The 115,343-nt window shown below is 51.7% G+C and carries 103 protein-coding genes, 1 tRNA gene and 1 pseudogene (2 of these 105 cut by a window edge); 33 read left to right on the forward strand and 72 right to left on the reverse strand.

Going from position 1 to position 115,343, the window contains the following annotated elements; genetic code table 11:
- Positions 1–1,278 carry the 5' portion of a dynamin family protein gene (locus C7W93_RS23380; RefSeq protein WP_201747350.1) on the reverse strand. The gene continues 663 nt to the left of window position 1, outside the view, so only the first 1,278 of its 1,941 coding nucleotides appear in the window; it begins with the start codon at positions 1,276–1,278; the stop codon falls past the left edge of the window.
- A gap of 104 nt (positions 1,279–1,382) precedes the next feature.
- Positions 1,383–2,204, reverse strand: a complete 822-nt coding sequence (gene mutM, locus C7W93_RS23385; protein ID WP_108442747.1) for a bifunctional DNA-formamidopyrimidine glycosylase/DNA-(apurinic or apyrimidinic site) lyase — start codon at positions 2,202–2,204, stop codon at positions 1,383–1,385.
- 367 nt (positions 2,205–2,571) lie between these two features.
- Here mutM and C7W93_RS23390 point away from each other — a divergent pair, with 367 nt between their 5' ends.
- From C7W93_RS23390 to ychF, 8 genes are all read left to right on the forward strand, one after another.
- Entirely contained in the window at positions 2,572–4,365 is a 1,794-nt protein-coding gene (locus C7W93_RS23390; RefSeq protein WP_108442748.1) for a tetratricopeptide repeat protein, read from the forward strand.
- A complete protein-coding gene (locus C7W93_RS23395) occupies positions 4,362–5,009 on the forward strand; it encodes an outer membrane lipoprotein LolB (RefSeq protein WP_225870018.1) in 648 nt (215 codons plus the stop codon). The genes C7W93_RS23390 and C7W93_RS23395 overlap by 4 nt, the downstream gene beginning before the upstream one ends.
- Before the next feature lie 85 nt (positions 5,010–5,094).
- Positions 5,095–5,958 (forward strand): 4-(cytidine 5'-diphospho)-2-C-methyl-D-erythritol kinase, encoded by an 864-nt coding sequence (gene ispE / locus C7W93_RS23400; RefSeq protein WP_108442749.1) that lies wholly within the window; start codon positions 5,095–5,097, stop codon positions 5,956–5,958.
- 78 nt (positions 5,959–6,036) lie between these two features.
- Positions 6,037–6,113, forward strand: a tRNA-Gln gene (locus C7W93_RS23405).
- Positions 6,114–6,314: 201 nt separating this feature from the next.
- Entirely contained in the window at positions 6,315–7,268 is a 954-nt protein-coding gene (locus C7W93_RS23410) for a ribose-phosphate pyrophosphokinase (protein WP_108442750.1), read from the forward strand.
- A gap of 112 nt (positions 7,269–7,380) precedes the next feature.
- Positions 7,381–7,992 (forward strand): 50S ribosomal protein L25/general stress protein Ctc, encoded by a 612-nt coding sequence (locus C7W93_RS23415; protein WP_108442751.1) that lies wholly within the window; start codon positions 7,381–7,383, stop codon positions 7,990–7,992.
- A gap of 302 nt (positions 7,993–8,294) precedes the next feature.
- Positions 8,295–8,882, forward strand: a complete 588-nt coding sequence (gene pth / locus C7W93_RS23420) for an aminoacyl-tRNA hydrolase (protein ID WP_108442752.1) — start codon at positions 8,295–8,297, stop codon at positions 8,880–8,882.
- A gap of 213 nt (positions 8,883–9,095) precedes the next feature.
- Positions 9,096–10,187 (forward strand): redox-regulated ATPase YchF, encoded by a 1,092-nt coding sequence (ychF, locus tag C7W93_RS23425; protein WP_108442753.1) that lies wholly within the window; start codon positions 9,096–9,098, stop codon positions 10,185–10,187.
- Positions 10,188–10,251: 64 nt separating this feature from the next.
- Here ychF and C7W93_RS23430 read toward each other — a convergent pair whose 3' ends face one another.
- The 7 genes from C7W93_RS23430 to recA all read right to left on the reverse strand — a co-directional run bounded on the left by C7W93_RS23430 (position 10,252) and on the right by recA (position 17,302).
- Positions 10,252–10,863, reverse strand: a complete 612-nt coding sequence (locus C7W93_RS23430) for an FHA domain-containing protein (RefSeq protein WP_108442754.1) — start codon at positions 10,861–10,863, stop codon at positions 10,252–10,254.
- A gap of 184 nt (positions 10,864–11,047) precedes the next feature.
- Positions 11,048–11,821 carry a Stp1/IreP family PP2C-type Ser/Thr phosphatase gene (locus C7W93_RS23435; protein WP_108442755.1) on the reverse strand — a complete coding sequence of 258 codons (774 nt, stop codon included), beginning with the start codon at positions 11,819–11,821 and terminating at the stop codon, positions 11,048–11,050.
- A 295-nt stretch (positions 11,822–12,116) separates the two neighbouring features.
- Complete coding sequence (gene sucD, locus C7W93_RS23440) at positions 12,117–12,998, reverse strand: succinate--CoA ligase subunit alpha (protein ID WP_108442756.1); 882 nt, start codon at positions 12,996–12,998, stop codon at positions 12,117–12,119.
- A 100-nt stretch (positions 12,999–13,098) separates the two neighbouring features.
- Positions 13,099–14,289, reverse strand: coding sequence for an ADP-forming succinate--CoA ligase subunit beta (sucC, locus tag C7W93_RS23445; protein WP_225870028.1), 1,191 nt, complete (start codon positions 14,287–14,289; stop codon positions 13,099–13,101).
- 73 nt (positions 14,290–14,362) lie between these two features.
- Positions 14,363–14,986, reverse strand: a complete 624-nt coding sequence (locus tag C7W93_RS23450; protein WP_108442758.1) for a DUF2889 domain-containing protein — start codon at positions 14,984–14,986, stop codon at positions 14,363–14,365.
- 232 nt (positions 14,987–15,218) lie between these two features.
- Positions 15,219–15,710 carry a recombination regulator RecX gene (gene recX / locus C7W93_RS23455; RefSeq protein ID WP_108442759.1) on the reverse strand — a complete coding sequence of 164 codons (492 nt, stop codon included), beginning with the start codon at positions 15,708–15,710 and terminating at the stop codon, positions 15,219–15,221.
- 473 nt (positions 15,711–16,183) lie between these two features.
- Entirely contained in the window at positions 16,184–17,302 is a 1,119-nt protein-coding gene (recA, locus tag C7W93_RS23460) for a recombinase RecA (RefSeq protein WP_108442760.1), read from the reverse strand.
- Positions 17,303–17,562: 260 nt separating this feature from the next.
- Here recA and kbl point away from each other — a divergent pair, with 260 nt between their 5' ends.
- Both kbl and C7W93_RS23470 read left to right on the forward strand, forming a co-directional pair.
- Entirely contained in the window at positions 17,563–18,771 is a 1,209-nt protein-coding gene (kbl, locus tag C7W93_RS23465; RefSeq protein WP_108442761.1) for a glycine C-acetyltransferase, read from the forward strand.
- Positions 18,772–18,784: 13 nt separating this feature from the next.
- Positions 18,785–19,732, forward strand: coding sequence for an NAD-dependent epimerase/dehydratase family protein (locus C7W93_RS23470; protein ID WP_201747351.1), 948 nt, complete (start codon positions 18,785–18,787; stop codon positions 19,730–19,732).
- Positions 19,733–19,852: 120 nt separating this feature from the next.
- On the opposite strand, the gene C7W93_RS23475 is transcribed toward C7W93_RS23470, so the two are convergent.
- The 10 genes from C7W93_RS23475 to C7W93_RS23520 form a co-directional block, all read right to left on the reverse strand.
- Positions 19,853–20,749, reverse strand: coding sequence for a DMT family transporter (locus tag C7W93_RS23475; RefSeq protein ID WP_108442762.1), 897 nt, complete (start codon positions 20,747–20,749; stop codon positions 19,853–19,855).
- Positions 20,750–20,805: 56 nt separating this feature from the next.
- Positions 20,806–22,305 carry a M81 family metallopeptidase gene (locus C7W93_RS23480; protein ID WP_108442763.1) on the reverse strand — a complete coding sequence of 500 codons (1,500 nt, stop codon included), beginning with the start codon at positions 22,303–22,305 and terminating at the stop codon, positions 20,806–20,808.
- A gap of 48 nt (positions 22,306–22,353) precedes the next feature.
- Positions 22,354–23,616: a Zn-dependent hydrolase gene (locus C7W93_RS23485; protein ID WP_108442764.1), complete on the reverse strand. Its 1,263-nt coding sequence runs from the start codon at positions 23,614–23,616 to the stop codon at positions 22,354–22,356.
- 69 nt (positions 23,617–23,685) lie between these two features.
- Complete coding sequence (locus C7W93_RS23490) at positions 23,686–24,390, reverse strand: ABC transporter ATP-binding protein (protein ID WP_108442765.1); 705 nt, start codon at positions 24,388–24,390, stop codon at positions 23,686–23,688.
- Positions 24,387–25,154: an ABC transporter ATP-binding protein gene (locus tag C7W93_RS23495; RefSeq protein WP_108442766.1), complete on the reverse strand. Its 768-nt coding sequence runs from the start codon at positions 25,152–25,154 to the stop codon at positions 24,387–24,389. The genes C7W93_RS23490 and C7W93_RS23495 overlap by 4 nt, the downstream gene beginning before the upstream one ends.
- On the reverse strand, positions 25,154–26,155 hold the full coding sequence (locus C7W93_RS23500) for a branched-chain amino acid ABC transporter permease (RefSeq protein ID WP_108442767.1): 1,002 nt from the start codon (positions 26,153–26,155) through the stop codon (positions 25,154–25,156). The genes C7W93_RS23495 and C7W93_RS23500 overlap by 1 nt, the downstream gene beginning before the upstream one ends.
- Positions 26,156–26,166: 11 nt before the next feature.
- Complete coding sequence (locus C7W93_RS23505; protein WP_108442768.1) at positions 26,167–27,027, reverse strand: branched-chain amino acid ABC transporter permease; 861 nt, start codon at positions 27,025–27,027, stop codon at positions 26,167–26,169.
- A 111-nt stretch (positions 27,028–27,138) separates the two neighbouring features.
- On the reverse strand, positions 27,139–28,335 hold the full coding sequence (locus C7W93_RS23510) for an ABC transporter substrate-binding protein (RefSeq protein WP_108442769.1): 1,197 nt from the start codon (positions 28,333–28,335) through the stop codon (positions 27,139–27,141).
- A gap of 633 nt (positions 28,336–28,968) precedes the next feature.
- Positions 28,969–30,471, reverse strand: coding sequence for a CoA-acylating methylmalonate-semialdehyde dehydrogenase (locus C7W93_RS23515; RefSeq protein WP_108442770.1), 1,503 nt, complete (start codon positions 30,469–30,471; stop codon positions 28,969–28,971).
- Positions 30,472–30,538: 67 nt separating this feature from the next.
- On the reverse strand, positions 30,539–31,858 hold the full coding sequence (locus C7W93_RS23520) for an aspartate aminotransferase family protein (RefSeq protein ID WP_108442771.1): 1,320 nt from the start codon (positions 31,856–31,858) through the stop codon (positions 30,539–30,541).
- Between the two features lie 250 nt (positions 31,859–32,108).
- Here C7W93_RS23520 and C7W93_RS23525 point away from each other — a divergent pair, with 250 nt between their 5' ends.
- Positions 32,109–33,551 carry a PLP-dependent aminotransferase family protein gene (locus tag C7W93_RS23525; RefSeq protein WP_108442772.1) on the forward strand — a complete coding sequence of 481 codons (1,443 nt, stop codon included), beginning with the start codon at positions 32,109–32,111 and terminating at the stop codon, positions 33,549–33,551.
- 18 nt (positions 33,552–33,569) lie between these two features.
- Here C7W93_RS23525 and C7W93_RS23530 read toward each other — a convergent pair whose 3' ends face one another.
- Both C7W93_RS23530 and C7W93_RS23535 read right to left on the reverse strand, forming a co-directional pair.
- Positions 33,570–33,956, reverse strand: coding sequence for an RNA-binding S4 domain-containing protein (locus tag C7W93_RS23530; protein WP_108442773.1), 387 nt, complete (start codon positions 33,954–33,956; stop codon positions 33,570–33,572).
- Between the two features lie 25 nt (positions 33,957–33,981).
- Entirely contained in the window at positions 33,982–34,794 is an 813-nt protein-coding gene (locus C7W93_RS23535; protein ID WP_108442774.1) for a Nif3-like dinuclear metal center hexameric protein, read from the reverse strand.
- 14 nt (positions 34,795–34,808) lie between these two features.
- Here C7W93_RS23535 and C7W93_RS23540 point away from each other — a divergent pair, with 14 nt between their 5' ends.
- The gene (locus C7W93_RS23540) at positions 34,809–35,981 is read left to right on the forward strand and encodes a S1C family serine protease (protein WP_108442775.1); all 1,173 of its coding nucleotides are present in this window, start codon (positions 34,809–34,811) and stop codon (positions 35,979–35,981) included.
- 167 nt (positions 35,982–36,148) lie between these two features.
- Positions 36,149–36,841 (forward strand): DUF2461 domain-containing protein, encoded by a 693-nt coding sequence (locus C7W93_RS23545; RefSeq protein WP_108442776.1) that lies wholly within the window; start codon positions 36,149–36,151, stop codon positions 36,839–36,841.
- A gap of 105 nt (positions 36,842–36,946) precedes the next feature.
- On the opposite strand, the gene tatC is transcribed toward C7W93_RS23545, so the two are convergent.
- From tatC to C7W93_RS23685, 28 genes are all read right to left on the reverse strand, one after another.
- Positions 36,947–37,714 carry a twin-arginine translocase subunit TatC gene (gene tatC / locus C7W93_RS23550; protein WP_108442777.1) on the reverse strand — a complete coding sequence of 256 codons (768 nt, stop codon included), beginning with the start codon at positions 37,712–37,714 and terminating at the stop codon, positions 36,947–36,949.
- 96 nt (positions 37,715–37,810) lie between these two features.
- The gene (tatB, locus tag C7W93_RS23555; RefSeq protein ID WP_108442778.1) at positions 37,811–38,308 is read right to left on the reverse strand and encodes a Sec-independent protein translocase protein TatB; all 498 of its coding nucleotides are present in this window, start codon (positions 38,306–38,308) and stop codon (positions 37,811–37,813) included.
- A gap of 64 nt (positions 38,309–38,372) precedes the next feature.
- Positions 38,373–38,594 carry a Sec-independent protein translocase subunit TatA gene (gene tatA / locus C7W93_RS23560; protein WP_108442779.1) on the reverse strand — a complete coding sequence of 74 codons (222 nt, stop codon included), beginning with the start codon at positions 38,592–38,594 and terminating at the stop codon, positions 38,373–38,375.
- A gap of 146 nt (positions 38,595–38,740) precedes the next feature.
- The gene (locus C7W93_RS23565; protein WP_108442780.1) at positions 38,741–39,112 is read right to left on the reverse strand and encodes a histidine triad nucleotide-binding protein; all 372 of its coding nucleotides are present in this window, start codon (positions 39,110–39,112) and stop codon (positions 38,741–38,743) included.
- 163 nt (positions 39,113–39,275) lie between these two features.
- Positions 39,276–39,671 (reverse strand): phosphoribosyl-ATP diphosphatase, encoded by a 396-nt coding sequence (locus tag C7W93_RS23570; RefSeq protein WP_108442781.1) that lies wholly within the window; start codon positions 39,669–39,671, stop codon positions 39,276–39,278.
- Between the two features lie 16 nt (positions 39,672–39,687).
- Positions 39,688–40,086: a phosphoribosyl-AMP cyclohydrolase gene (gene hisI, locus C7W93_RS23575; protein ID WP_108442782.1), complete on the reverse strand. Its 399-nt coding sequence runs from the start codon at positions 40,084–40,086 to the stop codon at positions 39,688–39,690.
- Positions 40,083–40,847: an imidazole glycerol phosphate synthase subunit HisF gene (gene hisF / locus C7W93_RS23580; RefSeq protein WP_108442783.1), complete on the reverse strand. Its 765-nt coding sequence runs from the start codon at positions 40,845–40,847 to the stop codon at positions 40,083–40,085. The genes hisI and hisF overlap by 4 nt, the downstream gene beginning before the upstream one ends.
- Complete coding sequence (hisA, locus tag C7W93_RS23585) at positions 40,844–41,659, reverse strand: 1-(5-phosphoribosyl)-5-[(5-phosphoribosylamino)methylideneamino]imidazole-4-carboxamide isomerase (protein WP_108442784.1); 816 nt, start codon at positions 41,657–41,659, stop codon at positions 40,844–40,846. The genes hisF and hisA overlap by 4 nt, the downstream gene beginning before the upstream one ends.
- A 74-nt stretch (positions 41,660–41,733) precedes the next feature.
- Complete coding sequence (hisH, locus tag C7W93_RS23590) at positions 41,734–42,372, reverse strand: imidazole glycerol phosphate synthase subunit HisH (protein WP_108442785.1); 639 nt, start codon at positions 42,370–42,372, stop codon at positions 41,734–41,736.
- Positions 42,373–42,408: 36 nt separating this feature from the next.
- A complete protein-coding gene (hisB, locus tag C7W93_RS23595; protein WP_108442919.1) occupies positions 42,409–43,005 on the reverse strand; it encodes an imidazoleglycerol-phosphate dehydratase HisB in 597 nt (198 codons plus the stop codon).
- 239 nt (positions 43,006–43,244) lie between these two features.
- Positions 43,245–44,030: a site-specific DNA-methyltransferase gene (locus C7W93_RS23600; protein ID WP_108442786.1), complete on the reverse strand. Its 786-nt coding sequence runs from the start codon at positions 44,028–44,030 to the stop codon at positions 43,245–43,247.
- 18 nt (positions 44,031–44,048) lie between these two features.
- Positions 44,049–45,374, reverse strand: a complete 1,326-nt coding sequence (gene hisD, locus C7W93_RS23605; RefSeq protein ID WP_108442787.1) for a histidinol dehydrogenase — start codon at positions 45,372–45,374, stop codon at positions 44,049–44,051.
- Between the two features lie 39 nt (positions 45,375–45,413).
- The gene (hisG, locus tag C7W93_RS23610; protein WP_108442788.1) at positions 45,414–46,067 is read right to left on the reverse strand and encodes an ATP phosphoribosyltransferase; all 654 of its coding nucleotides are present in this window, start codon (positions 46,065–46,067) and stop codon (positions 45,414–45,416) included.
- A 74-nt stretch (positions 46,068–46,141) separates the two neighbouring features.
- Complete coding sequence (gene murA, locus C7W93_RS23615) at positions 46,142–47,392, reverse strand: UDP-N-acetylglucosamine 1-carboxyvinyltransferase (protein WP_108442789.1); 1,251 nt, start codon at positions 47,390–47,392, stop codon at positions 46,142–46,144.
- A 28-nt stretch (positions 47,393–47,420) separates the two neighbouring features.
- A complete protein-coding gene (locus C7W93_RS23620) occupies positions 47,421–47,666 on the reverse strand; it encodes a BolA family protein (RefSeq protein ID WP_108442790.1) in 246 nt (81 codons plus the stop codon).
- 96 nt (positions 47,667–47,762) lie between these two features.
- Positions 47,763–48,518, reverse strand: coding sequence for an ABC transporter permease (locus C7W93_RS23625; protein ID WP_108442791.1), 756 nt, complete (start codon positions 48,516–48,518; stop codon positions 47,763–47,765).
- Positions 48,515–49,489, reverse strand: coding sequence for an ABC transporter ATP-binding protein (locus tag C7W93_RS23630; RefSeq protein ID WP_108442792.1), 975 nt, complete (start codon positions 49,487–49,489; stop codon positions 48,515–48,517). Before C7W93_RS23630 ends, C7W93_RS23625 begins: the two co-directional genes overlap by 4 nt.
- 223 nt (positions 49,490–49,712) lie before the next feature.
- A complete protein-coding gene (locus C7W93_RS23635; protein WP_108442793.1) occupies positions 49,713–50,030 on the reverse strand; it encodes an STAS domain-containing protein in 318 nt (105 codons plus the stop codon).
- 62 nt (positions 50,031–50,092) lie between these two features.
- Positions 50,093–50,722 carry a phospholipid-binding protein MlaC gene (locus C7W93_RS23640; RefSeq protein ID WP_108442794.1) on the reverse strand — a complete coding sequence of 210 codons (630 nt, stop codon included), beginning with the start codon at positions 50,720–50,722 and terminating at the stop codon, positions 50,093–50,095.
- A 148-nt stretch (positions 50,723–50,870) separates the two neighbouring features.
- On the reverse strand, positions 50,871–51,593 hold the full coding sequence (locus C7W93_RS23645) for a VacJ family lipoprotein (RefSeq protein ID WP_108442795.1): 723 nt from the start codon (positions 51,591–51,593) through the stop codon (positions 50,871–50,873).
- Positions 51,590–52,063 (reverse strand): outer membrane lipid asymmetry maintenance protein MlaD, encoded by a 474-nt coding sequence (gene mlaD / locus C7W93_RS23650; protein WP_108442920.1) that lies wholly within the window; start codon positions 52,061–52,063, stop codon positions 51,590–51,592. Before mlaD ends, C7W93_RS23645 begins: the two co-directional genes overlap by 4 nt.
- Positions 52,064–52,209: 146 nt before the next feature.
- On the reverse strand, positions 52,210–52,989 hold the full coding sequence (mlaE, locus tag C7W93_RS23655; protein ID WP_108442796.1) for a lipid asymmetry maintenance ABC transporter permease subunit MlaE: 780 nt from the start codon (positions 52,987–52,989) through the stop codon (positions 52,210–52,212).
- Positions 52,986–53,831 carry an ABC transporter ATP-binding protein gene (locus C7W93_RS23660; protein ID WP_225870020.1) on the reverse strand — a complete coding sequence of 282 codons (846 nt, stop codon included), beginning with the start codon at positions 53,829–53,831 and terminating at the stop codon, positions 52,986–52,988. Before C7W93_RS23660 ends, mlaE begins: the two co-directional genes overlap by 4 nt.
- Before the next feature lie 351 nt (positions 53,832–54,182).
- On the reverse strand, positions 54,183–55,646 hold the full coding sequence (locus C7W93_RS23665; RefSeq protein WP_108442797.1) for a glutamate synthase subunit beta: 1,464 nt from the start codon (positions 55,644–55,646) through the stop codon (positions 54,183–54,185).
- Between the two features lie 154 nt (positions 55,647–55,800).
- On the reverse strand, positions 55,801–60,489 hold the full coding sequence (locus C7W93_RS23670) for a glutamate synthase-related protein (RefSeq protein WP_108442798.1): 4,689 nt from the start codon (positions 60,487–60,489) through the stop codon (positions 55,801–55,803).
- A gap of 226 nt (positions 60,490–60,715) precedes the next feature.
- A complete protein-coding gene (locus C7W93_RS23675) occupies positions 60,716–61,438 on the reverse strand; it encodes a transposase (protein WP_108442799.1) in 723 nt (240 codons plus the stop codon).
- Positions 61,439–61,531: 93 nt separating this feature from the next.
- Complete coding sequence (locus C7W93_RS23680) at positions 61,532–62,704, reverse strand: hypothetical protein (protein WP_108442800.1); 1,173 nt, start codon at positions 62,702–62,704, stop codon at positions 61,532–61,534.
- Between the two features lie 148 nt (positions 62,705–62,852).
- On the reverse strand, positions 62,853–63,071 hold the full coding sequence (locus C7W93_RS23685; protein WP_108442922.1) for a VF530 family DNA-binding protein: 219 nt from the start codon (positions 63,069–63,071) through the stop codon (positions 62,853–62,855).
- 310 nt (positions 63,072–63,381) lie between these two features.
- Here C7W93_RS23685 and C7W93_RS23690 point away from each other — a divergent pair, with 310 nt between their 5' ends.
- Positions 63,382–63,585: a 2-hydroxymuconate tautomerase family protein gene (locus C7W93_RS23690; RefSeq protein WP_108442801.1), complete on the forward strand. Its 204-nt coding sequence runs from the start codon at positions 63,382–63,384 to the stop codon at positions 63,583–63,585.
- On the forward strand, positions 63,585–64,799 hold the full coding sequence (locus C7W93_RS23695; protein ID WP_108442802.1) for a YbfB/YjiJ family MFS transporter: 1,215 nt from the start codon (positions 63,585–63,587) through the stop codon (positions 64,797–64,799). The genes C7W93_RS23690 and C7W93_RS23695 overlap by 1 nt, the downstream gene beginning before the upstream one ends.
- A gap of 59 nt (positions 64,800–64,858) precedes the next feature.
- Here the strand turns inward: C7W93_RS23695 and C7W93_RS23700 are convergent, their stop codons facing one another.
- The 3 genes and pseudogenes from C7W93_RS23700 to C7W93_RS23710 form a co-directional block, all read right to left on the reverse strand.
- Positions 64,859–65,083, reverse strand: coding sequence for a DUF1653 domain-containing protein (locus C7W93_RS23700; protein WP_108442803.1), 225 nt, complete (start codon positions 65,081–65,083; stop codon positions 64,859–64,861).
- A 30-nt stretch (positions 65,084–65,113) separates the two neighbouring features.
- A complete protein-coding gene (locus C7W93_RS23705) occupies positions 65,114–66,607 on the reverse strand; it encodes an AMP nucleosidase (protein ID WP_108442804.1) in 1,494 nt (497 codons plus the stop codon).
- A 320-nt stretch (positions 66,608–66,927) separates the two neighbouring features.
- Positions 66,928–67,597 (reverse strand): annotated as a pseudogene (locus C7W93_RS23710) (glutathione S-transferase).
- Between the two features lie 153 nt (positions 67,598–67,750).
- Between C7W93_RS23710 and C7W93_RS23715 the strand changes: the two are divergent.
- Positions 67,751–68,281 (forward strand): isochorismatase family protein, encoded by a 531-nt coding sequence (locus tag C7W93_RS23715; RefSeq protein ID WP_108442805.1) that lies wholly within the window; start codon positions 67,751–67,753, stop codon positions 68,279–68,281.
- 123 nt (positions 68,282–68,404) lie between these two features.
- Here C7W93_RS23715 and C7W93_RS23720 read toward each other — a convergent pair whose 3' ends face one another.
- From C7W93_RS23720 to acpA, 12 genes are all read right to left on the reverse strand, one after another.
- Positions 68,405–69,262 carry a hypothetical protein gene (locus C7W93_RS23720; RefSeq protein ID WP_108442923.1) on the reverse strand — a complete coding sequence of 286 codons (858 nt, stop codon included), beginning with the start codon at positions 69,260–69,262 and terminating at the stop codon, positions 68,405–68,407.
- Between the two features lie 415 nt (positions 69,263–69,677).
- A complete protein-coding gene (locus C7W93_RS23725) occupies positions 69,678–70,466 on the reverse strand; it encodes an enoyl-CoA hydratase/isomerase family protein (RefSeq protein ID WP_108442806.1) in 789 nt (262 codons plus the stop codon).
- A 123-nt stretch (positions 70,467–70,589) separates the two neighbouring features.
- The gene (locus C7W93_RS23730; protein WP_225870021.1) at positions 70,590–71,651 is read right to left on the reverse strand and encodes a porin; all 1,062 of its coding nucleotides are present in this window, start codon (positions 71,649–71,651) and stop codon (positions 70,590–70,592) included.
- Between the two features lie 333 nt (positions 71,652–71,984).
- On the reverse strand, positions 71,985–72,929 hold the full coding sequence (locus C7W93_RS23735) for an amidohydrolase (RefSeq protein ID WP_108442807.1): 945 nt from the start codon (positions 72,927–72,929) through the stop codon (positions 71,985–71,987).
- Positions 72,926–73,576: a carboxymuconolactone decarboxylase family protein gene (locus C7W93_RS23740; RefSeq protein WP_225870022.1), complete on the reverse strand. Its 651-nt coding sequence runs from the start codon at positions 73,574–73,576 to the stop codon at positions 72,926–72,928. The genes C7W93_RS23735 and C7W93_RS23740 overlap by 4 nt, the downstream gene beginning before the upstream one ends.
- A gap of 18 nt (positions 73,577–73,594) precedes the next feature.
- Positions 73,595–74,815, reverse strand: a complete 1,221-nt coding sequence (locus tag C7W93_RS23745; protein WP_108442808.1) for a CaiB/BaiF CoA-transferase family protein — start codon at positions 74,813–74,815, stop codon at positions 73,595–73,597.
- Positions 74,816–74,900: 85 nt separating this feature from the next.
- Positions 74,901–75,521: a glutathione S-transferase family protein gene (locus C7W93_RS23750; protein ID WP_108442809.1), complete on the reverse strand. Its 621-nt coding sequence runs from the start codon at positions 75,519–75,521 to the stop codon at positions 74,901–74,903.
- Positions 75,522–75,563: 42 nt separating this feature from the next.
- Positions 75,564–76,310: a GntR family transcriptional regulator gene (locus tag C7W93_RS23755; RefSeq protein ID WP_108442925.1), complete on the reverse strand. Its 747-nt coding sequence runs from the start codon at positions 76,308–76,310 to the stop codon at positions 75,564–75,566.
- A 192-nt stretch (positions 76,311–76,502) separates the two neighbouring features.
- Positions 76,503–77,288 carry an enoyl-CoA hydratase-related protein gene (locus C7W93_RS23760; protein ID WP_108442810.1) on the reverse strand — a complete coding sequence of 262 codons (786 nt, stop codon included), beginning with the start codon at positions 77,286–77,288 and terminating at the stop codon, positions 76,503–76,505.
- Positions 77,285–78,811, reverse strand: a complete 1,527-nt coding sequence (locus C7W93_RS23765; RefSeq protein ID WP_108442811.1) for a 3-hydroxyacyl-CoA dehydrogenase — start codon at positions 78,809–78,811, stop codon at positions 77,285–77,287. The genes C7W93_RS23760 and C7W93_RS23765 overlap by 4 nt, the downstream gene beginning before the upstream one ends.
- 15 nt (positions 78,812–78,826) lie before the next feature.
- Positions 78,827–80,185 carry an MFS transporter gene (locus tag C7W93_RS23770; RefSeq protein WP_108442812.1) on the reverse strand — a complete coding sequence of 453 codons (1,359 nt, stop codon included), beginning with the start codon at positions 80,183–80,185 and terminating at the stop codon, positions 78,827–78,829.
- Positions 80,186–80,524: 339 nt separating this feature from the next.
- Complete coding sequence (gene acpA / locus C7W93_RS23775) at positions 80,525–82,204, reverse strand: acid phosphatase (RefSeq protein ID WP_108442813.1); 1,680 nt, start codon at positions 82,202–82,204, stop codon at positions 80,525–80,527.
- 180 nt (positions 82,205–82,384) lie between these two features.
- On the opposite strand from acpA, the gene C7W93_RS23780 reads away from it, so the two are divergent.
- The gene (locus C7W93_RS23780; RefSeq protein WP_108442814.1) at positions 82,385–83,665 is read left to right on the forward strand and encodes a cytochrome-c peroxidase; all 1,281 of its coding nucleotides are present in this window, start codon (positions 82,385–82,387) and stop codon (positions 83,663–83,665) included.
- A 792-nt stretch (positions 83,666–84,457) separates the two neighbouring features.
- On the opposite strand, the gene C7W93_RS23790 is transcribed toward C7W93_RS23780, so the two are convergent.
- Together C7W93_RS23790 and C7W93_RS23795 are read right to left on the reverse strand one after the other, a co-directional pair.
- Complete coding sequence (locus C7W93_RS23790) at positions 84,458–85,423, reverse strand: alpha/beta fold hydrolase (RefSeq protein ID WP_108442816.1); 966 nt, start codon at positions 85,421–85,423, stop codon at positions 84,458–84,460.
- A 35-nt stretch (positions 85,424–85,458) separates the two neighbouring features.
- Positions 85,459–86,124 carry a glutathione S-transferase family protein gene (locus C7W93_RS23795; RefSeq protein ID WP_108442817.1) on the reverse strand — a complete coding sequence of 222 codons (666 nt, stop codon included), beginning with the start codon at positions 86,122–86,124 and terminating at the stop codon, positions 85,459–85,461.
- Between the two features lie 204 nt (positions 86,125–86,328).
- On the opposite strand from C7W93_RS23795, the gene C7W93_RS23800 reads away from it, so the two are divergent.
- Positions 86,329–87,612, forward strand: coding sequence for a polyhydroxyalkanoate depolymerase (locus C7W93_RS23800; RefSeq protein WP_108442818.1), 1,284 nt, complete (start codon positions 86,329–86,331; stop codon positions 87,610–87,612).
- A gap of 246 nt (positions 87,613–87,858) precedes the next feature.
- On the opposite strand, the gene C7W93_RS23805 is transcribed toward C7W93_RS23800, so the two are convergent.
- From C7W93_RS23805 to C7W93_RS23830, 6 genes are all read right to left on the reverse strand, one after another.
- Positions 87,859–90,594 (reverse strand): nitrate reductase, encoded by a 2,736-nt coding sequence (locus C7W93_RS23805; RefSeq protein WP_108442819.1) that lies wholly within the window; start codon positions 90,592–90,594, stop codon positions 87,859–87,861.
- A 27-nt stretch (positions 90,595–90,621) separates the two neighbouring features.
- Positions 90,622–91,881, reverse strand: a complete 1,260-nt coding sequence (locus C7W93_RS23810) for an NAD(P)/FAD-dependent oxidoreductase (protein ID WP_108442820.1) — start codon at positions 91,879–91,881, stop codon at positions 90,622–90,624.
- Positions 91,878–92,225, reverse strand: a complete 348-nt coding sequence (gene nirD, locus C7W93_RS23815) for a nitrite reductase small subunit NirD (RefSeq protein WP_108442821.1) — start codon at positions 92,223–92,225, stop codon at positions 91,878–91,880. Before nirD ends, C7W93_RS23810 begins: the two co-directional genes overlap by 4 nt.
- 29 nt (positions 92,226–92,254) lie before the next feature.
- Complete coding sequence (gene nirB, locus C7W93_RS23820) at positions 92,255–94,822, reverse strand: nitrite reductase large subunit NirB (RefSeq protein ID WP_108442822.1); 2,568 nt, start codon at positions 94,820–94,822, stop codon at positions 92,255–92,257.
- Positions 94,823–94,858: 36 nt separating this feature from the next.
- Positions 94,859–96,196, reverse strand: a complete 1,338-nt coding sequence (locus tag C7W93_RS23825; RefSeq protein WP_108442823.1) for an MFS transporter — start codon at positions 96,194–96,196, stop codon at positions 94,859–94,861.
- A gap of 562 nt (positions 96,197–96,758) precedes the next feature.
- Complete coding sequence (locus C7W93_RS23830; protein ID WP_108442824.1) at positions 96,759–97,700, reverse strand: LysR family transcriptional regulator; 942 nt, start codon at positions 97,698–97,700, stop codon at positions 96,759–96,761.
- A 321-nt stretch (positions 97,701–98,021) separates the two neighbouring features.
- Between C7W93_RS23830 and C7W93_RS23835 the strand changes: the two genes are divergently transcribed.
- The 15 genes from C7W93_RS23835 to prmC all read left to right on the forward strand — a co-directional run.
- A complete protein-coding gene (locus tag C7W93_RS23835) occupies positions 98,022–99,074 on the forward strand; it encodes an ABC transporter substrate-binding protein (RefSeq protein WP_108442825.1) in 1,053 nt (350 codons plus the stop codon).
- 12 nt (positions 99,075–99,086) lie between these two features.
- Entirely contained in the window at positions 99,087–99,713 is a 627-nt protein-coding gene (locus C7W93_RS23840; protein WP_108442826.1) for a cysteine dioxygenase, read from the forward strand.
- 20 nt (positions 99,714–99,733) lie between these two features.
- Positions 99,734–101,398, forward strand: a complete 1,665-nt coding sequence (locus C7W93_RS23845; RefSeq protein ID WP_108442827.1) for a rhodanese-related sulfurtransferase — start codon at positions 99,734–99,736, stop codon at positions 101,396–101,398.
- Positions 101,399–101,572: 174 nt separating this feature from the next.
- Positions 101,573–102,640 carry a hypothetical protein gene (locus C7W93_RS23850; protein ID WP_108442828.1) on the forward strand — a complete coding sequence of 356 codons (1,068 nt, stop codon included), beginning with the start codon at positions 101,573–101,575 and terminating at the stop codon, positions 102,638–102,640.
- 322 nt (positions 102,641–102,962) lie between these two features.
- Positions 102,963–103,742 (forward strand): flagellar brake protein, encoded by a 780-nt coding sequence (locus tag C7W93_RS23855; RefSeq protein ID WP_108442829.1) that lies wholly within the window; start codon positions 102,963–102,965, stop codon positions 103,740–103,742.
- A 248-nt stretch (positions 103,743–103,990) separates the two neighbouring features.
- Positions 103,991–104,800 (forward strand): septum site-determining protein MinC, encoded by an 810-nt coding sequence (gene minC / locus C7W93_RS23860; protein WP_108442830.1) that lies wholly within the window; start codon positions 103,991–103,993, stop codon positions 104,798–104,800.
- A gap of 28 nt (positions 104,801–104,828) precedes the next feature.
- A complete protein-coding gene (minD, locus tag C7W93_RS23865) occupies positions 104,829–105,644 on the forward strand; it encodes a septum site-determining protein MinD (protein WP_108442831.1) in 816 nt (271 codons plus the stop codon).
- 1 nt (position 105,645) lies between these two features.
- Positions 105,646–105,897, forward strand: a complete 252-nt coding sequence (gene minE, locus C7W93_RS23870) for a cell division topological specificity factor MinE (protein ID WP_108442832.1) — start codon at positions 105,646–105,648, stop codon at positions 105,895–105,897.
- A gap of 497 nt (positions 105,898–106,394) precedes the next feature.
- A complete protein-coding gene (locus C7W93_RS23875; protein WP_108442833.1) occupies positions 106,395–107,084 on the forward strand; it encodes a response regulator transcription factor in 690 nt (229 codons plus the stop codon).
- Between the two features lie 26 nt (positions 107,085–107,110).
- Positions 107,111–108,847 carry a FecR domain-containing protein gene (locus C7W93_RS23880; RefSeq protein WP_108442834.1) on the forward strand — a complete coding sequence of 579 codons (1,737 nt, stop codon included), beginning with the start codon at positions 107,111–107,113 and terminating at the stop codon, positions 108,845–108,847.
- Positions 108,848–108,892: 45 nt separating this feature from the next.
- A complete protein-coding gene (locus tag C7W93_RS23885) occupies positions 108,893–111,358 on the forward strand; it encodes a CHASE2 domain-containing protein (RefSeq protein ID WP_108442835.1) in 2,466 nt (821 codons plus the stop codon).
- A 458-nt stretch (positions 111,359–111,816) separates the two neighbouring features.
- Positions 111,817–113,115 (forward strand): glutamyl-tRNA reductase, encoded by a 1,299-nt coding sequence (gene hemA / locus C7W93_RS23890; protein WP_108442836.1) that lies wholly within the window; start codon positions 111,817–111,819, stop codon positions 113,113–113,115.
- A gap of 126 nt (positions 113,116–113,241) precedes the next feature.
- Entirely contained in the window at positions 113,242–114,324 is a 1,083-nt protein-coding gene (prfA, locus tag C7W93_RS23895; protein WP_108442837.1) for a peptide chain release factor 1, read from the forward strand.
- 179 nt (positions 114,325–114,503) lie between these two features.
- Positions 114,504–115,001, forward strand: a complete 498-nt coding sequence (locus tag C7W93_RS23900; RefSeq protein ID WP_108442838.1) for a disulfide bond formation protein B — start codon at positions 114,504–114,506, stop codon at positions 114,999–115,001.
- Positions 114,998–115,343, forward strand: partial view of a peptide chain release factor N(5)-glutamine methyltransferase gene (gene prmC, locus C7W93_RS23905; protein ID WP_108442839.1) — the beginning only. It continues 554 nt past the right edge of the window; only the first 346 of its 900 coding nucleotides appear in the window; the start codon lies at positions 114,998–115,000; its stop codon lies off the right edge, out of view. Before C7W93_RS23900 ends, prmC begins: the two co-directional genes overlap by 4 nt.

Genomic DNA, 115,343 nt, shown 5'->3' on the forward strand with positions numbered 1-115,343 from the left:
AGATAAACGCGCAAAGACTGTCCGCGTTCCCTGCAATTTCAGCAAACTTTGATTAAATTCTTTTTTCTCGATATCGACACGTTTAATCATGTAGCTGATGATTTTTTTATTTTTCCCGCGCAGACTTTTTAGCTCTTGTAATTGATCTAATGTATTGCGCATGCGGGCAGCCAGATTGGCTTGCTTTGTCAGCATCAATGGATTGATATCGGCAATTAATTGCGCGCAGACGATATCGCGTTTCGCGGGAATCAAACCCTGCACCAGCGCATTCTCAAGCGCAGGCAAACGGCTTTTTTCCAGCAATGCTGGCTCCACGTTAATCTTTCCCACCAACCCTTTTTGCGCTGACACCGGATACACCTGCGCGGGCAATACGCCAAGCGTACGCGCCACTGTCGCCACCTGCTCCGCAATTTGACGCTCGATTTCCTCCTCCGAACGCAAGGCATCCCACATGCTGTCAATTTTATTCAGCACCACCATGCGCCCTGCGCCGTTACCGATATGATGGCGCCAGATATCGATGTCGCTTTTGGTCACGCCAGTATCGGCGGCCAGCACAAACAAAACTGCATGCGCATTCGGAATCAAATTCAGTGTCAGTTCAGGCTCGGTGCCGATCGCATTCAATCCCGGCGTATCGATGATCACCAAACCCTGCTTTAGCAAAGGATGCGGGAAGTTAACGATGGCATGACGCCATTGTGAGATTTGCACACGCCCTTGCGCATCGCGTGCCAGCACCGTATCAGGATCGCATTCGTCATACAGACCGTACAGCGTGGCCTCTTCTACCGATACCCATTTTGTCAGACTGACTTGCTTGAACGCTTCCAGCATGCCATCCACGGATGAAATATCCAGCGGCAACACGGTCCAGACATGCGGCGGAGCTGCTTTATAGTCGCTGGTCGCCTGCATATCGGCACGCGTTTCTATCGGCAGCAAGCGGATGCAGGAAGGAAAGGAAGCATCGTATAGCAACTCTGTCGGGCACATCGTCGTGCGACCAGCCGATGATGGCAGAATCCGCTGCCCATAGGCGGCAAAAAATATCGCATTAATCAACTCTGATTTACCACGCGAAAACTCGGCAATAAACGCTATCGATAATTTATCGTCTGCCAGTCGCTGCAATGCTCGGGCAATGCGCTGATCGCTTACGCTATCCTCTAAATTTGCACCGACAATCCAGGTCTGATAGCGTGTTAGGGCATTGGCTACAGCCGTTCGCCAATCGCTATATTCCTGAAATTCCTGAATAAGATTACTCACCTGCCCAACTCCCATTGGTTGAATCCGTTACTGCTGCAATTGCCATCCCACTTTACTGATTACCCATTACGCATTACGCATTACGCATTACGTCTGCAGCGTTATTATTTTTGACAGGTTTTACAGTAAAAAGTGGAGCGCTGCCCCTGCTTGATCTGCTCTACCAGTGCGCCGCACACACGGCATGGCTGATCGGCACGATCATAAACGAAATAACTCTGCTGGAAGTAGCCGGTGCGCCCGTCGGCACCGACAAAATCACGCAGGGTGCTGCCGCCCTTTTCGATTGCGCGTGTCAGAATATCGCGAATCGCGCTCGCCAATTTGACATACCGCGCCTTGCCGATCCGATGCGCTGCCGTCTTTGGATTAATCCCCGCCTGAAACAGACTTTCACACGCATAAATATTACCGACACCAACCACGATATCGCCAGCCAGCAATACCTGCTTGATGGGCGCGCTGCGATTGCGCGTTTGTTGATACAAAATCTCGCCCGAGAAAATGTCTTCCAGCGGCTCTAGCCCAAGTTTAGCCAGCAATACGTGCTGCGCTATCGGTCCGTCTTCGAGAGCGTGCCAGAGTACAGCACCAAAACGTCGGGGATCGGTCATCCGCATTAACTGCTGGCCGACGACCAAATCGAAATGATCATGCTTTTTCGGGAGCGTTGCCAACGGCATAATCCGCAAATTTCCAGACATGCCCAAATGGACGATCAATGTGCCATGATCAAAATGGATCAATAAATACTTGCCGCGCCGACCGGTGGCGCGAATAGTCCGGCCGCTTAATTGCGACGATAAATCGGCTGGAAAAGGCCAACGTAGTCCGCTACGACGAAAAACCACTTCGGAGACTATTCGGCCTTCGAGATGCGGCGCAACGCCACGTCTTGTTACTTCAACTTCCGGGAGTTCAGGCATAACGCAAAGGCAGTCAAAAAAGTTGAACAACTAGGTGATAACACGTCAAACGCAGTGGTGCGTTTAGAACTTGGGCAAATTATTCCAGTAAACCGGTGTTTCTGCGATGGGAACTTGACATACGTCTATACCCATCACGTGGCCGTTAGCATTAATTTGGGGATAAATTCCGTCTTTCACAGTCTTTTAAGGTCGCTCACAAACAGTTACATCGTATTCCACGATACCGGCAAGCACAGTCGCACATTCCAAGCGCGTTGGGCGTAAAATCAGGATTACGTTAAAAATCCCGGACTCAGCCAAGCTGAGTTCCGTCAGCAATCTTAGAACAGCCCTATAAATCCGCTTTGCCCATCAGGATAATGCCTTGAAAAAAGCTCTTGCCATTGTAACGCTCTCGACCTTGTTGTCTGCATGTGCAGGCCTGGCGCCAACCAATAGCACCAGTGGGACCAAAGATACGCCCGCCGATCAAAGCGCAACCGCCGCCGCCAAATCAGATGACGTTAAAACCAATATCGCTGGCAAGACCGCCGAAGAGCACTTGCCGTCAGTCAATCTAAGCGGTGAAATTCTATTCAAAGTAGTCAGCTCGGAAATCGCCTTTCAGCGCGGTAACTGGCAGTCCGGCTATGTCACTTTGATGGGCGTTGCACAAGAGACACGCGATCCCCGCCTTGCACGCCGCGCTGCCGAAATGGCACTCAGCGGCAAACAGGCAGGCGATGCATTAGTAGCGATTCGTCTATGGCATACATTGGCCCCGGATTCAGAAGAAGCGACCCAGTATTACCTAGGCTTTCTGATGCTGGCCAACAATCTGACTGAAGCGCAGCCGCTGTTTGAGCAGCGGGTCCGAGAAGCGACACCGCAAACGCGTGGATTAATGATGTTTCAGGTGCAGCGATTACTCAGCCGGGCGCAAGACAAGCCCGCCGCCATGGCAGTACTGGAAGCGGTCGTAGCCCCGTATATGACGATGTCTGAAGCGCATCTGGCACTAGCGCAAGCCGCTTTTGCCAATGGCAACAGCGCACGTGCAGTTGAAGAGGCGAATCTGGCGTTGAAAATAAAACCGGATTCCGAACTCGCTATTTTGACAGTTGCGCAAGTCGCGCCAGACAAAATAGTCGCTCAGAGGGCGCTAACCGATTTTCTGAAAGGTCATCCGAAAGCGCGTGAAGTGCGGATCGCGTATGCCCGTATTCTGGTCGAACAAAAAGATTACGATCTGGCGCGCAGCCAGTTTGAAATTTTACTCAAGACCGACAAACAGGATTTGACCACGCTATTGGCGTTAGGCCTGCTCAACACACAAATCGGCGACACTAAAATGGCCGAAAAATATTTGACTGCCTACGTCGATGAACTGGCCGCGCATCCCGATGAAAATCGTGACAATACCCAAGCGCTGCAAATTCTTGCCCAGATAGCCGCTGAACGCAATGATATCGATGGCGCACTGAAGTGGCTGGCCAAAGTCGGCCCCGGCGAAGCCTATTTCGAAACACAACTCCGTCGGGCGCAATTAATCGCCAAACGCGGCGATGTTGACGGCGCCAGACAAGTTCTTGCGCAAATCGAAGCTAATGGCGAAGCCGAAGAAGTTCAGGTGGCGCAAGTTGACGCACAATTTTTACGCGACGCGAATCGCAACATCGAAGCGCTGCGAGTATTGGAAGTGGAACTCAAACACTACCCCAAAAATCCCGATTTATTGTACGACTACGCGATGGTGGCAGAAAAACTCGACAACATCCCTGTGATGGAATCGTCTCTGCGCAAACTGATCGCGCTAGCGCCAAACAGTCAGCAAGCTTATAACGCACTGGGTTATTCACTGGCCGATCGTAACGTCAGACTGCCGGAAGCTTTGACGCTCATCACAAAAGCGCTATCGCTGGCACCGCAAGACCCATTTATTATGGATAGCATGGGCTGGGTCCAATTCCGACTAGGCAATCTGACCGAGGCAGAAGCCAACTTGCGCGCAGCCTATACCAAGTTGCCGGATGTCGAAATCGGCGTGCATCTGGGTGAAGTCTTGTGGGCAAAGGGCCAAAAAGACGAAGCCCAAAAACTATGGCGCGAAGTGAAGGCGAAAGACCCTAAAAATGCGTCATTGAACAACACGCTGGCGCGTTTGCGTGTCAACCTATGATGCGCAAGATAGTCGGCATCAGCGCGGTGATCGCCTTTACTCTGGCGATCAGCGGTTGCGCCAGCCTCAACCAGCCATCCACGCCGAATGCAGCCGTTACCAGCACCAGCCAGCGCGAATATCATCAGGTGATTGACTTGAGTGGACGCTTATCGGTGCGCTATCAACAGGATGGCAAAGAACAAGCCGTGCATGGTAGTTTCACCTGGTCGCAAACCAGCGATCATACAATCGTCACCGTGCTGTCCCCTTTAGGGCAAACTCTGGCAACCATTGATATCACCCCGCAACAATCCACGCTGCATCAAGCGGGGCAACCGTTACGCACTGCGGCCGATGTCGACATGCTGACGGCTCAAACGCTAGGCTGGCCATTGCCCATCGCTGGCCTGCGTGACTGGCTGCAAGGCTTTGGTGCAGACGCCAATGGCAAACGCTTCAATCTCAGTCCGGCGAGCGACAGCAGCGCAAGCAATATTACGACAGCCGATCATTGGCTATTGCAATATGTCGGCTGGCAAACCGTAGACGGTTCCAGCGGCATCGCCGGCAGCTATCCGAAACGTATCGACCTGTCGCGCAATACCGAGCAAGCAGGTCAGGTTGCCATCCGTATCGTGATCGATAGCGCACAAGCGCACTGACCACTTTCGCTGCAGTCAACTTGATTGCAACGGAAGTAATCGTTGTTATTGCCCGCACTCGTCAAAACTTACCATCGAATTTTCTATGTCACGTTCGCTCAATAACTGCCTCGCCCCCGCTAAATTAAATCTTTTTTTACACATTAACGGGCGGCGACCGGACGGTTATCACTTGCTGCAAACAGTATTTCAGTTGCTCGACCACGGCGATATGCTGGATTTCGAAACACGCGATGACGGCGTGATCCAGCGAATGTCCGATATCCCCGGCGTTCCGGCAGAAACCGACCTGATTGTGCGGGCAGCAAAGCTGCTCCAGGCTGCGGCACAGCAAAAGACAGGCCGCAAAATCCCCGGTGCCAGCATCACTATTAACAAAATATTGCCGATGGGCGGCGGTCTGGGCGGTGGCTCCTCCGATGCGGCGACCACCTTGATCGCGCTAAACCAGCTATGGGATGCTGGCTTCAGCCGCATTGAATTGATGGCAATTGGCTTGCAATTAGGGGCTGATGTGCCCTTTTTCATCTTTGGCCAGAACGCTTTCGCCGAGGGTATCGGCGAATCCTTACAACCCGTAGCAACCCCGGATTGCTGGTACATCGTCATAGAGCCGGGTGTTCAAATTCCGACATCGTTAATTTTTTCGTCAGAAGAATTGACACGGGACACAAAATTAGTCAAAATAGCGGACTTTTCAGGGCATCAGAATTGCTTCGGAAAGAATGATTTACAAATCGTTGCCGCCAGACTTTTTCCCGCTGTTGCCGAAGCTATTAATTGGCTAGAGACATACGGAGATGCAAGAATGACCGGTTCCGGTGCATGCGTTTTTTGTGCCTTCGCGCAAGAAAAACAAGCAGACGAAGTACTGAAGTTAGTACCTCAGCACTGGAAAAGTTGGAAAGCGAAAGGAATTAGCTTCCATCCTTTAAAAGATTTGCTATAATCTGCACCCGATTCGCTGGTCATGAATGCAAGACAATTGCTAACATAGCGATTGATCATGACAGGCTATAAGTTGCGTAGGGGAGTCGCCAAGTTGGTTAAGGCACTGGATTTTGATTCCAGCATTCGAAGGTTCGAGTCCTTCCTCCCCTGCCATTAAGTTTTCAGTACTATCCCGTGATAGTACAAAACAAGTAACACCAAGTATTAAAAGAAACCAGCAAGCTATCTGGCAGCAATTAGCCGATAGTGACGCGCAAAACACGACGATACAAAAAATAAGCCGCCAACGCAAGACTGTCACAGTCGGGCATTGTCGGCTTTTCAACTTTTTAACGACTGTACTCAGGGATCTCCATGGCACTCGAAAACCTTATGGTTTTTACCGGCAACGCAAACCCGGAACTAGCTATTGGAGTCGCCAAACAGCTCGGCATTCCGCTGGGCAAAGCTAACGTCACCAAGTTTTCTGATGGCGAAATAGCAGTTGAGATCAACGAGAACGTGCGCGGAAAAGACGTCTTCGTTCTGCAATCGACCTGCGCACCGACCAACGATAGCCTGATGGAAATCATGCTAATGGTCGATGCACTAAAGCGCGCTTCTGCTGGTCGCATCACTGCGGCGATTCCTTATTTTGGCTACGCACGGCAAGATCGTCGTCCACGCTCAGCGCGTGTGGCGATTTCAGCCAAAGTAGTTGCCAATATGCTGCAAGAAGCCGGCGTTGAACGGGTCCTGATTATGGATCTGCACGCTGATCAAATTCAAGGCTTCTTCGATATTCCGGTTGATAACATCTATGCGTCGCCAATTTTGTTGGGCGATCTGGTCAGCAAGAACTATGACGATTTGCTGGTTGTTTCTCCAGATGTAGGCGGTGTCGTACGTGCCCGCGCACTGGCAAAACGCCTGAACTGCGATCTGGCTATCATCGACAAACGTCGTCCAAAAGCCAATGTGTCGGAAGTCATGAACATCATTGGTGAAGTCGAAGGCCGTAACTGCGTGATTATGGATGACATGGTGGATACCGCCGGCACCCTGACCAAAGCAGCTGAAGTATTGAAAGAACGTGGCGCGAAGAAAGTCGTGGCTTATTGTACGCACCCGGTATTATCCGGCCCTGCCCTTGAGCGCATTGCCAACTCGCCGTTAGACGAACTCGTGGTGATCGACACAATTCCGCTCACCGCCGAAGCAAAAGCCTGCAGCAAAATTCGCCAGTTGTCATGCGCGGAATTGCTGGCTGAAACCTTTAAACGTATTAGCAAGGGCGATTCAGTCATGTCGCTATTCGCTGAATCGTAAGAATGTAGAACCTTTGATGTGGGATTTCCCTGCACAAAGACATACTTAAATCCTCTGGTCGCGGGGGATTTTTACCGCAAGACGCAAGTTTTGCAATATTGGAGCTTTAAAAATGAAAGTTATCGCATTTGTACGCAAAGACCTGGGGACCGGAGCGAGCCGCCGCCAGCGTATTGCCGGCCAAACACCTGCTATCGTCTACGGCGGTACAGAAGCGCCAGTTAATCTGTCGCTAGACCACAACGCGCTTTACCACGCGTTGAAAAAAGAAGCATTCCACTCGTCGATCCTGGATCTGGAAATTGACGGCGTAGTCCAAAAAGTGTTGTTGCGCGACTTCCAAGTCCACGCGTACAAACAATTGGTGCTGCACGCTGACTTCCAACGCGTAGACGCGACTCAAGCAATCCACGTTAAAGTGCCACTGCACTTTGTCAACGCAGACGTGTCCCCAGCAGTGAAATTGTCGGCCGGTATCATCAGCCACGTTTTGACTGACCTGGACATTTCATGCTTGCCAAAAGATTTGCCAGAGTTCGTTGAAGTTGATCTGGCCGCTCTTGAAGTCGGTCACTCGATCCACCTGGCCGACCTGAAACTGCCTAACGGCGTAACAGTTGTCAGCCAAGAAAATCTGACCGTCGCTACTGCAGCGATCCCAGCTGGTAAAGTAGAAGCTGAAGCGCCAGTCGCCGCAGCTGCACCAGCCGCTGAAAAGAAGTAATTAGCCAGTAACGTACTATTCGCCAGCACATTTTGTGGCACGAAAAACCCGCCTTCGTGGCGGGTTTTTTATTGTTGCGTCAATTTTAGACATGCATAGTCATTACCCTCATCCTTTTTACCATCAAAAGTGGACGAGAAAACGCAACATCCGCATAATCTAGCCAGTTTGCCGCGCATTGGCACCGCATCGTCAGCGCTAAATAAGGCGCATCAAACGCTAACGTGCAGCATTTACGCGACGCAATAACGCATTTTAGGTTTTATCGCCTCAAAACATCATTACGCTTTATTCGGAAACTCATGTCTATTCGCCTCATCGTCGGCCTCGGCAATCCCGGCCCGGAATACGAACAAACCCGTCATAACGCCGGTTTCTGGCTAGTCGACAATCTGGCGCAAGACTTGGGTTGTAGCCTTCAACGTAAGGCTGACTTCAAGGCGTTGCTGGCTAAAACACGCATTAACGCGCAAGAAGTCTGGCTGCTGGAGCCCCAAACCTTCATGAATCGCTCCGGCCAGTCGGTCGGCGCATTTGCACACTTTTATAAAATTACTGCGGACGAAGTACTGGTGGTGCATGATGAACTTGATCTGCTGCCAGGAATCGCCAAACTTAAAAAAGGCGGTTCATCCGGCGGTCATAACGGCTTAAAAGACATCACCGCAGCGCTCGGCACGCAAGATTATTGGCGCTTGCGCATCGGCATCGGCCATCCGCGCACGCTCAATTTGCAACAGGGCGTCGCCGATTTTGTATTGCACCGACCACGCAAAGAAGAGCAGCCGCTACTGGACGAAGCCATCGCGGATAGCCTCAAAGTAATTCCATTGCTGTGCGAAGGACAATTTTCAGAAGCGACGATGCGTTTGCATACTAAGGCGGCGTAAGCAGACGCTTTCCGAATGCAAAATGCCAGCAAACTGATGCAATGACATCCGCATAAATTGCGTCGCTTTAACTTTTAACATCCATCACCCAAGCCTGACATCAAGATCGCCAACCCAGACAACAACGGGCGAGTTTGATTTAGAAACAGAACAATTGGCCGCTTCCGGTAAAATACCAGGTTAATTCTATCTATCTCTTGCAAAGTAAATATCATGAGTCTCAAGTGCGGTATCGTCGGCCTCCCTAACGTTGGCAAATCCACCCTCTTCAATGCGCTGACAAAAGCAGGCATTCCAGCAGAAAATTACCCCTTCTGCACCATCGAGCCGAACGTCGGCATGGTTGAGGTGCCAGACCCACGGTTGGCGGCGTTGGCCGTCATCGTCAAGCCTGAGCGGATTCTGCCAGCTACGGTTGAGTTTGTTGATATTGCCGGTTTGGTTGCCGGTGCATCCAAAGGTGAAGGACTCGGCAACCAATTTCTGGCTCACATCCGCGAAACCGATGCAATCGTCAACGTGGTGCGCTGCTTTGAAGATGACAACGTCATCCACGTCGCCGGAAAAGTCAGCCCATTGGATGACATTGAAGTCATTCAGACCGAGTTGGCATTAGCCGACATGGGCACAGTTGAGAAAGCCATCCATCGCGAAAATAAAAAAGCGCGTTCGGGCGACAAAGATGCCGCTAAGTTGGTCGCGATTCTAGAACGTTTGATGCCGGAATTGGACCAAGCCAAGCCAGTGCGCGCTTGCGGTCTGGACGCTGAAGAAATGGCCCTGATCAAGCCGCTCTGCCTGATTACCGCTAAACCAGCGATGTACGTTGCCAACGTTTCGGATACCGGCTTCACCAACAACCCGTTGCTAGATCAATTAACTGCTTACGCAGCCTCACAAAACGCGCCGATGGTACCTATCTGTGCATCGATTGAATCTGAAATCTCCGATTTGGACGAGGCAGACAAACATGAATTTTTAGCCGATATGGGCATGGAAGAACCCGGTCTGGATCGCTTGATCCGCGCTGCGTTTAAACTACTCGGCCTGCAAACGTATTTCACCGCTGGTGTAAAAGAAGTGCGCGCGTGGACTATCCACGTCGGCGATACCGGTCCGCAAGCAGCGGGCGTTATTCATACCGACTTCGAACGTGGCTTCATCCGCGCGCAGACTATCGCTTACGAAGATTTCATCGCATTCAAAGGTGAAGCTGGTGCCAAGGAAGCCGGAAAAATGCGCGCTGAAGGCAAGGAATATGTGGTGAAAGATGGCGACGTTCTAAACTTCTTGTTTAACGTTTGATTTACGTCTGATTTACGTCTGATATTTCTGCTGTTGTTCTGTTTTATCACACCGATGGCGGGGCTTAAAAACTCGCCACCGGATTCCAGGAAAACTTCATCGTCGTTCCTGCGATATCAATAATGTCTCCATCCTGCAACGGACGTGCCCCAACACTCAGGGGTACGCCGTTGACGCGGGTATAAATATTTCCCTCAACATGCGTCAATTCGTAACCATGCGGTCTGCGCGTCACGATGGCAACCTGGATACCTGGACGCCCTATGGTTGTCAGCACCTTGGTTAATAGCATCGTTTTGCCGCAACTGGCACCGTCTAGCACGGTAATGACCGCATCCGGACGGGGTATCGGAAACATCTTTGGGCGGCTGTCCTTGATGTCCTGATCTGAATCGACCAGATAGACCAATTTGTAATCGGCCATCTGGATAACATCGTTATGCTGCAGAAAATGCTTAGTAATCGGATGCCCGTTAACCTGCGTACCGTTGGTACTGTTAAGGTCTTCGAGAAACGAGTCGTTGTAGACGGTAATAATGGCGGCATGTTCGCCGCTGATAGCGGGATTATCGATCACCAAATCATTGTGAGGTCGACGGCCTATGGTAGTGCGCTCCTTGTGAAGCGCCATCTCTTGTACTACATTGCCACCTTTAGTTAAGATGATCTTCGCCATTCCTATCTTCCTTGGTATGTGAGGGACGACAGACAAAATGCTATTTTAGACGCCTTTATCAACCGACTGCTACAAAGTATTTTGCATTTTCTCCGTCTGAAAAAAATGCCGCAACACTCCCATTCCATTTAGCATTATTTCCTGCGTGCAAAACCTCTTCGTCCCTGACTTGCCTCACTTAAAATTAACTGACGTTCACAGTTTTTATTAATATTACAGAAATATTATCCTGACCGCCGCCCGCATTTGCGGCTTGAATCAGGTCGTTACAAGCGCTTTCTAAATCGCCATTTGCGGCCTGAATAATGCCGATCATCTCTCTAGTCGATAAGCGATCCGACAATCCATCCGAACATAGTAGAAAAATATCCTCCGCCTGCAAGGGATGCTCATGCACTTCGACCGTGAGTTGATGATTTACGCCAACAGCGCGGGTAATCACATTGCGATGCATCGCCAACGACGCGTGTTCGGGCCGTAACTCGCCAGCTGCGATTTGCTCTTGCACCAGCGAATGATCGCGCGTCAATTGCTCCATTTCACCGCCGCGCAACACATACGCCCGCGAATCACCAACATGCGCCACGCTCACACAATCTTGCTGAAACCAAGCCACCACCACGGTAGTCCCCATGCCACGATATTCCGGTTGCTGTCGGGCCGCTTCGATGATGGCTGTATTAGCTTTTCGGACTGATTGCGTCAAGCATAGACGGCGGACTGCGGGCTGATCATCCGGATGCGTATACGGATTGTCACGCATGTAATGCTCCATCGCGCTTTGAATCGTGGTGGCAGCGATACTGCTAGCGACCTCCCCAGCGTTGTAGCCGCCCATGCCATCTGCCAGAATCGCCAGTTGCAATGCTGTGCTGACCGCAATGGCGTCTTCATTCTCGGCGCGCATCTTGCCAACATCAGTCTGGAAAGAAAATTCAAATCGTAAATGGCTGGACATTATCAGTGGCGATCAAAAGGATGTTTACGTGCGGTGAGTACTGACTGTCAGTATTTTCGTTGGTTACTACGAGGACGGCAAGATAAACACGCTGTGATTGGTCGGCGACATACCCCCGAGACCTTCAAATAGATTGCTCAGAAAAAATAATCTTGGTGCGCGCCCGTTTTGCAATCCTATTCCCAGCTTTATTTACACTCTCAACATACGCGACCCGAACTTTATTGCAGACGAAAAAAAGAGGCCGAAGCCTCTTTTTATTACATCTAAGTTACTCTATGGAAAGTCTGCTGAATTACAGCATAGCCTTCAACAAACGTGCCATCTCAGATGGATTCTTAGTGGTTTTGATACCGCAAGCTTCCATGATGTCGAGTTTAGCTTGTGCTGTATCGGCGCCGCCGGAAATCAACGCACCAGCGTGACCCATACGTTTACCGGCAGGTGCAGTCACACCAGCGATAAAGTTGACGACAGGCTTTTTCATGTTGTCTTTGATCCAGTAAGCAGCATTCGCTTCATCCGGACCGCCGATTTCACCGATCATGATGACCGCATCGGTATCAGGATCGTCGTTAAACATCTTCATGATGTCGATATGTTTCAGACCATTGATAGGATCGCCGCCGATACCGACTGCTGACGATTGTCCCAGACCCAATGCTGTCAATTGACCGACTGCTTCGTAAGTCAAAGTACCCGAACGCGACACCACGCCAATACGGCCTTTTTTATGGATGTGGCCTGGCATGATACCGATTTTGATTTCGTCTGGTGTAATCAGACCTGGGCAGTTTGGGCCCAACAGCAATGTCTTGCTGCCAGATTTTGCCATGCGGTCTTTCAGTGCCAGCATATCGCGTACAGGAATACCTTCTGTGATGCAGATCGCCAGATCCAGATCCGCTTCAACTGCTTCCCAGATCGCTGCGGCAGCGCCTGCTGGCGGTACGTAGATCACAGAAACGTTGGCGCCGGTAGCCGCTTTGGCTTCAGCAACACTCGCGAAAATAGGAATGCCTTCGAAATCTTCACCCGCTTTTTTCGGGTTGACACCAGCGACAAAAGCTTCTTTGCCATTGGCATAATCACGACAACCACGCGTGTGGAATTGACCGGTTTTGCCGGTGATACCTTGGGTGATAACTTTTGTATCTTTGTTGATCAGGATCGACATGTTTGTTCCTTGCCTTAATTTTTGAGCGCTATGGAATGGATGCAAACGGATGCAAAATTTGCACCGCAGTCACGCCATTCGCACGCTAAATTCACAACGATTATTGACCGTTAGCAGCAGCAACAACCTTCTGCGCGGCTTCTTCCATACTGTCGGCAGCAATGATAGGCAAGCCCGATTCTGCCAGCAATTTCTTGCCGATTTCTTCGTTTGTACCCTTCATGCGCACAACCAGTGGCACGTTCAATGAAACTGCTTTCGATGCGGCGATAACGCCTTCAGCGATAACGTCGCAACGCATGATGCCGCCGAAAATGTTGACCAGAATCGCCTTCAGGCCCGGATTCTTCAACATGATCTTGAACGCTTCTGTTACTTTTTCAGTAGTAGCGCCGCCGCCCACGTCCAGGAAATTGGCTGGCTCACCGCCAAACAATTTGATGGTATCCATCGTTGCCATCGCTAGACCGGCACCGTTCACCAGGCAACCGATATTACCGTCGAGCGAGATGTACGCCAGATCAAATTTCGATGCTTCGATTTCCGCTGGGTCTTCTTCGTCCAGATCGCGATAAGCAACGATTTCCGGTTGACGATACAACGCGTTTGGATCGAAATTGAACTTGGCATCCAGAGCGATGATTTTGCCCGAACCGGTGACGATCAATGGATTGATTTCGGCCAATGAGCAATCAGTTTCCCAATAGGCTTTGTAAAGACCTTGCAATTGCACCCGAGCGTCCGCGATAGAACCCGCTGGTACGCCGATTTTTGCTGAAATGCTGTCTGCATCAGCGTCTGTCAATCCGGTCGATGGATCGATAACGACTTGATGAATTTTTTCTGGATGGCTTTCGGCAACTTCTTCGATGTCCATACCACCTTCGCTTGATGCCATCAGCACCACGCGTTGGCTAACCCGATCAGTCACCATACTGACGTATAGCTCTTGCTTGATGTCAGCGCCTTCTTCGATCAGCAAACGACGCACTTTTTGACCTTCTGGGCCAGTTTGATGCGTGATCAGTTGCATACCGAGAATCTCGTTCGCGTATTCACGGACTTGTTCCAACGATTTAGCAACTTTCACGCCGCCGCCTTTACCGCGACCACCTGCGTGGATTTGTGCCTTTACGACCCAAACCGAACCGCCGAGCGTTTCAGCAGCTTTAACTGCCTCATCGACGCTCAGACACGGAATACCGCGTGGTGTTGTTACTCCGAATTTGCGGAGAATTTCCTTGCCCTGATACTCATGGATTTTCATGCGAGCTTCCCTTCTGACGCTGATTTAAATTAACTTGCTGGTTGGACTAGATAAAACGCACTTAGAAATACAAATACATTACAAAAACTACATGACCCTAACTGGATTCTTTTTCTGGTGGAGCTGATGTTTCTGGTGGCACCGGCGTGGCGATTGGTGCAATCGGGTTATGCACTGCCCACCTTGGATAATACTGTGCGACAACTGCGCCATCACTGCGTAATGCGTGGCAACTATCAATCTGAAATGGCTTTTGGCCCTCTGTATCAACCGCCCTGATGCCGTTACTTTCTGGCTCGTGCGAAAATGCCTGAATTGCTGCAGTGGGTAATATCTGCGCCAATTCGGTTAAATGCGTGCACCCCAAAGCGCCCCCAATGCGCGCTTTCACCATCCCACGAAAACCTTTTAAAAGACTTAAACCGACCAATTGCTTATAGGCGGGCGCGATTGTATTGCAACTCCCGGGATAAGGCACCGCCTCGGAATTCGCTTCAACGGCAACAATGATGTATTGGTGATCTAAAGTGATACGCAGCCACAGGCTATGCACAGGCTCGCCAGCAGGCAATATGCCGCGGGCAAGCTTAAGGTCATTGGCTTTGATATCGGTAATGTGCGCGTCTAACTCCCATAAGCCGTCTTCACGTATGAACGCGTCGATTTGTATGGTGCGCGTATGCTGTAGCGCCCGGCGGGAAGTAGAGGGTAATAGAGACATTTTGATGGTCTGATTTGCGTCGCGTTATCACAGTTTCTATGATAACTACCGCTCCTGCGGTCTGCAAAAACCACAAAAGTGTAGCACAGCTGGCCGGAATAGGTGAGTTTGTGTGCATTGCAATAATGACATCACGGTGCGCGCTTTTGGTTTTATTTCCATGAAGAAATGCTGTAAATTTGGCAGCTTAGTGGAGATATGGCCTTAGATATGACCTTATTAGCCACGACATTCAACTAAAACTTTCCCCAGTGTCATCCTGATCCACATCACACTCCTCTTCACGAGCCCCTTTAATTGCCGCTTGCACTGCTCGATGAGAAAATCCGCGTTGTAGCAAAAAACGCATCTGCTTGACGCGCTCGTTGGCATCAATTGGCTGATGATCAAACTTCTTACGCCAGACTTCACGGGCACGGCCGACCTCGCCATCGGCAAGCTGCGTCTTGATCGTGCTGATGGCATCGCCGCCAATACCGTGACTTTGCAACTCCATCAGAATCCGGCTATTGCCGAAGCGACTGGCGCGACGATGGACTAACGACTCAGAAAAACGCTCTTGCGATAAAAACTTTGATGCCTCAAGCCAATCGAGCACCGCCACGATATCGTCACCCTCTTGCACATAGCGCGACAACTTCCGCATTAACTCCATGCGACTATGTTCTCGCATCGATAAATAGCGGAGCGCTCTGGCTTTAAGACTGATAGTTGGTTTTGCCATGGCTGAGTATGATGAAAATGAAGATGATGAACATTGAAAAGATGGCGAATTTGCGTAAATCGCAGGCACCTGATCCATCTATTGATAGGAGTATCGCAAAGTTTATGCGTTCGCCGTCTAGCGATACCGGCGCTGTACTGAAGAAGATGCACTGATGGGCTGCGTAATGCCACCAAAGACAACCATGAATCAGCAACTAACTAACTAACTAACTAACTAACTAACTAACTAACTAACTAACAAGCAGAAGCCAACAACTAAAAACCAGATTTTTAACGATGCACTAAACCGCTACGTTTTTTGTATGATCCCGGCTTAACAATGTTACTGCGCTTCGTCAAATAACGTAATAAATGACTCAGTAAATAAATTAATAAACTAGTTAATGGACTTACTTACTGCGCCTATTTGCGTCACCAAATAAAAATCGGGCGGAAGGTATGATCCTTTCCGCCCGACTTGGTACAACTTAATTATTCTACTTTTGCAGCTGCTGCTTCCTTGGCGGCTGCTTTTTCAGCTGCTTTGGCGGCTTTCTCGGCCGCCTTATCGGTTTCTCCGGTAACAGCGCCTTCCAGCAATGGCACGCCTAATGATGCACGCACTTTGTTTTCTATCTCACGCGCCAGTTCCGGGCGTTCTTTCAGATAGTTACGGGCATTGTCTTTACCTTGGCCAATACGCTCACCGTTGTAGCTATACCACGCACCCGATTTTTCGACGATTTTTGCGTCCGAACCAAGGTCCAGAATTTCGCCTTCACGGGAAGTACCCGAGCCGTAAAGAATATCGAAATGCGCTTCTTTGAACGGCGGAGCAATTTTATTCTTAACGACCTTCACACGTGTTTCGTTGCCAATCACTTCGTCGCCGGACTTAATAGAGCCGGTACGGCGAATATCCAGACGTACCGAAGCGTAGAATTTCAACGCATTACCACCGGTAGTTGTTTCAGGATTGCCGAACATAACGCCAATCTTCATACGAATCTGGTTAATAAAAATCACCAGCGTATTAGTACGATTGATACTGCCGGTCAATTTACGCAATGCTTGCGACATCAACCGTGCTTGCAGACCCGGCAGTGAATCGCCCATGTCACCTTCAATTTCGGCCCGTGGCGTTAAAGCAGCTACGGAGTCGATGACGATCAGGTCAACACCGCCTGAACGCACCAGCGCGTCAGTAATTTCCAGTGCCTGCTCACCTGTATCAGGTTGTGAAATCAGCAGATCGGCCAGATTAATACCCAATTTTTGTGCATAGCCAACGTCCAGCGCGTGTTCCGCATCGATAAATGCGCAAGTACCACCCAATTTTTGCATTTCGGCAATGGTTTGCAGCGTCAGCGTCGTTTTTCCAGATGATTCAGGACCGTAGATTTCTACGACACGACCGCGTGGCAAACCGCCCACACCCAGCGCAATGTCCAGACCCAACGAACCAGTCGACACGACTTGTACTTCTTCAACCACGGCGCCGTCTTCCATGCGCATGATTGAACCTTTGCCGAATTGCTTTTCGATTTGTGCCAGTGCTGCGGCAAGAGCCTTGCTTTTATCGGGATTCGCGGCGGATTTTTTATCGTCCATGGATGTTCTTTCGGCAAAAGGAGGAAGTGAATAGACAGTACTGTATAAAAAAACAGTGCTTTATGCAAGCGTTGTGAGATTAAAGTTAGTGTGTGTTGCAAATTCGGGTTGAAATGCAGCCTGCAAAATTGTTCTGCAAGACCGCATTCTAAACCTGTGGGCGAAGTTGGTGAAATTCCAGCCTCTGACATAATACGCAAGCACTTACCATCGCGCTCATCTTAAAATAGGATAAGCATCGACCATCACAAGGAACTGGAATGACATCGACAAATACGAAAGCAAGCTTCTACACCGGTCTGGAGAGCAATCTGAATGCTTTGCGTGAGCAAGGTCTGTATAAACCAGAACGCGTGATTAGTTCGCGCCAGGGAGCGGAAGTCGTTTGCGACGATGGCAGAACCCTGATCAATCTGTGCGCGAACAATTATTTAGGCTTGTCCGGCGATGAAAAATTAGTTCAGGCATCGATTGAGGCGACCGAGCAATACGGCTATGGCTTATCGTCTGTGCGCTTTATTTGCGGCACCCAGACCGTCCATAAAGAGCTGGAGCAAGCGCTGTCCGCCTTTCTCGGCATGGAAGACACGATTCTATACGCCGCCGCATTCGATGCCAACGGCGGTCTGTTCGAGCCGCTATTTGACGAACAAGACGCGATTATTTCCGATACCCTGAATCACGCCTCCATCATTGATGGCATCCGCCTGTGTAAAGCAGCGCGTTTCCGTTATACGCATAACGATATGGCCGATCTGGAAGTGCAATTGCAGGCCGCCGCCGACAAACGGCATAAAGTCATCGTCACCGATGGCGTGTTTTCAATGGATGGCACGATCGCGCAACTCGACAAAATCTGCGATCTGGCAGACAAATACGGCGCATTAGTCATGATCGACGAATGCCACGCCTCAGGCTTCATGGGCCAGACCGGGCGCGGCACGCACGAGCATCATCACGTCATGGGCCGCGTCGATATCATCACCGGCACACTCGGCAAAGCACTCGGCGGCGCGATGGGCGGTTTTACTGCTGCACGGCGAGAAGTCATAGAAACGCTACGACAAAAATCACGTCCTTATTTGTTCTCCAATTCACTCGCCCCCGCGATAGCAGGTACGTCGCTGGCGGTTTTGAAGCTGCTTTCATCCTCCACGGAATTACGCGACCGTTTGCACGCTAACACCACCCATTTCCGTCGTGAAATCACGCAATTAGGTTTCACCATCAAACCCGGCACCCATCCTATCGTGCCGGTCATGCTGTTCGATGCCCCGATAGCGCAACAATTCGCGCAACGCCTGTATGCATTAGGCGTTCTGGTGACCGGTTTTTTTTATCCTGTCGTACCGATGGGACAAGCACGCGTAAGGGTGCAAATGTCGGCTGCACACAGCATCGCGCAACTAGATCAGGCACTCGCCGCATTTGGGCAAGTCGGGCAAGAACTTGGCCTGTTGAAGAATTAAGATGGTGATGAAAATGGAAAAAATTCTGGTGATCGGCGCCAACGGTCAAATTGGTAGCGAACTGGTGGACGCGCTCACAGTAAAACATGGCGTCGAGAACGTTATCGCCGCCGATATCGCCCCCGCCAGTTTGTATGGCGCGGCGAATTACGTGCATGTGGATGTACTCGACAGCGCTCGGCTGGCAAAGGTAGTCGATAGTTATGACGTGACGCAGGTCTATCAATTAGCGGCATTGTTGTCCGTCACAGGCGAGCAAGCGCCACTAAAAGCCTGGACCCTGAATATCAACGGCTTGTTAAATATTTTGGAGTTAGCCCGAGAGCGTGGTCTGGCTGGCAAACCTTTGCGGCTGTTCTGGCCATCGTCCATCGCGGCATTCGGGCCACACACACCCGCCGTTGATACGCCGCAGCTGGCGGTAATGGATCCCACTACCATCTACGGCATCAGCAAACAGGCCGGCGAACGGCTGTGCGACTACTATTTCAGCAAGTACGGGATTGATGTTCGCAGCATCCGTTATCCCGGCATCATCAGCTATAAATCCCCGCCGGGCGGCGGTACGACCGACTATGCGATTGCTATTTTTCATGCAGCAAAGCAGGCCGAGCCTTACACCTGTTTTCTCGGACCGGAAACGACGTTGCCGATGATTTATATGCCCGATGCGATCCGCGCCACGATCGAATTGATGGCGGCACCTGCGGCACAAATACGCACAAGGTCAGCGTACAACGTAAGCGGACTCAGCTTTAGCCCAGCCCAGTTGGCGCAAGCCATCAAACAGCTATTGCCTGACTTTGAGATGCGTTATCAGCCAGACGACCGGCAGGAAATCGCCGACAGCTGGCCGCAAAGCCTTGACGATACTCACGCCCGCGCCGATTGGGGCTGGCGTGCAGACGTCGGTCTGGCGCAATTGGTAAAAGACATGCTGGAGAATGTTCGGGCGGCGTAAAAAGAAGGCCTGATCCGACTTGAATTTATGGCAGTCCGGCTCTCTGAAAGGTCGTTACAAAAGGGCGGCGCGAACTTTATGCGCCGCCCTTTTTACGTCCGCTGCTAAAGATGAGTGCAACTATTCAGCGGGACGGCTACAAATAAGTGTCCGCCATTTTGTGACGGAATAAGCGCCCGCAGGAAGCAACACACAAATCGCCGCGCAAAAGACTATCGTAAATCCCATTACGTCGGCAACGCTGGGATGTTCACCGAGCAGCAACACCGCGCTAGACACGCCCACTACCGGCACCAGCAAAGTACCCAACGCCGCCGCCCCTGCTGGCAGACGTGCAATAATTTCAAACCAGAGTACGTAACCCAGCGTCATCCCAAAGAAAATGTGATACGTCAAAGCAAACAGTACTTTTGAGGATAAATGCGCCAGATGCGGCATCCCTTCAAACGCTAATAATCCGGTCAATGCAACCAGCGCGCCGACCAGTAATTGCCAGGCTGCAATCGCCAAAGGCTCAGCCGCTATCCTGGCCCATTTCATATGCACAGTACCCACCGCCCACGTCAGTGCAGCCGCTAGTGCCAGCAAAATGCCATGCGGCAAACCATTTCCGATTAATGGATAGATCAGAATAATTAGTCCGGCCGCACCCAAAGCCAGCCCAATCCAGCGCATAACGTTCAGGCGCTCGCCCAGAACAATGCGCGCCAGCAGCGTTGCCCATAACGGCATCGAATAAGTGATGATAGCCACGCGAGAAGTGGCAGCGCCCAGCTGTGCAAAAGTCAGCAAAATATTGAACAACGCGATATTCAACAGTCCCGCAAAGAAGACGTGCCAACGGTCACGCACCAGCGAAATTCGGAGCGTGCGCCGTTGCACAATTGCCAGTAAAAATAGCGTGCATGCTGCTGCGCCTAACCCGATTGCGCGCAAGGTCCATGGCGAAATACCGCTCAGCGAGACCTTCACCGCTGGCCAGTTCAAGCCCCATACTATTCCCAGCAACACCAGCATTAGTTTCGCTTTAATGTATTCTCCGAATCTGTTGCGCTGGGGCTCACTGACCTCCACTACCATTGCGTATCAGCATCCAATGGATAAATAGGACGGCGTACATTTTTGATCGGAAACAAGCCGAAATTTGAACTAGTCGGACCGCCCGTATCCGAATCGCACTCTTCCAATCCCTTGCTGATTGGTCCGAATACCGGGCGACAGTACATACGCGATTTCAGAATCAGAAAAGTTTTTTGCGCCGGGTCCAGACCCATGCTGGTAAAGACGCCAAGATCGTAAGGCTCCACCCGCTCCTCTGTCACCACGATCTGTGCTACGCCGATATCAAACAACACGCTTTTACCCATCTGCACCGTAGAGCCGGTATAGATCGGCCCCGTCACGCTAAACCGGCCATCGGTTATAGCCACAACCTTGCCGGTCAACGTCAGCGGCGTTTTGGTGATGCCCTGACGAACCAACGCAACCTTATTGCCGAGTGTAATAGTGGCAACGCCGCCGATACCTGCTGCGATCAGTTCAGCAACTGCCTGTGGATCGCTGATCGGGCCAACGCCGATATCTTCCAGTCCCTGCTCGATGGCCGCCTCCAGCACATCCATCGTATTGCAAGTACCGCCCGACATCACATTGTCGCTATGGTCTAGCAATAGCACCGGTCCGGCCCCTGTGGCAGCGTCTGCGGCCATCGCTTTGGCGCGGCTTAACGATTCACGCAAAGGCTTGCTGTCATAGACAAACCCCGCGCGCTCAGTCCACATCGTGCGGGCGATATTTTCTGCAACCTTATTTGCAAGGGCCGGATCATTGTCAGCGACCACCACCACCGACATACCGGCATCATGAAAGTCCGATAACGGGAAACCCGCAAGGATCGACACCGCCAATACACCGGGTTCAGACTCCGCAGCAATCGCGGCCTGCACTGCCCGCTGCATCGCGCTAATCGAGGTATTACTAGTCAACGTCGCCGACAGCAGCGGCAACTGACGCCAGCCGACGACCGGACGACTTTTTTGCTCAAGCATCGCTACCAACAAACGGCCAGCATGCTCGCCAGTCTCGTACATATCGATATGCGGATAAGTCTTGAAACTGACCATGATGTCAGCGTTATCGATCATCTTTTGCGTCACGTTTGCATGCAGATCAAGGGCTACGCACAGCGGCGTATTCGGCGCAATCTGGCGTATTTTTTCCAACAGTGTGCCTTCCCCGTCTTCCGCATTTTCGGCCACCATTGCACCGTGCAAATCCAGCATGATCGCATCGCAACCGGCGCTCACCGCCCGCAGGATGGCGTCGTTCATCAATGTATAAGCATCTGCGTCAACGGCAGCGCTGGGGCTGGCCATTGCTGCCAACGGCGTCACGATGGTTGCGCCCAACGCTTCTGCAACATCAAGAAATGCGCCCATAGCAGTACGCGCCCCTTTTTGATCCAGATAGGCTGCCGCATCAAATTGCGGCGCAAACGCTTCTAGTGGCGTCGCAATCGGCGAAAACGTATTTGTTTCATGATTCAGACGAGCGATAACGATTTTCAATGCCATTTTCTTGTTCCTCTACTATTTACTGCATCAAACTACATCATCAGAAAATCAAGAAACCACGACCGCACTAGCCAGCATCGCATGCAACAAAACGTTGGCTCCGGCTTCCAGATGTTCCGGTTTAGCGTCTTCGATTTCATTGTGACTAACGCCGTCCTTGCACGGCACGAAGATCATGCCTGACGGTGCCACGCGCGCCGTGTAAATCGCATCGTGACCTGCGCCCGAGACCACATCCATCGTCGCGTAGCCCAGCATGTTGGCAGCGTTGCGTACTTGCGAGACGCAATCCGGATGGAAAGCACAAGGCGGGAAATAGGAAACGCGCTGCAAGGTTATGCCCAATCCGGTATCGGCGCGCAGCTTGTCTATATAGGCGTCCAGCTCAGCGTTCATGCTGTCAAGCGTCGCGTCGCTGACATTGCGCAAATCGATCGAAAATGTCACTTGTCCGGGAATCACGTTACGGCTGTTCGGCATCACCTGTACCGAGCCAACTGTGCCACGGCCATACGGTGGATAACGCAGCGCAATGGCCACTACTTCCTGCATGATGTAAGTTGCCACCTGCAACGCATCGCGTCGGATCGCCATCGGCGTCGGTCCGGCATGGGATTCGAAACCGGTGACGACGCAGTCATACCAGGCCAGCCCCAGCACCGCTGGCACCACGCCGATCACAGTGTCGGCGTTTTCCAACACAGGCCCTTGTTCGATATGCGCTTCGTAATACGCGCCGATAGGATGGTCGCCGCTGATCTGATCGCCGATATAGCCGATGCGTGCAAGCTCATCCTTGACGGTCTTGCCTTCAGTATCCTTCGCGGCGTAGGCATGTTCCAGCGTGAACGCGCCGCAGAAAACGCCAGATCCCATCATCACTGGCACAAAGCGCGAACCCTCTTCGTTGGTCCAGACCGCGACTTCGATAGGCGCTTCGGTTTGAATGTTGTGCTGGTTCAGCGTACGGATAACTTCCAGGCCGGACAGCACGCCGTAATTGCCATCGAACTTGCCGCCGGTCGGTTGCGTGTCGATATGCGAACCGGTCATTACCGGCGGCAAATCGTTGTTGCGTCCGGCACGTCGCATGAAAATATTACCGATCTGATCGACGGTAACGGTCATGCCTTGTTGTATTGCCCAAGCGCTGACCAGATCGCGGCCTTGCTTGTCGAGATCGGTCAGCGCCAATCGGCATACGCCACCTTTTTGCGTCGCGCCAATCGCGCCCAGATCCATCAGGGACCGCCACAGTCGGTCACCGTCTACTCGCAAAGCATCTATCGTTGAAACTGTTTTCATATCCATGTTGATTCCGTAATTTGTCCACGCGGATCGGCGACGACAGCCGATCTTTCACACTATTTTTACGATGCGTTATGCAATCAGATTTACGCCGAGATAACGATCTTTCGCACCATCGTCGGCCAGAAAATCGGCGTTACTCGCTGTGTACACCACGCGCCCTTGTTCAATGATGTAATGGCGGTCTGCCAGTTGCGTACAGACTTCCAGATTCTGCTCCACCAGAATAATCGACATCCCGGTCGCCTTGATCAGCTTCAATTGCGCGACGATTTCGTCGACAATCACCGGCGCAAGACCTTCCACCGGCTCATCCAGCATCATGACTTTCGGATGCGTCATCAATGCGCGTCCAATCGCCAGCATTTGTTGTTCGCCGCCAGACAACTGACCGCCGCCATTCTTGCGCCGCTCTTGTAAGCGCGGGAAGATTTTATAGACATCCATCAGCCCCCACGCAGAATCGCGGCGCGCCGCCATCGTCAGATTTTCTTCCACCGTCAGTAATTTAAAAATACCCCGATGCTCCGGCACCAGACAAACGCCTCGGGCAGCAATTTGATAAGCTGGCAAGCCAGCCACATTGTTACCCTGAAACATCACCGTGCCTTGTTGCGGCCTCACCACCCCGACAATGCTTTTGAGCGTAGTCGTTTTACCAGCGCCATTGCGGCCCAACAATGTCACCACTTCGCCTTCAGCAACATTGATCGAGATCCCTTGCAGGATGTGGCTCTTGCCGTAATAACTGTGGATTTCATCGACTTTCAGTATCATGCACGGCCTCCTGTAATCATGCTGCCAAGATAGGCGCGACGCACTCGTTCATCGCTGCGAATGGCGTCCGGCTTGCCTTGCGCCAATATCTGTCCTTGCTGCATCACAGTAATTTGATCCGAAATATCCATCACGATATCCATGTTGTGTTCAATCAGCAGCACCGTATAGTTATCCCGCAAACCATGAATCAGACGTTTCATTTCTGCGATGTCGTCAATCCCCATGCCCGATGTCGGCTCATCCAAAAAGATAATCTTCGGTTGTCCAGCCATCGCCATGCCAACTTCCAGCCGGCGTTGCTGTCCGTGCGACAGTTCTGCAGACAGCCGTTCTGCGACCATCTGCAAATTCAGTTGCGTCAGCAATGCATCCGCCATCTCGCACGCCGCCGTCAACGTTTCTGCGCGCCGCCAAGGATTAAAAGCCTGCGCAGGCCGGCGACCTTGCGCGGCCAGCCGCAGATTTTCTCGCACAGTCAGATTGGGAAACAAACTAGTCACCTGAAACGAACGCGCCAACCCTTTACGTACCCGCTTATAACCGGGCAAATGCGCAATCTCTTCACCTTCAATCAAAATGCTACCGCTGGTAATCGGCGTTGTGCCAGTCAGCGTATGAAATAACGTTGTCTTGCCCGCGCCATTTGGTCCAATCACCGAATGCACGATGCCGGGCATAATATCCAGCGTAATGCTATTCACCGCTGTGAACTTGCCATAGCGTTTAGTCACATTGACCGCTTGTAAGATCGGGGTCGTCATCAGTGCGTCTCCTTGCTAGCAACGCTATTTACAGCTTCGACAGCATCGGCACGCGGTCGCTTCAGGCGTTGCAATATCGACTGCGCAAGACCGTATAAACCTTTGTGCATATACAGACTGACCGCGATTAACAGGAAACCCAGCAACATCAACCAGCGCGGCCATAAGCTGGATAACCAGTTACCGATCAGCACATAAAATGCTGCTCCCAGCACCGATGCAAACAGATTGCCGGTGCCGCCGATGACGGTCATGATTAGTATCGATTCGCTGGCGTGATATTCGATATTCGATAACGGCGCAATGCCCGTCATCATCGCGTGCAGACCACCGGCCAGACCGGTCACAGCGCCGGACAGCACAAAGGCCGCAAGTTTGAATAACGTGATGTTGTAACCGACCGCGGCGGCCCGGGTTTCATTCTCGCGTATTGCCAGCAAGGTTTGCCCCAATACCGAATCAACCACGCGCTGTAACAGCCAGAACATCAGCACAAACACCACAGCCACAAAACTGTAATACTGCCATGGCGTTGTAGTCGGCAATAAGGTCATACCGAGCAGCGACAAGTTGGGGCGCGGGATATTTAACAGGCCATTATCGCCGCCGGTAATATCCTTTAACGTATAAGCCAGGAAGTAAAACATTTGCGCAAATGCCAACGTCAGCATCACAAAATAAGTCCCGCGCTGACGAATCGAAAACCAGCCGACCGCCAATGCCACGATTGCCCCGACCAGCATCGCGATCAGCAGCGATGGCAGCAACGACACATGCAAATGCAGCAGCGACAGACCGGTTGCATAACTGCCCAAACCCAGAAAAATACCCTGCCCAAATGACATCAGGCCGGTATAACCCAGCAGCAAATTACAACCCAACGCCGCCAGCGCAAAAATCAATACTTCCGTCGCCAGCGTGCCAGAACTGACGATCAGCGGCAAGATCAGAACGGTCGCAATGACCAGCAGCGTGAAGCGATAATGAACGAAGTTTTTCATTCCTAATCTCCTCAGCTGGAACGGCCGAACAGGCCGTTAGGACGCAGCAGCATCACAGCAGCCATCGCGACGTAAATCATCAGATGGGCGCCCTCGGACCAGATCGTGCTCATCAGACTTTGCACAATTCCCACCAAGATTCCGCCAGCAAGCGCGCCAAAAAAACTGCCCAGTCCGCCGATGACCACCACCACAAAGGCGATACCCAATGCTTCGACGCCCATGAAGGGATCGACCCCGCGTATCGGTGCGGCCAATGCACCTGCCAGCCCCGCTGTGATTGCGCCGAGCGCAAAAACCAGACTAAAAATGCGGTCTATATTGAGTCCCAGCAACGAGACCATTTCCGTCGATTCACTACCAGCGCGCACGATGGCGCCCAGCCGTGTTCCTTCAAGCACCCACCACAACAACAACGCCATGACGGCGGTAACGGCGATGACGAAGAGACGATATTTTGGGAAAATGAAATCACCGAACATCACCACGCCCTGCAATATATCGGGCGGCGAAATATTGTTGCCCAGCGGCCCCCAATAGGAAATCACCGCCTCTTGCACAACGAGTGCCAGACCGACCGTAAACAAAATATGAAAGTGATGCGGCAGCGCATAGATATGGCGCAATACAAATTTTTCTACGATCCAGGCAAACAGGCCGATGACCAACGGCGCGACCAGCAACGACCACCAGAAACTCAGTCCCATTTGGCCCAGTTGAAAACTGAAATAAGCGCCAAGAAGATAAAATGCGCCGTGCGAAAAATTGACGAAACGCAGTAAGCCAAACACGATGCTCAATCCTACTGCAAGCAGGAAATACAACATGCCGATACCGATGCCGTTTGCGACCTGCAACAGATATATATTCATGACACCTCAATACTTGTGATTTGACAGACAGCAGCGACGCGCCATGTCATTGCCATCGCCGCTGTCTTCTTGAAGCTTACTTAAAATTTATTTAAAGCTTATTTAAATTTTTTAAGCAATCTTGCACATGGTTTTATCCAACGGCAGGAAGGACTTGCCGAACGAAACGATATCCGCGTAATCATTTTTGCTACGCATTTTCGATTTCGCTTTGCCCTTAAGAAGATAGTAATTTTTGATCACTTGATGATCGCCCTTGCGCAGTTCTTCCGTACCAGTCAGACCTTCGTATTTCATGCCCTCCATCGCCGCGATTACCGCTTTCGGGTCTGTGCTGTTCGCCTTAATGATCGCGTCCAACACAATCTTGGTGCAAATATAAGAACCGGCAAGACTATAGTTAGGGTCAATCTTCAACGTCGAATTGACGTAACCAACAAATTCTTTATTGAACGGTGCATCAATCGCGTGCCAGTATTGCGCGCCGAAATACACGCCATCGCAAATGTCCGCACCCAACGCTTCGAATTGCTCCAGACCAGAGGCCCAAGCCATCAAAATCGTCATATTATTTTTCATACCGAAACTGACCGCCTGACGCAAAGCATCGGAGGCTTGTGAACCGAAATTCAATAACAGCAATACATCCGGTTTAGCTGCCATCGCGTTGGTCAGATAACCACTGAATTCCTTCTCGGCAAGCGAGTGATAACTGTTGCCGACGTGCTCAATACCTTTTTCCTTGAAGACTTCTTTCGCAGCATTCAACAGGCCGTCGCCAAACACATATTGCGGTGTAATCGTGTACCAGCGTTTCGCCTTCGGCAACTTCTCTAATAGTGGGCGCACGGTTTGTCCGATCGCACCGAAAGTCGGCACCGACCAACGAAACGTCGAGCGATTACATTCACTGCCCGTGATCTCATCCGCGCCTGCGGTGGTAATAAAAATACTGTTAGATTTTTCGGCTTCTTTGCCCATCGCCAATGATTCCGATGACAAGATTCCGCCTGCAAAAAAACGCGTACCTTTGTCCACCGCTTCTTGTACTTTACGTACAGCAGTTGCTGGCTTTCCTTCGGTATCGATCGTGGTGTAACTGAGGCTTTTTCCTAATACTTTGCCATATTTTTGCAGTACCAGCTTCATCCCCATATCTGCATATTTTCCATTTGCGGCGAAGGGACCGGACATCGGCACGGGACAACCAAATTGAATCGCATCCGATTGTGCAAATACATCACTAAACGATAACGCGCCTGGTGCGGCGAGTGCAGAAAGTCTGAGAAAGTCGCGACGATTAATCATATTCACATCTCCAAAAATGACAGTTCATAAAAAGCTTACATCTACAAATATTTATAGCAATTTCTATGCCCACGATAAATAAAAAATTGGCATAAAACACTATTTACATTTCATACGCAGACAGGCGAAATTACACAACACGTACGAGAATAAAAGCAGTGTCAAGAGGAGGAAAAACAGAAGGGGAAATCAGAAAATCGTCGGGACGTAGTACAACATGGCGCTGATAAAACATGGTGTCTCCTGCTGGTTTAAGGTCTGGGTCCTGCTTTATATTTTTTATGGTCTTTTGATGCGCTGAAATTCTGAACTTTATACGTTATTTAGTATTTATTTTTCATATCGCAGTATGCCGTGCTTTATATTTTTTATGTCATCAATTGATGTCTATTTTTTTAATACCTCTTTCGTTTAGTCATTAACACTGCTCTAAAAAAATCCACATAAAGGTGCGTACTTTAAGGTTACTGCACCATGTTGCACGCCACTTCACCAACAAATTGCAGTAATAAATATTCGCTAAAAAAAATCAAAAACGATCAAAAAATATGCTGCTGAAAAATAAAAAAAGTACGACATAAAAATAACTTCATGCCGTACTTTTTTATCCTGCTGCACCTAACGCATTGCCCGTTATTTCATTTGCGGAAACGCGAATTCCGCGCCTGCGCTAGCTGTATTTGGCCAGCGCTGCATCACTGCTTTATGACGTGTATAAAAGCGCACACCTTCAGGTCCATAAATGTGATGATCGCCAAACATACTGCGCTTCCAACCACCGAAACTATTAAACGCCATCGGTACTGGCAATGGCACATTCACCCCTACCATTCCACACTGAATTTGTCGCACAAATTCGCGAGCAACACCGCCATCGCGCGTAAATACAGCAACGCCGTTTCCATACTCATGGGCGTTAATTAATTTAACTGCGCTAGCGACATCGGCCACCCGCAATACGCTTAGTACCGGACCAAAAATCTCTTCCTTATAAATCGACATTTCCGGTGTCACGTGATCGAACAAAGTACCGCCGACGAAGAAGCCTTCATCAAGTCCATCAACTTTATGTCCGCGACCATCGACGACCAACGTTGCTCCCTCTTCCACGCCTTGACCGATCAGACGCTCGATGCGTTGTTTGGCAGCGGCGGAAACGACTGGCCCCATTTCGGCATCTTTATCCATACCGTCTTTTACTTTTAAAGCGCGCGTGCGTTCGGTCAATGCGGCAACCAATTTGTCGCCAGCATCGCCAACCGCGACGGCCACAGAAATCGCCATGCAACGTTCACCGGCGGAGCCGTAAGCCGCGCCGATCAATGCATCAATCGCCATTTGCATATCGGCATCCGGCATCACTACCATATGATTTTTTGCACCGCCCAATGCTTGTACGCGCTTGCCTTGAGCGCAGCCTCTGGCATAGATCGATTCAGCAATTGGCGTAGAGCCGACAAAGCTAATTGCTTGCACATCGGGATGATCAATCAACGCATCAACAGTCGTTTTATCGCCCTGAATAACGTTGAAAACACCGTCTGGCAAACCGGCTTGTTTTAGCATATCGGCCTGCATCAACGAGGTCGATGGATCGCGCTCGGATGGTTTCAAGATAAACGTATTGCCGCAAGCCAGCGCAATCGGAAACATCCACATCGGCACCATTACCGGAAAATTAAATGGCGTAATACCTGCGACCACGCCCAGCGGCTGACGCATGGACCAGGCATCGATACCGCGTGCGATCTGATCAGTAAACTCACCTTTCAGCAATTGCGGAATACCGACAGCGAACTCGATGATTTCAATACCGCGTGCAACCTCACCTTGCGCATCGGCAAAAGTCTTGCCATGTTCACGCGTCAGCACGGCGGCAAATTCATCGGCATGAAGTTGCATCAGTTGCAGATAACGAAATAACACGCGGGCACGCGCCAGCGGCGGCGTATTCGACCACGATGGAAAAGCAGCGCTGGCGGCAGCGACAGCCGCATCCACTTCTTGCACCGTACCCAGCGCTACTTGCGCCACTGGCTTACCGAGCGCTGGATTAAAGACATCGGCATATTTCCCGCTTTGCGTATCGACCACCTGGCCGTTGATAAAGTGAGAAACGATAGGGAGTTGCGACATTATTATTCCGTTCATTCAATGATATTTTTTAGAGATTTCAACATCCTGCAGTGCGTATTTACAACGCTCAGGCAAGTGTTTTAAGGATGCTGGCAAGCTTGCCGATCAACTCGTCGATATGTTTCTTTTCCAGTACCAACGGTGGTGACAGCGCGATGATATCGCCCGTCGTGCGGACTAAAATACCTTCATCGAACGCCTGTTTGAATGCGGAGAAAGCACGTGCGCCGGGCTTACCTGGAATCGTCGCCAATTCAATTCCGGCGATTAAACCGATGCTGCGAATATCGACTACGTGCGGTAAACCTCGCAACGAATGGACCGCATCTTCCCAATATCCGGCAACGCTTTTTGCATTTTCCAGCACGCCATCGTTTTCAAAAATCTCCAGCGATGCCAGAGCCGCAGCGCACGCCAGCGGATGACCGGAGTAGGTGTAGCCGTGGAACAACTCTATGCCCGCAGGACCGTCCATGAAGGCGTCATAGATGTGCTGCTTAACAAAGACTGCGCCCATCGGTACTACCCCGTTGGTCAAACCCTTTGCGGTGGTCACCATATCCGGTTCCACATCGAAATAGTCGAAAGCAAACGGCGTTGTGAGGCGACCAAAGCCGGTAATAACTTCATCAAAAATCAGCAAAATGCCGTGCTTGGTACAGATTTCGCGCAACTTTTGCAGATAGCCTTTTGGCGGGACTAAAACGCCGGTTGAGCCAGCGACCGGCTCAACAATCACGGCCGCGATGTTGGATGCATCATGCAAGGCGACGATGCGCTCTAAATCCTCAGCCAGATGGCCGCCCCATTCAGGCTCGCCTTTGGTGTAGGCGTTTTGTTCAAGATTATGCGTATGCGGCAGATGATCGACACCGGTCAGCAATGAACCGAAACTTTTGCGGTTACCTGAAATACCGCCAACCGAAATGCCGCCAAAACCCACGCCGTGATAGCCGCGTTCGCGCCCGATCAAACGCGTACGCGTGCCATCGCCACGGGCACGGTGATAAGCAATCGCCATCTTCAGCGCAGTATCGACCGATTCAGAGCCGGAATTGGTGTAAAACACTTTGCTGAAGCGGTTATTAGTGTATTGCTTGAGACGCTCGGCCAGCTCAAAAGCAGTCGGATGACCCATCTGAAATGTCGGCGCAAAATCCAGCTTGGCAATCATTTCCTGCACGGCTTTGACGATTTTTGGTTGCGCATGACCCAGCGGCACGCACCACAAACCGGCCGTACCATCCAGAATCTGACGTCCATTTACATCCTGATAATACATACCGGCAGCTGAGGCCAATAGGCGCGGCGCCTCTTTAAAGTCCCGATTTGCCGTGAATGGCATCCAGAAAGCAGACAGATCGGCAGGGCTGGTTGTAGTAGTCATTGCGCGCACCTTTGGTGAGGATTAGTTGGTTGTTTCAAGTGAATTCATTATTGCGAGACACGTCGGATATTGTTAGATACACTTTCGCTATAGTTCAAAAACTGTATTGCTCACTTCAGCCATTTTGTGTATTGCGTATTGCAGTAATAACGTTGCAATATCGTTCCAATAGCATCGCAATATCGTCGCAATAACGTTGTGACAACTTTTTTGCCTCGCGCTATCCGCCCGCCCCCTCATTGGAGCAACTATGAAGCAAGCCCGCGCCAAACCGATTCAATTAACTTTGGACCGACTTTCTCCGAACGGTTTGGTCGATCAAATTTCGGCCGGTCTGACGCAATTGATTTCGCAAGGGATGCTGCGGTCCGGTGAACGATTGCCCTCGGTACGCCAATTCGGCATCGATCAGGGCGTCGGCACCTCGACCGTTGTTGAAGCTTATGAACGTCTAGTCGCCAAAGGCCTGTTGGCTGCGCGGCGCGGCGCGGGCTTCTTTATTGCCTATCAATCTTCACCAACGCTGCCAGTTCCGGTATTTAATCCACCGGAGCCGGTCATCGATTCGGCTTGGTTGCTATCAGAGATGTTCGCGGATGAACGCGTCCCGATTAAAGCAGGATGTGGCTGGCTGCCCGGAAAATGGCTGAATGATGAAGGCTTGCATCAGGCTGAGCGCCGCATCATTCGCGCTCCCGGCGCGCAACAGGTCGGCTATGGCCACCCTTACGGCTACGTGCCGCTACGACAGACTATTAGCCAGTTTCTGACCCATTGGTCGCTCGACGTGCCGGTCGATCACATCCTGACCACGCATGGGGCCACGCAGGCGCTAGATTTGATTATCCGAACCATGGTCAAGCGCGGCGATACCGTGTTCGTCGACGATCCGGGTTACTGCAATCTGATTGCGATGCTGCGGATGGCTGATGTCAACGTTATCGGCATCCCGCGCACCCCCAGCGGGATTGATGCAGAAACGTTAGAAAACCTTGCACGCATCCATAAACCGATTTTGTATTTCACCACTAGCGTATTGCACAATCCCACCGGTACTTCCTATACGCCAGCATGCGCAATGCGGGTGTTACAGGCGGCGGAAAGACATGGCTTTTGGGTAGTTGAAGACGATATTTTCCGAGAACTGGGACAGCCTAACGATCCCATGCTGGCCGCGTTAGATGGTTTGCAACGGGTGATCTATGTCGGCAGTTTTTCGAAAACGGTCGCGCCATCGCTACGCCTTGGTTACATCGCTTGTCAGCGCGAATTGGCGCGGCAATTGGTCCATACCAAAATGGTGTTGACGCTGACCAACTCTGAAATTACCGAGCGTCTGGTGCATAGCGTGCTCACAGAAGGCCATCATCGTCGTCACGTCGATAACCTGTCGGCGTCGCTATTAAATGCCCAGGCGCGTGTCAATGCGCGGCTGATCGAGGCGGGATTAACCCCCTTTGCAACGCCACGCGGCGGTATGTTTTCGTGGGCAAAATTTGATCAGAGCGGCGGCACCAGCGCCAAGCGCCAAAACTTATCTGCTCGCGATATTGCCGATCTTGCACGGCAAAAAGGAATTTGGCTGGCACCCGGCGATTTCTTTCACATGACGCCGCCTGAGCAAGTATGGTTTCGCTTCAATGTGGCGTATTCGGATGTGCCCGAACTGGTCAATTTTTTCCGGGCGTTGTGAGTATCGACCAAGCTTCCTTTACGATTGATTTTTATCCAGTAAGCGGCGATCGCGCTTGGTCGGCCGTCCTTTTATCAGCATAGTCGGTTCATGGAAGTATTTTCTATCCTCTGCAATCACGGTGCGTTTGCTGATACTTGCTTCGGTTTCCAGATAGAGCGTCTGCGCAATGATGGCCGAGCCGCGCACATCGGCAAGGCGCTGGACGACGATCTCCCATTCGTTGGCGCTATTGTTAATCGCCAACTTATCGCCGACTTTGAGATTGTGCGCAGGTTTAACCCGCTCGCCATTAAGGCTCACTTTGCCCGTACTGACCGCGTCGGTCGCCAGTGAACGAGTTTTAAAAAAGCGCGCCGCCCATAGCCATTTATCGATGCGTACGCTATCTACAGAATTTGACATGGCGATTTATTCCTCCTTTTTAGGCTTAAACAGGGTTATCGATATCAATAAACCGATGCTGCAAGCCGAACTGCTCAGCCAGATGACGGCCCAGCGCTTGCACGCCGTAACGTTCGGTTGCATGGTGCCCGGCAGCTAAATAGGCGACGCCCGATTCACGCGCCAGATGCACGGTCGGCTCCGAAATTTCGCCGCTAAGATAAACGCTGGCACCCGCCGCAATTGCTTCGCCCAAAAAATTCTGTGCGGCACCTGTGCACCACGCAATCTGTCCCAGTGGCTGATCCGGGTCGCCGATCAGCGTCGGCTTACGCTGCAATTTGCGTTCAATCAATTGCGCCCATGCACCAACCGTTTTCACGGCCGGATCGGCGATACTGCCCAGCCAGCCCAGACCATCGTCGCCGAAACGACCGTGCGGAATCAACCCAAGTTCCTGCGCCAATTGCGCGTTGTTACCCAACTCAGCATGGCCATCTAGCGGCAAATGATAGGCAAATAGATTAATGTCGTGCGTCAAAAGCAATTTCAGTCTATTGTGTTTGAGACCTATCACGCGGGCATCCTCACCTTTCCAGAAATAGCCGTGATGCACGAGGATGGCATCTGCTCCCGCGTCAACAGCAGCTTCAAGCAAAGCCTGACTAGCCGTAACCCCAGTAACCAAGGAAGAGATTTCACTGCGCCCTTCCACCTGCAAGCCGTTTGGGCAATAATCACGGTATTGTGTAATATTTAGCATGTCCGCTAAATAATTTGCGAGCTGCACCCGGCTGACTGAGTTTGCGTTATTAGCGCCATTATTTCCGGTCTCTTTCCCCACCAACTTTTGATTCATTTTCTTACCTTTATATGCGACGTTTCTGGCTACTGTTTGCGCAAACCGTAACGATCGGTTTAGCGATTTGGTTCATTGTAACGACCCTGAAACCCGAGTGGGTTAACGGCGCGTTAGTCGGCAATACGCGACTGCACATCGCCACATCCAAAGTCCCATTACAAGAGGCCCCTCCCGGCACGATCATTCAGGACTCGTATCGCGCGGCCTCGAAACGGGCTATGCCGTCGGTGGTGAATATCTTTACCAGCAAGGAAGCCAAGCCGTCCACGAATCCGTTCATGCAGGACCCCTTGTTCAAGAAATATTTTGGCGATCGCTCGGACGAGCCGGAAGAAAAACAATCCAGTCTTGGCTCCGGTGTGATTGTCAGTTCGCAAGGCTACATCCTGACCAATAATCACGTGGTCGAAGCCGCCGATGAAATTGAAGTCGCACTGGCCGATGGCCGCAAAGCTTCCGCTAAAGTAGTCGGTGCCGATCCTGACACCGATCTGGCCGTCATCAAGATCGATCTGCCAAACTTACCGGCAATTACGCTTGGCCGTATCGATCAGGCTAGCGTCGGCGATGTGGTATTGGCGATAGGCAATCCTTTTGGCGTAGGACAGACTGTCACCATGGGGATTATTTCTGCCCTAGGCCGCAGCCATCTTGGCATCAATGCATTTGAGGACTTTATTCAAACCGACGCGGCCATCAATCCGGGCAATTCAGGCGGTGCACTGGTCGACACGAACGGCAATCTGCTCGGTATCAACACTGCGATTTACTCACGCACCGGCGGTTCGCTGGGGATTGGTTTTGCGATTCCGGTTTCCACTGCTAAAACAGTGATGGAATCGATCATCAACACTGGCAGCGTGGTACGTGGCTATATCGGCGTTGAGCCGCAAGACATTACGCCGGAACTGGCAGAGAGCTTTGGTCTGAAACAAAAGACTGGTGCGATTATTGCTGGCGTACTGAAAAATGGCCCAGCTGATAGAGCAGGTCTGAAGCCCGGCGATATTCTGGTGGCGATCAATGATACTAACGTTGCCGACACGACCAGCTTGCTCAATCTGGTGGCGAAATTTGCACCCGGCAGTAAGGTGAAAATGGTCGTCATACGCAAGACAAAACAGTTGTCCATCGATTTAACTATCGGCAAGCGCCCTTTGGTAAAACACCAGGAACAGGAATAATTCCTTTTCGCCAGCCATCGCATCGATGGTCATTGCTCACCCGACCTGATCGGGGTGGAAGACCTAGGTTTAGGCGTACAGCCGTGCGGCAATCCTCCTTTATTTAAGGATGATGATTGTCCGCATAGCGCGGCAGATTTAGAAAAAGTTGGATAGAAAGAAAATCAATGCACGTGCATGACTTGAAGCAATATTTAGCAGAACTATCTGAAAATAATAACCGTGCGTGGTTTGTCATGAACAAACCGCGTTACGACATTTTGCGCATCGAATTTTTGGAATTAGTAGTTCGTCTGATCGGTGAAATTACGCGTTTCGATCCTGCGGTTGCTGCCTGCAATCCCAAAAAAGCGCTGTTTAGAATCAATCGCGACATGCGCTTTTCGCACGATAAAAATCCTTACAAAACCACCTTTTCTGCGGCAATAACCGCCAGTGGCCTGAAACGGCCCAGTCAAGGCGGTGGCCCGATGTATTACTTCCACGTCAATTCCGAGGGCATGCTGCGTATCGCCGCGGGCGAATATATTCCGCCAGCAGATCGCTTGCGTGCCATCCGTCAACAAATCGCCACCGATAGCACTGGCTTTGGCAAACTGCTAAAAAATAAAAAACTTCTGGCAAGTTATGACGGCCTGGAAACCGGCGAACAATTGGTGCGTCCACCCAAAGGCTTTGATGCCGATACACCGTATATCGACTACATCAGACTCAAAAGTTATCTTGTGCGCAAGGAACAGCCGCTGAAGAAAATGCTGGGAGATGCGTTGGAGCAGGAATTGGTTGCCAGCTTCAAAGATGCTTATCCGCTGGTAAATTGGCTGCGACAAATCAATACGCCGATTGAAGAGGAAATCTGAGCTATACAGACCACTGACCCAGCGCCGTGGTGGGTGGAACATGGGCAATAAAAAGAAATGGCTTAGCGAACTATCGTTCGCTAAGCCATTTTTCTTTTACAGCATTCAAATCGTTTCTTCTGCATCCTTCGGCGCTTGCGTCGCCTTGACGAACAACGGCGCCACCAGCAGGCCGACCTCGTATAAAACGCACAGAGGAACGGCTAGCAATAGCTGACTCATGATATCTGGTGGAGTGACAACCGCTGCGATAACAAATGCACCGACAATCACATAAGGGCGAATCGCCTTGAGTTTTTCCAATGATACCAAGCCCATCCGAACCAGCACAATCACGACAATCGGCACCTCAAAAGTCATACCGAAAGCGATGAACATCGTCATCACAAAATCAAAGTAGCTGTCGATATCCGGCGCGACCGAGATGGATTTTGGCGCAAAGTTATTGATGAAATGAAAAATCACCTTAAACACCAGGAAATAACAGAAGGCAACCCCGGTGATAAATAACAGCGATGACGAGATCACCAACGGCGCAATCAGTTTCTTTTCATGCGCATATAAACCCGGTGCAATGAATGCCCACAATTGATACAGCACCCACGGCAAGGCAATGACAAAGGCCACTAGCAGTGTGACTTTAACGGGAATTAAAAACGGCGTAATCACGCCGGTTGCGATCATTTTGCTGCCCGTAGGAAGCGCAGCAATCATCGGTGCGGCTAAAAAATCGTAGATATTCGCGGCAAATGGCATCAGGCACAAAAACACCACAATAATAGCGATCGACGCTTTCATGATGCGGTTGCGCAGCTCTATCAGATGCGAGATAAAGGTTTCCTCGACAGGGCTGGTTTTTTGTTCTTCAGTCATGAATGGCTAAGGCATTTTTTTGCAGACTAGCCTGCTGGCGCAGTGGGGACAAGCGCGAAAGGTTGGCGCCCACGGCGCCGTTGCATAAGAGCCGCTTCATGCGTAAAACGAACCGGAATTTTTAGGTGTGCTGGCGGGACGATATTTGGAAACCCGTGCTGCGCCCGATATCACGCGCACTCTGCGACCACTCTGATTTTTGTACCAACCGGGAACGGCGCTGTTTTTGGCGAGTTTTTTCTTACGAAAATTTTTGGCCTTGATCGCCAGCTGCTCTGTGGTCCCGGTCCTTACGTAAGTCGCGGACGGCGTATCGTCCCAGGCCGAATGCAGCGAATCCCGGGTATCTGCAATAGTCTGGGTAACACTACTTTCAAAACCGCTGGCTGCTTCCTGCACGTCTTTCTGCATCTTGCGCAGTTCTTCGATTTCAATCTCACGACTGACTTCGGATTTGACCTCATTGATATAACGTTGCGCACGACCAAACAACGAGCCCGCCATGCGGGCTACGGTCGGCAATTTTTCCGGTCCAATGACAACCAGTGCCACAACACCAATTACGGCAAGTTTCGTAAGGCCAATATCAATCATGAGGTAGTTACGGCAATCGTTAAGTCACGCACGGCAACAATAAAGCCGCGCTGATGACGTTAACTCAGAAACCGGTTTTATCCTGTTCTTTGGCTGCGACGTCAATGGTCGGCTTCGGAGCTTGTGTTGCATCCGCTGCTTTCTCTTCTTCGCCTTTTACGCCGTCTTTAAAACCTTTAACGGCCTTGCCCAGATCAGAGCCCATATTGCCAATTTTCTTGGTCCCGAATACCAACATGACGATTACCAGCACGATTAACCAGTGCCAAATACTGAACGAACCCATATTTTCTCCTTGCCGGACGCATATGTCCGGAATCTAATCACAACACAACCAAAGCGATGTTCTGGTTTTGCTGTGCATTTAATTTATAGTCTTACCGTATCCCGCAATTACATTTTCCTTGCATCATTCTTTGCACCGTATGTGAATCAATGCTGCCCTTTCCAAGGGCGCGGGCCACCGATTACGTGCAGATGTAAATGATATACCTCTTGGCCGCCGTTGGGACCGGTGTTAATCAAAGTCTTAAAACCACCGCCAGCCTGGCCATCGGCGTCAACCTGATAACCGCAACCCTGCTCTTGCGCCAATCGTGGCACGAGGAGCATCATTTTACCCAGCAAAGCCGCATTCTGCTCGCTACAATCTGCCAGCGTAGCAATATGTTGCTTTGGAATAATCAAAAAATGGACCGGTGCTGCCGGATTATGGTCAGGAAACGCCACCACGTCGTCATCTTCATAGATGAACTTGACTGGAATCTGTTTAGCAGCGATCTTGCAAAAAATACAGTTATCCAAATTATCTCCACCTGTCAAAGGGTATAAATTGATCCAAAATCGTTATGCAGAGGTTTGCGAATATGGCAAAAACAATCAGGCAATGCCGGTCGTTCAAGTTGCATATCCCGATTAAAAGCGATTTTGCCCACATCGCCGATTGCTGCTGACGACACGCGGAAACTCAGGTTTTGATGCCATCAATTTTTGCCGAGGTTTTTGCTTCTTCCGCCTCACGCGTGGTGAGTTTGCGGTTAGCCTTCTCTTCGATCCCCGACAATCCCTCGCGGCGCGCCAGCTCATCAAGCACATCCTGCGGCGTCAAATCGAACTGCGCCAACATAATCATCGAATGAAACCAGAGATCCGCACATTCATACAGAACATGCGATTTATCGCCATCAACGCGCGCATCCTTGGCCGCCATCACCGTTTCTGTAGCTTCTTCACCAATTTTTTTCAAAATGGCATCGTCGCCCTTCGAAAACAAACGCGCGACATACGATTTTTCAGGATCGCCGCCATTTACCAGCTTGCGCGACTCAATGACTTCGGCCAGCCGCCGTAATGTTTCACTCATAATGCGGACTCATTGTTCATTTGTAGATGGTCTCAGGATTTTTCAGCACCGGCTCAACCGCATTCCAGGCACCGCTTTTTTCCGATCCCTCAAACTTTTGGAAAAAGCAGGAATGGCGCCCCGTATGACAAGCGATGGCGCCAGCTTGCTCGACTTTCAACAGCACGACGTCTTCATCGCAATCCAACCGTATTTCGTGTACTTTTTGAACGTGGCCGGATTCTTCGCCTTTGTGCCATAGCTTTTTGCGTGAACGGCTCCAATACACCGCCTCACCCAGCGCCACGGTTTTAGCCAGCGCATCACGATTCATCCAGGCGAACATCAACACATCGCCAGAGCCGACTTCCTGGGCGATCACCGGCACCAGACCGTACTCGTCCCATTTGACCTTATTTAACCAGCTCACACTCATGCCAGCCTCATCGGAATCTGTTGTGCAGCCATAAATCGTTTCGCTTCTTGCACCGTATGTTGCCCATAATGAAAAATACTCGCCGCCAAAACGGCGTCGGCACGACCAATTTTGATACCATCAGCCAGATCTTGCAAACCACCCACGCCACCAGAAGCAATCACTGGAATTCTAACCGCGTTCGAAACAGCGCTAGTCAGCGCCAGATCGAAACCAACTTTAGTGCCATCGCGATCCATGCTGGTCAGCAGGATTTCACCTGCGCCTAGCAGCTCCATCTTTTGCGCCCATTCAATGGCATCCAATCCAGTCGCCTGACGGCCGCCATGGGTAAATACTTCCCACTTTCCCGGCGCTGTCTGCTTGGCGTCGATTGCGACCACGATGCATTGCGAACCGTACTTGCTAGCCGCATCCGCGACTAATTGCGGATTGGTCACGGCCGAAGTGTTAATGCTGACCTTATCAGCGCCAGCATTCAATAACCGCCGTACATCGGAAACCACGCGCACGCCACCACCGACCGTCAATGGAATAAATACCTGCGACGCTACCGCTTCGATGATGTCGAGAATCAGATCGCGATTGTCGGAAGAGGCAGTAATGTCGAGGAAAGTAATCTCATCCGCACCCTGTTCATCATAGCGACGCGCAATTTCAACCGGATCGCCAGCATCGCGCAACTCGGTAAAATTAACGCCCTTGACGACGCGACCGTTGGTCACATCAAGGCAAGGGATAATGCGTTTAGCAAGGGTCATGGTTGATCAGCGTCTGGCTGCTCCAACAATTCTTCATCAATATCATCGTAGTCGGTCAATCCATCGGCACGCTCTTGCGCGCTGCGCAAATCTAACGTGCCTTCATAGATCGAACGGCCGCAAATCACGCCTTCGATGCCTTCATCCTGTACTTCGCACAGCGCCTCAACATCTTTGATGTCATGCACGCCACCCGAAGCAATCACCGGAATAGTCATGCTTTGCGCCAATTTCACAGTTGCTTCAATATTCACGCCGCCCATCATGCCGTCACGGCCAATATCGGTATAAATGATCGAGTTGCAACCGTAGTCTTCGAATTTTTTAGCCAGATCGATAACTTCGTGCCCAGATAACTTGCTCCAGCCATCGGTTGCCACTTTGCCATCTTTAGCGTCCAATCCGACAATAATCTGCCCAGGAAAAGCGCTGCACGCATCGTGCAAAAAGCCCGGATTCTTGACGGCGGCTGTACCGATAATGATATAGCTCAGGCCGTCATCGAGATAACGCTCAATGGTATCCAGATCGCGAATCCCACCGCCCAGTTGCACCGGAATTTCGTCGATGCCATGGGCCAGTGCAAATTCTCGCACTGACTTGATGATGGATTTCACTGCGGCTTCGTTTTTCGGCTTTCCAGCAAAAGCACCGTTGAGATCAACCAGATGCAGGCGACGTGCGCCCTGCTCCAGCCAATGCAGCGCCATTTTGCCTGGATCATCGGAAAACACAGTGGCTTGGTTCATATCGCCTTGTTTAAGGCGAACACAGTGACCGTCTTTCAGGTCGATGGCAGGTATCAGCAGCATGGCTACGGTATAAAAGGAGAGTTAGAAAAATAAGACAAAAACATCAAATAAGTGCTAAACCGGTCGCCTCGCACTCAAGGTTTCCAGTGAACAAAGTTCTTGTACAGCTGCAAACCAGCGGAGGCACTTTTCTCCGGATGGAACTGCGTAGCGAAAATATTATCACGCGCGACCGCGCAACTGAACGGTGCGCCGTAATGTGTCTCGCCAACGGTGTGCGTAGAATCGCTGGGAACAGCGTAATAACTATGCACAAAATAGAAATAGGCGTCATCGGCAACATCTTTCCACAACGGATGTGGCAGCGTTTGATGGACCCGATTCCAGCCCATTTGCGGGACTTTGAAGCGTGAGCCGTCTTCCTGCAACTGGTCGTCTAGCTGAAAACGCACAACTTTGCCGGGCAACAAACCCAAACCTGGCGTATCGCCCTCTTCACTCCAGTCAAACAACATTTGCTCGCCAATACATACACCCAACAAAGGCTTGCTGCGCGCTGCTTCCATCACGGCTTCCTGCACACCGGATTCGCGCAAGCTGCGCATGCAATCGTGCATAGCGCCCTGACCGGGCAAGACAATTCTGTCGGCGGCCTGAATATCAGCGACCTCACCAGAAATGCGGACATCGACTTCAGGTGCGACCTGACGCAGCGCTTGCGCTACAGAGCGCAAATTACCAACGCCATAATCAACTACAACAATTTTTTTCATGATAAAAAACACAGTCCGGACAAAGAATAACGACGCTTAAAGACTACCCTTAGTCGAGGGAATCACACCTAGCGAACGTGGGTCAAGTTCAACAGCCATGCGTAATGCCCGACCGAAAGCCTTGAATACGGTTTCGCACTGATGGTGCGCATTTTCGCCGCGTAAGTTATCGATGTGCAACGAAACCAGTGCGTGATTCACGAAGCCCTGAAAAAATTCGTGCGTCAGATCAACGTCGAACGCGCCGATCATGGCGCGTTTAAAAGGTACATGGAATTCGAGTTCAGGACGACCTGAAAAGTCGATGACCACCCGCGACAAAGCCTCATCCAGCGGCACATACGCGTGACCGTAACGACGTATCCCTTTTTTGTCGCCTATCGCTTGCGCAAAAGCTTGTCCAAGCGTAATGCCCACATCTTCCACCGTATGATGCGCATCAATATGCAAATCGCCGACTGCCTCGACCTCAATATCGATCAGGCCATGACGCACAATCTGATCCAGCATATGGTCCAGAAAAGGTACGCCGGTATTCAGTTTTTTCTGACCGGTACCGTCAATATTGATGGCGACGCGAATTTGCGTCTCATTAGTGTTGCGGGTAATCGCTGCTGTACGGGGGGTAGACATGTTCAGATTGAGACCAAAGTGACGATAAAAAACCCTTTTATAGGGCGTCGAGAGTGGGTAATACGGATAATTCTTTGATTTCTGTTGCTTTTCTAAGGCCATCCTTAGCGGAGGAGCGCCTAACCAGAATACCGCCCCATTTTACCGGGATTTTGATGCAAGATTCACCTGACGGCAGATTATCCCAAAAGACCATTTTTAGTCATGCTATAGCCTATTCGCTATTTCCGACAAGAAACTCAGACCGGCACGGATTCATCCGACTTTTGGCTATCGCTATGCGCCAGACGCCGCTCTATCAAAGCACAATATTCAGGATTCAATTCAAATCCTACAAAGTTGCGCCCGCAGCGCTGCGCCGCCACCGCCGTTGTACCGCTGCCCATGAACGGATCCAGCACGACGCCGCCTGGAGGGCAAGACGCCTTGATCATGCGCTCGACAATTTCCAACGGCTTCTGAGTAGGATGGTCCGCACGTTCGCGATGCTCACGATGTAAGCGCGATACGCTCCAGACGTCTTTGGGGTTATAGCCTAATTCCAGCCATTTGGCACCGACAAAGATAGAGCGTGAACGGGCTTTTTTAGTCTCAACATCATAAGGAATCCGAATCGCATCGAGATCGAAATAATGATCCTTGGCCCGGGCAAAAAAACCTATCGTGTCATGGACCGACGAATAACGCCTGGTGCCGCCGCCCATGGAGGGCACACGACGATCCCAGATAATCTCGTTAAGCATCGTCATGCGCTGCTTTAACATGACAAATATTTCTGGTGAGTAACGCCAGGTCAGAAAGATGTAAAGACTGCCGTTTGGCTTTAATTTCGGCAGCGCCGCATCGATCCACTCTTCCGTCCAGCGCAGATAGGCAGCAGTGTCCAATTTATCGGAATCGTTGCCGTAATCCTTGCCCAGTCCGTAAGGCGGATCGGCCAGCAACAAATCTACCGAGCCGTCCGGAATCCGCGCCATGCCTTGTATCGCGTCTTCACCAAAAATCTTATTTTGCCAACTCAGCATATCAACGACCCAGCGCGGTCATTTGGTGCCGTCTTTAAGACGATACTCAGCAGAGCGCGCATGCGCCTGTAAACCTTCACCAAGCGCGAGTTCGGCAGCAATTTTGCCTAAAGTCTGGGCGCCGGCTTCACTGATATTAATCATGCTTGAGCGCTTTTGAAAATCGTACACGCCCAGCGGCGATGAAAAACGTGCAGTACGCGAAGTCGGCAATACGTGATTTGGACCAGCACAATAATCGCCCAGCGACTCTGAAGAAAAGCGTCCCAGAAACATCGCACCGGCATGGCGAACCTGCTGCGCCCAATGCTCAGGATCGGCTGCGGAGATTTCCAAATGTTCGGCAGCGATCAGATTGGCAATCTCGCAAGCGTGCTCCATGTCGCGCACACTGATTAATGCACCACGGTTTGTTAGCGAGGCGCGAATGATTTCGTGGCGCGGCATGTCCGCCAATTGACGATTAATGCTAGCTTCAACCTTGTCGATATAGGCCGGATCGGGACACAACAAAATCGACTGGGCCAACTCATCATGCTCGGCTTGCGAAAACAGATCCATCGCAATCCAGTCAGGATCGGTTGTTCCATCGCAAATCACTAAAATTTCGGAAGGTCCGGCGATCATGTCAATGCCGACGGTGCCAAAGACGCGTCGTTTAGCTGCTGCGACATAGGCGTTACCCGGGCCGACAATTTTATCGACTTGTGGAATAGTTGCTGTGCCATAAGCCAGCGCGCCAACTGCCTGGGCGCCGCCAATGGTAAATACGCGATCAACACCGGCAATGGCAGCAGCAGCCAATACCAATGGATTTTTAACACCATCCGGGGTTGGGACCACCATGATGATTTCCTGCACGCCAGCAACCTTGGCCGGAATCGCATTCATCAGCACCGACGATGGATACGCAGCCTTGCCGCCCGGCACATAAATACCAACGCGATCCAGCGGTGTGACTTTTTGACCGAGCACCGTGCCATCAGCTTCGGTATAGCTAAAGCCATCCGATCCGCACTCTTGCTTCTGACGTTCGTGATAAGCGCGCACCCGGTCGGCAGCAGCTTGCAACGCCTCGCGGCGAACCGGGGTCAATTGCATTAATGCCGCTTGCAACTCATCTTGTCCAATTTCTAGCGCCAGCATACTGTCAGCATCAAGCCGGTCAAACTGATTGGTATACGCCAGCACCGCAGCATCGCCACGAATCTTCACATCTGCCAAAATCTGCGCTACCGCATGGTCGATGGCATCGTCTTCACTTGCATCGAACGCCAGCACCGCCGACAGTTGCGCCTGAAAATCGGCGTCAGTCGCATTCAGTTTTCTGATTTTTATGGTCATGATCGTGTCTAACTTACTCGGGATATTCGCTTGGTTGGCTTAATTAGTCCTGTTGGACGCTTTCTCAATCGCTTCCAAAATCGGCTGAAGCTGCGCGTGTTTTAATTTCAACGCGGCCTGATTGACGACCAGACGTGATGAGATATCCATAATATGCTCAACTTCAACCAAATGGTTTGCACGCAAGGTGCTGCCGGTGCTGACCAGATCGACAATCGCATCCGCCAAACCGACCAGCGGTGCCAATTCCATCGAGCCGTACAATTTGATCAGATCAACGTGCACGCCTTTTGCCGCAAAATGTTCGCGGGCGGTCAGCAAATATTTGGTGGCAACACGTAAGCGTGCGCCTTGACGCACCGCGTTCGCGTAATCGAAACCATCCGATACTGCCACTGACATGCGGCACTTGGCGATATTTAAATCGATCGGCTGGTACAAGCCTTCACCACCATGCTCAAGCAATACATCTTTACCGGCCACACCGAAATCGGCAGCGCCGTACTGGACATAAGTCGGCACATCCGAGGCGCGAACGATGATGACGTTGACCAGCGGATCGTTGGTCGGCAAGATCAGCTTGCGCGAGGTTTCCGGATTTTCGGTCACGACGATGCCCGCTGCGGCAAGCAATGGCAACGTCTCTTCAAAGATGCGTCCCTTGGACAATGCCAGGGTTAATTTTTGACTCATTTGCTTCTTTCAGTCCCAGTCATTGCTTATCGGGCTATCCGAATAACCAATGACAGGTCGGGTGACATGGATGCTTACTTTACGCGTTCAATCTTGGCACCTACTGCCGACAATTTACGCTCCATTTGATCGTAACCACGATCCAGATGGTAAATCCGTTCAATCAAAGTTTCGCCCTCCGCCACCAAACCGGCAATCACCAGCGATGCGGATGCACGCAAATCGGTCGCCATCACGGGCGCGCCGTATAGCTTATCAACGCCTTTGATAATGGCGGTATTGCCCTGAATATCAATCGCTGCGCCGAGACGATTCATCTCTTGCACGTGCATGAAACGATTTTCAAAAATTGTTTCGGTCACACGACTAGCACCATCGGCAATCAAATTCATCGCCATGAATTGCGCCTGCATGTCTGTCGGGAATCCCGGATATTCGGTGGTTCGAAAACTCACTGCCTTAGGACGCGCCGCCATCTGCACACGAATCCAATCGTCGCCCGATGTCAAAATCACACCCGCTTCGCGCAATTTGTCGAGCGCTACATCCAAGGTGTGAGTCCGGGTATTTTTCAGCAACACATCGCCGCCAGTGGCAGCAACGGCACACAAAAATGTGCCGGTTTCGATACGATCGGCGATGACAGAATGCGATGCACCGTGCAACTTTTCAACGCCTTGAATTACCAGGCGATCGGTGCCGATGCCTTCAATTCGCGCACCCATCGCCACCAGCAAATTGGCAAGGTCGGTCACTTCAGGTTCACGCGCCGCATTTTCGAGTATCGTTTCGCCATCCGCCAGCGTCGCCGCCATCAGCAAATTCTCGGTGCCGGTCACGGTAATCATGTCGGTAACAACATGCGCACCCTTTAGCTTTTTAGCCTTGGCATGGATGTAACCGGCTTCGATATTGATCTCGGCGCCCATCGCTTGCAGACCTTTGATGTGCTGATCAACAGGCCGCGAACCAATCGCGCAACCGCCCGGCAACGATACTTTCGCTTCGCCGAAACGGGCCAGCAAAGGTCCCAATACCAGAATCGATGCCCGCATGGTTTTCACCATTTCATACGGTGCTTCCAAACTGGTAATCGCGTCACCCTGCAAGATCACAGAATGATCTTCTTGCTTTGCTTTTAATCCGATCTGACGCAACAGCTTGAGCATAGTCGAGACATCGTGCAAATTCGGCACGTTGCTCAGATCCAGTTGATCTGAAGTCAACAGACCTGCACACAAAATCGGCAGCGCGGCATTCTTGGCGCCAGAAATAGTAATTTCACCCGACAGGCGGTTACCGCCTTGAATTAATAATTTATCCATAGTTCGTCTTCTTAACTTTGATCAGAGCTTACTTAGCTCTTTGTTGAAACTCTTCAGGTGTCAGGGTCTTCATCGACAGCGCATGGATTTCTTCGCGCATCCGGTCGCCTAGTGCGGCATAGACAATTTGATGGCGCTGAATCAGCCGTTGTCCAGAAAAAGCATCCGACACGATCACTGCAGTGAAATGCTGGCCGTCGCCATCGACTTCGAGATGCGAACAGGCTAGACCGGCGGCGATGTAACTTTTGACGAGTTCGGGTGTAGGAAACATAGTGAATACCTGCTTGATTTAAAACTACATAAAATGTGTGACTAAGCTTAGCGTAACGGGATGCTATAGCTTAATGTTGTAACTTAATTTTCCTGGTCAATGTCGTAACTTATAGCCTTGCTTCAGCATCTGTACAGCAGCCGTTGCCAGTACCAGCAAAAACACCGAAATGATAGCAAGACTGATCAGAGGATTAACGTCCGACTGACCGAAAAAGCCGTAACGGAATCCATCAATCATGTAAAAGAACGGATTGAAATGGGACACTGCTTGCCAGAATGGTGGCAATGAATGGATCGAATAAAACACCCCGGCCAAAAAGGTCGCGGGCATGATCAGGAAATTTTGGAACGCCGCCAATTGGTCGAACTTATCGGCCCAGATCCCGGCAATCAGGCCCATGGTGCCGAGAAATGCCGCGCCCAATACCGCAAAGATGATAATCCACCAAGGTGCGACAAATGTTAAATTAACAAAAAATGCAGTAATCAGCAGCACACCGCCACCAACCACGACGCCGCGCACAACCGACGCCAATACGTAAGCATTAAATAATTCCCAATGCGATAACGGCGGCAGCAATACAAATACCAGATTGCCCGTCATTTTGGATTGTGCCAGCGACGAAGACGTATTGGCGAACGCGTTCTGCAACACACTCATCATCACCAGTCCGGGCACCAGAAACGCGGTGTACTCTACGCCCGGATAGACCTGAACGTGACCCTTTAAGGTATGCCCGAAAATCAACAAATACAGCATTGCAGTCAAAATAGGCGCGCCAACGGTTTGCGTTGCGACCTTCCAAAAGCGCAATACTTCTTTATAAAACAGCGTTTGAAATCCAATCACCGGGCACCGCCTACACTGTATTCTTTGACATTGGAATCGCTCAAGTTGATGCCATCCACGCTTTTACCGTCCATAATTTGTAAAAATACATCCTCTAAATCGGCCTGCTGTAAATACATGTCGTCTATTACGACGCCGGCAGTGCGCAAGGTCGCCAGAATCGGCTCTACCTCGGTATAGGCAGTCACTCGCAAGGCAAATTTCCCGACGATCTCATTGCTGGCAGCTGGCATGACTAATGGCCGCAACGCTTCCGGCAGTGATACGCCGGGAAGCAAATGCACCAGTAACTGCGATCCAGAAATGCGTTTTAACAGTCCCGCAGTCGTATCCAGCGCAACCACTTTGCCGCGTTTCAACATGGCAATCCGATTGCAGTGCTCTTGCGCTTCTTCGAGATAATGCGTGGTCAGGACCACTGTGTGTCCCTCACGGTTCAGGCGAGATATAAATTTCCACAAGGTCTGGCGCAACTCAACATCGACCCCAGCGGTTGGCTCATCCAGCACAATCACGGGAGGCTTATGCACCAGCGCCTGTGCCACTAATACGCGTCGCTTCATACCGCCGGACAGCGTGCGCATGTTGGCGTCGGCCTTGTTAGTCAAATCGAGGTTTTCCATTACCTCGTCTATCCATTTATCGTTATTTTTCAGTCCGAAATAACCTGACTGCAAACGCAATGTTTCACGGACGGTGAAAAATGGATCGAATACTAATTCTTGTGGCACCACGCCAAGCTTCTTGCGTGCGTTGCGAAAGTCGGTAATGACATCATGACCATGGATATTGACGCTGCCGGAATCGGCGCGATTCAATCCTGCGATGATCGAAATAAGCGTGGTCTTGCCTGCACCGTTAGGCCCTAACAGGCCAAAAAATTCGCCTTCTTCGATGTTAAGCGAAACGCCATCCAGCGCCTGAAGCGACTGGTAGCGTTTTTTTACATTGGTAATTTGAATGGCCGCCATAGTGGCTGATGTACTTTAAAAAGTGGGTAGCGCGCTATGTGGAAAAAACACAAATGCATAGCGCGAAACCCTTGATTATAGGGGAATTCTTGCCGGACTACCGGGATAGGGAATAAACGAAGACGGAGAAACGGGCGCTGGAATTAGAATCTGAAGAATGTCGCGAAAATGCGACGGTTCTCAGCCCCACTATAGTGCGGGGATACCGGCAAAGTTCAGACGGTCAATGATGGTGGGGATCAGTATTCACCCCAATAGTTGAAATAACAGGCGTTGCGTCAGTCGCAGCAGACAATAATTCTGCCACGCCGTATAAATCAATCAGGCTCTCAAGATTAGTTGGCAAACTGGAGAAATGCAGCGCCCGTCCTTGATTTAAAGCTGCGCATTGCCAGGCAAGCAGGGTTGCTACTGCGGCAGAATCAACCGCCACCACGTCGCCCAAATCAATCTCGGTTTCACCGCCAGCAATCGCCCGCAAACCCGCTTCCAAAGCGAGTTTAGCGTTATTGACAGTGAGAGAATGCGCTGGCCTGAACATGGTGGTCGATCAATAAAGTTTAATGCTTAACAAACAACACTGCGCAATTAAGCAGCTATCAATTACTTACCGCCCTTAGCAGCACGCGATTTGTTCTTGTCAGATAAGACCTTAATCAGGCCATCAATACCCGAGCGGCCGATTTCTGACGCAAATGTACCCTTATATGACTCAACGAGCCAGGCACCCAATACGTTGACATCGTAAATTTTCCAGCTATTTGCATTCTTTTCCATACGGTAGTTGAGCTGAATCGGCTCGCCACGCGGCTGGATCACTTGCGAACGGACTTCTACGTCGCCATCGGTAGCATTGCCACGCATCGGTTTAAAGTCAATTTTCTGATCCCGGACTTGTGCCAACGCACCTGAATACGTGAACACCAGCAGGCTGCGGAATTGCTCAGTCAGCTGTTTCTTCTGATCTGGCGTGGCATCGCGCCAATAACGACCAGCTGCCAGCGACGTCATACGCTCAAAATCCACGTAAGGAATAATTTTTTCTTCGACCAGCGACAGAATGCGTTGCTGATTTCCGCCCTGAATGCTCTTGTCAGCTTTAGCAGTATCGATGACGTCCTGGCTAATCCGCTTCACTAGTGCGTCAGGCGCTTCTTGTGCAAAGGCAGTACCGGTTAGTGCCAGTGCACCGAAAGTCAAAGCAATGGCAATATATTTTTTAAAAGTCTTCATATTTTAATAACTCTACGCAATGTTGATAATGGACGGAATGTGAATCACATCCGAAAGAGTAACGTCAACTATGACGCCAGATTCCTTAACTTGTTCCGCCCGCGTGCTGTTCGCAAAAAAGTAACGCGGCAAAACCGCGTTAGTCGTCCTATTTAGAAGCGCCGTCGTCCGCTTTAGGATCATCGTCTTTGCCAGGTCCATCAATCTGACTTTGACGGCGCTGCGTGTAGGCGTCACGCACAAATTCATATTTATCCAGCGCGGCCTCCTCAAGCAATGTCCCTGCATCCAGCAAGTTAGCACGCTTGTCGATCAGGCGTACGACTGTACCTGTATTACGCCAACGCACAGGATATTTGTAAGTCCAGACATCGCCGTAAAGATCCACCGGAAACGCCGCTGTATCACGCACATTTGATGGACCAAACAACGGCAACACAACGTAAGGACCGGGACTAACACCCCACTTGCCCAGCGTTTGACCAAAATCCTTGTTCTTTTTTTGCAATCCCGCTGCCGAGCTGACATCGAGCAAACCGCCAAGGCCGAAAGTTGTATTAACAGCCACGCGCATCACTGCCGTCGTACCGTCTACACCACTGCCTTGTAAATAGCCGTTAACCGCGCTCCAGACATCGCCCAGATTACCAAAAAAGTTATTTATGCCGGTCTGCACGAAAGAGGGCAGCCAGTCTCTATACGCCGTCGCAACCGGTTTTAACGCAACTTGATCGAGTTTGTCATTAAACGTAAAAACCGCACGATTAAAACCCTCCAGCGGATCTTGCGGATTGCTGGCGCCACCAGTGGTCGCGCAACCACTCAATGCCGCGACTAGTGCTAAGGCGCTAATGCGCGTGGTTGTAATCATTGTGAACTATCCTTTCCGTCCGCCGCCTTACTATAGATAAGCTGACTGATCAGATTCTCCAGCACGATGGCAGATTGTGTCATTTTAATACTTTCACCAGCGACCAAATATTTGTCATCGCCGCCCGCTTCCAAACCGATATATTGTTCGCCCAATAACCCCGCGGTCAAAATCTTGGCTGAGCTATCTTTAGGGAATTTATAACGATCGTCCATATTCAACGTCACGACCGCCTGAAAATTCTTGTCATCGAAATTAATTGCGCCGACCCGGCCGACCACTACGCCAGCACTTTTCACTGGTGCGCGGGGCTTCAGGCCGCCGATGTTATCAAACTTGGTAATGATGGGATAAACGCCCTGAAACGATGCTCCGCCCAAATTACCGGCCTTAAACGCCAGAAATACGAGCGCAAGTGCGCCGAGCACTACAAATAAGCCTACCCATACATCTACAGATTTTTGTTGCATATTGTTCACCTTAAAAATGCAAAGCGAAGCATCTTGAAACATCTATCACGCCTCGACATACTGCCATAGGCAAGAATAAAAAGCCTCAGTCTTCACCGAATGTGTTGCCAGTCAATCAAATAACAAGACTGCACCTGGAATGACGTTTAATTAAACATCAGCGCCGTTAACAAGAAGTCTAGCGCCAGTACCGAAAGCGAAGCGATTACAACGGTACGCGTCGTCGCCCGCGCCACACCTTCCGGCGTTGGTTTGGCCTCATAGCCCTGATACAGCGCTACGAAGGTGACCGCGATACCGAACACAATACTTTTCAGGACACCGTTAGCAATATCCTGCCAAAAGTCGACACCTGCCTGCATTTGCGACCAGAACGCGCCTTCATCCACACCAATTAACTGCACGCCCACGACATAACCACCCAGAATACCTAGCGCACTGAATACAGCGGCCAGCAATGGCATAGCAATAATACCGGCCCAGAAACGCGGCGCAATGACGCGCTGCAGCGGATCAACCGCCATCATTTCCATCGCTGCCAATTGTTCCCCAGCCTTCATCAATCCGATCTCGGCGGTCAGCGAAGTACCTGCGCGCCCGGCAAACAACAACGCCGTCACGACCGGACCCAGCTCGCGCACCAACGACAATGCGACCAGCAAACCCAAGGCTTGTTCCGAGCCATATTTGTTCAGTGTGTAATAACCCTGCAAACCCAACACGAAACCGACAAACAGGCCAGACACACCAATGATGATCATCGAATAATTACCGATGAAATGAATTTGGTCGGTAATTAAACGCGGCCGCTTTATCAAGCCGCCCGATGCGCCTAAAATCGCAAAAAAAGTTCTTGTTGTCCTGCCAATGCCGCTAATAGTGTCACGCACACTCTGACCGATCGAACCAAAAAATCTCGCTATCATGGTCGTGCCTTTACACCGGGATCAAGCCCCAGATCGGCCGCGAACGACTTACCCGGATAATGGAAAGGCACAGGCCCATCGGCTTCTGCATGGACGAATTGCTTGACGTAAGGGTCGCTCGATACCCGCATTTCGGCAGGCGTACCGTGCGCCACAATCTCACCCTGCGATAGGAAATAAACGTAATCCGCAATCGCAAACGACTCGTCTACATCATGCGACACCACGATTGAGGTCGATCCCAGCGCATCATTTAATTTACGAATTAAATTGGCAGTGACGCGCATTGAGATCGGATCCAGACCCGCAAATGGTTCGTCATACATCACCAGCGCGGGGTCCAGCGCGACGGCACGCGCCAGTGCAACACGGCGCGCCATCCCACCTGAAACCTCGGACGGTTTGAGTTGTGCTGCATTGCGCAGACCAACGGCTTGCAACTTCATCAACACCAAATTATTCAATAGTTCAGGTGGCAAATCGGTATGTTCACGCAACGGAAAAGCAACGTTCTCATACACCGTCAAATCGGTAAATAGCGCGCCGTTCTGAAACAGCATGCCCATCTTGCGGCGCATCGCATACAACGCTGCCGTTTTTAGTGTGCCAACCACCTCGCCGTCCACCGCAACCGTTCCGCTCTGCGCCAGTAACTGGCCACCAATCAAGCGCAAAATTGTGGTTTTCCCCGACCCGGAACCGCCCATAATCGCGATAACTTTTCCGCGTGGGAAGTCCATGTTGAGCGACGAAAGAATCGTCCGCGCACCATAGCTAAATTTCAAATCACGGATTTCGACAATATTACCCACAAAGTCCACCGAATAGATCAAAGGCGACATTGTAGTGCACTTGCAACAATTCTTCTCGCATTAGCCGCATAAGCTGTCACATGAGAGCAACGAATAGAGGACTACTTCAAAAACCTCAGGCGCTCAAAAGAAGGCCGATACGATCGATCAGAAACCCTTTTTAGCATCAGAAAATGAAAAAAAAAACGCCAAAAATTGACGATAAAAGTCATTTTAAGATGTAAAAAGGCTTTGACTTAATTTTTGTAAATCTTTGTTAAGTAAACAAAAAGCAGCTTCGCATAAAATACGAAACTGCTTTTCTAACAACATCCGACTTCACATCTATCGCTGCAATTTATACAACGAAAATTGCTCAGCCAAATATGTGCGACCTTTTAATTAACGCGGCAATACCGAAGCACCCATCAAAAACTCATCGACTGCGCGGGCGCACTGACGACCTTCACGGATCGCCCACACCACCAACGATTGTCCGCGACGCATGTCACCGGCAGCGAACACTTTATCGACCGAGGTTTTATAACAGCCATCGCCATCGGTAGTCGCTTTAGCATTGCCGCGAGCATCCTTATCCACGCCAAACGCTTCCAACACTTGCGCAACAGGCGATACAAAGCCCATTGCTAAAAACACCAGATCCGCTTTCATTTCGAACTCGGAATTCGGCACTTCCTGCATTTTGCCGTCTTTCCACTCGACCCGCGCTGCGATCAGTTTCTCGACTCTGCCATTTTTGCCTTCCAGGCGCTTGGTCGCCACGGCCCAATCGCGCTCACAGCCTTCTTCATGCGAAGAAGAGGTGCGCAATTTGATTGGCCAATACGGCCAGACCAGCGGCTTGTTTTCTTGCTCTGGCGGCTCTGGCATCAACTCAAACTGCGATACCGAAATAGCGCCCTGACGATTAGACGTACCAACGCAATCCGAACCAGTATCGCCACCGCCGATGACAATCACGTTTTTGCTACCCGCCAGAATTTGATCTTTGACCTTGTCGCCAGCATTGATCTTGTTTTGTTGTGGCAGGAAATCCATGGCGAAATGCACGCCCTTCAATTCCCGGCCTGGCACTGGCAAATCACGCGGTTGTTCTGCGCCGCCAGCGATCACGACGGCATCAAACTCCGCCTTCAACTCTTCGGGCGAAACGGTCTTCTTAGACCAATTATTGACATTCGCAGGGAAATCTTTGCCGACCAGTACGCCGGTGCGGAAAGTCACGCCTTCCGCTTCCATTTGCTCTACACGACGGTCGATGTGATTTTTTTCCATTTTGAAATCAGGGATACCGTAGCGCAGCAAACCGCCGACACGATCGCTTTTCTCAAACACGGTGACATCGTGGCCAATCCGCGCCAATTGTTGCGCTGCGGCCAATCCGGCAGGACCGGAACCGACTACCGCCACTTTTTTACCCGTCTTGATCAATGCCGGTTGCGGCACAACCCAACCATTTTCCCAACCTTTGTCGATGATGAAATGCTCAATCGATTTGATCCCGACCGGATCGTCATTAATCCCCAGCGTACAAGCGCTTTCGCACGGTGCAGGGCAAATACGTCCGGTAAACTCAGGGAAGTTATTCGTCGAATGCAAGGTATCCAGCGCTTCCTGATACGCACCGCGATAGACCAAATCATTCCAGTCCGGAATAATATTATTGACCGGGCATCCGTTATTACAAAAAGGAATTCCGCAATCCATGCAACGTGCACCCTGAATTTTGGCGTCTTTATCGGCCAATTGCAGGATGAATTCTTTGTAGTGCTTCTTGCGTGCCAGCGGCGCTTCATACGTCTCTGGCATGCGATCAAATTCCATAAAACCGGTTACTTTACCCATTTTCCACTCACATTCTTGGCTACGCGCTTCGGCCCACAAACAGCCAGTATCCTGAAGATTTCATTTGGATACTGGCTATTTGCAACTGCTGCGCGATTACATCGATATCGTTATGTTGGCTAACGCGTTGTCATCATTCAGGACAACGTCAACATCAGGCAACCACTTTTTCCTTGGCTGGAGCAGCGACTTTGATCGCATTCAACTCACCTAGCGCGCGCTTATATTCGGTCGGGAAAACCTTGACGAATTTGCTGCGCGAAGCGACCCAGTTATCCAGCAGATAGCGCGCACGCGTGCTGCCGGTGTACTTGAAGTGGCGTTCAATCAAGCCCTTCAATATCACTTCATCGGTCTGCGGCTCACCAGCGCGGGTGGTTGCATGCCAGATGGCGCGGTCGATTGTGGCTTCTTGCTCACCCTGACTCAAGACCACTTCCAGCGTCACCATAGCCAGATTGCACTGTGCAGCAAATTGCGCATCCGGATCGTAGACATACGCCAGACCGCCGGACATACCCGCTGCAAAGTTACGGCCAGTTTCGCCCAACACCACAACAGTGCCGCCGGTCATATACTCGCAACCGTGATCGCCAGTTCCTTCAACCACTGCAATCGCGCCCGAATTACGTACCGCGAAACGTTCGCCAGCTACACCGTTTAAGAAAGCTTCACCAGCAGTAGCACCGTACAGAACGGTATTACCGGCGATGATGTTATCGACTGCGCGGCCACGGAACTCAGTGTTTGGACGCACGATAATGCGTCCGCCAGACAATCCCTTACCAACATAATCGTTACCCTCACCCACCAGATCAAGCGTAATACCGTGCGCCAGAAACGCGCCAGCCGATTGACCGGCAGTGCCTTGCAACTGGATATGGATCGTGTCATCCGGCAAACCGTCATTGCCGTATTTCTTCGCCACTTCGCCGGACAACATCGCGCCGACAGTACGGTTCAAATTCTTGATCGGCGAGATGAAGGAAACCCGTTCACCCTTATCCAGCGCGGCTCTGGCTTGTGAGATTAACTTGTGATCCAACGCCTTATGCAAGCCGTGATCTTGCTCTTGCGTGTGGTAATACACTTCGCCAGCTGGCAACGCAGGTTGATAGAAAATCTTCGAGAAATCCAGACCTTGCGCCTTCCAATGTGAGATCGCTTTAGCCTTATCGAGGAAATCCGAACGTCCGATCAAATCGTTGAAATGACGGATACCCAATTGCGCCATGATCTGACGTACTTCTTCAGCAATAAAGAAGAAAAAGTTAACCACGTGTTCTGGCTTACCAGAGAACTTGGCGCGCAATACCGGATCTTGCGTCGCTACACCGACCGGGCAAGTATTCAAGTGGCATTTGCGCATCATGATGCAACCTTCTACCACCAGCGGCGCGGTCGCAAAACCGAATTCATCCGCACCCAGCAACGCACCAATCACGACATCGCGACCAGTCTTCATCTGACCATCGGCCTGCACCCGAATCCGGCTACGCAAACCGTTCAGCACCAACGTCTGCTGCGTTTCTGCCAGACCTAATTCCCAAGGCGAACCGGCATGTTTAACCGACGACAATGGCGATGCACCAGTACCGCCATCATGACCAGCGATCACAACGTGATCAGACTTCGCTTTAGCGACGCCCGCAGCGACCGTGCCGACGCCGACTTCCGACACCAGCTTGACCGAAATAGACGCTTTTGGATTGACGTTTTTCAGATCATGAATCAGCTGCGCCAAATCTTCGATCGAATAAATATCGTGATGCGGCGGCGGTGAAATCAAACCGACACCCGGCACCGAGAAACGCAATCTGGCAATATACTCAGACACTTTATGGCCCGGCAACTGACCGCCTTCGCCCGGCTTCGCGCCTTGCGCCATCTTGATTTGAATCTGATCGGCAGACGTCAGATATTCAGCAGTCACACCAAAGCGGCCCGACGCAACTTGCTTGATTCTCGAACGTAGCGAATCACCAGCCAGCAATGGCGTATCGACTTCAATATGCTCGCGACCAATCACAGAAGCCAGCGTCTCGCCCTTCTTGATCGGAATACCCTTCAACTCTTGACGATAGCGATTTACATCCTCGCCACCTTCGCCGGTATTCGATTTACCGCCGATACGATTCATCGCCACAGCCAGTGTTGCATGGGCTTCTGTCGAGATCGAACCAAGCGACATCGCGCCCGTCGCAAAACGTTTAACGATTTCTTTTGCCGACTCAACTTCATCCAGCGGAATTGCTTTGCTAGGATCGAGCTTGAATTCAAACAAACCACGCAACGTCATATGACGCTTGGTTTGATCGTTAATCAGCTGCGCGTATTCCTTGTAGCTGTTGAAGTTATTAGAACGGGTTGAATGCTGCAATTTAGCAATCGCATCCGGCGTCCACATATGTTCTTCACCGCGAATCCGATACGCGTATTCGCCACCGGCATCCAGCGCGTTTGCCAGCACAGGATCATTGCTGAATGCAGCGCGATGCAAGCGCAGCGCTTCTTCAGCGACTTCAAATACGCCGATACCTTCAACGTTCGACGAAGTGCCTTTGAAGTATTTATCGGTCATGCTCTTGTTGAGGCCGATAGCTTCAAAAATCTGCGCGCCGCAATACGACATATAGGTCGAAATACCCATCTTCGACATCACCTTCAGCAAGCCTTTACCGATTGCTTTCTGGAAGTTATAAATCGCTTTTTCAGGCGACAACGCGCCCGGCAGACCTTGCGCCATTTCGCTCAATGTATCCATCGCCAGATACGGATGAATTGCTTCTGCACCGTAGCCAGCCAGCAACGCAAAATGATGCGTCTCACGTGCGGAACCGGTCTCTACAACCAAGCCGGTTGACGTACGCAAACCCTTGCTGACCAGATGCTGATGGATCGCCGACGTTGCCAACAGCGCAGGAATTGCGACTTGCTCGGCATCGACTTTACGATCCGAAATGATCAGAATGTTATGGCCCGATTTGACCGCATCCACAGCCTTCGCGCACAGCGAAGCCAGACGCGCCTCAATGCCCTCTTTGCCCCATGCAACCGGATAGCAAATATTCAGCTCATGCGATTTAAACTTGCCACCAGTGTGCGCGCTGATGTTGCGTAATTTTGCAATATCGGCGTAGTTCAGAATCGGCTGCGAGACTTCCAGACGCATCGGTGGATTGATGTTGTTGGTGTCCAACACGTTCGGCTTTGGTCCCACAAACGACACCAGCGACATCACCATCGCTTCACGAATCGGATCGATCGGCGGGTTGGTCACTTGCGCGAATAATTGCTTGAAATAGTTGTACAGCGTTTTGTTCTTGTTAGACATGACCGCCAGTGGCGAATCGTTGCCCATCGAACCAATCGCCTCTTCCGCATTGGCGGCCATAGGCGACATCAAAAACTTCAAATCTTCCTGGGTATAACCAAACAATTGCTGACGATCCAGCAAAGGAATCGTCGACCCGGATTCAGACGGCTCTTGCTTTAGCTCGTCCAGCTTCACGCGCACCGATGCAATCCATTGTTTGTATGGCTTGGCGTTAGCGTATGTATCTTTCAGTTCCTTGTCGTCGATGATGCGACCGGCTTCGAGGTCGATCAGGAACATTTTGCCCGGCTGCAAGCGCCATTTTTGGATGATTTTCGACTCTGGAATCGGCAACACGCCGGATTCAGACGCCATCACCACCAGGTCATCGTCAGTCACGATATAACGCGCCGGACGCAAACCATTGCGATCCAGCGTACCGCCGATATGACGACCATCGGTAAATGCCATCGCTGCCGGGCCGTCCCACGGCTCCATCATCGCAGCGTGATATTCGTAGAAGGCGCGACGATTGTCATCCATCGTGGTGTGATTTTCCCACGCCTCAGGAATCATCATCATCATCGCTTGCGCAATCGGATAACCCGCCATCAACAACAGCTCAAGCGCATTATCGAAGCAAGCCGTGTCAGACTGGCCTTCATAAATCAGCGGGAATAATTTTTGCAGATCGTCGCCCAACACAGCCGACTTCATCACGCCTTCGCGTGCGCGCATCCAGTTAAAGTTACCTTTAACAGTGTTAATTTCACCGTTGTGCGCGATTAAGCGATACGGATGGGCCAACGGCCATTCAGGGAAAGTATTCGTAGAGAAACGTTGATGTACTAACGCCAGTGCAGAAATACAACGCGGATCTTGCAGATCCTTGTAGTACACGCCGACCTGATCCGCCATCAACAAGCCCTTGTAGACGACCGTGCGAGCCGACATTGAAGGCACAAAAAATTCTTTACCGTGCAACAGATTCAACGCTTGAATCGCGTGACCGGAAGACTTACGGATAACATACAGTTTGCGCTCAAGTGCATCGGTGACCATGATATCCGGACCGCGACCGATGAAAATCTGACGGATCACCGGTTCTTTATCGCGCACCGTTGGCGACATTGGCATTTCGTTATCGACCGGTACATCGCGCCAACCCAACACAACCTGGCCTTCGAGCACTACCGCACGCTCAATTTCCTGCTCACAAGCGATACGCGAGGCGTTCTCTTTTGGCAAGAAAACCATCCCTACGCCGAATTCGCCCGGTGGCGGCAACGTCACGCCTTGCTTGGCCATTTCTTCGCGATAATATTGATCAGGCACTTGCAGCAAAATACCTGCGCCGTCGCCCATCAACTCATCCGCGCCAACCGCGCCCCGATGATCCAGATTCTTCAGAATCAGCAAACCTTGCTCAACGATAGAGTGGCTTTTATTGCCTTTAATATGCGCAACAAAACCGACGCCACAGGCGTCATGTTCGTTCTTTGGGTCGTATAAACCTTGTGCTTGCATGTCGTACTCCACCACTCTAACTGTAAGGGTATTAAGAATAGTGCAGAGCAGAACAGAGTTCAACTAGAATAATTAGGGTCAGAGTAATATTAAATTTCTCCGGCATTTTCAGAAATTTAATTAGGGACAGAGTAGAGGTTTGCCTATGAATTAATTCCTCTCTTTGGGGCAATTCCTGCCGAATATTAGCGCTATCGCCCCAAGTTGGTGCGTTGATGCATGACAGCTATGCATCCGATGGGTCTGGCATCGCTATATTTGCTTTTGCCTTAAAAGGTCGCCCCCGTTTAGCGGGACGAATACGCTGGCTACCTTGTTGTTCCAGCCTGAATTTAAATGTTTCCGAACCAAGCACCCAGCCCTTACCAACCGCCTCGATCAAGCCGGCATCCCAAGGCAGAGTAAGTGCCTGCTCCGCCAATTCCTTATACGTAGCCTCACGATCGAACGGTGTGTTGCCTAAAGCCCAATACAAAGGATGATCGGCGATTAGCGCGTCCGGTTTGATACCGACATGATGTAAATAGCTCGACCAAGGGAATTCGCCCGGCGTCATGACCAAACCTTCATGCACCGGCAAAGATTCAATGACCAAACTACACTTCATCAAATATTGCTCAGGATCAATGACCGCAGCCTTATAACGTCCTTGCCACAAAGTACCGGTACGGGCATATTTTTGGTTGAAATAAGGGACGTAATAACGCCCGACCCATTGCATCATCCGCGACAATCCATCCAGATCAGTCGGCGTGGCCAAGAGTTGTATTTGATTACCCATCAAAAGATAGGCATGAATTGCCACTTTGAACTGGCGCGCAGCCTCACGCAGCCAGTTATAAAAGGCCAGATAATCGTGATTGTCACGAAAAATGATTTGCTGATCGATGCCGCGCTGGATTAAATAATGCGGCTGATGCGGAATGACAAGGCGAGCAAGACGAGCCATGAACAATAAGATGAGGATTGGGGAAGGTTTATTTTAAGCCCAATTTAAGAAAAATTGACTCCGACCCCAATTAAAAACGATGCTAGCTAGTGCTTAATCTAGCCGCATTACAACCAGACTATCCGGCTCGTTGCGCTCTGAAACAAGTTGCCGTATCCCCTTAAGCCTGACGTTACCTCTGGCTGTTCGCTCACCCCATTGCGTGACGGGACGCGTACTTTCCACATCCGAACTAACGCAATTCCAGCTCTCGGCCTTGAAGGTTTTTGCCAAACCATCTTGCACTTTAAAGGCTATCCACGGCCGGACTTTGCTGCTCATTGCAGGGTAACGACCGACCATTCCAGCTAAGTTCGGTTGCTCTGGTTGCAGACCCAGCCCATCCAACACCATGTTCTGCGACAACGCCAGGCCCGAAGTAGCAATCCGCATAGTTGCCGCAGTCGATACCTGTATCAGAGTAGGCACGGCCAATTTGCCGCTGCCAGCCACGACTTGGGAGTAATTCTGAAATAATTTTCCACGAATGATCACGCCGGATATTCCGTCCAGCCCACCAATGATCGTGGCGCCGAATATCGCGCTAGCCCAAACCGGAAGGTACGGCGTAGCGACCCCGACAATAGTGAGCGGGATAACAGAGGCCAGCGCCGTCGCGGCCACCCCGAGGAAACGTGGCTCGCCCAACCAGACGCAACGCGGCCCAAATACGCCATTAAGCGCTATTTGTAGTGGGTCGCGCACGACACCGTAAAACACACTCGCAATCGTTTTAATAGCAGGGGCGTTGACCACGGCATGCGCGCCATATCCAACGAGCGATGGCGCGGCACCAGCCAAGCCACCAATGACCCCGCCGAGCAATACAGCCGCCCTTTTCACATCCCGATTGCCAGCATATTTTTCCGGCACCATCGATCCAGCCAGTCCAGCGCCCACATACGCCCAACTGAATGCACCCACGGTGGAACCAAGAATAGTGACCGAGATATTGGAGGCCGAAGTTAAGGTTTGCAGGCCAGCACTGACGCCATAACGCGCAGCTGCGCCGGCTGCCGTACACAGACTGTCACGTGCACACGCGGCCCAGGCAGCTGCCGAGAGAGAAGGGAGAGCAACAGGAGGTTCTAAATTAATCGCCGTAGCATTGTGTGCCCCACTGAGTCGGGCGGGCAACGAACACGGCAGCGCAGAAGTATCTATGCCAATATCGAGCAGAATTTGAAAGGGGGCAGGTAATGACCGTGAAGCGGAGGGAATATACATGTGGAGGGAATTTTCAAAAAGAGAAGGCCAGCTACGACGCTGTCGCATTCGGCAATAGAAAATAAAAATCTTCTCATCGCAGAATCACAGCGCCACGAGCCCTAAAAGACCCCACCCCAAGTGCAAAGTTCACCTTTTTGTGTCTCGTTTACGTCTTCAACTTACAAAAAATAGCCTCCACCTTTTCGCGTGCCCACGGCGTTTTCCGTAAAAATGTCAGGCTCGATTTAATACTCGGATCACTTTGGAAGCAGCGAATGTCAATCAACTGTCCCAATTTCTCCCAGCCGTAATGATCGACCAGCGTGATCAAAATATTTTCAAGGGTGATCCCTTGCAAGGGATTATGTGGTTTTTCAGGATGCATGATGACGTGTGTTGGTGATGAAAAAATGGGTATGGCTGGATTATGCAACGGCTGCCCACGCGACGAAAGCTTAATCCAGCCAAACCCGATGAAACAGCATTGCGTCAACGGCAAAGCCGCTCTCCTCTATTCAAATGCGAAGAATCTTTGATGTAGACCGATGTAGACCAATGTAGATGAATCTCCGGCATCCCTTTTACCATCTTTATTTATGATGGTTCAGATGTTAATTATTCATTTTTAATAAGCTATCGGTGCATGTAAGATAAGACTCCTTATCCGCCGCAACGACCTACTCCGGAGAACCAACATGCCCTATGTCAATATCAAAATCACCCGCGAAGGCGCGACCACGGAACAAAAATCTGCTTTGATCAGCGGCGTAACCCAGTTACTGGTCGACATACTCGGCAAAAATCCACAAACGACTGTTGTCGTCATTGATGAAGTCGATACCGACAACTGGGGAATCGGCGGCGAAAGTGTCACCGTGCGACGGCGTGACGGCAAATAATGCCCATTAATCCCGGCACACCCGCCGCCATGCGCCGCGAAGCCTGGCAAGTCGCTATCTGCGGCGCGCTAGTGCTGGCAGTCGCAATGGGTATCGGGCGCTTTGCGTTCACCCCCTTGCTACCGATGATGTTGCACGATGGCGTGGTCGATCTCAACGCTGGCGGCTGGCTAGCGACGGCAAATTATCTAGGCTATTTTATCGGGGCGCTACTCGGCATGGTATTACGCGGCCGCCCGACTTTTTTCATCAAAATGGGTCTGAGCGCGACGGTGCTGCTCACGCTAGGCATGGGGTTATCTTATGCGCCCGCGCTATGGCTTTTAGTCGTATTGCGCACGCTGGCAGGCATTGCCAGCGCGATGGTATTTGTGTTTGCCTCGGGCTGGTGTTTGCAACGTTTAACGCAACTGCACGCGCCCGCGTTGGGCGGGATTATTTACTGCGGTCCGGGTTTAGGCATTTTGCTGACAGGTCTGCCGACCGCCACAATGGTCGAGCACAACTGGTCTGCGGCACAAGGCTGGCTACTCTTTGGCGGTCTGGCGTTTCTGCTTAGCGCGATCGTATGGCGTACATTTTCTGGCCCATCCAGCGTCTCAGGTCCGATCGCCAGCAGCACCCATAAACTCGAACCGCTGCAAATAAGACGTCAGACGCAAGGACTCACGCTAGGCTACGCTGTCGCCGGATTTGGCTACATCATCACCGCCACCTTTTTGCCGGTTATTGCACGACAAGCGCTGCCGCACTCGCATTGGCCGGATTTATTCTGGCCGATATTCGGCCTTTGCATCGCACTCGGCGCGTTGTTGGCTACCAGAATTCCGACACGCTGGGACAACCGTCTATTGCTGGCGATTTGCTATCTACTGCAAGCCGCGGGTGTGTTGATCAGCATCGCGTTGCCGAACATCCTGGGATTTGCGCTAGGCTCTATCTTGATCGGTTTGCCATTCACCGCGATTACCTTATTTGCGATGCGCGACGCACGGCGCTTATACGGCGATCACGCCCGCAGTCTGATGGGCTTACTGACAGCCGCTTACGGCATCGGACAAATTATCGGCCCGCCGCTCGCGACCTATCTGGTGAAACGCACAGGTTCTTTTACAGCGTCGCTCTGCATCGCCGCAGTGATGCTGTTGGCCGGTGCAGGCTTATTCGGCGCTATGGTTTGGCGGGTAAAAAAGCCGCAACGCGCAGCAGCATAAAAAAATCCTGGCAAGAATTTCTTGCCAGGATTTTTATCTTTCAGATTTCTTCGACGTCGTTATTTTTCCGATTCAACTGCGCTTTCTTCCGCCGAATTAAGCGGCACAAACCGCTGCGTCATTTTTCCTTCGTATTCAACTTGCTCAAAAAAAACATTACTCGGTCGAGTCCAGATTGAACCATTGGCGGCGCGATAAACAATCATCGTCACCGTCGGATCGGACTCCAGCGTCGCCTCGCAAATAAAATCGTAAATGCCGCCTTTAAAGTGTCGATACTGCATGTACTATTTCCTTCAAAAAACAATATCCGATTAGCGGAATGCCGGTTCGCTAAAGCTACGCAGCTTGCGACTGTGTAATTGTTCGACGCCCTGATTGCGCAAGAGTTCGAGCGCTTTGATGCCTATTTTCAGATGCTGATTTACCCGTTGTTCATAAAACCGATTTGCCATCCCCGGCAATTTTATTTCACCATGCAACGGTTTATCAGACACGCATAACAACGTGCCATACGGTACCCGGAAACGGAAACCATTAGCGGCAACAGTCGCGCTTTCCATATCCAGCGCAATGCTGCGGCTTTGATTAAAACGCAGCAATGGCACTCGATGATCGCGCAGTTCCCAGTTACGATCATCGACCGATGCCACGGTCCCGGTACGCATGATCCGCTTCAACTCATACCCTTCCAACTGCGTGATATTTGCCACGGCGTCCTGCAAGGCCAGCTGCACCTCAGCCAACGCCGGAATCGGCACCCACAGCGGCAAATCGTCATCCAGCACATGATCGTCGCGCACATACGCATGCGCCAACACATAATCGCCCATCCGTTGCGACGCCGCCAAACCCGCGCAATGCCCCAACATAATCCAGCCATGCGGACGTAAAACAGCAACGTGATCAGTGATCGTTTTGGCGTTAGATGGGCCAACGCCGATGTTAATTAACGTAATCCCTGTGCCGTCGGTGCGCTGCAAATGATAAGCAGGCATTTGCGGCTGCCGTGCTGGCGCAATCCCCGTAATATTGCGGTCTGCGGGCAAGTCATCCAGATTCGCGTTCCAAGTCGTCAAATCGCCCGGCTCGACAAAAGCAGTGTATTGCTGACGATACGCCAATTGTTCAGGATCGGTCGTCGGCTGCATCAACTCGCGTCCCATGCGGATAAATTCATCCACATAAAACGCATAGTTAGTAAACAACACGTAGCGCTGAAAACGATCCGGCGAAGTCGCGGTGTAATGTTTTAAACGATGCAGCGAATAATCAATTCGCGGCCCGGTAAACAATGCCAGCGGATGCGGCTCGCCCGGCTGCTCCTGATAAGTACCGTTGACAATCCGATCATCCATCGACGCCAGATCGGGCAAATCAAATACATCCGGCAGATGACGCAAATGTTCTGGGTCGAGATTGCCCTCGACATGAATCCCTTCCGAGAAAGCGAAATGTACCGGAATCGGCAATTCACTCACCCCAATTTCCAGCGGCACGTCATGATTGTCGCGCAACAGTTTGAACTGGCTGACCAGATAATTGGTGAATAACGCCGGACGCGTCAGCGTAGTCTGATACACGCCCGGCCCGGCGACAAAACCGAACGATTGTCGGGTATCGGCACGGGTATTAAATTCAGTCGTAATTCGCACAAACGGATAGCAGGCACGGACCCGGCCCGGCAAAATTTCACCGCTGGAAAAACGTTTAAAAGCGTCGCGCAATAATGCGGTGTTATGGTCGTAGATGGCACACACGCGCTCGACGGCGGCTTGCGGATCGGTAAATTTTTCAATTGGGAACATTGCTTCTCCGTAGATAGGTGAACAGGGCCAAATGAAAGGAAAATAAAATCTAATCCCGTCTGCACAGCGTTCAGGCCGCACGGCGCAGCTGGATCAATGTATTTTTATTCTACTGGGATTGTGGATAATCTGACAGCATCATCTGACAGAATTAATGTGACGTTGGCATGACTGCATGCGACCAACCATGCTATTGCGCAAAAACAGGCTGTACTTTGATACAAAACAGCAGCGGCAATTAAAAAAAGCGATGCCGTAGCATCGCTGTAGACCTTCGGATCAATTTCAGCAGCTAAAAATAACCTGACAATTCCGCAAATTTATTGCATGAAGTCATACTGACCGCCACGCTCAATCGCCCGCAAATACGCGGGCCGTGCGTGAATACGCTGCAAATACGCCATCAGATTCGGCCGACCTTTATCCAGACCGGCGCGTTGCTGGGCCGCTTCAAGCGGAAAACTCATCTGGATATCCGCTGCGCTGAAATCGTCACCGTCAAACCAGATACTTTTAGCGAGTTCAGCCTCCATGAAATTCAAATGCGTTTCAATTTGCGGATCAAGATATTTTTTCTGCACGCCGCCCGAAATCAAACGCGCGAACGGACGCAGAAATGCAGGCATCGGCGGACGCGGAAGCCGTCCAAATCAATTTCATTACCAGTGCCGGCATCGCAGAACCTTCTGCATAATGAAGCCAGTAAGTATAGCGCTGACGGTCTTTTCCACCGGCGGCAGGTTGCAATCGTCCGTCGCCATATTGCGCCAGCAGATACTCGATAATCGCGCCCGATTCGGCCTCGGTATTATCGCCATCGGTAATTACCGGCGATTTACCCAAGGGATGTATGGCGCGCAATGATGGCGGTGCCAGCATGGTTTTTGGATCGCGCTGATAACGCTTCACCTCGTATTCCAGACCCAGCTCTTCCAGCAACCACAACACACGCTGCGAGCGCGAATTATTCAGATGGTGCACAGTAATCATAGTCAGCAATTCCGGTGAGTTGATCGCAAAGGGAGCCGATATAGCAACCGATTATGCATTGGAATGACCTTTCATAGGCAAGCCATCGCTGCAACACTAAGACAACAACATCTGCGCGCCTGAACCGGGCACTCAGGCATAAAAGGAGACACCATGTTAATAGATGCCGAAAAATCAACCCTACTGCTAGTCGATTTTCAATCCAGGTTAATGCCCGCGATCCATCAGGGTGAGACCGTAGTCGCCCAAGCGGTACGTCTGGGCCACATCGCCAAACTCCTCAGCGTACCGATTATCGGGACCGAACAAAGCCCCGCCAAGCTGGGCGGCAACGAAGCCGCAATCAAACAATTATGCGAAAAAACCGTCAGCAAAGTGCATTTCAATGCCTGCGCTGATGGTTTACTAGACGCATTACCGCACAATCGCGGGCAAATCATCATCGCCGGTTGCGAAGCGCATATTTGCATGTTGCAAACGGCATTAGGATTATTGGCCCACGATTATATGGTGCGCGTGGTGGTTGATGCCGTCGGCTCACGCCGCGCAAGCGACCGCGAAACCGCGCTGGCGCGGCTGCAACAAGCGGGCGCACAATTAGTAACAGTGGAAATGGTGGCTTACGAATGGGTCAAATCTAGCGAACATCCGGCTTTTCGCGAGATATTGCATTTGATCAAGTAACGTCAGGCTGCTCACATTAGCGTGAGGCTGATTCGGACGCTGCAACCAGAGATCGCAGCGTCCTCAGCAATGGAATTAAGCAATGAAATTAAGCAACCGAACCAAGCAATCAAACCAAGCCAATTAAGACCCGCCAAAAAACTCGCGCATCAAAAATGCCTGTAACGCCGGACCATCGGTTTCACGCGCCGAAAGCTCTACCAAACGCCCCAGACGTTGCGAATCCCACTTAAAGTCGCCCGGATAACGCTTGCGAATTAGCGCGATCATACTCTTCACAATGGCGGCGTTGATATCACCATCCACACCGGCATCCACGTTAATCACCTGACGTCGATTTTCACGGTTGGTCGCGCCCCATCCGCGAAACGCGTACTGCGCAATCCGCGGTCCTTTATTCAGAATCTGAAACACCCCGCCGCCGCCTTGGCTACGCTGTGTCAAAAACTGGATATTCGACACGGCAACCGCATTATCGGCAGGCGCGTTGCTGGCGACCGGTGCGCCCGGATCCGGATCAGGCCGCCCTTCGGCTTCCGCTTCAGCACGGCGACGATCCCGCGCCGCGTTCAGCATCGTGCTCATATCCATCTGTGGCGGCGCTGGCTTGATTTGTTCGGCGGGCGGCGTTGCCTGTATTGGTGAAGGCGCAGGGCTCAGGCGCGCCGTAGTCGTCGGTTTAGCAGGACGGCGCACTGCCACTTTTGGCTGCGTCGCCGCTTTAGGACGAACAACCTGCTTCGGCGGCGGTGTTGGCGCTTTAGGTGGCGGCACGGTGATCGCGGTCGAAGGCGTCTTCGGCGGCGTCAAAAATGTCACCTGCAACGGCGCTGCAGGTTGATTGGCGCTCACCAACGGCGGCACCTCATCCACCTGACTCCAGATCAGCGCAAACAGACCCACATGCAGTAAAACCGAAAGGGCAATACCAATCGCTGTCCTGCGCCGTTTACGTGCTGACAGCGAATTGCTGAATTGCATTGTTTTTTTACGCATTTTACCGATGAGTGTCAGACCGCACTGGGTCTTGACTGCATTTAACTGAATACTGGGGTTGTCCGAGGCGATTAAATCAATCCGAAAAACGGATTTTAAACAATCTCCCAAAATTCTTCACGCTAAATTACAAAACGTAAGAAAGTCGGCCAGTTTAGTATGTAAAAGACATTGAAATTGCTAAAAAGAAAAGATAAATATCACCGCAGTGCCTATTTATACGCTTTTTCAAGATTTGAAGGGGGATGCGAAAAGCCGAAGGATAAAAGCGTGTGCGGAAAAATGTAACCGCTGCATCAAGAACCAGCGATGCTTTCGATAACGATAAAGACCTGCATCAACGCTAAGTCGGCAGGTCCAGATTAAATAGGGCGATGACGGAACGGTCACGCTCCCACCATTAAGACCCTTTGAACACCGGCTTACGTTTTTCCTTAAAGGCAAGCTGCGCCTCTTTGGCGTCGTCTGTTTTGCCGATCGCCGCAGTCATATCCTGCTCATAACGATAGCCATCGCGCAGACTCATATCCTCGATGACGTTCAACGTATGCTTGCCCATCCGCGTCGATATCGGGCTTTTTGAGGCAATTGCGGTCGCTATCGCCATGGCAGTCGGCATCAACTCTTCAGCCGAAGTACAAGCTTCAACAATCCCCAACCGATACAACTCTTCCGCCCCAACCCGATATCCCGTCAATGCCATCCGGCGCAGCCTGGAATGACCGAATAAGCGCATCGCATGACGACAACCGCCCAGTAATCCCACGTCAACCTCTGGCAAACCCAGCGACGCGGTCTCTGACGCCACCAGAATATCGGCGGAAGCCACCATTGCCAGTCCAGAACCAAGCGCCGCGCCATTGATCGCCACAATCACCGGCTTTGCGCACTCACGGATGGCATGAAAACATTCACGTGTGCGACGCGAATGCGCCATCAGATCGCCAGCAACTTTGATGTTTTCGGCACGCCCCTTGAGATCGGCACCGGCACAAAAAATCTTGCCAGCCGCGGTCAGCACGACGACCCGGATATCATCGGTTTCTGAAATAGCATCCAGCGCCATAGTCAATTCATCGTTCAACACACGCGTAAGCGCATTGACCGGCGGGTTGTTCAGCGTAAGGATGGCGATATGCCCATCAATGACTACATTAAGTTGTGTGAAATGTTGCGTGAAATCGACCATGATGACTCTCTTGTATGCGACGAACACGGTCGCCTGAGGGGAAGGTTTTTTGATAGCTAAAATCTGAAAATGCAACGTCAGGCATCGCTGCCTGCACACGCATTTCCTGACGCCAACAACTTCTTAGAAAGTATGTCGCACGCCGAGATTCACAGCGCTATTGCCAGAGCCGGTTTCAATGGCGCTACCGACTGTATATCCTGCGCCATTCTTATTATTGATGCGCGCATACGATGTATAAAGATCGGTACGCTTCGACAATGAATAGGTGTAGCCAAGCGCGAGTTGGGTTGCATCCTGATTGAATCTGGTTTTGTCATCTTTATGAATATACGACACGATCACCTTTCCCACGCCAATCGGAATCGTCGCGCCCAACAAAAAATCGCGGCTATCGGTAGATGATTTTGGTGCAACGGCGGAGCCGTAAGCATTCACGTTGGATAACGGAGAACTGTTTGGCCCCTGATTAATGCCATATGCAGCAAACGCCTTGATCATTCCGAAATCGTAATTCGCAGCCAACACCGTATTTCTGGCAGCGGCCAGTCCCTTAACTGTGTCGGTATCGTTGTTTCGATTATGGTAAGCAAGGCGCACGTTAAGCAGCCCTGAAGCATAAGCAATTGCGCCACCGATCGCACGCGATGCGGCCGTCGTACCAGCGACCTCGCCAAAGCCATAAACCAACTCGCCATTGAACCCATTGAATTTGGGCGAGACGTATTTAACGGCATTATTCATCCGCGCGCCAGAGGTTGCCATGACATTCGAAAACACACCCGCAAGGCCTGCCGCAAAGGGATCGCCGACCGTCGTCATAGTGATGTAATTAGGGGTATATTGCCGACCCATCGTCATTGCGCCAAAGCTGCCATTCAGTCCGACGTAGGCTTGCCGCCCGAAGAGCAAACCGCCTTGCCCCAGCGCGCCGGTATCGGCTTGAAAACCGGTTTCTAAAACAAATATTGCAGAAAGACCGGAACCAAGATCTTCAGTGCCACGGAAGCCCAATCGTGAGCCAGACTCAATGCCGCTGGTGAGTTTATTCACAGAACCGGCTGCGCCGCCCGACTCATGCACAATCCCTGAATCAACAATGCCATAAATGTTGACGCTGGTTTGGGCGTAAGCAACTTCAGAAAATGCTCCCATGACTGCAAGTACCAAAAATCTTTTATTCACGAACGTCTCCTTGTTATAAAGGTCAATTATATGACCTATTGTCCTAAGGCGAACTGTAGGCTCTGCAAAAACAACTGTCAAGAAAAAAATAGTAAGTTGCGACGAAGACGATAACCGTTGTTGCAAAGCAGCCGCGGCGCTTAAAAAGCGCAGTCCAATTGATGAGGAAGTTACGTAGATATAAAAGTCGGCAAGGGCCACCCGACAGGCTGCGAGGCAGCATCAGCGGCTCAATCAGTTATAGATAAACGCGCTCTTCACGGCATCTTCCGGCATCCTTAGCTGGACGCTGGGAAGCGATATTTTTAGCGCCGATAGCGATTGATAGTAGTATTACGCGCCAGCGCTATCCGGGCTGCTATCGTCTTTACCTGCATCAGAAAATCCATAAAGCAGCGCCGGATTATCCACCAGAATCTGTTGACGTCTGGCCGGGTCCGGCACCCATGCATAGAACAAATCCAGCAAGTCACCCACATCCGGCGACTGCTCTCCCATACGCACAAACGGCCAGTCGGAACCCCACAGCAAACGACTGCTATTGGTTGCCACCAATGCGTCATGGAAAGGCCGCAGATCGGCATAGGTCGGTGCAGCGCGAGAAACACGGCAAACCGATAATTTGATCCATATCGCACCCTTTTCCAGCCACACCAACAAAGACTTAAAGGAGGGATCATCGATGCCGCGCTCTACTTTAACGCAGGCCATATGGTCTAGTACCAGCGTCAGTCCTAGCGGCACAAGCTCTGGCAGGATGCGTGCATAGTCGTCGCAAGAAGCCCAAAGCTGTGCATGCAGGCCGATTTTTTTCATCACCGGTGCCAGCAATTTAAGTTGTTCGACGCCGACACTACCCTTGTATGGATTGCCTTGCGGATCGCGCATTTCGACAAACCGCAAACCGCGAATACCTTCATCAAACAAATGCTGCAACGCCGCTTCACTAGTATCCGCAGTAGCCACTGCAATCCCGCGCACACGTCCGTCATTACGGCGCAGCGCATCCAGCATCGGCCGGGCATCAGTACCGTACGGCGCAGGCTGCACCAGCACGCCACGCGTCGCGCCGAGTGTGCTCAACATTTCTGCGTAAAGCGCAGCAGGTGCCAGCGGTGGCGGATAGCTGGCGACTTCCGTCAGCGGAAATTCGTCGTAGGGCCCGAAGACATGCGCATGTGCATCGCAAGCGTTCGTTGGAAGTGCAGTTTTGGGCGCGCTCGGCATCACCGGATCGACGCTTGCTAACTGTTGAGCAGAGGACGCGTTGGAAGTCATACTGCCCCTGGTTCCGTAATCGCGACAAACATGCCTGCGGGCATCTCAGTCAATAACGGTGCGCCCGGCAGTTCGCCTGCGGGTTCATGGTTGACAACCGACAGCGGCGGAATCGCTCCTTCATCGGGCATCGGAATTTCGTGCGCGTTCAAGGTCATCGACACCATCGAGTAATAACCGATGATGGCCGCGATCTCGACTACCCCGGCTTCTTTGTGCACACGCAACACCTCTTGATAAACGTTCTCAGACACCGTGCCGGTCTGCTGCAACTGACGCGCAAACTCATAAATGGCAGCATCATCGGCATCATTAAAAACCGGCTTCGCAGCGACCCGAATCGCTTCAATGACGGCGTCCGGAAGACCAGCCACTTGCGCTGCGGTGGCATGGATATACCATTCAATCTGACTGTTCCAGCGCCTTGCTGTAACAAGAATCGCCAACTCGCTCAGCCGTGGTGGAATACTGGTCCCAAATCGCAGCAACGCGCCCATCTTTTGCCAGCGGTCGGCAAGTTCTGGATTATGCAGCGCAGCGCGCAAAGGGCCGACCAGCCGGGCCCGCGGCCCGCTGACAATCGCATCGTAGACCTGCCGCTGTTCGGCATTCATAGTCTCTGGGGTGGGGAAGGAAATACGTGACATAAACTGCATCCGATCAAATTAAATAGTGCCTGCGCCAGCCCATGAGGCAATCTGTTGCTGATCAAAGCCCAGCTCCGACAACACTTCATTGGTGTGCTGTCCCAGCAACGGCGGCGCGCGGTCAAATGTTAAAGCGGCTTCACTAAAACGCATCGGGCTGCGAAGCTGCGGGACCGATCCGGCAGTCGGGTGCGGTATCTGGATCAGCATTTCGCGATGCTTGACCTGCTCATCTTCCAGCACTTGAGGAATGGTATTGATAGGGCTGCTCGGCACGCCCGCTTGATCCAAAAGACCAGCCCAAACCGTCATCGATTTCTGCTGCAATATGTCGGCAATCATCGGCAACAAACTCTGTTGATTACGCACCCGTGCGCTGTTGCTGGCGAAGCGTTCATCGTTCACCCAGTCCGGACGATCGATCACCTGACAGAACTTAGCAAACTGCCCATCGTTGCCGACCACCAACACGATATGCCCATCCGCGCAGGCGAACACATCTTGCGGCTGAATATTCGGATGTTTGTTACCTGCACGTTTGGGCGTCTTGCCAGAGACCAGATAATTCATGCCCTGATTCGCAATCGATCCGACCATCACATCCAGCATCCCGATATCGATGTAATCTCCCAGTCCGGTTTGCGCCCGGCGCGCCAGCGCCGCCAGTACAGCAACTGAGGTGTACATGCCGGTCATCAAATCCACAATCGGTACGCCGACCTTCTGCGGTCCACCGCCGGGTAAATCATCGCGCTCGCCAGTGACGCTCATCAATCCACCCATGGCCTGGATCATAAAGTCGTAAGCCGCATGTTCCGCTTTCGGGCCGGTTTGCCCAAAGCCTGTGACCGAACAATAAATAAGGCCAGGATTGAGCGCCTTTAACTCAGCGTAACCCAAGCCGAATTTAGCCAGCGTGCCGACCTTATAATTCTCTAGCAGAATGTCTGACTTTGCCGCCAATGTGCGAATAATGTGCTGACCATCGGCGGTGTTCAGATCAACCGTCACGGAACGCTTGCCGCGGTTGGCAGACAGGTAATAACCCGATTCACGCGTTGGTTTTCCCTCGCTGTCGTTCAAGAACGGCGGCCCCCAACTGCGAGTATCGTCGCCGACCAGCGGCCGCTCGACTTTAATGACATCGGCACCCAGATCAGCCAACACCTGCCCAGACCATGGGCCAGCAAGAATCCGGCTTAAATCCAAGACTTTTATATGCGAAAGCGGACCTGACATGAAACACTCCTGACGAACTGAATTAACTGAATTGATTAAATTGACCAAGCCGCAGCGATACGGTCATTGATGACAGGCAGACGCGTTATGCAGATGCGTCGTCGGGCATGGTCGCCATCACTGACGGGCGGCGACAAAATTCCTGATGCCAGACAGCAAGCTGCGGTCGGGCAGCGCGCCAATCAATGTCGGCAAATCGATAATCGAGATAGGACAATGTGCAGCCGATCGTGACGTGACCGATATCGAAATGGCCGTCGGCCAGCGCAGTCGCCTCTTGCTCAAGGCGATCCAATGAAGCGTTCATTTTGGTCTCGAAAGCAGCTAACCAGGAAGGTAGTTGCTGTTGCGCGGTTTTCATGCGCTCTTGCCGCCAAAGCAATAGAATCGACAACATGCCGTCGCCCAGCGCCTGACGGCGCAATGCCAGCCAGCGCACCGCGCCATCTTTAGGGAAAAAGGAGGGGCCCTGATGCAGGGTATCGAGATATTCGCAAATGACAGGCGAATCGTATAAAACCTCGCCCGAACTGAGGACCAGAGCAGGAATCTGGCTCAGCGGATTGTCTAGCATCAAAGCTGCGTTGGGCTCGGCAAGCGCGGCCACCGAACGCACATAGTCAACCTTGTCCTGCTGACCTGTTTCTTGCAACAAAATGACCACTTTTCGCACAAAAGGCGACCGTGGAGACCAATGTAATTTCATACCGTTCCCTTATCGATTAATGACAAGTAACGGCATGCACCGTTACTTCAGTCTGATATCCAGGCGAATCACATCACCCCGATAAATACCCTTCCCCACGAATACAACGCAGCCGCTTTGATCCACTGCCGCGCGCGTGACATACGCAATTGGCGCATTCAGCGGTATTTGCAACAGATCGGCAATCTGCGGATCGGCCGAACCCAACGTCAATGTTTGGTGCGCTTCCGCAATCTCCAGCCCCGGCAAATCCCGCAAAATCCGCATCGACGTTTTAGTCTCAAAGGACTTCTTCGGAATGCGTGCGCACACCCTTTCGTCGATATACACATCGCCCAGGTAATACGGCTTGCCGTTACGCCAGTGACGCCGTCGCCAGTGCTGATATCCTGCCGCCATCTCACCAATTGGCGGCTCTACCGGCGAAGGCGACAAACGTTCTTTCGCGGTCAAAATCTCAATCGTCACACCATCCGGCGCGATCAGCTGGCCCGACCAGTCGGTCGCCACTTCGCACCAAAACTGTTCCTGCGGCTTGCCAATAACAAAAGTCCCTTTCGCCCGATAACGCGCAATCAGCTTCTCTTCTTCCAGCAAATCCAGCGCCTGCCGCACAGTGGCGCGCGCCACATTGCATTCCTGCGCGAGATCGTCCACAGTCGGTATCTGCGCATCAAGCGGCCATTCTCCCGACTCAACCCGATGCCGGAACAGGCTTGCCAATTGCACATAACGCGATACCGCACTACGGCTGAAATCGATAGCGACACTGGTCTTTACATTATTCATTTTCATCAAAAGCCTTATTCGATCATGTACCGTGCATTTCAGGCGGCCAAATAAATCCGGCGACCAAAACAATATAGCAACAGTATCCTTCAATCAATCGATAACCTAGTCTTTTGACTTCATCCTTTAAAAAATAATGTTAGCCGCCGATTCTGCCGCACTTTTATTGCCTTGAAATCGCCATAAAACAGTTCAATGGCCTTGAAACACCGGTTTCCGCTTCTCCAGAAACGCCTGCATACCTTCTTTCTGATCTTGCGTATCAAACAACAACTGAAACGCCTTGCGCTCCAGCAACAAAGCTGTCTCCAACGGCACATCATGACCCTGCTGCACGACTTCTTTAATGGCGCGCACGGCTAATGGCGGCATGCTGGCGATCTTTTTTGCCAACGTAATCGCCTGCGTCAACGCGCCACCGTCCGCTACCACTTCCGATACCATGCCCATGGCAAAAGCCACGCCAGCGGTCACCGGTTCCCCCGTCAACAGCAGACGCAGCGCCTGATATTTACCGATGGTGCGCACCAGTCGTTGCGTCGCACCAGCGCCCGGCATAATGCCGACACAGATTTCGGGCTGACCTAACTTTGCCGTTTCTCCCGCAATAATCAGGTCACACGTCAGCGCCAGTTCACACCCGCCGCCCAGTGCATAACCTTCGACGGCGGCAATCAATACTTTACCGCTTTGGCGCATGACATTAAAAACCCGATCCGTTGCCAGCAAAGTATGCGAAGTCGGCGTCATGCCGGCCATTTCTGCGATGTCCGTGCCTGCTACAAAATAGCCCCCGGCACCCGTCAGAACAATGACCCGTACCTGAGCATCGGCACTCAATTTTTCGATGGCCGTTGTCAGTTGCTGCTTAACCGCCAGATTCAGCGCATTACGGCGTTCAGGTCGATTGATGGTCACCACGTTGACGCCGGACGCGACTTCTTCACAATTTACAAACTGGTCAGTTGCGATAGTCATCGTGCACGCTCCGCATAAAATGTACGATTCGCAGCCGTCATGCGACGTAACAATGGTGCAACCCGGTAGCGATCTTCACCGTAACTAATTGCTAAATTTTGAATCACATTGCGAATGCAAGTCAGGCCAATCGCATCGCCCCATGCCAGTGGCCCACGCGGATAATTCACGCCGTTGACCATCGCCAGATCCACAGCCTCAGTCGTAGCAATTGCTTGCTGCACCATCTCGGCAGCTTCATTGCACAGCATCGCTACCGTACGCATCACAATCAGGCCCGGCGCATCATCCAGCACAACGACCTTTTTGCCGAGTTTTTGAAAGAAACCGGCAGCAACCGCCAACGCATGGTCGGATGCCTGATCTGCTTTGGCGATCGCCACCAGCGTTGCAGTGTCATAATCCAGCGCAAGGTCAAACAACACCTGCACCGGCGCTAAATCATTTGCGCGTTCGGTGGCGCTGCGACCATCCGTCAACGCGACCGCCACACCATCTATCCGCAAGATTCCCACGCCGTCGGTGCGTGTCACAGTCAGTCCAGCTTGCTCGGCTAACGCAACGAGTTTTTCTGCCGGTCCCAGATCGCCCTCCACAATCACCGTTGACGGCACAGCAGCGCTGGCCGTTATTTGCACGGCAGGCGCGACCAAAGGTTCAGCGTATTGATAAAATCCACGCCCGGTCTTTTTGCCTAGCCATCCGGCGTCCACCAGATCCTTTTGCAACAACGACGGCTTATAGCGGGGATCTTGAAACAGCGCGTCATACACCGATTGCGTCACCGCATAATTAACGTCATGACCAATCATGTCCATCAACTCGAATGCGCCCATCCGAAAGCCACCGGATTCTCGCAGCACAGCATCCAGCGTCGCCGCATCGGCAGCACCCTCCGCCAACAGCCGCAATGCTTCGCCATAAAAAGGGCGCGCAACCCGATTGACGATAAAGCCCGGTGTTGACTTGCAATGCACCGCGATCTTTTTCCAGGCCTGCGCAGTCGCAAAAATAGTAGCAACCACATCTTGACTAGTCACCTTGCCGCTTACCACCTCGACCAGCGGCAGAATCGGCGCAGGATTAAAGAAATGCATGCCGATCACGCGTTCCGGGCGTTGCAACCGTGCAGCAATCGCCGTCACCGACAACGACGATGTATTTGTCGCAATAATTGCATCTGCGGCCAGCAGCGCTTCGAGCTTGATTAGCACAGCGGTTTTTATGTCGATGTTTTCAACAATCGCCTCGATCACCAGACCCGCTTCGGCAAGCGAGGCGATGTCCACATCGCTAGTCAATCTTGCCAGCCGGTCATCATGCTGCGCCGTGCTTATCTTGCCTTTTGCCAATAGTCGACTATACGCAGCGCGGATCGAATCCACGCCGCGTTCCAGCGCCGCCGAAGCCGCGTCGTGCAGCACCACACGGTGCCCCGCATTCAACGCAACTTGCGCAATACCGCTGCCCATTGCTCCGGCACCGATGACGCCGATCAACACCTTTGTACTTAACGCAGTCATAGAATCCTATCGTCCTTATGCAGCAGATTTTGCTAATGCTTCCGGTTTCACACCGATCAGCAAAGTCACCGCGCCAAACAGCATCCAGCCGCCGAAATAGTATTGCCCGATCATCAGGCTGCCGGTCGTCGTTGAAAGCCAACCCACCAGCATCGGACTAAACACGCTGCCGATACCGGCTAGCGTACTCAACAGAGCGAGCCCGCCCGCTGCTGCGGTGCCGGATAAAAATGTTGAAGGCAAGGTCCAGAAAGGTCCGGTCAGACTGAGCGTCCCGGCGGTCACCAACGTCAGCATCAGCACCGATAAGGCGACGCTGTCCTGGACTGCTGGCAAGGTTATCCAACCGGCGGCCGCGATCAATGCAGGAATAGCCACATGCCAGCGACGTTCACCGGTTTTGTCAGAGTGCCGTGCATTTAAGTACTGCGTAACCAACGCGATAAAAAACGGAATGACGGACAACAGGCCGATCTCGAACACGTTATCGATACCGGATTTTTTGATGATCGACGGCAACCAGAAAAATATGCCGCCGGTTCCCACCAACACCGCTACGCCCATCCCCGCCAACCAGTAAAGCTTAGGCTCGCGCATCGCCGCCTTGAACGAATGGTGCGTTTTGCCTGATTTAGCTTTGGCTTCAGCATCAAAGTCACGCTGAATCAACGCCTTCTGTTCAGCTGAAAGCCAGCTGCTTTTAGCCGGTGAATCCTGCAAGTAAAAGTAGGCGGCTACACCAATAAAACAGGCTGGCAAACCCTCCACCAAAAATAACCACTGCCATCCCTTCATTCCCGCGACGCCATCAAACACATGAATCAGCCAGCCCGACAGAGGACCACCGATCATCCCGGCAATCGGAATCGACGCTGTGAACAACGCGGTGAAACGTGCCCGACGGCTTAACGGCACCCAATAAGTGAGATACAGCAACATGCCCGGAAACAAGCCCGCTTCAGCCGCGCCAAGCAAAAATCGCATGATATAAAAATGACTGGGAGTCGACATAAACGCCATCGCAGCACTGAAAAGTCCCCACAGCACCATGATGCGCAGCAGTGTTTTGCGGACGCCAACTTTATGTAAATAGAGATTGCTCGGCACTTCCAGCAACACGTAACCGACATAGAAAATACCTGCGCCGATACCATAAATGGCGTCGGTAAATCCCAGATCGCTCATAAACTTCAGCTTAGCGAAGCCCACATTCGAGCGATCGATAAAAGAAACAACGTAGCAAAGCATCAAAAATGGCATCAATCGCCACATGACCTTTTTGTAGGTCGCATCCGCCACCGCATCGCCAACTGAGCGAGACGCACTGGTTAGGCGATCAGCGTTGCCAGAAACCAAAGAATCGGTATTGCGCATTACAGTCTCCATCGATTATTTTTGTGATGTTGTATTTCAAACCAATTCAGCTAACAGCCATTAGTCCATATTTATGACCTAAAGAATATAGCGTTATTTTAGGCATGTCAAACGAATCTTCTTCGGAGATTATTTGAGACAGCAAAGGATCAGGCTGCACCGGGCGGCCTGATATTTTCACTATGGGGGTTGTTTATATTGAGAAAAACGCATGCCAGTCTTGCACTGTCATGTGGCGACGGTCCGTATAAATCCGTCATTTTCGACGGATTTATACGATGCCAATCAACTAAAAAGAGGCAGTCTGATACCGCCCCTGACTTCGACCAAAGTTACCAACTACTCCTGCGGCACCAACGCCAATGCAGGCGTCAAATCCCCCATCGGCTGTCCACCATTTGTCACCAGCGCGTTATCTCTGGCCTTGATCCCATCCAACGTCGACAATGCAAAACGCCGCGTAATAAAACGCAAGATTGAGCCGGTATCGTATTGCGTGTGATCGATAAATCCCTTACGTACATAAGGCGAGACCAAAATCGCGGGCAAACGTGTTCCCGGTCCCCAGCGATCGGCTTTCGGCGGTGCAACGTGATCCCAGAAGCCGCCGTTTTCATCGTAAGTCACCAGAATCAGCATGTGCTTCCATTGCGGACTGGCTTGCAGCTTGGCGATCACATCGGCAATATGCGCATCGCCATCCGCAACGTTGGCATAGCCTGCATGCTGATTCAGATTGCCTTGCGGTTTATAGAACGCCACCGACGGTAATTTACCCGCCGCAGCATCCTGCAAAAACGATGCATCGTAATCCTTCAGATGGCTAGTCCGTTGCGCGGCACCGGCAGGCGTGGCGGGGTCGAAACGGGCGTAATAATTGAACGGTTGATGATGCGGTTGAAACTGCACATTGCCTGCATAAATAACGCTGCGACGGGCGCTTGATGCATCGGTCAAAGCCGCATTCCAGGCTCCCGCGTACCAGGCCCAGCTCACCCCTTTTGCAGATAACTCGTCGCCAATCGTCGCCTGACTTTGTGCAGGCAAGGTCGTGGCTTTGCTGGCGTCGGCATAGCTCGCCGTGCCAGCAACAGCATTCCCGCTAGGCTGATACAACGGCTGCATCGTATTGACCGCATAAAACATGCCGGATGCATCCTTCGGCGTCAGTGTGCTGTCTTTCAGATACACCGGCGCGCCGCTCAATACTGAAGCTGGATTGCCCGTGCCCGGCGTCAACCGCACCAATTTGCCATTGGCATCCACATCGATAGCAGAAATACTGCCCTTGGCCGGAGAGTTCGCGGCATCGGCGTTCGGATAAGTCGGTGCGCACGCGCAAATCAGATATTGGTGATTCAGGAAAGAGCCGCCAAATGCGCCCATGAAAAAATTATCGGCCAGCGTATATTGTCTGGCGATATTCCATAGCTTCATTTTGCTGCCATCGTAATAGCCCATGCTGAGGCCGCCCGCATCCGAATACGCCGCAAACTGATCGTTCTTGCCGCCATTGATCTGCATCTGATTATTGTAGAAACGATGGACCAGATCACGCGTAATCACCGCCGGATCCATATACACCGCGCTGTTGGCGTCATCGATCTGAAATGGCTTATTCGGCAAACCGGCGGATTGCGCCTGCGTAATCACCTTGCCCTGCCCCGCGACCGACATACCGCCCCAGGTTGGCGGCAACACTGGCAGGACATTGCCATCGAAATCCTTCTGCGGGTGATAGCCGGATCGCGACGTTGGATTCACGCCGGGGATGCCATCGGCACCGGGATATAAACCGTATAAATTGTCGAAACCACGGTTCTCGGCAAAAATCACGACCACATTCTGGATGTTGCGCATTGCCAACGCGCCGTTGTCAGCGTCAACACTGCCGGACGCCGCGCCATTGTTAAGACCACCAACGCCACCGCAGGCACTCAACCCAACCGTGACCGCCGCCATCAACGGCAATAACCGCGATGACTTCCCCTGTTGTACTCTATAAAATAATTTATTCATCAATCCCCCTGGCGGAAAACCGCCATCCTAAGCCTGGAATATGTCAACTGTGTGAACTACGACGATAGCAGAGGAGAATAAAACCCGCATCATGCACAAAACCGCGATGATGGCGTCATCGTTTCGTCACACGGCAATGTTAGCCTCTTCCACCATCGAAATTGCGCCCTGCCAACCCGTATGCACAAAAATACTCTCCGATCAGTGCTGACATCCTTGGCAATATTATTAAGCGGTATCGCGGCATGGCAGAATCCTGCACTGGCCAGCGACGCGGCAGCCAGCCCAGCCTATCTTGGTGCGGCGTATGCCCCTTCTTCTAAACAACAACCTTCAGTCGCGGCAATGACGACGATGGGCCGCGTGCTGTTTTTCGATGCGTCGCTATCCGCCTCTGGCAAGATGTCCTGCGCCAGTTGCCATAGTCCTAGTCATGCTTTCGGGCCACCGAATAATCTGGCGGTGCAATTGGGCGGCAAAGAAATGAAAACACTGGGCACACGCGCCGCGCCTTCTCTGCGCTATCTGCAAACGGTGCCCGCGTTTACCGAACATTTTCATGACAACGATGGCGACGACAGTATCGATGCCGGTCCTACTGGCGGCCACAATTGGGACGGTCGTGCATCGTCGGCGCACGATCAGGCGCGCATTCCTTTGCTATCGCGCCACGAAATGGGCAATGCCAGTCCGAACGATGTGGTCAACAAACTGAAAAAATCTCCGAACGCGGCGTTGTTCGGACAAACCTTTGGCGAGGATATTTTTAACGATCAGGCGCAAGCGTTTACCGCGATGCTAATGGCATTAGAAGTTTTTCAGGAAAGCCCTGCAGACTTCTATCCCTACACCAGCAAATACGACGCTTTTTTACGCCATCAAACGCCATTGAACAAACAAGAATTACGCGGACTGGCCTTGTTCAACGACCCCGCCAAAGGTAACTGTGCGGCTTGCCATATCAGCGAAATAAATCCCGGCGGCGCGTTCCCGCAATTTACCGATTACGGCTTAATTGCCATCGGCGTACCGCGCAATAAAAAAATTCCCGCCAATGCCAATCCGGCCTTTTTCGACATGGGACTGTGCGGCCCGGACCGCACCGATTTGCGCAACAAAACCGAATATTGCGGCCTGTTTAAAACACCGTCATTACGCAACGTTGCGTTGCGAAAAGTATTTTTTCATAATGGATCATTCACCAGCCTGGAACAGGTTTTAAAGTTCTATGTGCAACGCGATACACAACCACAAAAATGGTATCCACGCGGTAAAAATAGCGTCGTAAAAAAATTCAACGACCTGCCCGTCGAGTATCACGACAACATCAATGTAGAAGCCCCGTTTGATCGCAAACCGGGCGACAAACCGGCATTAACCGACAGCGAAATTAAAGACGTGATCGTGTTTTTAAAAACGCTCAATGATGGTTATGTCGCGACACCGTCATCTAAAAAGTAGGGGAAAAATAGGATTATTTTTGAGCAATTTTTGATAGTTCAAAGAATCTCTTTAATGCTGTAATGCGCCCTCAGAAGCAAGTAATTGCTATTCTTTTTCTACTTTTTTGGAGAGATTATGAGAATCGATGGCATTCAGGCATTAAATTTTATGGGCGCTGCCACACGCAGTATTTTTGGGGACACAAAAAACGCACGGGACGTTACATCTTTAGCCCATAACCTGACGTCGGTATCGATGAATTCAGAGCAACTTAGCGGTGGTAGCGGAAGCGCAAGTACACCATCCAATAACATCCCCTATTTCACGGCGGAACATTTTAATGCGCCTCAGCATGTCAAGCCACAACCTAACGGTGTCGGCACCAATCGAGTTAACACGCGGCCATTGACCAATCGCGATGCTGAAACGCCTCCGCAGAAAGAACGCACAAAGGGCTCATTTCAAATAAGATGTGACAATAACGATCAAAGAACCAAACTACTAGACGACGTCAGACGACGCACATTAGATTCAAAGACACCATCCCTGGAGTCGATCAGGGGGCGTACTACTGAGGAATTTAATGTTGCATCCTCGTACTCATCCAGCCAGTCCCCTTTCTCAGGAAGGGGCACACGCAATGACAACAACGATTACGGGTCCAGAGCAGCTAGCGCCCTACATCCCAACGGCCGCAAATAATTTTAGCAAGTAATTACTTTTTTTGGGAGAGATTCAAGCCTTGCAGCGAGACTAAGATACCGTATGGCAGGGCTTGGCAGCCTACCTCACCAACAACTCACCTTCAGCTCACCAACGCGCAAAATTCCCATCCTCAACAAAGCAATTCAGGGCCTCCAGCAGCCCCACAGCCATTTGCGGATGAAAAGGATCGTGCCCCGCCCCAGCAACTATCCGCAAACCACTTCCGGCGATTTGCGTGTGCAAACGAACCGCATTATCGGGATCGCAAATCCGATCATTTCCACCCTGCAATAAAGCCACCGGCAAGCCGCTTAATTTTGCTGCCGCTTGCAGTAAATCATCGGCGCATACAAAACAATGATTGATCAGATAATGGGACTGAACCCGATAACGGGCTATTAACTTTTGGGTTTCTGCAGGATTGGGCGTGATGTCGGCGATTGCGTCAGGTTGTTCTTGTCGCTGCTCGTAGTATTTCCATGCTTGCGCCAAAGTAGCTACGTTCGACGAAGCAGCAGAAAACTCATTAGCGAGATACTTCAGGAGATGTGACCTTTCAGCCTTTGGTGCATGGGCAGAAAAAGTCTGCCAGGCAGCATTTTCCGCAGCAGCATCTGGCTGAAAGAAACGATTAATATCATTTTGTCCGGCCAGAAACGGCGCACGCAATATCAATCCCAATAAAGCGTCTGGCCCATTTTTCTGCACATATGCCAATGCCAGACACGCGCCCCAAGAACCGCCGCCCAGCAGAATTTTGCCCAGTTTAAGATGCAACCGTAGCGTCTCAATATCCTGCACCAAAAGAGTCGTATCGTTATCAACGATTGCGCCGTTGGGCGTGCTAAGACCGCATCCGCGCTGATCGCACAGCACTAAACGATAGCCAGAAGGATCGACAAATATTTGATGGCGCAGGCTACTGCCGCTGCCCGGACCGCCATGCAGCCATAGCAACGGAATGCCGTCGGGATTACCGTATTGCGCAAACCAGAGGCGATGGCCCTGCCCGACGTCTAAATAGCCCTCATCAAAAGGACTGTGCAAAGGAAAAAATGGCGAGGATGTCATCTCGCCATTCTATCTACATCTAGCCGCGTCGATGTTTAGAATTCAACATCCAGTTCATCGATATCGTCCGGCTCTAGTTTTGCCGCTGCTATCCACTCTTGCATCTCGGGCATCGCCATAATCCGCTCACAATACGCCGTGCATACAGGGTCAAGTTTTACGTCATAGGTCAAAAAACGGGTTACGACTGGCGCATACATCGCGTCGGCCATGCCACGCTCGCCAAACAAGAAAGGACCGCCGTAGGTAGCCAGACAATATTTCCATATGGAAATAATATGGTTAATATCCGTCTCGGCGCGCGACCAGACCTTAAAATTGGGGAAATGCGCCTTCAGATTCATCGGCAACGATGACCGCAACGCGCTGAAACCAGAGTGCATTTCGCCGCAGATCGAGCGGCAATGCGCCCGCGCAATATCATCGCTGGGCAGCAATCCGGCTTGAGGACGGATTTCATTGAGGTATTCGGCGATTGCCAACGTGTCCCAAATGGCGACTTTGCCGTGATCCAGACGCGGCACCATAACTGAAGAAGATAGCAACAACATCTCGGCGCGTACCTCTGGATTGTCGGGCGAGATAATATTTTCTTCGAACGGCAAGCCGGAAAATTTGGCCAATAACCAGCCGCGTAATGACCACGATCCGTAATTTTTGCTAGTGATACTCAGCACCGTGGCAGTCGTATTTTTGGGCATGGCGTTAATCTCCTGAAATATCTTAAAATTTCTTGTAATGGGACGCGGAAATTGTTCCGATTTGGGACTACACTCAGCAATCCCTGAACACCTTGCAAAGGTCGTGCCAGACCCCTCGCCCCGCGCAGCTGGCGTCGGCCGTTAGGCATGTATATTGCATTGATGATTCAAGCGTGCCGATAATCCAAATTACAAGGTAGCCCCATGACTAAGCTCTATCAAGCATATCAAAGCTACGCAGATTTTACCGATCCGTTCCGGGCATTAGCCCGGGCGACGGCACCTTTTCTGAACTTTACCTGGCCGGGATTTCCGCAAAGCTTGCTTTTGCGCAAGATGGCGGCTGCAGCAGAGGTTTTTTCACAAACGCAGGTGACGCACAAGCGGCGGCCCTTCGCGATTGACAGCGTCGAAGACATGGGGCGCACCTTTGAGGTGCGTGAGGAAGTCGCAGATCAGACGCCTTTCTGCACCTTGGTGCGTTTCCATAAAATGCATTCTGCGCCGCAGCCACGTGTGTTGTTGGTGGCACCGATGTCGGGGCATTTTGCGACGTTGTTGCGCGATACCGTACGGGCGTTGTTACAGGATCATGATGTGTATGTCACCGACTGGCATAACGCGCGCGATGTGTCGTTGGAGAATGGCCGGTTTGGTTTTGATGAATATACGGCGCATTTGATCCGTTTTCAGGAAGCCCTTGGTCCCGGCGCGCATATGGTGGCGGTGTGTCAGCCGACTGTCCCGGCGATTGCGGCGGTGGCGTTGATGGCGGAGGATAATAATCCAGCGCAGCCGAGTACGTTGACGTTGATGGCGGGGCCGATTGATACGCGGATTAATCCGACGGCAGTCAATGACTTGGCGCAGAGCAAGCCGATTGAGTGGTTTGAGAAGAATTTGGTCAGTGCCGTGCCGGGACGTTTTGAGGGCGGCGGGCGTTTGGTGTACCCAGGATTTTTGCAGTTGACAGCGTTCATGCACATGAATTTGCCGCGCCATGTTGACGCGTTTCGTAATTTATACAATCATTTGACTGAAGGCGAGGCTGGCAAGGCGACGGTGATTAAGACCTTTTACGAGGAATATTTCGCCATGTGTGACATGCCAGCGGAGTTTTATCTGGAGACGGTGCAGAGTGTTTTTCAAGAACATGATTTGCCGCTTGGTACGTTGAAGGTGTTGGGACGGACAGTTGATTTGGCAGCGATTAAGAAGACCGCGTTGTTTACAGTTGAGGGTGAGAAGGATGATATTTGTGCGGTTGGACAGACGTTAGCAGCGCAGGATTTGTGCACGGGGGTGCGGCCATCCAAGAAGGTGCATTATGTGCAGACTGGCGTCGGGCATTACGGGGTTTTTAGTGGTCGGCGCTGGACGAATGAGATTTATCCGCGGTTACGGGATTTTATTCATATGCATGGAGAGGCGGTCAAGAAGGCTGAAAAACCAAAGTTGGTTTTGGCTAGCGTGAGTTTGGTGGCATAGGGAATATTTTATTTTTTTAATATTGGTGGGATTTAAAACGGTTAGTTTTTTTGTTTAGTTATGTTTGATTATGTTTAGTGAGCTTGTCGGGGCATTCCTCACAAGCTCACTTTTACATTGGGCTATCGCGTTATTGCGTAATTGCGTAATTTTTTGCCGAGATCGCGGCGGCCGATTTTGGTGGTGATGATTTAGGGGATATTGATGGGCTGTAGCTGAACAACCGAACTATTTACAGCCTCGAACCTACTCAGCCAACGCCTCCGCCAATGAAGCAACCAACAATTTCTTAATCTCCGGCACACAAGACCCACAATTCCCACCAGCTTTCAAAGCGGCCGTAACCTGCGGCACAGTACTCAAGCCTTGCGCCCGAATCGCGCTGCAAATAGTATTCCGCCCAACCCCAAAACACGAACAAACAGTCGGCCCGGCATCGGCCCCCTTCTCAATCGGCTGCCCAATCAACAACCCAACCCGATCCGCATCCGCCAATACATCCTTAGCAAACAACCCAGCCAACCAGGCCCGAGAAGGCAAATCCGGCCGCGGAGAAATAAACACACACGTCTCGATGCGATCATCGATCAGATATGCAGCGCGATAAACGCCAGCCGTCTTATCCTCATACTCAAGCCAATCCGCCTCTGGATCATTAACCCCTAACAACCCCCGCACCCATTGTCCGTGATCATCAATCACATTCCGCCCCGCCAACTCATAACGGGCAAAAGTCCTCCCCTGAATCCGCGTCCAATGCGTTACCGCATCCAAACCAACTTCCTCCCGACTAAGCACAAACCCATGCCACGACACCGGAAAATCCTCCACCCGCACAGGCGTATGCTTAAACTCCGGCTCGCCAGAAACCGGATCCACAACCGGATTAACCACCGCCCCAATTCGCGCATCCGATGCCGATTGATTACTCCAATGAATCGGCACAAAAATACTGCCCCGCGCGATTCCGCCGCCATGCTGAACCCGCGCCACCATCGCCCCCCATTGCGAAGAAACACGCGCAAGATTACCTTCACGCACGCCATACAAAAGCGCATCTTGCGGATGGATATCAATAAAAGATTCTGGCACATGATCGGCCAATTTCGCGGACTTCCCCGTCCGCGTCATCGTATGCCACTGATCCCGCACGCGCCCCGTATTTAACGCCAGCGGATACTCTGCATCCGTTGCATGCATCGGCCCTCTGGGCGGCGTCGCAATAAACCGCGCCCTACCATCAGGATGCGAATAAAGATGATCCGCCAGCAACCGCTGCGTGCCCTTAACGCCACCATCAGCATCCCGCACAACCGGCCACTGAATCGGTGTCAACGCATCAAATTGCGCCTTATCCAAACCAGTCAAACCTGCAATATTAAAGACGCGCCGATGACCGGCAACAGCATCATTCTTGAACGCACTCAACCGCGCATGCTCATCAAAAATCTCATGCACGCTGCCAAAATCAAAACCCGCAAACCCCATCCGCTGCGCCACGTCGCACATGATTTTCCAATCAGGGCGGGCTTCGCCGGGCGCGGCAAGAAACGATCGTTGACGCGAAATACAGCGCTCTGAATTAGTCACGGTGCCATCCTTTTCACCCCAACCTAAAGCAGGCAAAAGAACATCCGCAAACACGTTCGTATCGGTCTTCTCGATGATGTCGGAAATCACCACCAATTCGCATTTTTCCAACGCCCGCTGCACCTGATTGGCATCCGGCAAACTGACCATCGGATTAGTCGCCACAATCCACACTGCCTTCACGCGGCCTTGCTCAATCGCCTCAAACAAAGCCACCGCCTTCAATCCCGGCGTATCCGCGATAGCGGGAGAATCCCAAAACGTCTGCACCGTCTGACGATGCCCTGCATTCTCCAAATCCATATGCGCGGCCAGCATATTCGCCAAGCCGCCCACCTCGCGCCCGCCCATCGCGTTAGGCTGTCCGGTAATAGAAAACGGCCCCATGCCCGGCTGACCGATACTGCCGCTGATCAGATGGCAATTGATGATGCTATTAACTTTGTCGGTACCAGAAGACGATTGATTCACGCCTTGCGAAAAAGCCGTAATAACCTTTTTAGACGATGCAAATAATTGGTAAAAATCCAGCAAATCCTGTGGATCTATTTTGCAGATTTTGGCAACGGTTGCCACGTCCACACCGCCAACTTCAGCCGCCGCCAGCGCCGCACTAACGCCATTAGTATGATCATCGACAAAGCCTTGATCGATAGCACCGTTGTGCGCCAAATAGTGCAACAAACCATTGAATAACCAGACATCGGTGCCGGGCTTTATCGGCAGATGCAAATCAGCCAATTCGCACGTTGCGGTGCGGCGCGGATCGATCACGATCAACTTTACCTCGGGCCGGGTTTCTCTGATTTTAGAGATGCGCTGAAACAAAATCGGATGGCACCAAGCGGTGTTGGAACCGACCAATACCACCACGTCTGCCAACTCCAAATCCTCATAACACACCGGCACCAAATCTTCGCCGAAAGCACGCTTATGCCCTGCCACTGCGGACGACATACACAGCCGGGAATTAGTATCGATATTGGCGCTGCCGATGTAGCCTTTCATCAGCTTGTTGGCGATGTAATAATCCTCGGTCAGCAATTGACCGGAGACATAAAACGCGACCGCATCCGGGCCGTGCCGAGCGATGATGTCGCTAAAACCTTGCGCGACTTTATCCAGCGCATGATCCCAGCTAGACGGTTGTAGAACGTTGGTTGCCGCATCGCGTATTTGTGGATGCAGCAAGCGTCCATCCAGCGCGATTGTTTCATCCAGCGCTGAACCTTTGACGCACAACCGGCCAAAATTGGCAGGATGTTTCGTGTCACCTGCAACGCTGATTTTGCCGTCTGGGTTGACGCTGGCAGCGACGCCGCAACCAACCCCGCAATAGGGGCAAGTGGTCATGGTACTTTTGGCCGATAGTGGCGGTTGGGACAAATTCACGATGGCATCCTCTTAAACTCTTGATCGTTAAGCGGCTTGCGCGCAAAGCGCCTGACCGAATAGTAATTGGTTGCGTAGCGCAGAAATATCGGTTTTATTTTGGATCAGATCAAAGTACCAAGGGCCGTCTTTCACGTCGCCGTATAACACCGCGCCGACGATCCGACCGTCTTTAATCACCAGCCGTTTATAAATCCCACGCCGTGGATCGCGCAGCACCAAATCTTCGCTGTCAACGCCGCCGATAAAGTCGCCAGCGGAATAGAGATCAACGCCGGTGACTTTCAGTTTAGTGGCCGTGGCTTGCTGTACATAACGGCGATGTCCGGCACCGGCAAGATGCGCGCCGCAGACCCGCGCCTGATCCCAGATCGGCGCGACTAAACCAAAGGTTTTTGAGCGATGCTGCACGCATTCGCCGACTGCGTAAATCCGGGGATCGTAAGTTTGCAAAGTATCGTCGACCAGAATCGCACGCTCGCAATGCAGATGCGCTTTTTGCGCCAGCGCGATGTTCGGACGCACGCCTGCCGCCATGACGACTAAATCTGCGGGAATTTCAGTGCCATCTTTAAAGCGCACCGCCGTCACGCGTTCGGCACCGACGATTTCGGCGGTGTCGGCACCGAGCATAAAGCGAAAACCTTTTAACTCTAATGCCTTTTTCAACAACGCCGATGCGGGCTTATCAAGCTGCTGATTCATCAAACTTTCGGTGACGTGCACGACGGTCACATCCATCCCTTGGCGGAGTAAGCCGTTGGCCGCTTCCAAGCCCAGCAAACCACCACCGATGACGACTGCGTGCCGATGATTGCGCGCCGCATTAAGCATGGTTTCAACATCCTGAATATCGCGAAAGCCGATCACCCCGGGCAGCTGATGACCCGGGACCGGAATGATAAAAGGCGTGGAACCGGTTGCCAGCAATAGTCGGTCATAGATCACCTCGACCCCGGCGCGTGAACGGACGGTGCGACGGCGACGATCAATTGCCTCAATCGGATCGCCCGCGTGCAGCGTGATGTTATTTTGCTGATACCATTCACGCGTGTGCAACATAATGTCTTCAACCGTTTTATCACCGGCCAGCACGGGCGACAATAATATGCGGTTGTAGTTGCCATGCGGCTCAGCACCAAATACGGTGATGTTATATAAATCCGGTGCCAGTTTTTGCAATTCTTCGACCGTGCGCATGCCCGCCATACCATTGCCGATAACGACTAAAGATGGCTTCGCGCCGTGCGCTGGCTTACTACTTTGCTTAACTGGGGGCGGCGTCATGCAACTACCCACACCTTGCCGTCGACAATACGGGTCCGATAGGCGCAGACTGAATTTTCGGGCGCTTCAAGACATTCGCCGGTCTGCAAATCAAAGTGTTGTTTATAGATCGGCGAGGCAACGACAATACGCTCGCCCAGATTGCCGACCAGTCCACGCGACAATACCGCCGCTTGCGAATTGGGATCAAAGTTATTGATCGCAAAAATGCGGTCTTCGCCGTCATTGAGGTGAAAAACTGCGACTTGTTCGCCGTTGATCAGCGCGCAGACACCGGTATTGGGGACGATCTCATCGAGCTGACAAACAGAAGTCCATTGATCGAGTTGGCGGTCGCTATGCATGATTTTTTCTCCGAATATATAAATGTGGGTCAGGCCGTTTCGACCATCACTGGAATAGCGCGCAAGGTTTTTTCTGCCACCGTCGCAGGGCGAATCTGGCCGCGATCTTCCATGAAGACAACGTTCTGATCGGCTTGATCGGTGTTGACGAAATGTCGGAAGCGCTTGCGCGTTTCTGGATCGGTCACAGCTTTTTTCCACTCACATTCATAGGTGTCGACGACTTGCTGCATCTCTGCTTCCAGTTCCGCCGCGATATTCAATTTGTCTTGCAAAACGACTTCTTTCAGATAGTCCAGACCACCTTCCAGATTGTCGCGCCAGACGCTGGTGCGTTGCAGTCTGTCCGCGGTGCGGACATAGAACATCAGGAAGCGGTCGATAGTCCGAATTAACGTGGTCTTATCCAAATCCGACGCCAGCAATTCGGCGTGTCGTGGCTTCATGCCGCCATTGCCGCAGACGTATAGATTCCAACCTTTTTCGGTGGCGATAATGCCGACGTCTTTGCTTTGCGCTTCGGCGCATTCACGGGTGCAGCCAGAAACGCCGAATTTGATTTTGTGCGGCGAACGCAAACCTTTGTAACGGTTTTCCAGTTCAATCGCCATACCCATGCTGTCATCTACACCATAGCGGCACCAGGTCGAGCCAACGCAAGACTTTACGGTGCGCAGCGACTTGCCATAGGCGTGACCGGATTCAAAACCGGCGGCGATCAACTCTTCCCAGATCGGCGGCAATTGATCGACCCGCGCACCGAATAGATCGATACGCTGACCGCCGGTGACCTTGGTGTATAGGCCATATTTTTTTGCGACCTGACCGACGGCGATCAAACCATCTGGCGTGACCTCGCCACCAGCCATGCGCGGCACGACAGAATAAGTGCCGTCTTTTTGAATATTGCCGAGGAAATAATCGTTCGAATCCTGCAAGCTGGCGTGTTCTTTTTTGAGAACAAAATCGTTCCAGCAAGAGGCTAAGATATTTGCCGCGACTGGTTTGCAAATATCGCAGCCCAAACCTTTGCCATGCTGGCGCAACAACGCGTCAAACGATTTGATGTTGCCAACGCGTATCAAATGATAGATTTCTTGACGGCTATAGGCAAAATGTTCGCAGACGTGGTTGTTGACCGCCATGCCTTGCTTTTTCATTTCCGACTTCATGATTTGCGTGACCAGCGCGACGCAACCACCGCAAGATGTGCCTGCTTTGGTGCACGTTTTCAATGCGCCGATACTGGTCGCGCCATCACAAACCGCCGCGCACAGATCGCCTTTAGAAACGTTATTGCAAGAACAAATTTGCGCTGTATCGGGCAAGGCATCCACACCCAGACCGGGTTTAGCATTGCCGTCGGCTTGCGGCAAAATCAGAAACTCTGGCGACGCTGGCAATTCGATCCGATTCAGCATCATTTGCAGCAACGTGCCGTATTCGCTGGCATCGCCGACCATCACACCGCCTAGCAAATATTTACCGCATTCGGAGACGACAATTTTCTTATAAATTTGTTTGCGTTCATCGGTAAATTGATACGAACGGCTGCCTGCTTCTTTACCGTGCGGATCACCGATACTGGCAACATCTACGCCCATCAGTTTGAGTTTGGTGCTCATATCGGCGCCGTTAAATTGCGGCATGACAACGTTGCTGTCGTTTTGAATAGCGGCCAGAATTTGCTTTGCTGCGATGCGCGCCATGTCGTAACCCGGCGCGACTAAACCGAAAATTTTGCCGTTCCATAAAGCGCATTCGCCAATGGCGTAAATATCCGGATCGGAAGTCAGGCAGCGATTGTCGATCACGATGCCGCCACGGTCGCCTACCTTCAGTCCACTATCGCGGGCCAACTCGTCACGGGGACGAATACCGGCAGAAAACACGATCATGTCGGTATCGAGATGCGTACCGTCATCGAAGTTCATCCGATGCGTGCCGGTTTTGCCATCGACGATTTCCAGGGTATTTTTTTGCGTATGCGCAGTGACGCCCAATTCTTCGATTTTCTGGCGCAGTATGCGACCGCCGCTTTCGTCCACTTGCACGGCCATCAGGCGCGCAGCAAACTCGACCACGTGGGTTTCCAGTTTCATATCGCGTAGGGCTTTTGCGCATTCCAGGCCCAACAAACCGCCGCCAATGACGACGCCCGTGCGAGAGCGCTTGCCGCACTCTTCCATCGCAATCAGATCTTCGATCGTCCGATAGACGAAGCAATCCTTGCGCTGATTGCCTGCCAGTGTCGGCACAAAAGGGTAGGAGCCGGTCGCGATCACCAATTTGTCGTAGGACAGAATTTCGATTAAGCCGTTGACATTGCATGTCACGGTTTTGGCGATGGAATCGATCAACTGTGCTTTGGCGTTAAGCTTTAGCTGAATCTTGGTGCGCTCGAAAAAACCGGGCGTGACCAGTGATAAATCTTCAGCTGATTTTCCGGCGAAAAATTCGGATAAATGCACGCGATCGTAGGCGGGACGTGGTTCTTCGCAGAGGACAGTAATTTCAAGATGTGGCGCGTTACTCTCGGCCAGACTTTCCAGAAATTTATGACCCACCATGCCGTGACCAATGACGATAATTTTCATGATCTGTTGTTCCTTAAACGATGTATTGAATGGCAATTAAGCAGCTGCTGCAGAACCAGCCAACGGCTGTTCCGTGGCGTTATGGCTGGCGCTAAAGCGCACAGCAATCGCGCACAACGCGGAGATGGTCACGAAAATACCCAGCACGCTAAGGGTGTGCTGCACATCGCCTAAACCCTTCATCAGAAAGCCCGCCAGCACCGCGCCGACATTGCCGCCTGCGCCGATAATGCCAGCGACACCGCCTAAGGCTTTGCGATCAATAAATGGCACCAGAGCATAAGTCGCACCGCAGGCCATGTGCGTAAACAGGCCGAAAGTCAACATCGCGGCGATGGCCAGCGTGACGCTGTTGGCATGCGCAAACCACAGCAAGCCTAAGCCTTCGCCGATCATCATCACAAACAGCAAAGTCGCACGGCTGTTCAGGTTACCGCGCAGCGCAACTTTGTCAGAAACCCAACCACCTAAAGCACGCGCAAACAGCGCCAACAAACCGAAACTGGCAGCGGCAAGACCGGCTGTTTTCAAGGACAAACCAAAATGATCGACGTAGTAAATAGCGGCAATGTTATGGATAAAAATTTCCACGCCGAAACATGCGCCGTAGGTGACAAATAACAACCAAACCCGATAGTTGATACTGGCAGCGCGGAAGCTAGCCCAACCGCCTTTTTTGCCGCCTTCGATCGCAATCCCTTGCGCCCGTAAATCTGCGTAATTACCCGCCGGGCAATCTTGTGTGAAACGCCAGTAAACCGCGCCCATGATCAGCATCAACACACCCGGCACCAGCAAGGCAACACGCCATCCCAATGTTTCGCTGACGCCCAGCATGACTAGCGCGGTTAATAACAATGGCATCAACGCTTGCGCTGCGCCACCACCGACGTTGCCCCAGCCAGCGGCAGCAGCATTAGCCGTGCCGACGACGTTCGGCGCGAACATGACAGAGGTGTGATATTGGGTAATCACAAAACTTGCGCCAACTGCACCGATGCATAAACGGAAGAATAAAAAGCTTTCGTAGCTTTGCGAAAACGCCACGCAAAACACAGGAATTGCGCCTAACAGTAATAGGCCGGTATAGGTTTTGCGCGGGCCGAAGCGATCGCACATCGGGCCGATAATCAGGCGAACTAAAATGGTGACGGCAACGGCAGCGATATTGATATTGGCGATTTGCCCGATAGATAAGCCGAGGTCTTTTTTGATGACTGGCATCAATGGCGCACAGGCGAACCAGGCAAAAAAGCAGGCGAAGAAGGCCATCCATGTCAGATGAAACGCCCGCATTTGCGGTGTGCTAAAGCTGAATAGCTTAATGGCGGTGGCTTTGGTGGCGGCGGTGGCCGTCGATGCATTACTGGTCATGATCTTTTTTATCCCATAAAAACAAAAAGGCGCCCACTGAATGGAGGTACAAAAACCTCGTTCAGTGGACGCCGTTGTCCGGGCAGATCCATCGTTAGATCTGCATAATTTGGTGTTTACTACGCTAGTAGTAATTACGGAATCATCTTTGACTCTGCTGACAGATACTGAGCAAAGACCATGCCAATCGAATTAACCCGGTACTTAGCGGTTTTTTGGCGTGATTATGGGAGGATGCATAGGCTGATTTGCCGCACATTACCGAAATAGTGCGCGGTTTTATACTGGCACGCATTTAAATGGTGCGAGATGCGCTATTTTTTGGGGAGGAGAGAAAAGAGTTACCGCTTGTCATCAGCAATTTCAGCCACATACCGTTATGCGCTAAAAACTGCTGATAAAAGCGTCAACAAAGAGCTGGTTAGTGAAAATGCCTGCGACAACTCCACCAAAAAAATATTCTCACGTCGAATTATCTAAAAATACAAATATAAATATAAAGATGAAGAATGATTAAAGAATGATGATTCCGCAATAATCGCTTCATCAACTCAAACCAGGATCAGGCCGATTTTTGTCGACGCGCTTTCGGGACCAGCGAAACTAATGGGGCTTTCTCTGCAAACGCGTTTGCCACCGACTTACTGAAAAAATCGACCGCTTGTTGCAACGGGGTCGGCAGACGAGACTGCACCAGCCAGACATCGAGGATCGGTTTGAAGTCACTAATAGCAACGATATCTAAATGATCATAGTGCTGGCTGCGCTCAACTTGCGGCAAAGGCATCAGGCCCAAACCCAGGCCAGCGGCAACCAAACCAAGTTGCAGATCGGCACCAAAAGACTCCAGACTAATCTTATATGACAGCCCTTGCTCGCTCAGCGCCCTTTGCAATACAGCACGGAAACCGCAACCATCCGGGCTGAGTATCCACCCGACATCGTGACAATCGCGCAGTTTGTAGCTGCGCTTCGTCATTGTCCCTTTTGCGGCAACGACGACCAGCTCAACCCGCCCCAAGGTGCGACCGATGACATTATCCGGCAGTACTTTGGTGGCTGGAAATAAAGCGGCGGCGGCATCCAGTTCACCGTTTGCTACTTTGGAAACCAGTTGCGTGCCCCAACCGGTCGATACCTGCGTGCTGAGGTCTGGATAAGTTGCCTTCAATTCCGTCAACGCATCCAGCAACACGACATCGCCGATCGTCTGGATCATCCCAAGGCGGAAAGTGCCAGCAGGTGCGCCGTCGCTGCCGACGATATCGCGCAACTCATCGACTTCACGCAGCACGACACGGCACTGCTCATACACGATCTTGCCCATCGGATTCGGGCGCGGTGGTTTGGTGGTGCGGTCGAGCAGCTCGATGCCAAGCTCTTCTTCAAAATTTTGTACCCGGCGCGTAATCGCGGATTGCGTCAGTTGCAGCGCTTCTGCGGCGAGGCTGATGGATTGGCAGCGCACAGTGGCGACAAAAGCGTCTATATCGTCTATTTTCATGAGAATTTGGCATAAGCCGGTAAATGTTTATCCTGATTTTAATAGGAACGCGCCATTTGGGAAAGACGATGAAAATCGCCTTTTTTAAAAAAATAAATAATGATTGTCTTTTTTTCTAGTTTTTTTCATTTTTTTTAAGTCGCATTAGCTACTATTTTTTCCTATGGAAACAGCCTCCAACGGCCCTCCGCGCTTACGTATGCGCGGGTTTCGATGTAACGCTGAACGCATAACAACATGCAAAATTATTCGTTTGAATCATCATGATCAAAAGCTAGCCTTGCCTTTTAGAGTTAAGTCTCTCTTTTTTTCAGGAACTTCATGCGTAGCAAACTAGTCGGAAAAATCTTCGCAAGCACTAGCGATAAAACAGCCCAAAAATCACACACAATCACCCAGCACGATTCACATAAAAAATCCCATCTGCGCCGCCTGGTAGTTGGCTCTCTTCTCTCAATCGGGTTCAGTCTTGCCGCGCCTTCTTTGGTCAGTGCCGCAGATGCTCCGGCCAGAATTTTACTTAAAGTTGCCGATCAAAAAGGCGGCATCCGCGCCCAGCTGGAATCCGCCGGTGAACTAAAAAATCTGCCCTACGATATTAAATGGTCTGAATTTCCGGCGGCCGCACCTTTGCTGGAAGCCTTGAATGCTGGCGCAGTAGATATTGGCTTCGCAGGCGATGCACCGTTGATTTTTGCATTGGCGGCGGGGGCACCTTTAAAGGCCATCGGCGTCAATAAAACCGATCCGTATGGCACGGCCATCATTGCTAACGCAGATTCGCCGTTGTCTGGCGCAGCTAGCCTGAAAGGTAAACGTATCGCCACTGGTCGCGGTTCTATCGGCCATTATCTGGTGCTGGCTTCGCTGGCGTCTGTCGGCCTGAAGACGAGCGATGTTTCGTTTAAATTTTTGTCGCCGGTGGATGCTAAGGCTGCGTTATCCGGTAACTCGGTAGATGCTTGGGCGACTTGGGAACCGTATACGGCGTTAGCAGAAAAGACGGAGCATGCAAAAATTGTCGTCAATGGTCGTGGCTTGTCCGCCGGACTGAGCTATCTGATCGCACACGAAAGTGCCATAAAAGACAAACGCGCCGCGTTGCAGGATTTTTTGCAACGTCTGGCACGCGCCCAGCGCTGGTCTAATGAACATGTCGATGCCTTTGCCGCGACGCTGTCCGAATTGATCGGGGTGCCGAAAGAAGTAGCAAAATTATCATGGGAGCGACGTCAGGGAAAATGGGTGCCGATTGATGATATCGTGATCAAAACCCAGCAACATACCGCAGACGTTTATACCGAAGCGGGTATCATCCCCCGTAAAATTGATGTTTCCGTCAGTTTCGACCGTAGTTTTCCGCTGCAAAAATAAGGGTGCACGATCATGTCTCACCTTCATAAACCAGCCCAGCTGCCTGATACGGCGCGCCTTCGCGACTTTGTCGGCGCAATAGCTGACCTGCTTGATCGTAGCTCTGAAGAAGCTGAAATTTTGCGCGAGGGCGGCGAATTGTTGCGCCAGTTGGTGGCCGTAGACGATTGGCTGCCAGAGGCGTTTGCCGTGCCAAGCCCACAACGCTATCAACAATTTCTGTTACATGCGGATTCGCGTGAACGCTTTTCTGTCGTCAGCTTTGTCTGGGGACCGGGACAAGACACGCCGATCCATGACCATACCGTGTGGGGTCTGGTCGGCATGCTGCGCGGTGCAGAATACTCGCAACCCTTCAGGCCTGATGCAACCGGTCGATTGGTGGCGACCGGCGCGCCTACGCATCTGGTGCCCGGCGATGTCGAAGCGGTATCGCCCACCGTTGGCGATATCCATCAGGTCCGCAATGCTTACACCGACCAGACCTCGATCAGCATTCATGTCTATGGCGCGAATATTGGCGCGGTACGGCGCTCGGTGTACGCCGAAGACGGCAGCATCAAACCTTTTATTTCTGGTTATTCCAATACGGTATTACCCAACATCTGGGATCGCTCTGCCGATCTGCATAAAAACTAAACGGAAAACTCTGACACTCAATGACCAGCGCTACAACTTCTACTTTCCCAAATACGGTGACCAATCCCACTTTTTCTTCCATTTCGTATCAAGAGTGCCGAGCTGCGCTGCTAGAGCAGCGCGAGCTGGCCTTGCTGGATGTGCGCGAAGAAGCGCCTTTCGCAGAAGCCCATCCTTTATTCGCCGCCAACCTGCCGTTGTCGCGTATTGAGCTGGATAGCTACGCCCGCATTCCGCGCCGCGATACGTTAATCGTCGTGTATGACAACGGCGAAGGTCTGGCGCTGGATGCAGCGCAACGTCTGGAGAAGCTAGGCTATACAAGGGTCAAGTTGCTGGACGGCGGTTTGGCTGGCTGGCGCGATGCAGGCGGCGAAATTTTTCAGGATGTCAATGCGCCCAGTAAAGCCTTTGGCGAACTGGTCGATGCCCAACGCCATACACCGTCGTTGTCAGCGCCGGAAGTCAAAGCACTGCTGGATGCGAATGCCGACGTAGTGGTGCTGGACGCCCGTCGCTTCGAGGAATACAACACGATGAGCATTCCGCAGAGTATCAGCGTGCCCGGCGCAGAACTGGTGTTGCGCGTACAGCAATTAGCCCCCAACCCCAAAACTCGCGTTATCGTTAATTGCGCCGGACGTACCCGCAGCATTATCGGCACGCAATCGCTGGTAAATGCCGGTATCCCTAACCCAGTATCTGCGCTGCGTAACGGCACCATCGGCTGGACGTTGGCTGGTCAGACGCTAGATACCGGAAAGACGCAAAAATTCGCCGATTTTGGCGCGGTATCGGCTGAGGATCATGCAAAAGCACAAAACTCAGCACGCAAAGTAGCCGATCTGGCGCGTGTTTCCCGTGCCGATAATAAAGCGTTAGCGCAATGGGAAAAAGAAACGACACGCACCACCTATCGCTTTGATGTACGCACACCAGAAGAATATGCAGCAGGCCATTTGCAGGGCTTCCGCTCCGCTCCTGGCGGCCAGTTGGTCCAAGAAACCGATCATGTAGCGCCAGTGCGCGGTGCGCGGATCGTATTGGCCGATGACGATGGCGTGCGCGCGAATATGACCGCTTCGTGGCTATCGCAAATGGGCTGGGACGTGCATGTGTTGGACGGCGTTACGTCGCCAGATTTTAGCGTGACTGCTGATGCTAACGGGCCTGCATCTTTGCCGCCTGCGCCATCTTCACATTCTGTGACGCCGCAACAACTTGCCGAGTGGCTAAAAGAAGACGTCGGCCAACATCCATCGGACGGAAGCACTATCGTGTTCGACGTCACCAGCAGCGCCAACTATGTAAAACGTCACATTCCAGGCGCGTGGTTTGTATTGCGCTCACAGCTGGCCAAGGCAGTCAAAACAGTACCGCACGCCAAACGCTATGTGTTAACCTGCGGCACAAGTTTGCTGGCAGGCTATATCGCCGGTGACTTTCAAGCTTTAACAGACACGCCAGTGTTTGTGTTGGAAGGCGGCACATCTGCATGGATCGCCGCTGGCTTCCCGCAAGAATCTGGTGAAACCGCCTTAGCCTCGCCGCGCATCGACCGCTATCGCCGCCCATATGAAGGCACCGACAATCCAGTTGCTGCCATGCAAGGTTATCTGGACTGGGAATATGGCCTTGTAGACCAATTGGCGCGAGATGGGACGCATGGTTTTTTTGTAGTCTGACAAGCGTGACGGGGCCATGCTTATCACTAATGCGATAAGCATGGCCACCCGAATCAGCATGAAATCATGCCTGTCGTTTAAAATGCGTCTCCAATAGAAAAAATCGCTCGGCTTAACCGAAATCACGGTCACGCCTGGCGATTTTTACCTCTGATACGCAAAATAAGAACGACAATGATCCCGATTGCCAATCCAGCGCCATCCTCGCCGCATCTCCCTGCCATCATGATCTCTGATGAGGCAGTGAATACTGCGGAAAAAAATCTGCGCGACGTTCTGGCGATAGCGATCGAACATACTTCTGCCCATGCCGCTGTGGTGGTGTTTGATACCCGCTGCGATCTTGCCGCTGCCCTGACTGAGGCTTACCGGCGCTGCCTGCCGACAGCGACGTTTATCGATTTTGATGCCGTCGCGCCAGAGTTGGTGCTGGACGCTTTTAAGCCTCTGAATCCTGGCGATTTGGTGATCTTGATTCAATCGACTAACTTTCGTCTGGAAGCTTTCCGGCTACGCGTTGAGCTTTTTAAGCGCGAACTAAAGGTGATCGAACATCCACATCTGTCCCGCATGCCGGGGCAACAAGCACTTTATTACATCGCCGCATTAGCCTATGACCCGGCGTATTACCGGGACGTTGGCTATGCATTGAAAGCACGGATTGATCGTGCGCAATGTGGCGTTGTCGATAGCGGTGGAGAACGTTTGATTTTTGCGTCGCCTTTTGAGTCGGCAAAACTGAATATTGGCGACTATAGCGCGATGAAAAACGTTGGCGGCCAGTTTCCGATCGGCGAAGTGTTCACCGAAGCACAGGATTTAGAGTATGTGAACGGGCGGGTACGTATTTTTGTTTTTGGCGATACGACTTTCCGTGTGAACAAACCCGATAAACCGATTACTTTGGTGGTCACGCAAGGGCGTGTCACCGATGTTATCGATTCGACACCGGAATTCGATCAAGTACTGACGAATATCCGCGCCGATGAGGGTGAAGTTTGGCTCCGTGAACTTGGCTTTGGGATGAACCGGGCTTTTTCACGGGATCGCATGGTCAGCGATATCGGCAGCTATGAGCGCATGTGTGGGATTCATTTGTCGCTCGGCGCCAAGCATGGCGTCTATACCAAAGCCGCAATCAAGCGCGCAGACGCCAGATATCACATTGATGTTTTTGCTGTGACCGAGGCAGTTTATCTAGACGATGACATTGTCTATCGAGACGGTGCATGGCAAATCTGAGCGCAGACTGACCCGCTACTGCGCCAGCTGCGTTATGCTCAACACAGCAAAAAATTGGCCAGCAACTTTTGCATTGCTGAGTCGACAAGTATTAAGAGTTGTATCAAGAGTTACGGCGATAAAGTTAGTTTATCAAGCCGCGTTATGCAGTTGATTATTGGAACAATGTTGCATAAATGCTGATTGGATCCTTGCTGGCACGATCCAGCAGAAAAAAAAAACCGCAAGTCGGTCAAAACTTACGTAATATTTGCAAGAACCTCTCCTTTTACGGCATCCTGCTAACTAATTAATGCTTAGTGTAGATGGACATTGAAAAAACATGAATACATCCAATTCTGTAGCGGAAACAGATACAAATTTGCAACCTTCATCCACACTGCCGGCCGCGTTAGCCGCATTGGATGATTTTTTGGTGATTCGCCCTCAAGCTGTGGCCAGAATACTGCGCCAGTTGGCGGATCAAAAAGACACGCTGGATATTTCATTTGGCAGACGTGGCGGTCGGATTGTCACACGCGTTCTGGCCGTGAATGAGAGCGAAGGCACTTTCTTTTACGCTTACGGCGACAGCGATGATGAAAATGCGCAATTACAGGCCTCGGGAGAAAATCTATTTTCTTGCACCGAGGCTGGCGCGTTCATTCAGTTCGTCTGCGGTCAGCCGGAGGCGCAGACCTATGAAGGTGTGCCTGCATTTAAATCGACATTTCCGGAAAGCCTGTATCGGATGCAACGTCGCCAGCACGTGCGCGTCACAACGCCCACTGCCAATCCGTATGTCTGCACCGTCACATTGCCTAACCAAAAACGCATTTCCTTCGATGTCGTCGATTTGTCTTTATCGGGTGTGCGGCTGCGCTCTACGAATGCCAGCATCGGCGAACTGAGCGTTGACATGGTGCTGACCGGTGCCACATTCGATTATCAGGATATGGGGACAATGGAAACGGATTTGAAAATCACCTTCATCCATAGCAGCCAGAACTTTAACAATCCCATTTATAACTTCGGCTGCCGCTTTTTGGACTTACCAAAAACGCAAGAAGAGGATTTGCAGCGATTGATTACTGTTTTAAGTGAACGTCAACATCCGGCATAAAACTGTTACGTAAGGCGATTTGTGGGTATTTACGGCATTTCTACAAATGGCCTTTTCTGCTCATCTGTCGTGTAATAACTGCCTGATGCTGCATTTTTTTTGCTATCCAGCGTGGATTTGGTAAGATCGTTCATTCAAAAAAATTTGAATATGGCATTTGATGCAAGCCAAACTGATTCCTAACCCTATTTGCGAATCATCAGTGGCCTTGGGTTGCACTGTGGTTCGCTTATTCAATCTGCTGCTTTATGCCCAAAAATAAGACACGCAAGCCAATTGAAATAAAGATAGCAACGGTCGTGGCAGTGTCAGCCATTCTTCACGATGTGGATTTGTCGATACTCGACACGGCTCTGAAAGAAATGACAGGGGGCATGCCTGACTTTTTCGACAACGAATTTGCGGTAATCGACATTGCCGCTTTGGCGTCCGACCACCCCCAGATTGATTGGAGCGCGCTGGTTAGCCTGCTGAAAACATATCAACTCAATGCAGTCGCGGTACGCAATGCCCCGGAAGAGATGCATCCGGCCATCATTGCCAACGGCCTCAGTATCGATACCGTGATCGCGCCCCGGACAGAACCAGTAATAAACGCCCCTCCTCCGCCTGAGGTTGTAGCCATCGGGCCAGCTCAGCAAGAACTCATAGAAATTGAAGAAATAAAAGAGATAGAAATAGCGCCCGTGACGTCATCGGCGCAAAGCATGCCGAGCGCGATGATCGTCGACACCCCGGTGCGCGCGGGTCAACGCATTTATGCGCGCGGCACCGATCTAATTATCACGGCGATGGTCAATAACGGCGCTGAAATCATCGCCGATGGCAGTATTCATGTATATGCACCACTTCGCGGACGGGCGCTGGCTGGAGCTAGTGGCGATACCGAAGCGCGCATTTTCGCCACCAGCATGGAGCCGGAACTGGTTTCGATTGCTGGCGTCTATAGGACGTTTGAAAATGGTTTACCGCCGGAAGTAAAAGGCCAGGCGGCGCAAATTCGGCTAAGTGGTGACCGGATTGACGTAATATCGCTGAATTCAGCTGCACGATCATAGATTTTAGTATTTCAAAATAGGAGTTTTCGTGGCAAAAATCATCGTTGTGACATCTGGTAAAGGCGGCGTCGGCAAGACGACTTCCAGCGCCAGCTTTGCGTCAGGCTTGGCCATGCGCGGCCATAAAACCGCGGTACTGGATTTTGATGTCGGCCTGCGTAATCTCGATCTGATCATGGGCTGCGAACGACGCGTGGTGTATGACCTGATCAACGTAGTCAACAACGAAGCGACTCTGAATCAGGCGCTGATCAAAGACAAACATTGCGACAATCTGTTTATTCTTCCGGCCTCACAAACCCGCGATAAAGATGCGCTAACGGAAGAAGGCGTAGAACGGGTGCTGAACGATCTGGCAAAAATGGATTTCGAATTCATCGTCTGCGATTCGCCAGCGGGTATCGAACGCGGTGCCGTCATGGCGCTGACATTTGCCGATGAAGCCGTGATCGTAACCAATCCTGAAGTATCCTCAGTGCGCGATTCAGACCGCATTTTAGGAATTATCCAAGCCAAATCACGGCGCGCCCAAAACGGCGGCGAACCGGTCAAAGAACATTTGTTGATCACACGTTACTCGCCAAAGCGGGTCGATGCTGGTGAAATGCTGTCTTACACCGACGTACAAGACATTTTGCGCATTCCATTAGTCGGCATCATTCCCGAATCGGAAGCAGTGTTGCACGCATCGAATCAAGGCAATCCGGCCATTCACGTCAAGGGCAGCGACGTTGCAATGGCCTATGAAGACGTGGTATCGCGCTTCCTTGGCGAAGACGTGCCGCTGCGCTTTGCCAACTACCAAAAACCGGGCTTGCTCTCGCGCATCTTTGGAGGGAAGTAATATGGCTTTGCTCTCGTTCTTGTTCACAAAACAACCGAAAAGTGCATCGGCCGCCAAAGAGCGTCTGCAAATCATCATTGCGCGTGAACGTAGTGGCCGCCAGGGTCCAGATTTTCTGCCAGCACTTCATAAAGAGTTGATTGAAGTCATTTCTAAATACACCAAGGTGAATGCCAGCGATATCAAAATCTCGCTAGATCGTCAGGGCGATTTGGAGGTGTTAGATGTCAATGTTGTATTGCCGGATATTTAATGCTTCTTTTATCCTGCAATCGCTAAGCAATATACTCTGCACGTGCGCAACATCTGCGCTCGCGTCTTCTGCACCCGGTTTGTTTTTTCTCAGACAAGTCGGGTGCGACGAAATCATTTGGAATAAATAAAAATACATTCCCCACTCTCAAAACTTGCTTTTTAACTATTCCCCCATAAAATACAACGGTCAATTAGCGCCATTAAATTCTCGCTCGCCTATCAATCGTTGGGATTTATCGTCATACTTGCTCCGGCACAATTCGCCTTTATAATTGCAAAAATGTTGAGCCAGAATGCATCGTAGAGAACGGATAAGTGTTAACATAAAAATATTATAAAAGTAATTCTGCGACCATCAGCGTGCACCACCGCCAAAGCCAGAATGATGACGAATGCAGGGAGACGCACTATTCCGCCAGCAGCCACCACATCGATCGCAAAATGGGCCGCAACACTGGCTGCGATAATTAACATTAAGCCAATTAAGCTAATATCATGAGAATTGCTGTCCTTGACGATGACCCAAGCCAGACCGAACTGGTTTGCCAAGTGCTCACTGCGAGCGGCCATATTTGCCACCAATTTCAGAGTGGCAAGGAAATCCTGAATCAATTACGTCGCGAAAGCTACGACATGCTGATTCTGGATTGGCAGGTTCCCGACCTGAGCGGGCCGGAAGTCCTGCATTGGGTCAGAGAAAAATTGCCGCCTGCGTTGCCAGTGTTGTTCATGACCAGCCGTTCAGGTGAAGACGATATCGTCGCGGGCCTCGCTGCCGGTGCCGACGACTACATGATCAAGCCGATACGCCGCGGCGAATTGGTGGCAAGGGTGCAAGCACTTTTGCGTCGCGCTTATCCGATTCAAAATGCCAGCGAACAAATCACTTTCGGCAACTATGTCTTTGAAACCCGCGCTGCGCGCCTGACGCTGGCAGCGGTGCCGATTGACATCACACAAAAAGAATTCGATCTGGCTTTATTGTTTTTCCGCAATCTTGGCCGTCCACTTTCACGCGCTTACATACTCGAAGCAGTGTGGTCGCGCGACATCGATATTCCCTCCCGGACGATGGATACGCATGTGTCGCGTGTGCGTAGTAAGTTACAATTACGACCAGAAAATGGCTTTCGACTTGCGCCGGTATACAGCTATGGCTATCGGCTAGAACAACTATCTGGATAAGGCGCAAATGTTGCGCCGGAGAAAAAATGCTGAGCTCTTTGGACAACACAACGCACACTAGAAAACCAAGTCAATTAAAGCAATACCGGCATTTTTCCTCCCGTCACCTTTTCTTTTTCTGCTCTTTATTCGCGGGCATGCACGCCACCGTTGAGGCGGCACCCGCAATCGACACCACCGCAATTCAGGTAGCCCCCTCCACCATCATCTATCGGGCCCGCCTCGGCGACACCTTGAGTGTGATCGCTGCGAACCTGACGACTAAAAGCAGCAATTGGGTCGCGCTTCAAAAAATCAATCACATTCCGAATGAGCGTGCCATTCCTATCGGCACGGCCATCACCATTCCGGTAGCGCTGCTAGCGCAAGATCCTGCCAATGCAAAAATAATCGCTCTATCCGGCACGGTGAATGCAATGGCCGCCGATGGGAGCGCTATCGCATTGGCGGCCGGTACGCTGCTGTCGGAGGGCGCGCGCATTGAAACCGGTAAAAACAGTTTTCTGACGCTGGCACTGATCGATGAAACGCGGGTGGTGCTGCCGTCCAACAGTCAGGTAAAACTGACGCAGCTTCGCAGCGCGCGCTATACCAAAACGCCACTCACAGAAATTATGTTGATGCAGGGACGTGTCGATTCTTCTGTCACGCCGCTGAAAGAAAATAAGGGGCGCTTTGAGGTGCGCTCACCGCTGGCCGTCGCCGGCGTGCGCGGCACGCATTTCCTGGTAGAAGTGCGCAATAACACGATGGCAACCGATGTCTGGAAAGGCGGCGTTGCGATCACACAAAATGCCCATCCGACTGCGCTGACGTTACAAGGTGGTCAGGGAAATGTGACCCAGTCGCAAGGTGTCGGCAAGGCCGTTCAATTGCTACCGATGCCAGAAATAGCCGGCAATCCCGTGCTACAAGAAAGGCCAATCGTCCGGTTTAATGTGGTCCCTCTGCCCGGTGCAACAAGCTATCGCACCTGGGTTGTGGGCGATCAGGTTGCCGACCATATTCTTACCGAAATCGAGACCACTTCCACCGATATCAAAATCGATGGCCTGACTGACGGCAGCTATTCCGCCTACATCGCTCCACTCGACAACCACGGTTTGCAAGGCTTTCCCCATGTCATCCCGTTCACACTGAAAGCACGACCAGAGCCGCCTTTTGCTATCACTCCCAAGGGAAAAGACCGCAGCGCCGATCCTATCTTTAGCTGGGCCGAAACGCTGGATGCAAAAAGCTACCGTTTTCAGATCGCCACAGATGCAATGTTCAGCCATCCTATCGTTGATGAGCCTGCGCTTGCGTCACCACAATATAAACCCGGAAAATTGCCGTTAGGCCAATATTACTGGCGTGTTGCGACGACGGTAGAGCGGGACGGCAAGCCGGATCACGGTCCTTTTGGTGACGTTCAGACGTTTGCCTTGCTGCCACAGCTGCAATTACCGGAAATCAACCCGACTGGAAATACGCTGGCGTTTCGTTGGCAAGCCGATGCTGATGCCAATCAAACATTTGTGACCGAAATCGCGCGCGATGCTGCATTTACGTCATTATTTTTGACGCAGCCCACTACTACGCCAGAAATTTCGATCCCGAATCCTCCTAACGGTATTTACTTCGTGCGCGTTCAGGCGACGGATGCCGACGGCTATGTCAGCCCATTTTCGGCAGCGCAAAAGATCATTATCGGCAGCCGCTGGACGACTAGCGATGGCGCATTACTGCTCAATACCGGCGGCATCACGCCAGCGAGTTATTAAGCCCTGACATCGGTTATCGTCACCGCTTGTATTTAGGAGTCCGGCATGGCCGAACAAGGCAAACCCTTCGCCAGCATCGTCCATCGCGTCGCGCTACGCCAATGGCTGGCGCTAACGCTGGTGCTGGTCGTCATCACAGCAGCACTGGGCTATCAAAATGGCCTGCCGCAACTTGACCGTCCGCTGTATGACCAATTCATGCGCCTCAATTGGCGGCCTGCCAACGATGACATTATCATCGTCGCCATCGACGATTACAGTATTTCCCAGTTAGGACGCTGGCCATGGCGACGCTCGTTGCATGCGCAATTGATTGATGTCATTACGCAGGCGCAACCGCGTGCCATTGGACTAGATGTCATCATGCCGGAGCCCGAAACAGCCTCAGCCAATAACGCACAGGACAACGACGATATCCTCGCTCAGGCGTTGCGCGCAAGCAATCTGGTGGTGTTGCCGATGGTCACGGCGATGAACGGCAATGCCGTCACCAGCCTGTTGCCGATACCGGCATTTCAGCATAGCGCACGCACCATCGGCCATATCAATCTGGAGCTTGATGCCGATGGCGTGGTACGCAGCGTCTTTTTGAAAGAAGGTCAGAACGGTGTTTGGTGGCCGCACTTTGCGCTTGCCATGGCAGAAAATGCGGGGCAAATCGGGATCGCTGCGCAAGGTGCCCACCTCGGCGAGCAGCAAAGCACAAAAGCGACGCACTGGCATTCAACGGATGCCAGCGATACGTTCCCTAACGTCCGTGCCGCGACAGAAATCGGTCAATGGCAGCGTGACGATCAAATCCATATTCCGTACGCCGGCAGCAGCGGTCATTTCCGGTCGGTGCCATATGTTTCCGTCCTCAGAGGTGAAGTACCTGCTAACTTTTTTAAAGGCAAATATGTACTGATCGGCGCGACGGCGCTCGGCATGGCGGACGCTTTTCCGACGCCGGTATCAGGCACCTCCGGCGTCATGCCCGGTATCGAAATCAACGCCAATATTCTCGCCAGCCTGCTCGATCATGAATCCATTCGTATCGCAACGTCAGCGCAAACGATGCTGCTGAGCGTGGTGCCGGTACTGTTGGCATTGCTCAGCTATTTCCTGCTTACCCCACGCCTGGCATTGTTACTGACAGCGTTTCTGATGGTAGTGACCGCCGCGATCAGCTACTTGCTATTGGGGCATGGGTTATGGATCGCCCCGAGCGCGGCCCTGATCGGCCTGACCCTCGCCTATCCGCTGTGGAGCTGGTGCCGGCTGGAAGCCGCTATTTCGTATCTGGGCCAGGAATTCATGCTGCTTGATCAGGAGCCGCATTTGTTGCCGGAAAGCACGCCGCGCGATGGAAATTATCCGCAAGGACAGGATGTGCTGGAGCAGCGGATCAACGCAATGCGTAACGCCGCCCGCCGGGTCCGCGATTTGCGTCAATTTATTTCCGATAATCTCGATAGCTTGCCGGACGCAACGTTGATTACCGATAGCGGCGGCCACGTTTTAGTCGTGAATCAGATCGCCAAGGATTACTTCAATGCCAGCCAGATTATGGATATCACTGGCGCCTTTATTCCGACATTACTGGCGACCATCGGACCGCCACCATCATTCGATACGGCAGCGAATCACGCGTTTAATTGGCCCGACTTGCTTGACCGGCACCACCTTTCTTTGCTGGCGGACGGGGTGCCTGTACAAGATCAACGAGGGCGCGACTTATTGATAAAAAGCGCGCCTTGTCATTCAGCGCGACAAGTATTAACGGGATGGATTGTCAGCATTATCGACATCACCAGCATCCGTGCTGCTGAGCGTAGTCGGGATGAAACTCTGCGTTTTTTGTCGCATGATATGCGGGCACCGCAAGCGTCAATCTTAGCGTTACTTGAATTGCAAGGCACGCCAACTTCCGCGTTGCCGCAACAAGAATTTTTCTCACGCATAGAGCGGGCTTCACGCAAAACCTTGGGTCTGGCAGATAACTTTGTCCAATTAGCGCGCGCGGAGTCCGAAACCTATCGCTTGGAGGAAGTCGACTTTCAAGACGTCGTCTTCGATGCTAGCGATGAAATGTGGACTTTAGCCAATAACAAACAAATTACATTGGTGACGGACATTGCCAACGGCGAATTTTTGACCAAAATAGATCGCTCGTTAATGGCGCGTGCATTGTGTAATCTGATTTCCAATGCCATCAACTATAGTCCCGCCGGAACCTGCATTACCTGCACTTTAGGCTATCGCCAAAAAAGCGACGGCGATCAAACGCCAGCTACGATCGTTTGCGAAATTCGCGATCAGGGTTATGGCATCTCGCTGCAAAATCAAACCAAATTATTCCAACGGTTTCAGCGAGTAAGTGCGCCTGATCAGCCCAAAACGGAAGGCGTTGGTCTGGGGCTAGTGTTTGTAAAAACAGTAGTCGAACGCCATTTTGGCAGCCTATCTTTTCAAAGCGCTATCGGCGAGGGCACGATATTCACCATCACGCTGCCAGCGCTGACGGCATAAGATAAATATACCGCTCTATGTTTAATAAACACTAAAACCCATCGGATAAGGCTGCGATGCATCGCTCGCGCACGGTTATCCAATATCCTCTCCCCAACTACATCTGCCTGTTCCGGCGCATTTCTCGCGCTATATCGCCTAATCGCCTCGCACCAATTGATAACGAACATCTGAAGCCCATCTTTGCTTCAATTTCGACAGACAAAATATCTGAAAATAAACTGTTGGAGAAAGTGGTGCAATAAATAACGAGAAATAGATACCAATTTGAAATTAAACGTCAGCAAACCCAACATCCAATTGCGTTTCGGAAGGCCGCAATCAATGAATTGATGGTGAACGTGGGCGCTAAAAACCACGCCTGCCTGCCCTTATTACTGCTGAAAATTTTTATGGACAACTCAGGGGTATAATCTCGCGTTAACAAAACCGCATTCTTCTCCTAAGTTGCCATCAAAATGCACTTGCTAGCCGTCGGACTCAACCACACCACCGCGCCCGTTTCATTGCGCGAACAGGTGGCATTCCCCGCAGACCAGATTGGTCAGGCGGTGACGGCGGCGCGCAAATGGTTTGGCGACAACGGCGCATCTGGTCTCAACGACGAAGCAGCGATCTTGTCCACCTGCAATCGTACCGAGCTTTACGCGGCCAGCGATCTCTCTGGCGGATCGCGGCAAATAGACGAGGCAATTGACTCTAGCGCCCATTTTCTGGCGCACTACCACCAACTTTCTTACGCCGATCTGCGCCCGCATTTGTACACGCTGCCGCACGACAACGCGGTGCGTCATGCGTTTCGGGTGGCATCCGGCTTAGATTCGATGGTACTTGGCGAAGCACAGATTCTTGGTCAGATGAAAGATGCGGTGCGCCATGCAGAGGCCGCTGGTGGCCTTGGCACTTATCTGCATCAAATGTTTCAGCGCACTTTTGCGGTCGCCAAAGAAGTTCGGACCACGACCAAAATCGGTGCGCATAGCGTCTCTATGGCTGCCGCTGCGGTCAGAATGTCGGAGCGGATTTTCGATGCTATTTCCGGCCAGAACGTGCTATTTATCGGCGCTGGTGAAATGATCGAATTATGCGCGACGCACTTTGCCGCACAAAATCCAAAAAGTCTGACCGTCGCCAATCGCACCCTTGAACGTGCCGAATTGTTGGCGCATCGGTTTAGCGGGCAGGCGCTGCGATTGGCCGACTTGCCGAATCAACTTGGCAACTACGACATCATTGTTTCCTGCACCGCATCGTCGCTGCCGATTATCGGCCTGGGTATGGTCGAACGCGCGGTCAAGGCACGTCGCCACAAACCGATGTTTATGCTCGATCTGGCAGTGCCGCGCGATATTGAAACCGAAGTCGGTCGTCTCGATGACGTTTTTCTCTACACGGTAGATGATCTCGGCTCAGTCGTGCAGGCGGGCATGGAAAATCGCCAAGCCGCAGTCTCGCAGGCCGAAGCCATTATCGAAACCCGGGTGCAATCGTTTATGCACTGGATCGATACCCGCGCCGTGGTGCCGGTCATTCAAGACCTGCATGAAAGCAGCGAAGTAATGCGCATGTTGGAGCTGGAACGAGCCCGCAAAATGCTCGCCAAAGGTGAGGATATCGACGCTGTTCTGGAGGCGCTGTCAAAAGGTCTCGCCGCCAAATTTTTGCACGGCCCGCAACAAGCGCTGCACAACGCCCAAGGCGATGAGCGCGCCCGTCTTGCTATCTTGCTGCCACAACTTTTCCGCAGCAAACGTTAGCGCCGCACCTCCGCTGCCGTCCGCCAACGCGCGCGACAAACCAGCCGCTATTGCACACTCTGCTGTCTTACGCACTCGCCGCGAACTTCTCGTAGCAAGTCATCAAACAAATCACCAAGATATCTCATGAAGCCATCAATGCTTGCCAAACTTGACCAATTGTCGAATCGACTGGTCGAGGTGAACGATTTGCTGAATCAGGAAGAAGCCACTTCCAACATGGACAGCTACCGCAAATTATCGCGTGAACATGCCGAACTAGGTCCTTTGGTCGCCCTGTATTTGTCGTATACCCAGGCCGATGCCGATGTGCAGACCGCTATGGAGATGATGTCTGATCCGGACATGAAAGAATTTGCGCAAGAAGAGATCAACGGCGCCAAAGCCCGCATGGAGCAACTAGAGGCGGATTTGCAAAAAATGTTGCTGCCGAAAGATCCCAACGACGAACGGAATATCTTTTTAGAAATCCGTGCCGGTACGGGCGGCGATGAATCGGCATTATTTGCAGGCGATTTATTGCGGATGTATACCCGCTTCGCTGAGCGCAATCGCTGGCAGATCGAAATGGTATCCGAGTCGGCCTCGGAAGTTGGCGGCTATAAAGAAGTGATTGTGAGACTGGTCGGCTTCGGCGCTTACTCCAAGCTCAAGTTCGAATCGGGCGGCCATCGCGTACAGCGCGTTCCTACGACTGAGACGCAGGGACGGATTCACACCTCTGCCTGTACCGTGGCGATCATGCCGGAAGCGGATGAAGTCGGCGACGTTGCGATCAATCCGGCCGATATTCGCATCGATACTTATCGCGCTTCAGGCGCGGGCGGTCAGCACATTAACAAGACCGACTCTGCGGTGCGGATTACGCATATTCCAACCGGGATCGTGGTCGAATGTCAGGATGACCGCAGTCAGCATAAAAATAAAGCATCGGCACTTAAAGTGCTGGCAGCGCGGATCAAGGACGGTCAGCTACGCGAACAGCAATCGAAAGAAGCCGCAACCCGCAAATCGCTGATTGGCTCAGGCGACCGTAGCGAGCGGATACGCACTTATAATTTCCCGCAGGGCAGAATGACCGATCACCGCATCAATCTGACCTTATATAAGCTGGATCACATCATGGATGGCGATCTGGAAGAATTAAGTAACGCACTGGCGGCAGAACATCAGGCTGAATTGTTGGCAGCTTTGGGCGATGAGAGGTAAGCTGCAGGGTGCAACAAAAGCAACAAAGAACGCAACCAAATGCCGTATTCGATATCTATGGTTGTACTCTGGACAAGATCAGTCTTGCGCTGCTGATAATTAACAGCCTCGGTGCGCATAGCAGATAGCCGTTCGGAGTGTTTTTTTCACCATTCATCGCTAACTACCTTCGACAAATAATGAAATCATCCAAACACATTTTGCTCGCGGTCGCCTTTATCGCACTCGCTATTCTGGGCGGCGCACTGTACTTACAATACTTCAAGGATATGCAGCCATGCCCGCTTTGCATACTCCAGCGTTACGCTTTTGCGATCATCGCGATTATCTGTCTGGTCTCCGCCAGCATGCCGGATGCTATCCGTAAAGCCAGCGCGGCGATCGGTATTCTTGCCGGTCTTGGCGGCGCAGCAACCGCTGGCTGGCATATCTGGGTCATTGCCCATCCAGCGACTACCTGCGGCCGTGACGCATTGGAAGCACCTTTAAATGCGCTGCCGACCGCGACGCTGTTGCCTTCAGTTTTTAAAGTCGATGCCTGGGCGCTATGCTCGGCGGCTTACGATCCTATCCTCGGTTTATCGCTGCCACAATGGTCGTTAGTGTGGTTTGTGATCTTGATCGTCATCATGGGTAAAGTTCTGTTCAAACGCACTAATCGCGGCGATTTTGAATGACGCAAAAGGATGATCCGCAGTCTGCGCATTCTAAATATGTGATCGAAGCCGGCACGAGCATTGCCACGGTGCTAAAAAATGCACCGCTGGAACCGCTCGAAAACCGGCTTTTGGTCATGCACGCTTTGCAGCTAACTCGCACGCAACTGATCACGCAAGATCAGCGCATCGTCGATGCCGAGCAAGCAGTGCAATTATCCGACCTATTCCAGCGCCGCTTACAGGGCGAGCCCATCGCCTATATTCTGGGTCAGCGCGAGTTTTTCGGCCTGATGCTGGAAGTGACGCCGGATGTGCTGATCCCCCGTCCCGACACAGAATTGCTGGTCGAACTGGGGCTGG

This window comes from Glaciimonas sp. PCH181, from assembly GCF_003056055.1.
Classification (GTDB): Bacteria; Pseudomonadota; Gammaproteobacteria; order Burkholderiales; family Burkholderiaceae_D; genus Glaciimonas.

What these genes read in the sequence shown, in the direction of transcription:
- mutM (WP_108442747.1), bottom strand. Translation starts at nt 2,204, where the DNA reads ATGCCTGAACTCCCGGAAGTTGAAGTAACAAGACGTGGCGTTGCGCCG.
- C7W93_RS23395 (WP_225870018.1), top strand. Translation starts at nt 4,362, where the DNA reads ATGATGCGCAAGATAGTCGGCATCAGCGCGGTGATCGCCTTTACTCTG.
- ispE (WP_108442749.1), top strand. Translation starts at nt 5,095, where the DNA reads ATGTCACGTTCGCTCAATAACTGCCTCGCCCCCGCTAAATTAAATCTT.
- C7W93_RS23410 (WP_108442750.1), top strand. Translation starts at nt 6,315, where the DNA reads ATGGCACTCGAAAACCTTATGGTTTTTACCGGCAACGCAAACCCGGAA.
- C7W93_RS23415 (WP_108442751.1), top strand. Translation starts at nt 7,381, where the DNA reads ATGAAAGTTATCGCATTTGTACGCAAAGACCTGGGGACCGGAGCGAGC.
- pth (WP_108442752.1), top strand. Translation starts at nt 8,295, where the DNA reads ATGTCTATTCGCCTCATCGTCGGCCTCGGCAATCCCGGCCCGGAATAC.
- ychF (WP_108442753.1), top strand. Translation starts at nt 9,096, where the DNA reads ATGAGTCTCAAGTGCGGTATCGTCGGCCTCCCTAACGTTGGCAAATCC.
- C7W93_RS23430 (WP_108442754.1), bottom strand. Translation starts at nt 10,863, where the DNA reads ATGGCGAAGATCATCTTAACTAAAGGTGGCAATGTAGTACAAGAGATG.
- C7W93_RS23435 (WP_108442755.1), bottom strand. Translation starts at nt 11,821, where the DNA reads ATGTCCAGCCATTTACGATTTGAATTTTCTTTCCAGACTGATGTTGGC.
- sucD (WP_108442756.1), bottom strand. Translation starts at nt 12,998, where the DNA reads ATGTCGATCCTGATCAACAAAGATACAAAAGTTATCACCCAAGGTATC.
- C7W93_RS23450 (WP_108442758.1), bottom strand. Translation starts at nt 14,986, where the DNA reads ATGTCTCTATTACCCTCTACTTCCCGCCGGGCGCTACAGCATACGCGC.
- recX (WP_108442759.1), bottom strand. Translation starts at nt 15,710, where the DNA reads ATGGCAAAACCAACTATCAGTCTTAAAGCCAGAGCGCTCCGCTATTTA.
- recA (WP_108442760.1), bottom strand. Translation starts at nt 17,302, where the DNA reads ATGGACGATAAAAAATCCGCCGCGAATCCCGATAAAAGCAAGGCTCTT.
- kbl (WP_108442761.1), top strand. Translation starts at nt 17,563, where the DNA reads ATGACATCGACAAATACGAAAGCAAGCTTCTACACCGGTCTGGAGAGC.
- C7W93_RS23470 (WP_201747351.1), top strand. Translation starts at nt 18,785, where the DNA reads ATGGAAAAAATTCTGGTGATCGGCGCCAACGGTCAAATTGGTAGCGAA.
- C7W93_RS23475 (WP_108442762.1), bottom strand. Translation starts at nt 20,749, where the DNA reads ATGCTGGTGTTGCTGGGAATAGTATGGGGCTTGAACTGGCCAGCGGTG.
- C7W93_RS23480 (WP_108442763.1), bottom strand. Translation starts at nt 22,305, where the DNA reads ATGGCATTGAAAATCGTTATCGCTCGTCTGAATCATGAAACAAATACG.
- C7W93_RS23485 (WP_108442764.1), bottom strand. Translation starts at nt 23,616, where the DNA reads ATGGATATGAAAACAGTTTCAACGATAGATGCTTTGCGAGTAGACGGT.
- C7W93_RS23490 (WP_108442765.1), bottom strand. Translation starts at nt 24,390, where the DNA reads ATGATACTGAAAGTCGATGAAATCCACAGTTATTACGGCAAGAGCCAC.
- C7W93_RS23495 (WP_108442766.1), bottom strand. Translation starts at nt 25,154, where the DNA reads ATGACGACCCCGATCTTACAAGCGGTCAATGTGACTAAACGCTATGGC.
- C7W93_RS23500 (WP_108442767.1), bottom strand. Translation starts at nt 26,155, where the DNA reads ATGAAAAACTTCGTTCATTATCGCTTCACGCTGCTGGTCATTGCGACC.
- C7W93_RS23505 (WP_108442768.1), bottom strand. Translation starts at nt 27,027, where the DNA reads ATGAATATATATCTGTTGCAGGTCGCAAACGGCATCGGTATCGGCATG.
- C7W93_RS23510 (WP_108442769.1), bottom strand. Translation starts at nt 28,335, where the DNA reads ATGATTAATCGTCGCGACTTTCTCAGACTTTCTGCACTCGCCGCACCA.
- C7W93_RS23515 (WP_108442770.1), bottom strand. Translation starts at nt 30,471, where the DNA reads ATGTCGCAACTCCCTATCGTTTCTCACTTTATCAACGGCCAGGTGGTC.
- C7W93_RS23520 (WP_108442771.1), bottom strand. Translation starts at nt 31,858, where the DNA reads ATGACTACTACAACCAGCCCTGCCGATCTGTCTGCTTTCTGGATGCCA.
- C7W93_RS23525 (WP_108442772.1), top strand. Translation starts at nt 32,109, where the DNA reads ATGAAGCAAGCCCGCGCCAAACCGATTCAATTAACTTTGGACCGACTT.
- C7W93_RS23530 (WP_108442773.1), bottom strand. Translation starts at nt 33,956, where the DNA reads ATGTCAAATTCTGTAGATAGCGTACGCATCGATAAATGGCTATGGGCG.
- C7W93_RS23535 (WP_108442774.1), bottom strand. Translation starts at nt 34,794, where the DNA reads ATGAATCAAAAGTTGGTGGGGAAAGAGACCGGAAATAATGGCGCTAAT.
- C7W93_RS23540 (WP_108442775.1), top strand. Translation starts at nt 34,809, where the DNA reads ATGCGACGTTTCTGGCTACTGTTTGCGCAAACCGTAACGATCGGTTTA.
- C7W93_RS23545 (WP_108442776.1), top strand. Translation starts at nt 36,149, where the DNA reads ATGCACGTGCATGACTTGAAGCAATATTTAGCAGAACTATCTGAAAAT.
- tatC (WP_108442777.1), bottom strand. Translation starts at nt 37,714, where the DNA reads ATGACTGAAGAACAAAAAACCAGCCCTGTCGAGGAAACCTTTATCTCG.
- tatB (WP_108442778.1), bottom strand. Translation starts at nt 38,308, where the DNA reads ATGATTGATATTGGCCTTACGAAACTTGCCGTAATTGGTGTTGTGGCA.
- tatA (WP_108442779.1), bottom strand. Translation starts at nt 38,594, where the DNA reads ATGGGTTCGTTCAGTATTTGGCACTGGTTAATCGTGCTGGTAATCGTC.
- C7W93_RS23570 (WP_108442781.1), bottom strand. Translation starts at nt 39,671, where the DNA reads ATGAGTGAAACATTACGGCGGCTGGCCGAAGTCATTGAGTCGCGCAAG.
- hisI (WP_108442782.1), bottom strand. Translation starts at nt 40,086, where the DNA reads ATGAGTGTGAGCTGGTTAAATAAGGTCAAATGGGACGAGTACGGTCTG.
- hisF (WP_108442783.1), bottom strand. Translation starts at nt 40,847, where the DNA reads ATGACCCTTGCTAAACGCATTATCCCTTGCCTTGATGTGACCAACGGT.
- hisA (WP_108442784.1), bottom strand. Translation starts at nt 41,659, where the DNA reads ATGCTGCTGATACCTGCCATCGACCTGAAAGACGGTCACTGTGTTCGC.
- hisH (WP_108442785.1), bottom strand. Translation starts at nt 42,372, where the DNA reads ATGAAAAAAATTGTTGTAGTTGATTATGGCGTTGGTAATTTGCGCTCT.
- hisB (WP_108442919.1), bottom strand. Translation starts at nt 43,005, where the DNA reads ATGTCTACCCCCCGTACAGCAGCGATTACCCGCAACACTAATGAGACG.
- C7W93_RS23600 (WP_108442786.1), bottom strand. Translation starts at nt 44,030, where the DNA reads ATGCTGAGTTGGCAAAATAAGATTTTTGGTGAAGACGCGATACAAGGC.
- hisD (WP_108442787.1), bottom strand. Translation starts at nt 45,374, where the DNA reads ATGACCATAAAAATCAGAAAACTGAATGCGACTGACGCCGATTTTCAG.
- hisG (WP_108442788.1), bottom strand. Translation starts at nt 46,067, where the DNA reads ATGAGTCAAAAATTAACCCTGGCATTGTCCAAGGGACGCATCTTTGAA.
- murA (WP_108442789.1), bottom strand. Translation starts at nt 47,392, where the DNA reads ATGGATAAATTATTAATTCAAGGCGGTAACCGCCTGTCGGGTGAAATT.
- C7W93_RS23620 (WP_108442790.1), bottom strand. Translation starts at nt 47,666, where the DNA reads ATGTTTCCTACACCCGAACTCGTCAAAAGTTACATCGCCGCCGGTCTA.
- C7W93_RS23630 (WP_108442792.1), bottom strand. Translation starts at nt 49,489, where the DNA reads ATGGCGGCCATTCAAATTACCAATGTAAAAAAACGCTACCAGTCGCTT.
- C7W93_RS23635 (WP_108442793.1), bottom strand. Translation starts at nt 50,030, where the DNA reads ATGTTCAGGCCAGCGCATTCTCTCACTGTCAATAACGCTAAACTCGCT.
- C7W93_RS23640 (WP_108442794.1), bottom strand. Translation starts at nt 50,722, where the DNA reads ATGAAGACTTTTAAAAAATATATTGCCATTGCTTTGACTTTCGGTGCA.
- C7W93_RS23645 (WP_108442795.1), bottom strand. Translation starts at nt 51,593, where the DNA reads ATGATTACAACCACGCGCATTAGCGCCTTAGCACTAGTCGCGGCATTG.
- mlaD (WP_108442920.1), bottom strand. Translation starts at nt 52,063, where the DNA reads ATGCAACAAAAATCTGTAGATGTATGGGTAGGCTTATTTGTAGTGCTC.
- mlaE (WP_108442796.1), bottom strand. Translation starts at nt 52,989, where the DNA reads ATGATAGCGAGATTTTTTGGTTCGATCGGTCAGAGTGTGCGTGACACT.
- C7W93_RS23660 (WP_225870020.1), bottom strand. Translation starts at nt 53,831, where the DNA reads ATGTCGCCTTTGATCTATTCGGTGGACTTTGTGGGTAATATTGTCGAA.
- C7W93_RS23665 (WP_108442797.1), bottom strand. Translation starts at nt 55,646, where the DNA reads ATGGGTAAAGTAACCGGTTTTATGGAATTTGATCGCATGCCAGAGACG.
- C7W93_RS23670 (WP_108442798.1), bottom strand. Translation starts at nt 60,489, where the DNA reads ATGCAAGCACAAGGTTTATACGACCCAAAGAACGAACATGACGCCTGT.
- C7W93_RS23675 (WP_108442799.1), bottom strand. Translation starts at nt 61,438, where the DNA reads ATGGCTCGTCTTGCTCGCCTTGTCATTCCGCATCAGCCGCATTATTTA.
- C7W93_RS23680 (WP_108442800.1), bottom strand. Translation starts at nt 62,704, where the DNA reads ATGTATATTCCCTCCGCTTCACGGTCATTACCTGCCCCCTTTCAAATT.
- C7W93_RS23685 (WP_108442922.1), bottom strand. Translation starts at nt 63,071, where the DNA reads ATGCATCCTGAAAAACCACATAATCCCTTGCAAGGGATCACCCTTGAA.
- C7W93_RS23690 (WP_108442801.1), top strand. Translation starts at nt 63,382, where the DNA reads ATGCCCTATGTCAATATCAAAATCACCCGCGAAGGCGCGACCACGGAA.
- C7W93_RS23695 (WP_108442802.1), top strand. Translation starts at nt 63,585, where the DNA reads ATGCCCATTAATCCCGGCACACCCGCCGCCATGCGCCGCGAAGCCTGG.
- C7W93_RS23700 (WP_108442803.1), bottom strand. Translation starts at nt 65,083, where the DNA reads ATGCAGTATCGACACTTTAAAGGCGGCATTTACGATTTTATTTGCGAG.
- C7W93_RS23705 (WP_108442804.1), bottom strand. Translation starts at nt 66,607, where the DNA reads ATGTTCCCAATTGAAAAATTTACCGATCCGCAAGCCGCCGTCGAGCGC.
- C7W93_RS23715 (WP_108442805.1), top strand. Translation starts at nt 67,751, where the DNA reads ATGTTAATAGATGCCGAAAAATCAACCCTACTGCTAGTCGATTTTCAA.
- C7W93_RS23720 (WP_108442923.1), bottom strand. Translation starts at nt 69,262, where the DNA reads ATGCAATTCAGCAATTCGCTGTCAGCACGTAAACGGCGCAGGACAGCG.
- C7W93_RS23725 (WP_108442806.1), bottom strand. Translation starts at nt 70,466, where the DNA reads ATGGTCGATTTCACGCAACATTTCACACAACTTAATGTAGTCATTGAT.
- C7W93_RS23735 (WP_108442807.1), bottom strand. Translation starts at nt 72,929, where the DNA reads ATGACTTCCAACGCGTCCTCTGCTCAACAGTTAGCAAGCGTCGATCCG.
- C7W93_RS23740 (WP_225870022.1), bottom strand. Translation starts at nt 73,576, where the DNA reads ATGTCACGTATTTCCTTCCCCACCCCAGAGACTATGAATGCCGAACAG.
- C7W93_RS23745 (WP_108442808.1), bottom strand. Translation starts at nt 74,815, where the DNA reads ATGTCAGGTCCGCTTTCGCATATAAAAGTCTTGGATTTAAGCCGGATT.
- C7W93_RS23750 (WP_108442809.1), bottom strand. Translation starts at nt 75,521, where the DNA reads ATGAAATTACATTGGTCTCCACGGTCGCCTTTTGTGCGAAAAGTGGTC.
- C7W93_RS23755 (WP_108442925.1), bottom strand. Translation starts at nt 76,310, where the DNA reads ATGAATAATGTAAAGACCAGTGTCGCTATCGATTTCAGCCGTAGTGCG.
- C7W93_RS23760 (WP_108442810.1), bottom strand. Translation starts at nt 77,288, where the DNA reads ATGACTATCGCAACTGACCAGTTTGTAAATTGTGAAGAAGTCGCGTCC.
- C7W93_RS23765 (WP_108442811.1), bottom strand. Translation starts at nt 78,811, where the DNA reads ATGACTGCGTTAAGTACAAAGGTGTTGATCGGCGTCATCGGTGCCGGA.
- C7W93_RS23770 (WP_108442812.1), bottom strand. Translation starts at nt 80,185, where the DNA reads ATGCGCAATACCGATTCTTTGGTTTCTGGCAACGCTGATCGCCTAACC.
- acpA (WP_108442813.1), bottom strand. Translation starts at nt 82,204, where the DNA reads ATGAATAAATTATTTTATAGAGTACAACAGGGGAAGTCATCGCGGTTA.
- C7W93_RS23780 (WP_108442814.1), top strand. Translation starts at nt 82,385, where the DNA reads ATGCACAAAAATACTCTCCGATCAGTGCTGACATCCTTGGCAATATTA.
- C7W93_RS23790 (WP_108442816.1), bottom strand. Translation starts at nt 85,423, where the DNA reads ATGACATCCTCGCCATTTTTTCCTTTGCACAGTCCTTTTGATGAGGGC.
- C7W93_RS23795 (WP_108442817.1), bottom strand. Translation starts at nt 86,124, where the DNA reads ATGCCCAAAAATACGACTGCCACGGTGCTGAGTATCACTAGCAAAAAT.
- C7W93_RS23800 (WP_108442818.1), top strand. Translation starts at nt 86,329, where the DNA reads ATGACTAAGCTCTATCAAGCATATCAAAGCTACGCAGATTTTACCGAT.
- C7W93_RS23810 (WP_108442820.1), bottom strand. Translation starts at nt 91,881, where the DNA reads ATGACGCCGCCCCCAGTTAAGCAAAGTAGTAAGCCAGCGCACGGCGCG.
- nirD (WP_108442821.1), bottom strand. Translation starts at nt 92,225, where the DNA reads ATGCATAGCGACCGCCAACTCGATCAATGGACTTCTGTTTGTCAGCTC.
- nirB (WP_108442822.1), bottom strand. Translation starts at nt 94,822, where the DNA reads ATGAAAATTATCGTCATTGGTCACGGCATGGTGGGTCATAAATTTCTG.
- C7W93_RS23825 (WP_108442823.1), bottom strand. Translation starts at nt 96,196, where the DNA reads ATGACCAGTAATGCATCGACGGCCACCGCCGCCACCAAAGCCACCGCC.
- C7W93_RS23830 (WP_108442824.1), bottom strand. Translation starts at nt 97,700, where the DNA reads ATGAAAATAGACGATATAGACGCTTTTGTCGCCACTGTGCGCTGCCAA.
- C7W93_RS23835 (WP_108442825.1), top strand. Translation starts at nt 98,022, where the DNA reads ATGCGTAGCAAACTAGTCGGAAAAATCTTCGCAAGCACTAGCGATAAA.
- C7W93_RS23840 (WP_108442826.1), top strand. Translation starts at nt 99,087, where the DNA reads ATGTCTCACCTTCATAAACCAGCCCAGCTGCCTGATACGGCGCGCCTT.
- C7W93_RS23845 (WP_108442827.1), top strand. Translation starts at nt 99,734, where the DNA reads ATGACCAGCGCTACAACTTCTACTTTCCCAAATACGGTGACCAATCCC.
- C7W93_RS23850 (WP_108442828.1), top strand. Translation starts at nt 101,573, where the DNA reads ATGATCCCGATTGCCAATCCAGCGCCATCCTCGCCGCATCTCCCTGCC.
- C7W93_RS23855 (WP_108442829.1), top strand. Translation starts at nt 102,963, where the DNA reads ATGAATACATCCAATTCTGTAGCGGAAACAGATACAAATTTGCAACCT.
- minC (WP_108442830.1), top strand. Translation starts at nt 103,991, where the DNA reads ATGCCCAAAAATAAGACACGCAAGCCAATTGAAATAAAGATAGCAACG.
- minE (WP_108442832.1), top strand. Translation starts at nt 105,646, where the DNA reads ATGGCTTTGCTCTCGTTCTTGTTCACAAAACAACCGAAAAGTGCATCG.
- C7W93_RS23875 (WP_108442833.1), top strand. Translation starts at nt 106,395, where the DNA reads ATGAGAATTGCTGTCCTTGACGATGACCCAAGCCAGACCGAACTGGTT.
- C7W93_RS23880 (WP_108442834.1), top strand. Translation starts at nt 107,111, where the DNA reads ATGCTGAGCTCTTTGGACAACACAACGCACACTAGAAAACCAAGTCAA.
- C7W93_RS23885 (WP_108442835.1), top strand. Translation starts at nt 108,893, where the DNA reads ATGGCCGAACAAGGCAAACCCTTCGCCAGCATCGTCCATCGCGTCGCG.
- hemA (WP_108442836.1), top strand. Translation starts at nt 111,817, where the DNA reads ATGCACTTGCTAGCCGTCGGACTCAACCACACCACCGCGCCCGTTTCA.
- prfA (WP_108442837.1), top strand. Translation starts at nt 113,242, where the DNA reads ATGAAGCCATCAATGCTTGCCAAACTTGACCAATTGTCGAATCGACTG.
- C7W93_RS23900 (WP_108442838.1), top strand. Translation starts at nt 114,504, where the DNA reads ATGAAATCATCCAAACACATTTTGCTCGCGGTCGCCTTTATCGCACTC.